The 115343-nt window shown below is 71.3% G+C and carries 86 protein-coding genes and 7 pseudogenes (1 of these 93 running past the window's edge); 53 read left to right on the top strand and 40 right to left on the bottom strand.

The window, feature by feature from the left end; genetic code table 11:
* Both ACIBAG_RS14305 and ACIBAG_RS14300 read left to right on the top strand, forming a co-directional pair.
* On the top strand, positions 1–1073 hold the 3' portion of the coding sequence (locus tag ACIBAG_RS14305) for a hypothetical protein (protein ID WP_399104692.1). Its footprint begins 199 nt before the window's first position; 1073 of the gene's 1272 nt are visible here — the last part of the coding sequence; the start codon falls outside the window, past its left edge; its stop codon occupies positions 1071–1073.
* Positions 1074–1184: 111 nt separating this feature from the next.
* Complete coding sequence (locus ACIBAG_RS14300) at positions 1185–5768, top strand: FtsK/SpoIIIE domain-containing protein (protein ID WP_399104690.1); 4584 nt, start codon at positions 1185–1187, stop codon at positions 5766–5768.
* Here ACIBAG_RS14300 and ACIBAG_RS14295 read toward each other — a convergent pair.
* Both ACIBAG_RS14295 and ACIBAG_RS14290 read right to left on the bottom strand, forming a co-directional pair.
* On the bottom strand, positions 5734–7698 hold the full coding sequence (locus ACIBAG_RS14295; RefSeq protein WP_399104688.1) for a collagenase: 1965 nt from the start codon (positions 7696–7698) through the stop codon (positions 5734–5736). The two genes, ACIBAG_RS14300 and ACIBAG_RS14295, sit on opposite strands and share 35 nt — an antisense overlap.
* 151 nt (positions 7699–7849) lie before the next feature.
* Positions 7850–8809: a LysR family transcriptional regulator gene (locus tag ACIBAG_RS14290; protein ID WP_399104686.1), complete on the bottom strand. Its 960-nt coding sequence runs from the start codon at positions 8807–8809 to the stop codon at positions 7850–7852.
* Positions 8810–8934: 125 nt separating this feature from the next.
* On the opposite strand from ACIBAG_RS14290, the gene ACIBAG_RS14285 reads away from it, so the two are divergent.
* Entirely contained in the window at positions 8935–10380 is a 1446-nt protein-coding gene (locus tag ACIBAG_RS14285; RefSeq protein ID WP_399104684.1) for a glyceraldehyde-3-phosphate dehydrogenase, read from the top strand.
* Positions 10381–10451: 71 nt separating this feature from the next.
* Here ACIBAG_RS14285 and ACIBAG_RS14280 read toward each other — a convergent pair whose 3' ends face one another.
* Positions 10452–12269 (bottom strand): thiamine pyrophosphate-binding protein, encoded by a 1818-nt coding sequence (locus ACIBAG_RS14280; RefSeq protein WP_399104682.1) that lies wholly within the window; start codon positions 12267–12269, stop codon positions 10452–10454.
* A complete protein-coding gene (locus ACIBAG_RS14275) occupies positions 12266–13051 on the bottom strand; it encodes a cyclase family protein (RefSeq protein ID WP_399104680.1) in 786 nt (261 codons plus the stop codon). Before ACIBAG_RS14275 ends, ACIBAG_RS14280 begins: the two co-directional genes overlap by 4 nt.
* A 364-nt stretch (positions 13052–13415) precedes the next feature.
* On the opposite strand from ACIBAG_RS14275, the pseudogene ACIBAG_RS14270 reads away from it, so the two are divergent.
* The 10 genes and pseudogenes from ACIBAG_RS14270 to ACIBAG_RS14225 form a co-directional block, all read left to right on the top strand.
* Positions 13416–13772, top strand: a pseudogene (locus ACIBAG_RS14270) (cellulose binding domain-containing protein); the annotation flags it as partial.
* Positions 13773–13951: 179 nt separating this feature from the next.
* Positions 13952–14992 (top strand): ABC transporter substrate-binding protein, encoded by a 1041-nt coding sequence (locus ACIBAG_RS14265; RefSeq protein WP_399104678.1) that lies wholly within the window; start codon positions 13952–13954, stop codon positions 14990–14992.
* Between the two features lie 44 nt (positions 14993–15036).
* Positions 15037–16002 carry a FecCD family ABC transporter permease gene (locus tag ACIBAG_RS14260; RefSeq protein WP_399104676.1) on the top strand — a complete coding sequence of 322 codons (966 nt, stop codon included), beginning with the start codon at positions 15037–15039 and terminating at the stop codon, positions 16000–16002.
* Entirely contained in the window at positions 15999–17084 is a 1086-nt protein-coding gene (locus tag ACIBAG_RS14255) for a FecCD family ABC transporter permease (protein ID WP_399104674.1), read from the top strand. Before ACIBAG_RS14260 ends, ACIBAG_RS14255 begins: the two co-directional genes overlap by 4 nt.
* 175 nt (positions 17085–17259) lie before the next feature.
* Complete coding sequence (locus ACIBAG_RS14250; RefSeq protein WP_399104672.1) at positions 17260–17514, top strand: EF-hand domain-containing protein; 255 nt, start codon at positions 17260–17262, stop codon at positions 17512–17514.
* 333 nt (positions 17515–17847) lie between these two features.
* The gene (locus ACIBAG_RS14245) at positions 17848–18723 is read left to right on the top strand and encodes an alpha/beta hydrolase (RefSeq protein ID WP_399104670.1); all 876 of its coding nucleotides are present in this window, start codon (positions 17848–17850) and stop codon (positions 18721–18723) included.
* Positions 18724–18824: 101 nt separating this feature from the next.
* Positions 18825–20633 (top strand): methylmalonyl-CoA mutase family protein, encoded by a 1809-nt coding sequence (locus ACIBAG_RS14240; RefSeq protein ID WP_399104668.1) that lies wholly within the window; start codon positions 18825–18827, stop codon positions 20631–20633.
* Entirely contained in the window at positions 20633–22825 is a 2193-nt protein-coding gene (gene scpA / locus ACIBAG_RS14235) for a methylmalonyl-CoA mutase (RefSeq protein WP_399104666.1), read from the top strand. The genes ACIBAG_RS14240 and scpA overlap by 1 nt, the downstream gene beginning before the upstream one ends.
* Positions 22822–23808, top strand: a complete 987-nt coding sequence (meaB, locus tag ACIBAG_RS14230) for a methylmalonyl Co-A mutase-associated GTPase MeaB (protein ID WP_399104664.1) — start codon at positions 22822–22824, stop codon at positions 23806–23808. The genes scpA and meaB overlap by 4 nt, the downstream gene beginning before the upstream one ends.
* 197 nt (positions 23809–24005) lie before the next feature.
* Positions 24006–24644 (top strand): hypothetical protein, encoded by a 639-nt coding sequence (locus ACIBAG_RS14225; RefSeq protein ID WP_399105420.1) that lies wholly within the window; start codon positions 24006–24008, stop codon positions 24642–24644.
* A 141-nt stretch (positions 24645–24785) separates the two neighbouring features.
* Here the strand turns inward: ACIBAG_RS14225 and ACIBAG_RS14220 are convergent, their stop codons facing one another.
* The 3 genes from ACIBAG_RS14220 to ACIBAG_RS14210 form a co-directional block, all read right to left on the bottom strand.
* Complete coding sequence (locus ACIBAG_RS14220; protein WP_399104662.1) at positions 24786–25667, bottom strand: PhzF family phenazine biosynthesis protein; 882 nt, start codon at positions 25665–25667, stop codon at positions 24786–24788.
* 127 nt (positions 25668–25794) lie between these two features.
* Complete coding sequence (locus ACIBAG_RS14215) at positions 25795–26061, bottom strand: hypothetical protein (RefSeq protein ID WP_399104660.1); 267 nt, start codon at positions 26059–26061, stop codon at positions 25795–25797.
* Between the two features lie 157 nt (positions 26062–26218).
* Positions 26219–26785, bottom strand: a complete 567-nt coding sequence (locus tag ACIBAG_RS14210) for a heme-binding protein (protein WP_399104658.1) — start codon at positions 26783–26785, stop codon at positions 26219–26221.
* Between the two features lie 232 nt (positions 26786–27017).
* On the opposite strand from ACIBAG_RS14210, the gene ACIBAG_RS14205 reads away from it, so the two are divergent.
* The gene (locus ACIBAG_RS14205) at positions 27018–28223 is read left to right on the top strand and encodes a sensor histidine kinase (protein WP_399104656.1); all 1206 of its coding nucleotides are present in this window, start codon (positions 27018–27020) and stop codon (positions 28221–28223) included.
* The gene (locus ACIBAG_RS14200) at positions 28220–28861 is read left to right on the top strand and encodes a response regulator (RefSeq protein WP_399104654.1); all 642 of its coding nucleotides are present in this window, start codon (positions 28220–28222) and stop codon (positions 28859–28861) included. Before ACIBAG_RS14205 ends, ACIBAG_RS14200 begins: the two co-directional genes overlap by 4 nt.
* Positions 28862–28936: 75 nt before the next feature.
* Here ACIBAG_RS14200 and ACIBAG_RS14195 read toward each other — a convergent pair whose 3' ends face one another.
* Positions 28937–29791: a helix-turn-helix domain-containing protein gene (locus tag ACIBAG_RS14195; protein WP_399104652.1), complete on the bottom strand. Its 855-nt coding sequence runs from the start codon at positions 29789–29791 to the stop codon at positions 28937–28939.
* A gap of 97 nt (positions 29792–29888) precedes the next feature.
* Between ACIBAG_RS14195 and ACIBAG_RS14190 the strand changes: the two genes are divergently transcribed.
* Both ACIBAG_RS14190 and ACIBAG_RS14185 read left to right on the top strand, forming a co-directional pair.
* Positions 29889–31325: an amidase gene (locus ACIBAG_RS14190; RefSeq protein WP_399104650.1), complete on the top strand. Its 1437-nt coding sequence runs from the start codon at positions 29889–29891 to the stop codon at positions 31323–31325.
* Positions 31326–31435: 110 nt separating this feature from the next.
* Entirely contained in the window at positions 31436–32032 is a 597-nt protein-coding gene (locus tag ACIBAG_RS14185) for a 2'-5' RNA ligase family protein (protein WP_399104648.1), read from the top strand.
* Between the two features lie 7 nt (positions 32033–32039).
* On the opposite strand, the gene ACIBAG_RS14180 is transcribed toward ACIBAG_RS14185, so the two are convergent.
* Positions 32040–32312: a DUF6355 family natural product biosynthesis protein gene (locus ACIBAG_RS14180; RefSeq protein WP_399105418.1), complete on the bottom strand. Its 273-nt coding sequence runs from the start codon at positions 32310–32312 to the stop codon at positions 32040–32042.
* A 257-nt stretch (positions 32313–32569) separates the two neighbouring features.
* Positions 32570–32950, bottom strand: a complete 381-nt coding sequence (locus ACIBAG_RS14175) for a winged helix-turn-helix transcriptional regulator (RefSeq protein ID WP_399104646.1) — start codon at positions 32948–32950, stop codon at positions 32570–32572.
* Between the two features lie 138 nt (positions 32951–33088).
* Between ACIBAG_RS14175 and ACIBAG_RS14170 the strand changes: the two genes are divergently transcribed.
* The gene (locus ACIBAG_RS14170; protein WP_399104644.1) at positions 33089–33496 is read left to right on the top strand and encodes a RidA family protein; all 408 of its coding nucleotides are present in this window, start codon (positions 33089–33091) and stop codon (positions 33494–33496) included.
* 169 nt (positions 33497–33665) lie between these two features.
* Here ACIBAG_RS14170 and ACIBAG_RS14165 read toward each other — a convergent pair whose 3' ends face one another.
* Positions 33666–33869 carry a hypothetical protein gene (locus tag ACIBAG_RS14165; RefSeq protein ID WP_399104642.1) on the bottom strand — a complete coding sequence of 68 codons (204 nt, stop codon included), beginning with the start codon at positions 33867–33869 and terminating at the stop codon, positions 33666–33668.
* Positions 33870–33920: 51 nt separating this feature from the next.
* Between ACIBAG_RS14165 and ACIBAG_RS14160 the strand changes: the two are divergent.
* A pseudogene (locus ACIBAG_RS14160) lies at positions 33921–34292 on the top strand (TetR/AcrR family transcriptional regulator); the annotation flags it as partial.
* A gap of 131 nt (positions 34293–34423) precedes the next feature.
* Here the strand turns inward: ACIBAG_RS14160 and ACIBAG_RS14155 are convergent.
* Positions 34424–35344 carry a helix-turn-helix domain-containing protein gene (locus ACIBAG_RS14155; protein ID WP_399105416.1) on the bottom strand — a complete coding sequence of 307 codons (921 nt, stop codon included), beginning with the start codon at positions 35342–35344 and terminating at the stop codon, positions 34424–34426.
* A gap of 515 nt (positions 35345–35859) precedes the next feature.
* Here ACIBAG_RS14155 and ACIBAG_RS14150 point away from each other — a divergent pair.
* Entirely contained in the window at positions 35860–37566 is a 1707-nt protein-coding gene (locus ACIBAG_RS14150) for a trypsin-like serine protease (protein ID WP_399104640.1), read from the top strand.
* A 139-nt stretch (positions 37567–37705) separates the two neighbouring features.
* On the opposite strand, the gene ACIBAG_RS14145 is transcribed toward ACIBAG_RS14150, so the two are convergent.
* The gene (locus tag ACIBAG_RS14145; RefSeq protein ID WP_399104638.1) at positions 37706–38509 is read right to left on the bottom strand and encodes an aminoglycoside adenylyltransferase domain-containing protein; all 804 of its coding nucleotides are present in this window, start codon (positions 38507–38509) and stop codon (positions 37706–37708) included.
* 189 nt (positions 38510–38698) lie between these two features.
* On the opposite strand from ACIBAG_RS14145, the gene ACIBAG_RS14140 reads away from it, so the two are divergent.
* The gene (locus tag ACIBAG_RS14140; protein ID WP_399104635.1) at positions 38699–39229 is read left to right on the top strand and encodes a hypothetical protein; all 531 of its coding nucleotides are present in this window, start codon (positions 38699–38701) and stop codon (positions 39227–39229) included.
* 81 nt (positions 39230–39310) lie between these two features.
* On the opposite strand, the gene ACIBAG_RS14135 is transcribed toward ACIBAG_RS14140, so the two are convergent.
* Entirely contained in the window at positions 39311–42685 is a 3375-nt protein-coding gene (locus tag ACIBAG_RS14135) for a pyruvate carboxylase (protein ID WP_399104633.1), read from the bottom strand.
* A gap of 370 nt (positions 42686–43055) precedes the next feature.
* On the opposite strand from ACIBAG_RS14135, the gene ACIBAG_RS14130 reads away from it, so the two are divergent.
* The 4 genes from ACIBAG_RS14130 (at position 43056) to ACIBAG_RS14115 (ending at position 50779) form a co-directional block, all read left to right on the top strand.
* Positions 43056–45128, top strand: coding sequence for a SpoIIE family protein phosphatase (locus ACIBAG_RS14130; RefSeq protein ID WP_399104631.1), 2073 nt, complete (start codon positions 43056–43058; stop codon positions 45126–45128).
* Positions 45129–45317: 189 nt separating this feature from the next.
* On the top strand, positions 45318–47756 hold the full coding sequence (locus tag ACIBAG_RS14125; protein WP_399104629.1) for a SpoIIE family protein phosphatase: 2439 nt from the start codon (positions 45318–45320) through the stop codon (positions 47754–47756).
* Between the two features lie 361 nt (positions 47757–48117).
* Positions 48118–49509 (top strand): family 2B encapsulin nanocompartment shell protein, encoded by a 1392-nt coding sequence (locus ACIBAG_RS14120; protein WP_399104627.1) that lies wholly within the window; start codon positions 48118–48120, stop codon positions 49507–49509.
* The gene (locus ACIBAG_RS14115) at positions 49502–50779 is read left to right on the top strand and encodes a SufS family cysteine desulfurase (protein WP_399105414.1); all 1278 of its coding nucleotides are present in this window, start codon (positions 49502–49504) and stop codon (positions 50777–50779) included. The genes ACIBAG_RS14120 and ACIBAG_RS14115 overlap by 8 nt, the downstream gene beginning before the upstream one ends.
* 116 nt (positions 50780–50895) lie before the next feature.
* Here ACIBAG_RS14115 and ACIBAG_RS14110 read toward each other — a convergent pair.
* Positions 50896–52184: pseudogene (locus tag ACIBAG_RS14110) on the bottom strand (ArgE/DapE family deacylase).
* Between the two features lie 183 nt (positions 52185–52367).
* On the opposite strand from ACIBAG_RS14110, the gene ACIBAG_RS14105 reads away from it, so the two are divergent.
* Entirely contained in the window at positions 52368–52583 is a 216-nt protein-coding gene (locus tag ACIBAG_RS14105; protein WP_399104625.1) for a hypothetical protein, read from the top strand.
* Positions 52584–52723: 140 nt separating this feature from the next.
* Here ACIBAG_RS14105 and ACIBAG_RS14100 read toward each other — a convergent pair whose 3' ends face one another.
* The gene (locus ACIBAG_RS14100) at positions 52724–54808 is read right to left on the bottom strand and encodes a glycoside hydrolase (protein WP_399104623.1); all 2085 of its coding nucleotides are present in this window, start codon (positions 54806–54808) and stop codon (positions 52724–52726) included.
* 326 nt (positions 54809–55134) lie between these two features.
* On the opposite strand from ACIBAG_RS14100, the gene ACIBAG_RS14095 reads away from it, so the two are divergent.
* The 3 genes from ACIBAG_RS14095 (at position 55135) to ACIBAG_RS14085 (ending at position 59315) form a co-directional block, all read left to right on the top strand.
* Positions 55135–56151, top strand: coding sequence for a LacI family DNA-binding transcriptional regulator (locus ACIBAG_RS14095; protein WP_399105412.1), 1017 nt, complete (start codon positions 55135–55137; stop codon positions 56149–56151).
* A 346-nt stretch (positions 56152–56497) separates the two neighbouring features.
* Positions 56498–57280: a DUF899 domain-containing protein gene (locus ACIBAG_RS14090; protein WP_399104621.1), complete on the top strand. Its 783-nt coding sequence runs from the start codon at positions 56498–56500 to the stop codon at positions 57278–57280.
* A gap of 154 nt (positions 57281–57434) precedes the next feature.
* Entirely contained in the window at positions 57435–59315 is a 1881-nt protein-coding gene (locus ACIBAG_RS14085) for a LamG-like jellyroll fold domain-containing protein (RefSeq protein WP_399104619.1), read from the top strand.
* Between the two features lie 117 nt (positions 59316–59432).
* On the opposite strand, the gene ACIBAG_RS14080 is transcribed toward ACIBAG_RS14085, so the two are convergent.
* On the bottom strand, positions 59433–60836 hold the full coding sequence (locus tag ACIBAG_RS14080; RefSeq protein ID WP_399105410.1) for an FAD-dependent oxidoreductase: 1404 nt from the start codon (positions 60834–60836) through the stop codon (positions 59433–59435).
* Positions 60837–61017: 181 nt separating this feature from the next.
* On the opposite strand from ACIBAG_RS14080, the gene ACIBAG_RS14075 reads away from it, so the two are divergent.
* The 5 genes from ACIBAG_RS14075 (at position 61018) to ACIBAG_RS14055 (ending at position 66316) form a co-directional block, all read left to right on the top strand.
* Positions 61018–61776 carry a DUF899 family protein gene (locus ACIBAG_RS14075; protein WP_399104617.1) on the top strand — a complete coding sequence of 253 codons (759 nt, stop codon included), beginning with the start codon at positions 61018–61020 and terminating at the stop codon, positions 61774–61776.
* 209 nt (positions 61777–61985) lie between these two features.
* A complete protein-coding gene (locus ACIBAG_RS14070) occupies positions 61986–63074 on the top strand; it encodes an amidinotransferase (RefSeq protein ID WP_399104615.1) in 1089 nt (362 codons plus the stop codon).
* A 349-nt stretch (positions 63075–63423) separates the two neighbouring features.
* Positions 63424–64413 carry a hypothetical protein gene (locus tag ACIBAG_RS14065; protein WP_399104613.1) on the top strand — a complete coding sequence of 330 codons (990 nt, stop codon included), beginning with the start codon at positions 63424–63426 and terminating at the stop codon, positions 64411–64413.
* Positions 64410–65447, top strand: a complete 1038-nt coding sequence (locus ACIBAG_RS14060; protein ID WP_399104611.1) for a hypothetical protein — start codon at positions 64410–64412, stop codon at positions 65445–65447. Before ACIBAG_RS14065 ends, ACIBAG_RS14060 begins: the two co-directional genes overlap by 4 nt.
* 146 nt (positions 65448–65593) lie before the next feature.
* Positions 65594–66316 (top strand): hypothetical protein, encoded by a 723-nt coding sequence (locus ACIBAG_RS14055; RefSeq protein ID WP_399104609.1) that lies wholly within the window; start codon positions 65594–65596, stop codon positions 66314–66316.
* A gap of 146 nt (positions 66317–66462) precedes the next feature.
* Here ACIBAG_RS14055 and ACIBAG_RS14050 read toward each other — a convergent pair.
* From ACIBAG_RS14050 to ACIBAG_RS14040, 3 genes and pseudogenes are all read right to left on the bottom strand, one after another.
* Positions 66463–67285: pseudogene (locus tag ACIBAG_RS14050) on the bottom strand (SDR family oxidoreductase).
* Between the two features lie 74 nt (positions 67286–67359).
* Positions 67360–67584: a hypothetical protein gene (locus ACIBAG_RS14045; protein ID WP_399104607.1), complete on the bottom strand. Its 225-nt coding sequence runs from the start codon at positions 67582–67584 to the stop codon at positions 67360–67362.
* A 143-nt stretch (positions 67585–67727) separates the two neighbouring features.
* On the bottom strand, positions 67728–68948 hold the full coding sequence (locus ACIBAG_RS14040) for a glutamate--cysteine ligase (protein ID WP_399104606.1): 1221 nt from the start codon (positions 68946–68948) through the stop codon (positions 67728–67730).
* Between the two features lie 263 nt (positions 68949–69211).
* Between ACIBAG_RS14040 and ACIBAG_RS14035 the strand changes: the two genes are divergently transcribed.
* Positions 69212–70189, top strand: coding sequence for an SDR family oxidoreductase (locus tag ACIBAG_RS14035; RefSeq protein ID WP_399104605.1), 978 nt, complete (start codon positions 69212–69214; stop codon positions 70187–70189).
* 116 nt (positions 70190–70305) lie between these two features.
* On the opposite strand, the gene ACIBAG_RS14030 is transcribed toward ACIBAG_RS14035, so the two are convergent.
* Entirely contained in the window at positions 70306–71427 is a 1122-nt protein-coding gene (locus tag ACIBAG_RS14030) for a PP2C family protein-serine/threonine phosphatase (RefSeq protein ID WP_399104604.1), read from the bottom strand.
* A gap of 200 nt (positions 71428–71627) precedes the next feature.
* Between ACIBAG_RS14030 and ACIBAG_RS14025 the strand changes: the two genes are divergently transcribed.
* Complete coding sequence (locus tag ACIBAG_RS14025) at positions 71628–74381, top strand: SpoIIE family protein phosphatase (RefSeq protein ID WP_399104602.1); 2754 nt, start codon at positions 71628–71630, stop codon at positions 74379–74381.
* Positions 74382–74451: 70 nt separating this feature from the next.
* Positions 74452–75195 (top strand): methyltransferase domain-containing protein, encoded by a 744-nt coding sequence (locus ACIBAG_RS14020; RefSeq protein WP_399104600.1) that lies wholly within the window; start codon positions 74452–74454, stop codon positions 75193–75195.
* A 53-nt stretch (positions 75196–75248) separates the two neighbouring features.
* Here the strand turns inward: ACIBAG_RS14020 and ACIBAG_RS14015 are convergent, their stop codons facing one another.
* The 6 genes and pseudogenes from ACIBAG_RS14015 to ACIBAG_RS13990 all read right to left on the bottom strand — a co-directional run bounded on the left by ACIBAG_RS14015 (position 75249) and on the right by ACIBAG_RS13990 (position 79097).
* The gene (locus tag ACIBAG_RS14015) at positions 75249–76487 is read right to left on the bottom strand and encodes an MFS transporter (protein WP_399104598.1); all 1239 of its coding nucleotides are present in this window, start codon (positions 76485–76487) and stop codon (positions 75249–75251) included.
* The gene (locus ACIBAG_RS14010) at positions 76484–77038 is read right to left on the bottom strand and encodes a DinB family protein (RefSeq protein WP_399104595.1); all 555 of its coding nucleotides are present in this window, start codon (positions 77036–77038) and stop codon (positions 76484–76486) included. Before ACIBAG_RS14010 ends, ACIBAG_RS14015 begins: the two co-directional genes overlap by 4 nt.
* The gene (locus ACIBAG_RS14005; RefSeq protein WP_399105443.1) at positions 77026–77430 is read right to left on the bottom strand and encodes a hypothetical protein; all 405 of its coding nucleotides are present in this window, start codon (positions 77428–77430) and stop codon (positions 77026–77028) included. The genes ACIBAG_RS14010 and ACIBAG_RS14005 overlap by 13 nt, the downstream gene beginning before the upstream one ends.
* A 92-nt stretch (positions 77431–77522) precedes the next feature.
* Positions 77523–77705 (bottom strand): annotated as a pseudogene (locus ACIBAG_RS14000) (FAD-dependent oxidoreductase); the annotation flags it as partial.
* A 124-nt stretch (positions 77706–77829) separates the two neighbouring features.
* Positions 77830–78018, bottom strand: a pseudogene (locus ACIBAG_RS13995) (NAD(P)-binding protein); the annotation flags it as partial.
* A gap of 44 nt (positions 78019–78062) precedes the next feature.
* Positions 78063–79097, bottom strand: a complete 1035-nt coding sequence (locus ACIBAG_RS13990) for an alcohol dehydrogenase catalytic domain-containing protein (RefSeq protein WP_399104593.1) — start codon at positions 79095–79097, stop codon at positions 78063–78065.
* Positions 79098–79494: 397 nt separating this feature from the next.
* On the opposite strand from ACIBAG_RS13990, the gene ACIBAG_RS13985 reads away from it, so the two are divergent.
* The gene (locus ACIBAG_RS13985) at positions 79495–80157 is read left to right on the top strand and encodes a pyridoxamine 5'-phosphate oxidase family protein (protein ID WP_399104591.1); all 663 of its coding nucleotides are present in this window, start codon (positions 79495–79497) and stop codon (positions 80155–80157) included.
* 148 nt (positions 80158–80305) lie between these two features.
* Here ACIBAG_RS13985 and ACIBAG_RS13980 read toward each other — a convergent pair whose 3' ends face one another.
* The 6 genes from ACIBAG_RS13980 to ACIBAG_RS13955 form a co-directional block, all read right to left on the bottom strand.
* Positions 80306–82024 carry an acyl-CoA dehydrogenase family protein gene (locus ACIBAG_RS13980; protein ID WP_399104589.1) on the bottom strand — a complete coding sequence of 573 codons (1719 nt, stop codon included), beginning with the start codon at positions 82022–82024 and terminating at the stop codon, positions 80306–80308.
* A gap of 80 nt (positions 82025–82104) precedes the next feature.
* Positions 82105–82671 (bottom strand): PadR family transcriptional regulator, encoded by a 567-nt coding sequence (locus ACIBAG_RS13975; protein WP_399104587.1) that lies wholly within the window; start codon positions 82669–82671, stop codon positions 82105–82107.
* A 208-nt stretch (positions 82672–82879) separates the two neighbouring features.
* A complete protein-coding gene (locus ACIBAG_RS13970) occupies positions 82880–83872 on the bottom strand; it encodes a DUF2599 domain-containing protein (protein WP_399104585.1) in 993 nt (330 codons plus the stop codon).
* 400 nt (positions 83873–84272) lie between these two features.
* Entirely contained in the window at positions 84273–85451 is a 1179-nt protein-coding gene (locus ACIBAG_RS13965; protein ID WP_399104583.1) for a PP2C family protein-serine/threonine phosphatase, read from the bottom strand.
* A 139-nt stretch (positions 85452–85590) separates the two neighbouring features.
* Positions 85591–86049, bottom strand: a complete 459-nt coding sequence (locus ACIBAG_RS13960) for an SRPBCC family protein (protein ID WP_399104581.1) — start codon at positions 86047–86049, stop codon at positions 85591–85593.
* A gap of 9 nt (positions 86050–86058) precedes the next feature.
* Positions 86059–86364: a hypothetical protein gene (locus ACIBAG_RS13955; RefSeq protein WP_399104579.1), complete on the bottom strand. Its 306-nt coding sequence runs from the start codon at positions 86362–86364 to the stop codon at positions 86059–86061.
* Between the two features lie 448 nt (positions 86365–86812).
* Here ACIBAG_RS13955 and ACIBAG_RS13950 point away from each other — a divergent pair, with 448 nt between their 5' ends.
* From ACIBAG_RS13950 to ACIBAG_RS13930, 5 genes are all read left to right on the top strand, one after another.
* Entirely contained in the window at positions 86813–87277 is a 465-nt protein-coding gene (locus ACIBAG_RS13950) for a Crp/Fnr family transcriptional regulator (RefSeq protein WP_399104577.1), read from the top strand.
* Positions 87278–87328: 51 nt separating this feature from the next.
* Positions 87329–87994, top strand: coding sequence for a CBS domain-containing protein (locus ACIBAG_RS13945; protein WP_399104575.1), 666 nt, complete (start codon positions 87329–87331; stop codon positions 87992–87994).
* 124 nt (positions 87995–88118) lie between these two features.
* Positions 88119–88820, top strand: a complete 702-nt coding sequence (locus ACIBAG_RS13940; RefSeq protein ID WP_399104573.1) for a response regulator — start codon at positions 88119–88121, stop codon at positions 88818–88820.
* Positions 88821–88937: 117 nt separating this feature from the next.
* On the top strand, positions 88938–89951 hold the full coding sequence (locus ACIBAG_RS13935) for a 2-hydroxyacid dehydrogenase (protein WP_399104571.1): 1014 nt from the start codon (positions 88938–88940) through the stop codon (positions 89949–89951).
* A gap of 133 nt (positions 89952–90084) precedes the next feature.
* Positions 90085–90273, top strand: coding sequence for a hypothetical protein (locus ACIBAG_RS13930; RefSeq protein ID WP_399104569.1), 189 nt, complete (start codon positions 90085–90087; stop codon positions 90271–90273).
* 117 nt (positions 90274–90390) lie between these two features.
* Here ACIBAG_RS13930 and ACIBAG_RS13925 read toward each other — a convergent pair whose 3' ends face one another.
* The gene (locus ACIBAG_RS13925) at positions 90391–91344 is read right to left on the bottom strand and encodes a LysR family transcriptional regulator (RefSeq protein WP_399104567.1); all 954 of its coding nucleotides are present in this window, start codon (positions 91342–91344) and stop codon (positions 90391–90393) included.
* A gap of 174 nt (positions 91345–91518) precedes the next feature.
* Between ACIBAG_RS13925 and ACIBAG_RS13920 the strand changes: the two genes are divergently transcribed.
* Both ACIBAG_RS13920 and ACIBAG_RS13915 read left to right on the top strand, forming a co-directional pair.
* Positions 91519–92637, top strand: a complete 1119-nt coding sequence (locus ACIBAG_RS13920) for a PrpF domain-containing protein (RefSeq protein ID WP_399104565.1) — start codon at positions 91519–91521, stop codon at positions 92635–92637.
* A gap of 107 nt (positions 92638–92744) precedes the next feature.
* Complete coding sequence (locus ACIBAG_RS13915) at positions 92745–93998, top strand: SLC13 family permease (RefSeq protein WP_399104563.1); 1254 nt, start codon at positions 92745–92747, stop codon at positions 93996–93998.
* A gap of 687 nt (positions 93999–94685) precedes the next feature.
* Here the strand turns inward: ACIBAG_RS13915 and ACIBAG_RS13910 are convergent.
* The 4 genes from ACIBAG_RS13910 to ACIBAG_RS13895 all read right to left on the bottom strand — a co-directional run bounded on the left by ACIBAG_RS13910 (position 94686) and on the right by ACIBAG_RS13895 (position 99124).
* On the bottom strand, positions 94686–96881 hold the full coding sequence (locus ACIBAG_RS13910) for an MMPL family transporter (protein WP_399104561.1): 2196 nt from the start codon (positions 96879–96881) through the stop codon (positions 94686–94688).
* Positions 96882–96898: 17 nt separating this feature from the next.
* Positions 96899–97102, bottom strand: coding sequence for a hypothetical protein (locus tag ACIBAG_RS13905; RefSeq protein ID WP_399104559.1), 204 nt, complete (start codon positions 97100–97102; stop codon positions 96899–96901).
* Between the two features lie 151 nt (positions 97103–97253).
* On the bottom strand, positions 97254–97922 hold the full coding sequence (locus ACIBAG_RS13900) for a response regulator (RefSeq protein ID WP_399104557.1): 669 nt from the start codon (positions 97920–97922) through the stop codon (positions 97254–97256).
* A complete protein-coding gene (locus ACIBAG_RS13895; protein ID WP_399105408.1) occupies positions 97919–99124 on the bottom strand; it encodes a sensor histidine kinase in 1206 nt (401 codons plus the stop codon). Before ACIBAG_RS13895 ends, ACIBAG_RS13900 begins: the two co-directional genes overlap by 4 nt.
* 735 nt (positions 99125–99859) lie before the next feature.
* Between ACIBAG_RS13895 and ACIBAG_RS13890 the strand changes: the two genes are divergently transcribed.
* Together ACIBAG_RS13890 and ACIBAG_RS13885 are read left to right on the top strand one after the other, a co-directional pair.
* Positions 99860–100531 (top strand): response regulator, encoded by a 672-nt coding sequence (locus ACIBAG_RS13890; RefSeq protein WP_399104555.1) that lies wholly within the window; start codon positions 99860–99862, stop codon positions 100529–100531.
* Positions 100528–101646, top strand: coding sequence for a sensor histidine kinase (locus ACIBAG_RS13885; protein WP_399104553.1), 1119 nt, complete (start codon positions 100528–100530; stop codon positions 101644–101646). Before ACIBAG_RS13890 ends, ACIBAG_RS13885 begins: the two co-directional genes overlap by 4 nt.
* A gap of 148 nt (positions 101647–101794) precedes the next feature.
* Here the strand turns inward: ACIBAG_RS13885 and ACIBAG_RS13880 are convergent, their stop codons facing one another.
* Entirely contained in the window at positions 101795–102220 is a 426-nt protein-coding gene (locus ACIBAG_RS13880; RefSeq protein ID WP_399105406.1) for a substrate-binding domain-containing protein, read from the bottom strand.
* Between the two features lie 164 nt (positions 102221–102384).
* Positions 102385–102633, bottom strand: a complete 249-nt coding sequence (locus ACIBAG_RS13875) for a LacI family DNA-binding transcriptional regulator (protein WP_399104551.1) — start codon at positions 102631–102633, stop codon at positions 102385–102387.
* A gap of 625 nt (positions 102634–103258) precedes the next feature.
* On the opposite strand from ACIBAG_RS13875, the pseudogene ACIBAG_RS13870 reads away from it, so the two are divergent.
* The 6 genes and pseudogenes from ACIBAG_RS13870 (at position 103259) to ACIBAG_RS13845 (ending at position 115186) form a co-directional block, all read left to right on the top strand.
* Positions 103259–105242: pseudogene (locus ACIBAG_RS13870) on the top strand (beta-galactosidase).
* Between the two features lie 15 nt (positions 105243–105257).
* Complete coding sequence (locus ACIBAG_RS13865) at positions 105258–107396, top strand: alpha-galactosidase (RefSeq protein ID WP_399104549.1); 2139 nt, start codon at positions 105258–105260, stop codon at positions 107394–107396.
* 40 nt (positions 107397–107436) lie between these two features.
* Positions 107437–108948 carry a glycoside hydrolase family 43 protein gene (locus ACIBAG_RS13860; protein WP_399104547.1) on the top strand — a complete coding sequence of 504 codons (1512 nt, stop codon included), beginning with the start codon at positions 107437–107439 and terminating at the stop codon, positions 108946–108948.
* A gap of 54 nt (positions 108949–109002) precedes the next feature.
* Positions 109003–110778 carry a cellulase family glycosylhydrolase gene (locus ACIBAG_RS13855; protein ID WP_399104545.1) on the top strand — a complete coding sequence of 592 codons (1776 nt, stop codon included), beginning with the start codon at positions 109003–109005 and terminating at the stop codon, positions 110776–110778.
* Between the two features lie 662 nt (positions 110779–111440).
* Positions 111441–113087 carry a glycoside hydrolase 43 family protein gene (locus tag ACIBAG_RS13850; RefSeq protein WP_399104543.1) on the top strand — a complete coding sequence of 549 codons (1647 nt, stop codon included), beginning with the start codon at positions 111441–111443 and terminating at the stop codon, positions 113085–113087.
* A gap of 50 nt (positions 113088–113137) precedes the next feature.
* The gene (locus ACIBAG_RS13845; protein ID WP_399104541.1) at positions 113138–115186 is read left to right on the top strand and encodes a non-reducing end alpha-L-arabinofuranosidase family hydrolase; all 2049 of its coding nucleotides are present in this window, start codon (positions 113138–113140) and stop codon (positions 115184–115186) included.
* The last annotated feature ends 157 nt before the right edge of the window (positions 115187–115343 follow it).

Below are 115343 nucleotides of genomic sequence, written 5' to 3'. Positions count from 1 at the left end.
GCGAGCCGCTGCGCGCCTTCCGGCGCCACCGCCGCGGGGTACGGGCGCTCTCCCGCCACCTGTGCGATCCGCGGTCCGGCCTGCTCGTACGCCGGCTGCTGGACGCGGCCGCAGCGGCGCTCGGCGATGTGCCCGGAGCCTTCGCCTACGCTCTGCGGACGGAACCCGGCTGGGCCGCCGTCCAGATCGCGGCCCGCGGACTGTCCGACCCGCCCGCTCCGTGGGAGGTCGCCGACGGGCTCGGCACGCAGGCCTGGAGTCTGAGCCTGGACGACGAGGAGTCGCTGCCGGACGCCGCGCCCCGCGTCGGCGCGCGGGTGCGGCCACTGCCCGTCGCCGTCGGCATGGCGGACGACCTGTGCGTGCACCTCGACCTGGCCGCCGGACCCCGGATGATCACCGTCGAGGGCGATGCCGCCACCCGGTTCCGCCTGCTCCAGGCACTCGCCGCGCAGCTGGACCGGCCGGGCAGCGGAGCCTCGGTCACCGTCACGGACGGCGTCCACCCGCACTACCACGGGGAGCCGCTCGACTCGGTGCTGCGGCGACTGGAGGACACGCCCGCCGCGACGACGGAGGAGGAGGCCGTCGCCGCCACGATCACGGTCGTGGTCTGCGCCTCCCCCACCCTGGAACAGGCCCGGCGGCTGAGCGCGCTCGCCGCCACCGGCACCGTCGTCTGTCTCGCCGACGGCCCGGCGGCCGGGCACAGTTGGGCGCTGCGCGTGAGCGGCCGCGGCCGGGTCACCGCCCCGGAACTCGACCTGTGCGCGGACTCGGCCCCGCTGGGCAGGGCGGTCGCCGCGGCTGTCCGGGCGGACCGGCGCCGCGCACGCCGAGCGCCGGCGCGGCAGTGGCCGATCGAGTCGGCCGTCGAGCCGCGTACGGAACCGGAGCAGCAGGCGACCGAGACGGCCGCGCTGCCGGACACATGTGAACTGTCCGAGCTCGTCGGGGAATCCAGGCACCCGGCCACCGCACCGGCCCGGACCATCGCCGGTTCCGACCTCCTGTCCGAACCGGCCACCGCCCGGTCCCGTTCCGCCGAGGCGTCGTCCACCGGCGGGGAGTGACCCGCCCGCCAGGCTCCGCCGCAGTCCGCAGTCCGCAGTCCGCAGTCCGCAGTCCGCAGTCCGCCACCACTGCCCCTTGCTCGCCCCGCGAACCACCCCTGAAGGGGAGAGATGAAACTCCTCATCACCACCGTCGTCGACGGCGATCCCGCAAGCCGTCAGGACGTCGTACTGAGCGCCGATGCCGCCACCCCGGTGCGCGACATCGCCGAGCACCTGGCGCGATTGCGCGCCGACGACCCGGCATCGACGCCGGACCAGGCGCCCGTCTGCTACCTGGGCGACGACCCGCTGTCCCCCGGAGCTCCCTTGGCCGCGACGCCCGTGATGGACGGCAGCGTCATCGGCCTCGGCGCGCCCGTCCCCCGGGCCTGCGCGGAGTACGGACCCCAGCGCTTCGCCATGCCGCAACCTCAGCGGGTGGACCACTCGCCGGTGGTGGAACTCCAGGTGGTGGGCGGTCCGGACGCGGGGCGGGTGTACGCGCTCGGCGTCGGCACCCACGGCATCGGCCCGCTGGTGGGCTCCGCCGTACCGCTTCAGGGCCGCGGCCTGCCGTCCGAGGGCATACGGATCTCCGTACGCCCGGACGGATCCGCCATCGTCGAGCTGCCGCAGGACGCCGGCGCGCGTCTGTCCGTGCCGGAGCCTCCGGAGCACCGGGGCAGGCCGAACGTCGAGCTGCTCCCCCTGTCGGAGCAGGACGAGGCGGACGCGGAGGACGAGTCGGAGGAGGTCACCGAGACGGCCGCCCTCCCCGACGGCTGGGAGCCCTGGCCGCTCGGCGGTGACCTCGCCCTCGGCGAGTATCTGCTGCGGCTGACCGAGCCGACGCAACGGGACGCCGCGGTGGTGCCGTCCGAGGGCGGCGGCGGGCTGGACTACAACCGGCCGCCGCGCATCCTGCCGCACCTCGAACCGGAGCGCTTCCGCCTCCCTGGACCACCCGAGCCGCCCAGCCGCAGGCCCATCCCGTTCATGGTGGCGTTCGCCCCCATGTTCATGGGCCTCGGCATGGTGCTCATCTGGCATTCGTACTACTACCTGCTCTTCATGTTCATGTCGCCGATGCTGATGGCGGCGAACCACGTCAGCGGCCGGCGCACGGCGCGCAAGGACTTCGAGGAGAAGTCCCGCACCTACCGGCTGCGCCGGGCCTCGCTGGAGGAGGACGTCCGGCAGAAGGTCGTCACCGAGCAGCGGGTGCGCACCGAGAGCGCGCCCGACCCGGCGATGGCCGGTCTGTGGGGCGTGGGCCCCGGCCGCCGGCTGTGGGAGCGCCGGCGCGGCGACCCCGACCACCTGGCCCTGCGCATCGGTACCGCGAGCCAGCCGTCCCTGCTCGGCATCGACGACACGGCGCGCGAGGACAACCACACCGCCGTGCACTGGACCATCCCGGACGCCCCCGTCAGCGTCGACCTCCAACACTGCGGAGTGGTGGGGCTGGCCGGTGAGACCGGCCCGGTGCAGGCGCTGGCCCGCTGGATGACCGCCCAGGCCGCCGTTCTGCACACACCGCGCGACCTGCGGATCGTCGTCCTCACCGACAAGGCGTCCGAGGAGTCCTGGGACTGGGCCCGCTGGCTGCCGCACTCCCGGGACGGTCTGCCCGGATCCCGCGGCGGCGCCGTCACCCTCATCGGCAACGACCCGGAGACGGTCGCCAACCGGATCGCCGAGCTGGTGTCCACTCTGCGCACCCGGCAGCGGGCCGCGGAGTCGACCATGAGCAAGGCGCTGCTCAGCGAACCGGACGTGCTGGTCGTGATGGACGGCGCCCGGCGGCTGCGTGACGTTCCCGGTGTCGTGTCCATCCTCAAGGAGGGCCCGGCCGTACGGATCTTCCCGCTCTGTCTGGACCACGAGGAGCGGCTCCTGCCGGAGGAGTGCACCGCGGTGGTCCGATACGAGAACCACCGGCTCACCCTGCGCCGCACCGGCCTGCCCGCCATCCCGGACATCCGCCCGGACCTGGTCCAACCTGCCTGGTGCGAGCGCTTGGCGCGGGGCATCGCCCCGATCCACGACGTCACTCCGGACGCCTCGGAGGGTCTGCCCGACCGGGTCGGCCTGCTCGATCTGCTGGGTCTGCCGGAACCGAGCGGTGAGACAGTCGCGGCATGCTGGGCCGGGCGCCCCGCGTCCACCGAGGTGCTGCTCGGCGCCGGCTACGACGGTCCGGCCGCCTTCGACCTGGTGAAGGACGGACCGCACGGCCTCGTCGCGGGCACCACCGGATCCGGCAAGTCGGAACTGCTCCAGACCCTCGTGGCCTCGCTCGCCGCCGTCAACCGGCCCGACGAACTGACCTTCGTCCTGGTCGACTACAAGGGCGGCAGCGCCTTCAAGGACTGCGTACGGCTGCCGCACACCCTCGGCATGGTGACCGACCTCGACAGCCACCTCGTCCAGCGGGCGCTGACCTCGCTGTCGGCCGAACTGGTGCGCCGGGAGCACATCCTGGCCGCCGCCGGGGCCAAGGACCTCCCCGAGTACCAGAGCATGCGCCGCCGGGAACCCGGGCTCGCACCGGTGCCCCGGCTCGTCATCGTCATCGACGAGTTCGCCACCCTATACCGGGAGATCCCGGACTTCATCCCGGGCCTGGTGAGCATCGCCCAGCGCGGCCGGTCCCTGGGCATCCATCTGATCCTCGCCACCCAGCGTCCGGCCGGTGTGGTCAACGCCGACATCCGCGCCAACACCAACCTGCGGATCGCTCTGCGGGTGACCGACGCCACCGAGAGCCAGGACGTCATCGACACCAAGGACGCCGTCAGCATCTCCCCGAGCACCCCCGGCCGGGCTCTGGCCCGCCTCGGGCACGGGACGGTCGTACCGTTCCAGACCGCGTATTCCGGGGCCGTCCGGCCGGGAGCGGCTCCCGTCCCGCAGCCGCAGCCGGCGACCGAGGCCGGGGCACCCCGGATATGGGGCACCGAACTGCCGTGGCAGCGCCTCGGCCGTGCGGTCGGTGTGCCGTGTGCCGAAGCCGAGCCCACCGCCTCCGCCGGGGACGATGGCTCCCCCACCGACCTCAACGCGCTGGTGGACGCGCTGCGCGAGGCGGCGGAACTCGCCGAGTGCGCCTCACAGCCCAGCCCGTGGCTGCCCCCGCTCGGCCACTCCGTGCTGGTCGACGACCTGCCGCAGCCCGAGCCGACCGGCGACGCCCGTCCGGCCCCGGTGGCCTGGGCCCTGTCGGACCTGCCCGGCGCCCAGGCGCAGGAACCGGTGCTGCTGGACCTCGCCGCCTTCAGCCACCTGTACGTCATCGGCATCCCGCGCTCGGGCCGTTCGCAGGTGCTGCGGACCATGGCCGGCGCGCTGGCCCGCACCCACACCGCCGCGGATGTGCATCTGTACGGCATCGACTTCGCGGGCGGCGCGCTGTCGGCCCTGGGTGTGCTGCCGCACTGCGGCGCGGTCGTGCCGCGCGGCGACACCGAGCGGCTGGAGCGACTGCTCACCCGGCTCGACGCGGAACTGCACGGCCGTCAAGAGCTGCTGACGCGGCATCACGCGGCGAATCTGTCGGAGCTCCGCGAGATCGTTGCCGCCTCTTCCCGTCCGGCGCACGTGCTGCTGTTCATCGACGGCTGGGACGCGCTGGTCGACCTCGTCGCCGAGCACAACGGCGGTCGGCAGATGGACCAGTTGAACCGTCTGCTCAGGGAGGGCGCCGCCTCGGGTCTGCATGTGGTGGCGACGTCCGAGCGGGCCCTGCTGGCCGGGCGGGCCACCGCGCTCAACGACAACAAGCTGCTGCTGCGCCTCAACGACCGCACCGACTACCACGTCGTCGGGAAGCGCCCCCGCGAGCTGCCCGACGTGATCAGGCCCGGACAGGGCTGGACCTCCGACGGGACCGAGATCCAGGTGGCGTTGCTCGCCCCCGGGGCCACCGGGCAGGAGCAGGCGGAGGCGCTGCGTGCCATCGGCGCCGAGGCGACCGGCCGCGATGCCGGGCTGCCCGCCGCCCGGCTCCCCGTGCGGATCGGCACCCTTCCGGCGAAGGTGGAGTTCACGGCGGCGTACGAGAAAGTGCCCGAGGAACTGCGCCGGCCCCTGTGGGGCCTGCTGGGGCTGGGCGGCGACGACGTCGCACCGGTCGGGGTGGACTTCGCGGGCTCCTCGCCGACGTTCGTGGTCGCCGGGCCGCCCGGCTCGGGCCGCAGCACCACGCTGGCGAGCCTGGCGGTGTCCCTGCTGGCCTCCGGCACCCGGCTCGTCGTCCTCACACCGCGGGAGTCGCCGCTGCGTGCGCTGAACGGTCATCCGGGCGTGCGACTGCTGACCTCGGCGTCCCCCACGGCACAGGAGCTCGCCGCCGCGGTGGGCAGCGGCGGCGAGCCCCGCGTGGTGATCGTCGACGACGCCGATCTGCTGATCATGCCGGCGATCGACCAGGATCTGCGCACTCTGGTCGAGTCCGGCCGGGACCGCGGTATCGGCGTGGCCGCCGGTGTCACCGGGGAGACGATGGCGGGCGCCATGGGCTGGCTCAGTGCCCTCAAGCGGCACCGCCGGGGCATGCTCCTCGACCCCCAGAGCGTGATGGAGGGCGACCTCCTGGGCGTGCGCCTGACCCACGCTCAGCTGCGCAACCGCATGCCGGGCCGAGGTCTGACCGTCGACCAGCGTTCCGGAGAGCTGATCAGCGTGCAGATCCCCGAGACGACTCTCGACTGACGGCTGCCGGTGCGCCGCAGGCGCCGGCGGCGCAAGCCGTCAGCCACTCGTCGAAGTCCGCGTCGTAGCGGGTGCCGATGTCGGTGGCGTAGGCGGCGTAACCGCCTGCATAGTCGCCCATGCGGAAGCGGGCGAGCATGCGCTGGATGTCGGCCGGGTGCTTCTCGAACATGTAGCGGACAGCGAGGTAGCCCCACGCGTAGGTGCGGGTCACGTCACTGTTGGCGTAGGTGTTCTGGAACAGCGTGCTCAGCCGGTAGGTGTGCTTGCCGGCTTCCGTGACCGCCTGGTCGTAGGTGATGCGGCGGTAGCCGTAGGAGACGTACTCGGCCACGCCCTCGATCCACCACACGTCCGGCACCGACGTCTGCTGGGCGAAGTCGCCCTTCATGTTGTGGACGGCGTCGAGGTAGTGCATGTACTCGTGGTTGAGGTTCCAGATCCTGGCGGCGTGCCCGGTGTCCTGGCTCTTCTGGTACATGACCGCGAAAGGCTTGTTGGCGGGGTCCGTCGGGTCGTCGATCACGGTCATGCCGCCGTTGTCCGTACTGATGCCGAAGATCGCCCCGGCGTACGTCCGATAGTCCTGGGCGCTGGCGAAGACGGCGAGGTCGAGGGTCGACAGGTACTGGCCCGGGATGGGTCCGTCGTCCTTGACGAGGGCGTGGACGTAGGCGTCCTGGCCCAGCAGGCTGGCACACGCCGCGGCGAGGTCGGACGAGGTGAGCGACTGGGCCCGGATGGTGCGGGTGGCGTCGCAGGAGTGGGTGATCGGCAGGGCCGCGCGCGTGAGTTGGCCGGTCAGGTCGCAGACGCCGTAGTAGGCGCAGTTGGCGCCGTCGTAGGAGTCGGCCTGTGTCGCCACGGCCACCCAGAGGCCGGCCGTGGGTCCGGTGATGCGGGACGAGTCCAGGAGGTGTTTGACCTGCGGGCGGACCGTGGGCCGCAGCGCCTGGTGTTCGACGTAACGGGCCAGGTTCATCCCGGCGTTGGAGGTGAGGTAGGCGCGGTCGGTGCCGAGCAGGTCCAGGTGGGCCAGTGCGAAGGTGCGCAGGGTCCGGGCGATGGACGGGTCGGCGGTGACCGCCTTGACGTAGTCGGGGTTCCAGTTGCCGCGCCACAGCGGGGTGTAGACGGAATTGACGGCGGCGAGCATGCTGCGGATGCCGTCGTAGGAGCTGTTGTAGCCCTGCAGCGTCCGCTGGTAGACCCGGAGGTAGCGGGCCTGCTGGTCGGCGCTGTCGGTCAGGATGAAGATCTCGCCCAGCACATCGCCGTTCGCGGCGGTGACGTCTCTGGAGCGCGGGCGGGCGAAGAAGGTGTCGAGGCCGCCGATGGTGTTGCGGGCCAGGGACGCACCGTACGGGCCCACGTCGTCCGGGTTGTTGAACTGTACGTAGTAGCCGGCCCGCAGGAACAGCACGAGTTGCAGGACCCGGGACGAGTTGTCGCCCGCGTAGCTCCGGGCCGTGCTCGTGAACGCCTTCGCGACGGTGACCATCTGGGACTCGCGGAAGACGGCGCGGGCGTCCGGACCCGTCACCGAGAACAGGGTGTTGACGCATTCGGTGGTCGACGCCTTCACGAACGCCACGAGTGCGGCGCCGGTCCGCCCGCCGAAGTCGCCCGGCGTGCACGACTTCGGCTTGGCTGCGCCCCTCGTGGGCGGTGGGTCCTGGGCCGGCGTCGGTGTGAGGGGCGGGAGCCGGTCCGGGGTCAGGGCCTGCTTCTGAACGGCGGTCCGGGCGGAGTCCTCGGTGAGTGAGGCGGTCGGCGGTGGGGGCGTCCTGTGGGGTGCGGTCGCGGAGGGCGTGACGCCCCGGTCGGCCGGGGGTGCGGCGAACACGGGCGTCGACAGGAGGCCGGGGAGTGTGGCGCAGACGGCGAGTGCGCCGAGCATGCGTCTGGGCAGCACTGAGCGGTAGCGCATCGGGGTTCCTCCAGGGAGTTTGATGCGCCTCGGAATGGGGGCTGAGGCGTGTGAGGCACTGTCTCAGCGCCCGCCCACGTCAACAATGGCGTGTGACATAGCACATGGCACGGTCGGGCCATAACACCCGACGTACTGAGCGAGCAGCCGCCTACACCCCGGTCACGCTCCATGTGCGTGCGGCCCATGACTTCAAGTGCGGGGACTGGGCGGCAAGTTCACGGTGCGCGGCGACCGCCGACTGGAACAGCGCCTCCACCATCCCCACCGGGACCGCCTCACGCCGCCAGGCCAGGACGTAACGGCACCACAGCGGGGTACCGGCCAGCGGCTTGATCACGACATGCGGGATCGGGCGCGTTGTCGGCTGTACGGCGGACACGCCGAGCCCGTCGGCGATCATCCCCTGCAACTGCAGCTGGTCGCCCAGGAATTCGTGCACGGCGACCGGCGTGAAGCCTGCCGCCGAGCACGCCGTGTAGAAGACGCCGGGCCAGCCCGCCCCGTCGTCCGGCGTCACGAACCAGGCCTCGTCGGCGAGGTCGGCGAGCGCGACCTGGGCGCGGCTGCGGAGGGGATGGCGGGACGGCAGGGCCACGAACGTCGGCTCGGTCACGATCCCGCGATGGGCCACCGCGTCCGAGTGCTCCAGCTCCCTGCCGGGGTAGTCCGCGGCGATGGCGGCGTCCACCGCGCCCGCCTCCAGCAGTTCCACGATCCGGGAGGAGGCGTACACGCTGCTCACCGCGAGCGAGACGTCCGGCAGCCTGGCCCGCAGACCGCTGGCCATGCCCGCCAGCATCGGTGAATTGGTCGCCGCCACGCGCAGCGTCCGACGTGGCGACGCCGCGTCGACGGCGGGCCGGCGCCCGATCGCGGACGCGCGGTTCAGGACATCGCGCGCCTGTGCCACCACCTCGACGCCGTACGGAGTCGGCCTTACGCCCGTCGGCCCGCGCTCGAACAGCGGCTCACCGAAGTGCCGCTCGATCCGCCGGAGTTGGGTACTGACCGCGGGCTGCGTGTACCCCAGCTCCACCGCGGCCCGGCCCACGCTCCCGGCGTCCGCGATCGCGCACAGCACCCGCAGATGCCGTAGCTCCAGCTCCATCCACCCCTCCAGTCGTGCAAATCACCTCAATACGGGATTTACGCGCACCCCAACGACCCCTGCTTGAACGATCGTCGCACCCTGCGGTTAGCATATGAGCGCCTCCTAGCTCGAAAGATAGGCCCGTGACTGTCAACGACGACTCGTTCACCAACTGGAAGAACCGCGAGGAGATCGCGGAGTCGATGATCCCGCTCATCGGGAAGCTGCACCGGGAGCGGGACGTCACCGTCCTCCTCCACAGCCGCTCCCTGGTGAACAAGTCGGTGGTCAGCATCCTGAAGACCCACCGGTTCGCCCGGCAGATCGGCGGTGAGGAGCTCTCGGTCACCGAGACCCTGCCGTTCCTGCAGGCCCTCACCGCGCTCGACCTCGGCCCGTCGCAGATCGACCTCGGCATGCTGGCCGCGGCGTACAAGGCCGACGAGCGCGGTCTGTCCGTGGAGGCGTTCACCGCCGAGGCCGTGGCCGGTGCCACCGGCGCCAACAAGATCGAGCGCGGCGAGGGGCGTGACGTCGTCCTCTACGGCTTCGGCCGCATCGGCCGGCTCGTGGCCCGCCTGCTGATCGAGAAGTCCGGCTCGGGCAACGGCCTGCGGCTGCGTGCCATCGTCGTCCGTGGCAGCGGTGAGCAGGACATCGTCAAGCGCGCCTCGCTGCTGCGCCGTGACTCGATCCACGGCCAGTTCCAGGGCACGATCACCGTCGACGAGGCGAACAGCACGATCATCGCCAACGGCAACGCGATCAAGGTGATCTACGCGAACGACCCCTCCGAGGTCGACTACACGGCGTACGGCATCAAGAACGCCATCCTGATCGACAACACCGGCAAGTGGCGCGACCGCGAGGGCCTGTCCAAGCACCTGCGCCCCGGTGTCGACAAGGTCGTGCTGACCGCCCCCGGCAAGGGCGACGTCCCCAACATCGTGCACGGCGTCAACCACGACACGGTCAAGCCGGACGAGCAGATCCTGTCCTGCGCCTCCTGCACCACCAACGCCATAGTCCCGCCCCTGAAGGCGATGGACGACGAGTTCGGTGTGCTGCGCGGCCATGTGGAGACCGTCCACTCCTTCACCAACGACCAGAACCTGCTGGACAACTACCACAAGTCCGAGCGCCGCGGCCGCTCCGCGCCGCTGAACATGGTCATCACCGAGACCGGCGCCGCCTCCGCCGTCGCGAAGGCGCTGCCCGACCTCAAGGCGAAGATCTCCGGCAGCTCGATCCGCGTGCCCGTGCCGGACGTCTCGATCGCCATCCTCAACCTCCAGCTGGGGCGCGAGACCAGCCGCGAGGAGGTCCTCGACTACCTGCGCGAGGTGTCGCTCACCTCGCCGCTGCGCCGCCAGATCGACTTCATCACGGCGCCCGACGCGGTCTCCAGCGACTTCATCGGCTCCCGCCACGCCTCGATCGTGGACGCCGGCGCCCTGAAGGTCGACGGCGACAACGCCATCCTCTACCTCTGGTACGACAACGAGTTCGGCTACTCCTGCCAGGTCATCCGCGTCGTCCAGCACGTCTCCGGGGTGGAGTACCCGACCTTCCCGGCACCGGCGGTCTGATCCCGCCCGGCAATGCGCCGACCCGTCTGCCGGCAATGCGGTGCCGACAGGCGGGTCGGCGCCTCCCGCGTTCAGTGCCCGCGGAACGCCTCCTCCAGCCACCATGACCCGTGATCGGCGACCACCTTGGCGTCGATGAGCAACGGCGCGGACCGCGGCCCGGCCACCCAGTCCGCCACGGCCTTCAGGTCGGCCCGCGTCCGGACGGTCACCGCCTCGAAGCCGTAGCCCCGCCCCACCGCGGCGATGTCCGTCGGCGGGAAGCGGACGGTGTCCAGCGGGTGCCCGTCGGGTCCGAAGTGGTGCACCTCGGCGCCGTACGCCTCGTCGTCGTACACGACGACCACCATCGGCAGCCCGAGCCGCCGCACCGTGTCGAGCTCGACGGCGCCCATCAACGCGCCTCCGTCCCCGAGCGCGGCCACCGGGAGCCGGTCCGGCTGTGCCAGTGCCGCCCCGATCGTGGTCGCCAGGCCCAGGCCTATCGACTGGAACGCCTGCGTGAAGCAGAAGCCCTTCTCGTCCGGCACCGACAGGTACGCGCTCGGATAGCCCATGAAGTTGCCCGAGTCCACGCCGAGCACCCGCTCGGCGGGCAGGATGTCGTCGAGCGCGATGCTCAACGTCCGCGGGTCGATCCGCTCCCGCGTGCTCGTGTCCTCGTACGGCACGTCCCGCAGGCGCCCCCGGGCGGCGAGGGCCGCACCGGTCTCCGGACTCCGGTAGCCCTGCCTGCGCTCACCGGCCGCGTCCAGCACCCGGCGCGCGGTGAGCCGCACATCTCCGGTGACACCGAGGTCGACCTGACGGTGGACGCCGAGTGCGGACGGTTCGTCGTCGACCTGTACGACGGTCGCCTCGGCGCCGATGAGGCTGCCGTGCCGCATCGTCCACATGTTGAGGGCGCAGCCCCAGCCGACGATCAGGTCCGCGCCCCGGATCAGTTCACAGGCAAGGGGGGAGGCGAAACCGCCGGAGATGTCGAGCGACCACGGGTTGCCGTGGAAGAGGCCGCGCGCGACGGCCGAGGTGGCGAGCAGCGCGCCGTGCCGCTCGGCGAGGGCCTCCAGGGCCGCTCGACTGCTAGGTCGTGTCCGCAAAGTCCCGTCGTCCGCCCGGAGGGCGGGCCCCGCGGCGTCTGGTGCGTGCTCTCGGCGTGCCGGGCGGAAGCCCTCGTACTGGTTGTACGTGGGCTTTCGCCCGGTGCGGCGAGAGTGCGTGCCAGGCGTCGCGGGGCAGGCGGGACTTTGCGGACACGGACTAGGGCCGCGCGATCCCCGGCCGGCCACGAAGACCGGCCGCCGGGACCGGCCGAGCAACTCGGCCAAGGCGGTCACGCCGTCCGCGTCCGGTTCGACCGCGGCCCGGTCCGGTGGTGGCGCCGCCTGTGCCGGCGCACCGTCCGGCACGTCCGACGCCTGTACGGGCAAAGGGAGGTTGAGCAGGACGGTACGCCGCTCCCGCACCGCCAGCCCGACCGCCGCACACGCCTGCACGACCGCCTCCTGAGCCGACGTGACCCGAACCGAGACCGCGCCCACCGCGTGCGCCAACGCCTCTTGGTCGACGTAGAAGTTGGAGCGGGGCTCGGTCACCTCGGCGGCGAGCACGACGAGCGGCGTGCGGGACTTGGCCGCCTCCGCGATCCCGGTCATCGCGTTCGTCAGGCCGGGCCCCTGGTGCACGCTCACCACGGCGACCTCGCCGCTCGTCCGGGCGTAGGCGTCGGCCATCGTCGCCGCGCCACCCTCATGGCGAGCGGCGACGAACCGCGCCCCTGCCGCGATCATCGCGTTCGTGACATGGAAGTTGCCCGATCCGACCACCCCGAAGACCTGGCGCACCCCGGCCGCGTACAGCGCCCGGCCGATGGCTTCCGCGGCCTTCATGAGCGCTCCACCAGCGCCAGCACGCGCGCGGGAGCTCCGGATCCGGTGACGATCGGCAGCGGTCCCGCGATGACGACGGCGCCGGTCGGCGGCAGTGCGGCGAGGTTCCGCAACTGCGTCAGGCCGTACTTCTCACTGCCCATGAGATAGGAGTGGCAGGGGTAGGCGGGGTCGAAGGAGTGGGCGGCTCCGGCGTCCGTGCCCACCGTCTCGACGCCGAGGCCGACCACCGGCGACTCCTCGGCGATCCAGCGGGCGCACTCCGCCGACAGGCCCGGGGTGTGCGGGCCGCTCTCGTCGGCGTTGAGGAACGCCTCCTGGGAGTGCGAGCGGGCGTCCCAACCGGTGCGCAGCAGCAGCCAACCCCCTTCGGGCAAGGGGCCGTTCTCCGCCTCCCATGCCTTCACATGGTCGACCTCGACCAGGAAGTCGGGGTTCTTCGCGACCTCGTCGGTGAAGTCCAGCACGGCTGCCGGTGCGATCAGCCGGCCGGCCGGCACCGAGGCCACATCCGTGAGGTCCTTGCCGGTGACCCAGTGGTTCGGGGCGTCGAAGTGGGTGCCGGTGTGCTCGCCGCTGCGGAAGTTGTTCCAGTACCAGGCCGGTCCCCGGTCGTCGTACCGGCTGATCTCCTCCAGCTCGAAGACGGCGGTCTGCCCGAAGTGGGGCGGCAGTTGGATCACCGGAGTCGACGAGGACAAGGGCGAGGTGAGGTCGACGACTTCGATCGATCCACCTCGCAGCCCGGCGACCAGCGCGGCAAGGACGGACGGTTCGGGCATGGATGCCTCCTCCGACGGAAGGTGCTCGCCCTGACAGCATCTCAGTTCAGCCCTCGACTTCCGTCCTGTCGTCGACCTATTGACGTGTTAGTGACAACGATGGCTTCATGCCTGAATGGGAGCGCTCCCACTCGACGTGGAGAAGGGAACATCATGCGCGACCCCCGCCGAGCACGCTTACGGCTCCTCCCGCTCCTCGGCCTGCTGACCGCCCTGCTCCTGCCCCTCGGCGCGACCCTCGCACCGCCGGCCACCGCCGCCGAGGCCGCAACCCGTGCGCGTCATGCCGCTGGGCGACTCCATCACCGGCTCGCCCGGCTGCTGGCGGGCGGTGCTGCGGAACCGGCTGCAGTCCGCCGGACACACGGTGACGGTGACGACGCCCTCCGGCGACTCGTCCGCGACGTGCGGTGCCGGCTTCCGGGTGACGCACGAGTGGCCCGGAGGCTTCCAGGGCGAGATCGTCTTGCGCAACACCGGCAGTTCCGCGATCAACGGCTGGACGCTGCGCTGGACCTTCGCGGACAGTCAGCGCGTCAGCAACCTGTGGGGCGGCACCGCGACGCAGAGCGGCGCCGAGGTGAGCGTCGCCTCGGTGTCGTACACGGCGACGATCGCCCCGGCGGGTTCGGTGACCCTGGGCTTCACGGCCACGAAGGGCAACACGAACCCCCACCCCGCGGCCTTCACGCTCAACGGCTCCGCCTGCTCGGTGACTTGACCTGCCCTGTGCCCACCTCCTTGGCGCCCTGCCGACGCTGGGCGTCAAGGAACCACACGGTGACACCACAGGACCGTGACAGGAGCCACACAGACTCGCTTGTAGGGCACACGAAAGATCCGGATAAGGTGAGGCTGGCCTAATAGCCGCCCCCCGTGTACTTCAAAGGGAGCCTTGCCATGCTTCACCGGCGCCGCGGTACCGCCGCCGTCGCTCTTGCCGTCGCCGCCGCCCTGTCCCTCGCGGCCTGCGGCGGTTCCGACGACAGCACCGACAAGAAGCCCGCGGCCGGAGCCGGGGACAAGAAGGCCGTGGCTCAGGGCGGCGACGAGTTCGCGGACGCCGCGAAGAAGACCGCCGAGATGGGCACCGACGCCAAGCCGGGCGAATGGCCGCGCACCATCGAGCACGCCATGGGTGAGACCGAGATCAAGGCCCAGCCCAAGCGTGTCGTGGTCCTGGACGTCGGCGAGCTCGACAACGTCGTGTCGCTCGGCATCAAGCCGGTCGGTCTCGCGCCCACCGAGGGCTCCCCCGAACTGCCCTCGTACCTCAAGAAGGACGCCGGCAACCCGGAGAACGTCGGCACCATCAACAACCTCAACCTGGAGGCGATCGCGGGCCTCAAGCCGGACCTGATCCTCGGCAGCCAGCTGCGCGCCGCGGACAAGTACGACGAGCTGTCCCAGATCGCGCCCACCGTCTTCTCCCTGCGCCCCGGCTTCACCTGGAAGGAGAACTACCTCCTGAACGCCGCGGCCCTGGACAAGACCGCCGAGGCCAAGGCGCAGCTCGCCGCGTACGACAAGAAGGTCGAGGAGCTCGACGCCAAGCTCGGCGCGGACAAGCCGACGGTGTCGATGGTGCGTTACCTGCCCGACGGTGTCATCCGCCTCTACGCCAACGCCTCGTTCATCGGCACCATCCTCAAGGACGCCGGCATCCCGCGTCCGAAGAACCAGGACATCGAGGACCTGGCCGCCGAGGTCAGCGCCGAGAACATCGACCAGGCCGACGGTGACTACATCTTCACCGGCGTCTACGGCGACGCGAAGGCCACCGACAAGTCCCGCGCCCAGAGCAACCCGCTGTGGAAGAACCTCAAGGCGGTCAAGGAGGGCCACGCGTACGACGTGCCGGACGAGACCTGGTACCTGGGCCTGGGCGTCACCGCGGCCGACGAGGTCCTCGCGGACCTCGAGAAGTACCTGACCAAGTAAGGCCGTTCGGCGACAGCGACAAGAGGAACAGCAAGAGGAAACGCATGTCCCCTGCCACCCGGCGGCGCATCGGCTGGACGGTCGCCGGCACCCTCTTGCTGCTCCTCGCCGTCCTGCTCAGCCTCGCCCTCGGCAGCCGCCAGATCCCGCCGGGCGAGGTGCTCGACGCCCTGCTGCACGGCGGCAGCGGTGACAACGCGCAGGTCGTACGCGCACTGCGGGTCCCGCGCACGGTCATCGGCGTGATGGTCGGGCTGGCCCTCGCGGTCGCCGGCGTCGTCATGCAGGGCATCACCCGCAATCCGATCGCCGAGCCCGGCGTCCTGGGCGTCAGCCAGGGCGCCTCGCTGGGCGTCGTCTGCGCGATCGCGTTCCTCGGGGTGCACACGCCGGCCGGCTACGTCTGGTTCGCCTTCGCGGGTGCGGGGCTCGCCGCGGTGGCCGCGTACGCCGTGGCCGGCAGCGGACGCGGCGGCGCCTCGCCGGTCAAGCTGGCGCTGGCCGGGGCCGCGATGAACGCGTTCATCGCCTCGGTGGTCTCCGCCATCGTCACGACCGACGCCCGGGCCCTGGACGAGTTCCGCTTCTGGGACGTCGGCTCGATCGGCGGGCGGGACGGTGAAGTGGTGGTACAGACATGGCCGTTCCTGCTCGGGGGGCTGCTGCTGGTCGCCGTCATGGCCCGCGGTCTGGACGCCCTCGCTCTCGGCGACGACGTGGCGCGGGGGCTCGGTCACCGGGTGGCCCTGGTGCGGGCTCTGGGCGCGCTCGCGGCGACCGTGCTGACCGGGGTCGCCGTCCCGCACATCGCGCGGGCGCTGGTGGGCGCCGACCACCGGTGGGTCCTCGCCCTGTCCGCGTTGCTGGGTCCGGTGGTGATCCTGGTGTCGGACGTGCTCGGCCGTGTCGTCTTCGCGCCCTCGGAAGTTCCGGTGGCCGTGATGACCGCGTTGCTCGGCGTGCCGTTCCTGGTCGCGCTGGTACGGAGGAAGGCGACGGTGCCGGCGTGACACAGTCCCTTGATCGAACGAGCCCCGCGCCTCGGCGGCCGCGCCCCGCCGGCTACACCGTGGTCCGCGTCGGGGACGGCAGCTTCCTGCTGCACCGCCGGGCGAGTGCGGTCGCGGTCCTGCTGGCCGTCGTACTGGCGACCACGGCCGTCGTTTCCCTGTGCGTCGGCGAGTCGTACGTCTCCCCGACCGAGGTCGTCCGTGTGCTGCTCGGGCAGCCGAGCCCGGACGAGCTGGTCGTCGGCACGCTGCGTCTTCCCCGCCTGGTGACGGGTCTGCTGGTGGGTGCGGCCTTCGGCGTCTCCGGCGCGCTGATCCAGACCGTCGCCCGCAACTCGCTGGCCAGTCCGGACGTCATCGGCGTCACGCACGGTGCGGGCGCGGCCACGGTGGCCGCCATGACCTTCGGGATCACCTCGTACGCCGTCCTGCCGTATGTCTCGATCGCCGGCGGGCTCTCGGCCGCAGCGCTCGTCTACGTCTTCGCCTGGCGGGACGGCCTGCACGCCACACGCTTCGTCCTGGTGGGCATCGGTGTGTCGATCGCCCTGGGTTCGGTGACCCGGCTGTTCCTCACCAAGGGGGACTATCTGGTGGCCCAGCAGGCCAAGGTGTGGCTGACCGGTTCGCTCAACGGCCGCGGCTACGACCAGGCGGCACCGCTGGCGTGGGTCCTGCTCGCCCTGGTCCCGGCCCTGCTGTGGGCGGCGCACGCCCAGCGCATGGTGTCCCTGGACGACAGCACGGCGACCGCGCTGGGCGTACGGCTCGGTCCGGTCCGGCTGGGCCTCACCGCGCTCGGGGTGGTGCTCGCGTCGGTGGCGACGGGCGCGGCGGGCCCGGTCGACTTCGTGGCGCTGCTCGCCCCGCAGATCGCCCACCGGCTGACCCGTACCGCGCAGATCCCGCTGCTGTCCTCCGCCCTGACCGGCGCCACGATCGTCCTCGTCGCGGACGTTCTGGCCCGCCGCCTGCTCTCCCCGGTCGAGCTGCCGGTGGGCGTGCTCACGGCGGCGGTCGGGGCGCCGTATCTGATGTGGCTGATCGCCCGGACCCGGGCTCGCTCGGCCAGGGGCGCCTGACCGGTCGGGCGTGGCCGTCCGAGGGCCGCGCGGCCGACGGCCGGGAATCCGCGCTCCGGGCGCAGGGCCTGCATCGAGGTGGCCCGCGGAGGCAACCTGGAGGGGTGCGGACACGTCTTGGTGTGGGAACGGGGTGGGCCGGCCGCCTGCCGGTATCAGGAACGAGGGTGTCACGATGAGCGAGAAGGCCCGAAAGCTGTTCGAGGCGCTCGACCTCGACGAGAACGGGACCCTGACCCGCGCAGAGGTGATCATCGCCCTGCGGACGAAGGGCCCCTCCCTGGCCGCGACGGGCGACCTGCCGTTGTGGGCCGTGGGAGACGAGAACGCCTCCTCCGCGCTGTTCGACGCCGCCGACCAGAACGGGGACGAGGTACTGACCCTGGAGGAGTTCGCGGCGGTGGTCGACCGCCGGTTCGGCTGGAGCTGACGGGCCGGTTCCAGCCGTACGGGGCCGGCGGCCGCCGATGAATCGCGTACCGCTGTTCCACCCGAGACTCGGCCGGGCCGACGCGCCCGTCCTGTTGCTGGTGCGCGGCTGCGGCGGGGACGGGCGGAAGTTGCCGTCCGAGTCCGGGCCGCTCCGGCCGCGCCGGACCGGGCGTCACTGAAACGCCCAAGGGGAAGGGCCCGTTCAGGTGGTGCGGATGATCTTCGTGTGTCTAGGGTCAACAGACCGATCGGCCAACCGACCGATACGGACACCGACACCGACACCGGGCCCGCGCGCCGCCGATTCCGGCGATGCCGCCGCGGCCGGAGAGTGAGCCGACAGATGCAACCGACCTTCGTCCTGGTTCACGGAGCGTTCGCGAACTCCTTCTCCTTCGCACCGCTCCAGGCCGAACTCGGCCTCCTGGGGCACCGTTCGGTCGCGGTCGACCTGCCCGGTCACGGATTCGCGGCGACGTACCCGCACGCCTATCAGGCACCGCAGGACCCCGAAGGGCTCGCGACCACGCCCGGCTCGATCAAGGGGGTGACGCTCGCCGACAACGCGGCACACCTGATCGGGATCCTGGAGCGAGCCAAGCGGAACGGGCCCGTGATCCTCGTCTCGCACAGTCGCGGCGGCGTCACGGCCACCGCCGCGGCCAACGCGCGACCCGACCTCATCGACCGCCTCGTCTACGTCTCCGCCTGGTGCCCCGTCGACCTCAGCGTCGGCGACTACTACGCCGAGCCCGAGATGGCCACGGTCGACCCTGCCTCCCTGGCACTCGCGATGGCCGGCAACCCGGCCGAACTCGGCCTGCTCCGCGTCAACTTCCGTACCGCGGACCCGGCCGCCCTCGCCGCGTTCAGGGCGGCGTTCCTCGCCGACGGCACCGACGACGAGTTCCGGACCTTCCTCAACACCTTTCAGCCCGACGAGAACCTGGACGTCGGCACCGCCGCCGACCGGGCGCAGGCCGCGACCTGGGGCCGCATCCCTCGGACGTATGTGCGGCTGGCCGACGACAGGAGCCTGCCGCTCGCCCTGCAGGACCGGCTGATCCGCGAGGGCGACGCGCTCACCCCGGACAACCCGTACGACGTCCGAACCCTCGCCGGCAGTCACCTGAAGTGGCTGACCGACCCGGCGCCCGCGGCCCGGATTCTCGGCGATCTCGCAGGGCTTCCGACGGCGGCGGAATGACGCTCCGGAGCACAAAGAGGCCGAGGTCACAGCCATGGAGAGGGCAAGGTCACAGTCGTGCCCCCTGCTGCTCCTTTGGGCCTCTGGCCTAGCATCCGAGCATGACGGTCCTGCCTGACGACGGGCTTGAGCTGGCCGCCGAGTTCCCTGACGTGTCCCACGAGCAGTGGCAGCGCCTCATCGCGGGTGTGCTGCGCAAGTCGGGCAAGGACGTCGAGGGCGCTCAGGCCGAGGAAGCCCTGTCCACCGCGCTGGAGGACGGGCTGCGCACCCGGCCTCTGTACACCGCGCACGACGCCGCGCCCGACTCCGGCCTGCCCGGGTTCGCTCCCTTCGTGCGCGGCAGCCGCGCAGAGGGGAACACGGTCGGCGGCTGGGACGTACGCCAGCGGCACACGACGGCCGACGGCACCACGGTCCTGGCGGACCTGGAGAACGGCGTCACGTCGCTGTGGCTGGTCGTCGGCGAGGGCGGCATCCCGGTGTCGTCCCTCGGCGGGGTCCTGGACGGTGTGTACCTCGATCTCGCCCCCGTCGTCCTCGACGCAGGACGCGAAGTGGAGCCGGCCGCACGTGAGTTGCTGCGGCTGTACGAGGAGCGGGGCGTCGCCAAGGACGTGGCGCGCGGCAACCTGGGCGCCGATCCGCTCGGCCACGAGGCCCGTACGGGGCAGTCGTACGACTTCCGGGCGGCGGCCGCTCTCGCGCGGCTGTGCGCCGAGGAGTACCCGGGGCTGCGCGCGCTGACGGTGGACGCGCTGCCGTACCACGAGGCCGGCGGCTCCGCCGCGCAGGAGCTGGGCTGCTCGCTGGCGACCGGCGTGGCGTATCTGCGGGAGCTCACCGAGGCCGGGCTGAGCGTCGAACAGGCCTGCGCTCAGCTGGAGTTCCGGTACTCGGCGACCGCCGACCAGTTCCTGACCATCGCCAAGCTGCGGGCCGCGCGCCGGCTGTGGGCGCGGGTCGCCGAGGTCTGCGGGGCCCCGCAGGCGGGGGCGCAGCGCCAGCACGCCGTGACCTCGCCCGTGATGATGACGCGCCGCGACCCGTGGGTGAACATGCTGCGCACGACGATCGCCACGCTGGCCGCCGGGGCCGGCGGCGCCGAGTCCGTCACCGTGCTGCCCTTCGACCACGCCCTCGGTCTGCCGGACGCCTTCGCGCGGCGTATCGCCCGCAACACCTCGACGATCCTCATCGAGGAGTCGCATCTGGCCCGGGTCATCGACCCGGCGGGCGGCTCCTGGTACGTGGAGCGCCTCACCGACGAACTCGCCCACGCGGGCTGGGAGTTCTTCCAGCGCGTCGAGGGGAACGGTGGCCTCGCGGCCGTCCTTCGCTCCGGGCGGCTCGGGCAGGACCTCGCCGACACCTGGCAGGTCCGCAGCGGCAAGCTGGCCAAGCGGCGCGAACCCGTCACCGGCGTCAGCGAGTTCCCGCACCTGGCGGAGAAGCCCGTGGAGCGGCAGCCCGCGCCCGAGCCCCCGTCCGGCGGTCTGCCCCGCGTGCGGCGCGACGAGGCGTACGAGGAGCTGCGCGCCCGCTCCGACGCCCACCTCGCCGCGACGGGCTCCCGCCCGCGGATCTTCCTGGCCGCCCTGGGCCCGGCGGCCGCCCACACCGCCCGCCTCACCTTCGCCTCGAACCTGTTCCAGGCGGGCGGCATCGAGCCCGTCACCGAGGGCACGTTCGAGGACAGCGGCGCCACGGAGGTCTGCCTGTGCTCCAGTGACGCCCTGTACGAGGAGCAGGCGGCGACCGTGGCCGCCGAGCTGAAGGCCGCCGGTGCCTCGCACGTGTTCCTGGCGGGCCGTCCCGGGGAGTACCCCGGCGTCGACGCGTATGTCTTCGCGGGCTGCGACGCCGTCGCCGTCCTGTCCGCCACCCTTGACCGCATGGGAGTGTCCTGATGACCGCCCGCTCTGGCCCCTCCGTCCCCGACTTCTCCGGGATCGAACTGGGGACGCCCGCTGCCGGCGGCGGCGCCGACGAGTGGCGTACGGCCGTCAAGAGGGCGGCCGGCGGCGACGACCTGCTGTGGGAGACCCCGGAGGGCATCCCGGTCAAGCCGCTGTACACCGGGCAGGACCTGGAGGGCCTGGACTTCCTGGGCACCTACCCGGGCGCCGCGCCGTATCTTCGGGGCCCGTACCCCACGATGTACGTCAACCAGCCGTGGACGATCCGTCAGTACGCGGGTTTCTCCACGGCCGAGGAGTCCAACGCCTTCTACCGGCGCAACCTCGCCGCCGGCCAGAAGGGCCTGTCGGTCGCCTTCGACCTGCCCACGCACCGCGGCTACGACAGCGACCACCCGCGCGTGACGGGTGACGTCGGCATGGCGGGCGTGGCGATCGACTCGATCTACGACATGCGGCAGCTGTTCGACGGCATTCCGCTGGACAAGATGACCGTGTCGATGACGATGAACGGCGCCGTGCTGCCGGTGCTGGCGCTGTACATCGTCGCCGCCGAGGAACAGGGCGTGCCGCCCGAGAAGTTGGCCGGGACCATCCAGAACGACATCCTCAAGGAGTTCATGGTCCGCAACACCTACATCTATCCGCCGAAGCCGTCGATGCGGATCATCTCCGACATCTTCGCCTTCACCTCGCAGCGGATGCCCCGCTACAACTCCATCTCCATCTCCGGCTACCACATCCAGGAGGCCGGCGCGACGGCCGACCTGGAGCTGGCGTACACCCTCGCGGACGGCGTGGAGTACATCCGGGCGGGCCGTGAGGCGGGCCTGGACGTGGACGCGTTCGCGCCCCGGCTGTCGTTCTTCTGGGCGATCGGCATGAACTTCTTCATGGAGATCGCCAAGCTCCGGGCGGCCCGCCTGCTGTGGGCCAAGCTGGTCAAGCAGTTCGACCCGAAGAACACCAAGTCCCTCTCCCTGCGCACGCATTCGCAGACCTCGGGCTGGTCGCTGACCGCGCAGGACGTGTTCAACAACGTCACGCGCACCTGCGTCGAGGCGATGGCGGCGACCCAGGGCCACACGCAGTCGCTGCACACGAACGCCCTCGACGAGGCGCTCGCGCTGCCCACCGACTTCTCGGCCCGCATCGCCCGCAACACCCAGCTGCTGATCCAGCAGGAGTCCGGCACCACCCGGGTCATCGACCCGTGGGGCGGCAGCGCCTACGTGGAGAAGCTGACGTACGACCTCGCGCGCCGGGCCTGGCAGCACATCCAGGAGGTCGAGGCGGCGGGCGGCATGGCGAAGGCGATCGACGCCGGTATCCCCAAGCTGCGCATCGAGGAGGCCGCGGCCCGCACCCAGGCCCGGATCGACTCCGGGCGCCAGCCGGTGATCGGCGTGAACAAGTACCGCGTCGAGAACGACGAGGCCATCGAGGTCCTCAAGGTCGACAACTCCTCCGTGCGCGCCCAGCAGATCGAGAAGCTGCGGCGGCTGCGCGCGGAGCGGGACGAGCAGGCGTGCCAGGACTCGCTGGACGCGCTGACCCGGGCCGCCGGCGGCGAGGGCAACCTGCTGGAGCTGGCGGTGAACGCGGCCCGCGCCAAGGCGACCGTCGGGGAGATCTCCGACGCCCTGGAGAAGGTGTACGGCCGGCACGCGAGCCAGATCCGTACGATCTCCGGCGTGTACCGCAACGAAGCAGGCGAGTCCCCGAACGTGGACCGCACCCGCGCCCTGGTGTCCGACTTCGAGGAGGCCGAGGGCCGCCGCCCGCGCATCCTGGTCGCCAAGATGGGCCAGGACGGCCACGACCGCGGTCAGAAGGTGATCGCCACCGCCTTCGCCGACCTCGGCTTCGACGTCGACGTCGGCCCGCTGTTCCAGACGCCGGGCGAGGTGGCCCGTCAGGCCGTCGAGGCGGACGTGCACATCGTCGGGGTGTCGTCGCTGGCCGCCGGGCACCTCACCCTCGTACCGGCGCTCAAGGAGGCGCTGGCCGAGGAGGGGCGCGAGGACATCATGATCGTGGTCGGCGGAGTGATCCCGCCGCAGGACGTGCCCACGCTGCTGGAAATGGGCGCGGCGGCCGTCTTCCCTCCGGGCACGGTGATCCCGGACGCCGCGTACGACCTGGTCAAGCGGCTGGCGGCCGACCTCGGGCACGAGCTGTGATCGATGTCGACGCGTATGTGAAGGGCGTACTCGACGGGAAGCGGGCGATCATCGCGCGCGCCATCACACTCGTCGAGTCCACCCGCCCTCAACACCGGGCGCTGGCACAGGAGTTGCTGACCGAGCTGCTCCCGCACAGCGGCCGGGCGCGGCGGATCGGTGTCAGCGGGGTGCCGGGCGTGGGCAAGTCGACGTTCATCGACGCGTTCGGCTCGATGCTGACGGGGCTCGGGCACCGGGTCGCCGTGCTCGCCGTGGACCCGTCCTCCAGCCGTACCGGAGGCTCGATCCTCGGCGACAAGACGCGGATGGAGCGCCTGGCCGTGGACCCGGCGGCCTTCGTCCGCCCCTCCCCCACCGCGGGCACGCTGGGCGGAGTCGCGAAGGCGACCCGCGAGTCGATCGTGGTGATGGAGGCGGCCGGCTACGACGTGATCCTGGTGGAGACGGTCGGTGTCGGACAGTCCGAGACCGCGGTCGCGAACATGGTCGATTCCTTTCTGCTGCTCACCCTGGCCCGCACCGGCGATCAGCTGCAGGGCATCAAGAAGGGCGTCCTGGAACTGGCCGACGTGCTCGCCGTCAACAAGGCGGACGGCCCGCACGAACGCGACGCCCGCGCTGCGGCACGGGAGTTGGCGGGCGCGCTGAGGCTGATGCACGGCAAGGACGCCGTCTGGACACCGCCGGTGCTCAGCTGCAGCGCCCGTGAATCGACCGGCCTGGACACCGTCTGGGAGCGCCTAGAACAGCACCGCACCCTGCTGGACTCGACCGGGCGCCTCGCCGCCAAACGCCGTGACCAGCAGGTCGACTGGACGTGGAGCATGGTCCGCGACGAACTCCTGGGCCGACTGCAGGCCGATCCGGCGGTGCGGGCGCTCGCGCCGGTACTCGAACAGCAGGTCAGGGACGGGGCGTTGACGCCGACGCTGGCGGCCGAGCGGATTCTGGGGGCGTTGGGGAGTTCGGGGCCGGCCTGAGCGCGCGGTGACCCAACCGGCGCCGGGCCCGCCTGTGTTGGCCCGGACGCCACATTCGTTGACATGTTCAAAACATGTCATTACCATCCGGGCCACTTGGAAAGCGCTTTCCCTCCGTCTGGCGCCGACCCACCGTCACCCCACGCGACGGCCAACCCCCCACAGGAGGAGCCCCGATGAGTTCACGTCGAATCGCGATGCCCCCTGCGTGCACGCGCATACCCTGGCGCAACAAGGCGGTCGTGGCCGCCCTCGCTGCCACCCTGCTCGCAGGCCCGGGCATCGCGCACGCCGGCCCGCAGACCGCAGCGGCATCGGCACCTGCATCCGCGTCGCGGGATCAGGTGACGGCCGCCGCCACCATCACCTGGACCCTCGAACGGGCCGCCAACCCCACCCAGGACCAACTCACGGCCTACGACCTCATCACCAGGGCCATGAACGCCGCGGTGGCCCGCTACAACAACCTCAGCGACCTGGGCAAGACCATCACCGTCCGCTACGACCCCGGCGTGCCCACCGCCGACGGCAACATCAACGGCACCATCCGCTTCGGCAACCGCGGCTACATGACCGAGCGGACCGCGTTGCACGAGATCGCGCACACCATCGGCGTGGGGACGAGCTCCGGCTGGTCCCGCCTCGGCGGCAGCGGCACCTGGACGGGTGCGCAGGCCACGGCGTTGGTCCGGCAGTTCGACGGTTCCGGCGCCAAGATCTCCACCGGCGGCGGCCACTTCTGGCCGTACGGCCTGAACTACGACAACGAGTTCTCGAACACGGCGGCCGACCGCCATGTCCGGATCATCGCCGCGATGGTGCGCGACGGGCTGTGAGCCGAGGGGCCGGCGCCGGAGGCCGCCGCAGCGGCCCCGGGCGTCGGCGCCCACGCGCCCGGTCTGCAACAGGGGGCGCCCCACCTGACGACGTCAGGTACTCGGGCAGGGGATGTTCAGCGCCCGCCGCGCGTCCCCGCCTTACCGGGGAATGCGAGCGCCCGTGCCGCTGACCCGGACCTTCGGGTCGCCCGCGTGCAGGGTCACGGTGAGTACGCCGGGCCTGCCCATGTCCTCGCCCTGGTGCAGGGTGAGCTCCGACTCCGCGGGCACCAGGGCGAGTTCACGGGCGTACGCGCCGAAGGCGGCGGCCGCGGCCCCGGTTGCCGGATCCTCCACGACTCCGCCGATCGGGAAGGGGTCGCGGACGTGGAAGACGGTGTCCGCGGCGCGCCACACCAACTGCACGGTCGTCAGGTCCAGCTTGCGCATCAGGGCGGCGAGCCGCTCGAAGTCGTACGAGAGATCCGCCAGCCGTTCCCGGCTTCCGGCGCCCAGCACCAGATGGCGGGCGCCGGCGAAGGCGATGCGGGGTGGCAGCCTCGGGTCGAGGTCGGCCGCCGGCCAGCCCAACGCCGCCAGGGCCTCGGCCAGTTCCTCCCGGGCGATCTCCTCGATCCGGGGTTCCACGCTCGTCAGGGTCGCCCGGAGGGTGCCGTCGGCGCCGCGCGTGACGGTCACCGGCACCGTGCCCGCGCGGGTGGCGAAGACCAGATCCCCCGGCCCGATCCGCTCGGCCAGGGCCACGGCGGTGGCGATGGTGGCGTGGCCGCAGAAGGGCACCTCGGCGCGAGGACTGAAGTACCGAACGGTGTAGGCCCGACCGGTTTCCCCGGCCAACTCCTCGGGCGGCCCCGTCAGGAACGCGGACTCGCTGTATCCCAGCTCGGCGGCGATCGCCAGCATCGCGGCGTCGTCGAGCCCGGAGGCGTCCAGCACCACGCCCGCCGGATTGCCGCCGTCCGGGTGGGACGAGAAGGCGGTGTAGTGCAGGACGTCGGTGATCTGCTCATCGATCTTCATGCCGTACGACAACCTGCGGGCCGGGGCGCCAATTCCCGGCCCGCACGCCGTCCTTTGCGGAGACTCGCTCGCGGTCGGGCGAGGGGCTGCCGATGCGCCGGAAGGTCGCCGAAGCCGGTGTGGCGCATCAGCGGCGCCGCCGTCCTCGCGGCACGCTCGCGTCGGTCGACGCCAGCAAGGGGTCTCGCACGGCTGAGACTTCGGGTCGGAACTGGACGATCAGGTCCTCCCGCAGCAGTCGTGAGAACGACCGCCGCAGCTCGCTGCGGGACGGCTCGTCGAGCGGCTGCCCGTGACGGAGCCGCGCTGTCCGGCGGCCCGCCAGGGAAGCGACGAACGCACCCGACAGGGCCGCACCGGCACCGACCACGGCCGCCACCACCGAAGGGTCCATGCCGCTTCCCCCCTCACAGCCCCGCTGCTCGATCGCGACCAGCCGGTTCCGCGCCCGGACCGCTCGTCCCGCGTGCTGCGAGAGTACCGACGGTCTCCTGGGCGCATCCTGCCCTACGGCACGGGCGATACGAGACTCCCGTGCGCGTTCCGGACGGCTAGCGAGCCACCGCGTCGGCTCCCGCCTGGGCGAACTTCTCGTCCAGTGCGCCGGACGGAGCGCCCGCGACGCCGATGCCGGCGATCGGGGCGTTGCCGGCGGTGACGGGGACGGCGCCCGCGAGGAACAGGGTGCCGGGGATGTCCTTCAGGTTCGGGGCCTGCTGGAGGCGCTCGGCGAGCTGGGAGGTGGGGGCGTTCCAGGAGACCGCGGTGAACGCCTTGCGCTCGGCGGACTCGTAGGACTGCGGGCCGGCGCCGTCGCCGCGCAGCGTCACGATGGTGTTGCCATTGCGGTCGACGACGGCGACCGTGACGCGCTGGTTCTCCTTCTCGGCGGCGTCGAGCGCGGCCTGCGCGGCCTTGGTGGCGGCGTCGATCGTGAGGTGGGTGGAGGTCGTGGTGGCCCGCGCGGAGGCGGCCGCGGCGGCGGCCGGGTTCGCGGCGGGCGCCGAGGCGTTCGCGGACACCGCGCCGAAGCCCGCCAGGGCGACGACGGCGAGCACGGCACCGCCGGTGGCGACGCGAGCGCGGCGGGAGAACTTCTTCTTGTGCACGGGGTTCATGGGTCGGTCGACTCCTTCGATGGGCGGGCGGCCCGGTTGCCGCCCCGCTTCGTCCGCTCTCCACCCTCGACCCGGCACAGGGCCCGGACGGTCGGCGCTCCGGCTCGCCCCGGCGGACACGACGGACGACACCGGGGTCATCCGATCGGTTGACCCGCCTGCCCTCGCACCGGGTCACAATGGAGGTGTTTGCCCAGTTCAGCGCCTACGAACGGGAAGGAGGCGGCCCCGGATGGGGAACCGGTCGTACGCACCGGGCACCGTGGACACCCGGTGGCTCGGCGTCGTGATGCACGCGGCGTTCTTCCTGCTGCTCGGCGGCGCGCTCGCCCGATTCGTGCTGCGCCATCCCGGCGAACCCCGCACCCCGTGGATCATCGCGCTGTGCGTCGTGCTGGCCGTCCTGCAGTTGCTGGGGCCCCGGACCGGCGACGCGGGTGCCCGGCCCACCCGGCGGCACTCGGCCTGGCTGGCGCTGGTCGTCGTGGTGTGGATGGTCCTCGTCGTGCTCGCGCCCAGCTTTGCCTGGTGCGCGGTGCCCCTCTTCTACACCGGCCTGCGTACGCTGCCGGCCCGCGCGGCCCTCGTTCTCGTGGTGGTCCTGACGGCCTTCGTCGTCGCCGCGCAGCTGGAGCTCGCGGGCCGCTTCGACCCGAACCTGGTCCTCGCGCCGCCCGCCGTCGCCGCCCTGGCCACCGCCGTGTTCCTGCAGATGGAACGGCACACCGCGCGCCAGCGCGTCCTGATCGACGACCTGATCCGCACCCGCCACGAACTCGCCGCCTCGGAACGCCGCGAGGGCACCCTCGCCGAACGCCAGCGGCTCTCCATGGAGATCCACGACACGCTCGCCCAGGGCCTGTCCAGCCAGCGGATGCTGCTGCAGGCGGCCGACCGGGTCTGGGACACCGAACCGGACAAGGCCCGCGCCCATGTCCGCACCGCCGCGTCCGTCGCCGCCCACAATCTCGCCGAGGCCCGGCGCTTCGTGCACGACCTGGCTCCCGCCGACCTCGCCCGGGGCGCCGGCCTCGACCAGGCGCTGCGTGCCCTGGCCGCGCGGGAGTCCGGGGCGGAGTTCGCCGTACGCGTCCACATCGACGACGACAGCCGCCTCCCCCAGTTGCCCGACCGAGTCCAGTCCGCCCTGCTGCGCATCGCCCAGGGCGCCCTGGCCAACGTCCGCGAGCACGCGGCCGCCACCCACGCCGTGCTCACGCTCACCCTCCTCGACGACGAGGTCGTCCTGGACGTCTCCGACGACGGCCATGGCTTCGACGTCGCCGGCCTGCCCGACTCCCCCGGCGCGGAACGCGGTCACGGGCTGCCCGCCATGCGGGCCCGGCTGCGCGCGCTCGGCGGGACCCTGACCGTCGACTCCACGCCCGGCGAGGGCACCGTCCTGTCCGCCGCCGTCCCCCTGGAGGCGCCCCGATGACCCCCGACCGCGCTCCCGTGCGCATCCTGGTCTGCGACGACCACGCCGTCGTACGGGCCGGGCTGCTGGCCCTGCTGGACAGCGCCCCGGACATCGACGTGGTCGGCGAGGCCGGCAGCGGCGAGGAGGCGCTCGCGCTGGCCGCGAAACTCAGCCCGGACGTGGTGCTGATGGATCTGCAACTGGGCGAGGGCATCGACGGTGTGGAGGCAACCCGCCGCCTCACCTCCCTCCCCGGCGCCCGCGCCCACGTCCTGGTCCTGACCACGTACGACACCGATGCCGACATCACCCGCGCCGTCGAGGCCGGTGCGACCGGCTATCTGCTCAAGGCCGAGCGCGCCGACGAGCTCTTCGCCGCGATCCACGCCGCCGCCCAGGGGCGTCCCGCCCTGTCCGCGCCGGTCGCCGGCCGCGTCATGGCCAACCTGCGCCGGCCCCGCCCCGCCCTCACCGACCGCGAGCGCGACATCCTCGCCCAGCTCGCCCGTGGCATCGGCAACCGCGACATCGCCCGCGCCCTCTACATCAGCGAGGCCACCGTCAAGACCCATCTGCGCCGCATCTACGACAAACTCGGCGTCGACACCCGCGCGGGTGCCGTGGCGGTCGCGAAGGAGCAACGCCTGCTGCCGTGAGGGCGGCACGGCCGGAGCGGAGACCAGGGCGACACCGAGCCGGAACAGCGGGCGGTGCCCGGCACCGCCGGCCTGTCACCGCTCCGCGGACAGGTATTCGGGAGCGGCCCACGCGACGTCGTCGACCGCGAGCCAGGGCGCGGCCGAGACCGCCGTCGGCGTCACCCCGGCGAAGGCCCTGACGTCCCGATGGAGGTGCGACTGGTCGGCGTAGCCCAGCTCCGCCGCCACCACGGTGGGACTGTGCCCCGCGGCGAGACGGTGTGCCGCGTGGTCGAAGCGGACGAGTCGCGCCGCCCGCTTGGGGTTGAGGCCGATCTGGGACCGGAAGCGGGACCACAGTCGCTTACGGCTCCATCCGACCTCGGCCGCCAGCCGCTCGACCCTGACCCCGCCCCGGTTCCCGACCATGCACTTCCAGACGAAGGCGACTTCCCGATCGACCGCCCGGCCTGCCTCGTGGCGTCGGGCGAGTGCGGCCTGCGCGATGGCGAACCGCTCGTCCCAGGCCCGGGCAGCGCGCAGCCGTTCCCGGGTGCGCTCGGCCTCGCGGCCCCAGAGGTCGTCGAGGGAGACCACTGTGCCGCCCAACTCCGAGGAAGCGCCCAGTACCGCGTGCGCGACGACCGGCGACAGCCGCACCTGGAGACACTCGATGTCACGGCCGTGGCCTCGCAGGCCGCTCGGCGCGAGCCCGACGACGACACCGCCGTCCTGCGGCCGACCGCTGCTGTCTTCGACGACGAGGGGCCCCTCGCCGAGGTTGACGGCCACCGTGACCGCCGAGAACGGGACCACGCTCAGGTCGACGAGGTCCGTGGTGCGAGCGCGGAATCCGGCCATGCTGACTCCCGGCAGCCGGCCGGGCGACGCCGGGGTGGCGATGTCCCAGACCGTCGCTGCGTCATGAGCCGGCCGGGCGGTTCCCATGTCGCCAGGCTACGCGACATTCGTCCAAGACGAGCCGATGGCGGGAGAACGACGCTGGTGACGTCCGCAAGTGCCCGAACGGGAAGGACCACACGTCATGCAGTCGCCCATCGACCTGTTCACACCGGCTGTCGAACTCGCCGCGGCCATACGTCGCAAGGAGGTCAGCCCGGTCGAAGTGGCCGACCGCTGTCTCGAGCGCATGGACGAGCTCGACCCCCGGCTGAACGCCTTCTGCCACCGGGCCGACGACGACGTACGCAAAGCCGCGTCCGCCGCGGCCGACGCGGTGGTGCGGGCCGGGTCGCCCGACGAACTGCCGCCCTTCCACGGCGTCCCGCTGCCCGTCAAGGATCTCGTCGACGTGGCCGGGTGGCCGACGACGTACGGCTCCGCGGGTGCCGGGACGGCGCCGGCCGTGGCGTCGGACCCGGTCGTGCAGCGGTTGGTCGACGCGGGCTTCGTCCTGCTGGGCAAGACCACCACCTCCGAGTTCGGCACACTGCCCTTCACCGAGAGCGAGGCCCTGGGCATCTCGCGCAACCCGTGGGACCCGGAGCGCACGCCGGGCGGGTCGTCGAGCGGAGCGGGTGTCGCCGTCGCTGCCGGGATGGCGCCCATCGCCCATGCCGAGGACGGTGGGGGTTCCATCCGCATCCCCGCGTCGTGCAACGGCCTGGTCGGCCTCAAACCCACCCGTGGCCTGGTCACCAACGCGACGGTCGAGGTGGAGGGGCTCGCCACCAGCGGCGTGCTCACCCGCTCGGTGGCGGACTCCGCGGCCGCGCTCGATGTGCTCGCGCGCCACGATCCGGGTGCGTGGTGGTCGCCGCCGACCCCGTACAGGTCTTTTGCCACCGCCCTGGAGGCGGACCCACCGGCCGGGCTGCGGATCGGTGCGCTCACCGACTCACCGATCGACGGCATAGCCGTGGACCCGGCGTGCGCGGCAGCCGTGGACGTCGCTCTCCGGGCACTCGATTCGGCCGGCCATCCCGTCGTCGACACGCGCCTTGCGCTGCCCCCGGCCGAGGAGTTGGTCGCCGCGTTCACGACCATCTGGAACATCGGCGGTGCCGGGATCGCGCTCGCGGACCCGGACGGAGTCGAGCCCCACAATCGTGCCCTGCGCGAGGCGGCACGGTCGGTCGACTCGTGGGCCTACGCGGAAGGTGTGCGCAAGACCCAGCACTTGTCGCGGCGCATTGTCGAGGCCTTCGTCGCGGGCTTCGACCTCCTGGTCACTCCCACGATGGCCTGCCTCCCCCCACCGGTCGGCGCCTGGCGGGCGGGGACCGCGGACAATCCCGTGATGGCGCTGCGGAACAGCTACCCGATGGGGGTGTTCACGTCGGTGTTCAACGTGACGGGCCAGCCGGCGATCTCACTCCCCCTCCACCACGACGAAGCCACCGGCCTGCCCGTGGGCATCCAGATCGTCGCCGCACCGTGGCGCGAAGACCTGCTGCTGCAGGTCTCCGGCGTTCTGGAGCTCACGCACCCTTGGGTGGACCGCCGCCCGCCTGTCGGCTGACGCCGCCGGCCGAGTCCCCTCGGACGCGCATCGCCGCCGTCCGGGGCGTCACCCTCACCCTGGAGAGCCCGACTCGGTGATCACAGTGCCCGATTTGGGACCATGGCACTGTGGACGGAGATCCGGTCTTCGGCGGGGCCGAGCCGGTGGACGCGCTCGATGTGGCGCCGACGCCCCGGACGGCGGTGGCGTGGCTGCCTCCGCGCGAGCTCTGGCCGGCCATTCAGGACATCCGCTGGGAGCACGACCCGCAGGTGCGACGGTGGCCGCCGCACGTGAATCTGCTTTTCGGCTTCGTGCCGGAGGAGGAGTTCGAGCGGGCCGTACCGCTACTCGCCGCAGCGGCGGCGAAGAGCGCGGCGTTCACGGCCCGCCTGAGCGGTGTACGGCACTTCCGGCACCGGCACTATGCGACGGTGTGGCTCGATCCGGCCGCTGCGGATCCGGCGCCATGGGCTCGTCTGCGCCGCGAACTGCTGCTGCGGTTCCCGCTCTGCCACGGACGCGGCGGCCGCTTCACCCCGCATCTCTCCCTCGGCCGCACCCAGAATCCCGGACCCCTGGCCGCCGAGTGTGCCGTCCGGCTCGGCACACTGTCGGCGGCGGTCGAGGAAGTCGTCCTGCTCTCCCGTCGCGGCGACGAACCCATGCGGCCCCGGGTCGTGGTCGCACTGGGCACGGGAGAGGTCCGGGCGTCCCTGGAGTGACTGGTTGTCAGCAGGTGCGGCCGACGTAGTAGGCGCCCTGGATCTTGTCGGCGGAGCCCAGCCAGGTCCTGCCGGGCGCGACACACCGCTCGTAGTCGGGCGCCAGGGCCACTTCGACCTTGATGACCACCCTTGAGCCGTCGGACGTGCAGTGGTTGTAGTAGGCGTCGGAGCCGGTCTCGTAGAAGCCGCACGGGTCTGCGGCCGCCGGGGTCGCATGGGCGGTCAGGGTGCCGAGGGACGTGAGCACGAGGGCGGCGGAACCGAGAACGCCGGTCACCATACGACGAACACGCAAGGGAACTCCTTGGGCAGTGGAGGACGAGTTGCCTGGAAAGGCCTTTGTCCGCCGGTCAGTTGGATACCGGAACAGAATCCCCGCGCCGCTCGGCCAGGTTGATCGACTGTCGCGCCGTTCACCTGACGAATCGATTGTTCGCTACTTCGATGTGGTGATCTTGCGGAGTTCTCAAGTCCGGCCCGGACAAACCTGCACAAGCATCGCCTCCCGGTACGCGCCGGGCCGTTCGGCGCGCGTCAGCCGTTGAAGCGGCGCCGCGATTCCTCGATGTGGCCCAGGTATGCGTGGGTCCAGTCGCACATCCCGTCGATCGTCACCCGCAGCGCCCGGCCCGGCTCGGTGAGGGTGTACTCGACCTTGGCCGGCACCGTCGGGTACACCGTGCGGTCGACGAGGCCGTTGCGCTCCAGCATGCGCAGGTTCTGGGTGAGCATCTTGTGGCTGATGCCCTCGATCCCGTCCCGCAGCTCGCTGAAGCGCAGGGTGCGGTCTCCGATGCACTCGATGATCAGCAGCGCCCATTTGTTGGCGATGTCGGAGAAGATCTCCCGCGCCAAGGAGTCCGCGCGCGTCACATCCGCTGCGTCCACCGAGCCCTTGAGCTGCTTGGTTCCCATCTGGTTCCCCAGTCACCGAAAAGTGCGTTCTTCCACGTCAGCACATACTCTCCTACGGTTCCCGGGTAACCACAAGTGACCACGAGCGCCCAGGTCCGGAGCCAGGGGCGCCCTGGTTCGAGGAAGAAGGCGGGCAGCATGGCCATCACCCTGGTGAACCCCACGGGACTGCCGGAGATCGACGCCTATCGGCAGGTGTCGGTCGCGTCCGGTTCGAAGATCGTCTTCATGGCCGGACAGGTCGCCTGGGACGCCGACGGCGTCACCGTCGGCGAGGGCGACCTCGCCGCCCAGGTCGAGCAGTGCTACGTGAACGTCGCCACCGCTCTGGCCGGGGCCGGCGCCTCCTTCGACGACGTGGCTAAGCTGACCGTCTACGTCGTCGACTGGACCCCCGACAAGATGCCCCGGCTCATGGACGGCATCTCCCGCGCGGCCCAGCGGCTGGGCATCACCGCGGCGCCGCCCGCCACGCTGATCGGCGTCGCGGCGCTGGACGTACCGGAGCATCTGGTCGAGATGGAGGCCACCGCGGTCCTGGACTGACACCGGCAGCGGGGAGGGCGCGCTCAGGGGCGGCGGGGGTAGCTCAGGGGCGGGGGTCACAGGCCTTCCGCGGACTGCGGTGCGCCAACCAGCGGCCCATCCCACCTGCCGCCCACAGAAGCCACACGCGCCGCCCACCCGCGCTCCGCCTGCCGACGGTTTCCCTCGCCTACCGGTTCGGGCTGGTCACGGAGGCCGTCCGGAGCGACAGCTCCCCTTCGGCCACCACCCGGAAGGAGTTGGGGGGTCGTCCGGTCACGCGCCGGACGGTGTCCGTGGTGCGGTCCTCGGCCCCTTCGGCGATGGCGCGGTCCATGTCGGCCAGCATGATGGCGAACTCGCTCGGCACCCCCGCGTCGAGCCGGTCAATCATGGCGCCGTATGTCAGCCGGTGACGGGTCACCGGGCGGCCGGTCACCTGCGTCTGAGGCACGCCGTCGAGGAAGGCCCCGCACCGCTGGGCCCCGCCACGCCACCGCTGCGGCACGTGCCGGCGCCGCTCGACGCCGTGCTGTGCTTCAAGCTCGACAACCGCCATCTCGCGCCGGCCCTCGAGACCACCGGCTCGGACAGCCCGTACCGGACGGAGCACTACGAGCGCTGGCACGCCCTGCTCCGGGACCTGCTGGACCGCGTCCCTGCGGTGGCCGACAGCGAGTTCGCCGCCCACGGGCTGCTCGCCGCCACCCGGGCGGATCTCGTCGAGTACCTGGCAGGCGAGAAGGCAGTGCCGCGCGAGGAACTGCGCACGCAGTTGGCGAAGTTCACCGCAGGGGTGCTTGGCAGCGGCGCGTGAAGCGGTCGGCTGCAGTTCCTCTCCGATGGGCCTGCGGCGCGGCGCTCACCAGGGCGAAGGCGAGGTGCACGGCGGACGGTCGGACGGTCCCCCGCGCCGCCCGACCGGCCATCGGCTGTACAGCGGGGACGCTATCGTCCGGCGGCCGGGGCGGTCTTGGACGAATTTGCACTCGCCGAGAGGGCCACAGCCCCCTCCACCCGGCGGGAGGCCACCAGCCGTCCGGGGGTGGTGCCCGCGATGGCCCGGAACTCGCGGTTGAGGTGTGACTGGTCGTAGAAGCCGCAGGCCGTCGAGATGTCGGTCAGGCTCGCGGTCCCGCGGCCGAGCAGCGCCACGGCGTGACGGAAGCGCAGCACGCGGGCGGACCCCTTGGGTGTCAGCCCGATCTGCTGGGTGAACCGCCGGATCAAGTACCCCTGGCTCCAGCCCACTTCGGCGGCGATCCGCGCGATCGGCATCGCCCCCGCGCTGCCGGAGAGCAGTCGCCAGGCGTGGCCGACCTCGGGTGCGGGCTCCGGACCGCGTCCGAGCCGGGCGAGCAACGCCGCGTCCAGCAGGTCGAACCTGGCCGCCCAGTCCCGGGTCGACGCCAGCCGATCCACCAGCGTCCCGGCCTCCGGCCCCAGAACGTCCCGGATGTCGACGGCCAGATTGGTCAGCTCGCTCATCGGCATGCCGAAGAGCCGGTAGGCCCCGAGCGGCGTGAACTCGACCCGGATCGCCTCCTGGCCGCCGGGATGCACACAGAGCGCGGGCCGGTCCTCCAGCCCCACCACCAGCGAGCCGATCCTCCCGCTGCCCTCGCCGGCCATGCCCAGCCGTCGTACCTGGGAGAACGGCTCCGCAAGGCTGATCAGCAACGTGGCACACCCACTGGGCACCAACCGCGCCTCGTACGGCGAGGTCACCGCTTCCCAGTAGCCGACGTAGCTGCGCAGATACGGTCGCAATCCCGGGTGCCAGGGTCGCGTGACCCGCCACAGACCACCGAGCCGTATGACCTCGACCGCACCCGCAATCGCCGTGGCGCCCATCGCACCATGAACCACCACGAGGCTCACCTCACCCCCGAGGGACCGTCCGAGCAGCCACCTGGCAGCTCCGCCGTACCCTCGTCGGCCGTCCGTCGTGACAACCGGTCATCGCATGTGTTTCACAGTATCCATGGTGCCGCAGCCAACTCACGGGGGAAGGGAGCGGAGTTGGCGTGCAGACAGGTGCACATCGGTGCCTGCCGGGTTCGTACGGCCCGAACGTGTACGTGCGTTACGTAGTTTCGCTACTGAACTTGGGACCGGGCGCGCGGGCCCGTCGGCAGGCCCGACCGTCCCCGCGGCCGTAGTCTCCCGCCCCGCCGACCCCGGCTGTGAGCTGGGCGGAGTCGCCTCCGGCCGTTGCCGCATCCCCCGCCTCATGCGACCAACGAGTCCCGGATGCCTACCACTTCGGGGACAAAACGCCACGTCCGGCCGTGGTTAGCCTTGGCGCGCCGACGGCGGAAGATCGTCGGCATTCCGGTCGAAAGCACGCTCGGGGGCGTGCTTCATCTGTGCATGGAGGTTGGGTGATACACACTCAGCACGGTCAGGGCTCCGGGGTGCGTCGTACACGCCGTGCCCTCGCCGCGGCCGCACTGGCGCTGGGGCTGGTCAGCGGCGGCGCGACGGCGTTCCCCGCGTCCGCCGCGGCGGGGGATTCGGCGGTGGACAGGAGCGTACGTCGGTTCGCCGCGGAGAGCGGTGCCGGCTCCTCCTCGGGCCGGGTCGCTCCCATGATCGTGGGCGGCTCCGAGACCACCATCGGGCAGGCCCCGTACATGGTCCAGATCTTCTACCTGGACCCCTCCGACCAACTGTGGTTCTGCAACGGCGCGTTGATCGCGCCGAACAAGGTGCTGACCGCCGCCCAGTGCGTGCACGGCCGCAACCTGACCAACCGGGACCGTGCCGTGATCGTGGGCGGCACGACGTACCGAGGAGACCTCGACGGCGGGACCCGTATCGGGATCAAGCGCCAGTGGACGCACCCCTCCTACAGCCCTTCGGGAGTCACCCACGACCTCGCCGTCCTCACCCTCGACGGAACACTGCCGTACACCCCGCTCAGGACGGCGTTCGGCAGCGACAGCGCGCTGTACCAGCCGGGGGTCCGGGCCACGGTCCACGGCTGGGGCGTGACCGGAACGGCCGACGGCGGGTCGGGCGAGTCGGACGCGCTGAAGACGGCGACCCTGCCGATCCGGGCGGACTCCACCTGCGACACCGCGCTCAAGACGGCGCTCGGCGGCCGGGACGCCTTCGTGGAGTCACTGATGACCTGCGCGGGCGAGCCCGCCACCGGCGACGACGCCACGACCACCACGCCCTGTATGAGCGATGCGGGAGCCCCGCTGGTCGTGAACGGCCGTATCGTGGGCGTGTTCTCCTGGGGCGTCAGCGACAGCGAGAAGTGGTGCGGCGTGCGGGGCACCTATCCGGTGTTCACACAGACCGGCGCCTATGCCGGTGCGACGCAGGCGCGGACGTTCGACACCGATTTCTCCGGTGACGGCAGGGCCGACCTGTTCGCCCGGAAGTCGAGCGGTGGCACCGCGTACGCGTACAAGGGCGCGACGCTGACCACGCGGAGCTCAGCCGGCGGCGGCTGGGGCGGCTACAACAAGGTGCTGCAGAGCGACCTGAACCGTGACGGCGTTCTCGACTACGTCATGCGCACCACGTCGGGCGTCGTGCGCTGGCGGCACAAGTCCTCGGGTCAGTGGGTGAACAGCCAGATCGCCACGGGGTGGACGGGCGTCCGGCAGATCCTGGTGCCCGGCGACGTCAGCGGTGACGCCCTGCCGGACCTGCTGACCGTGGACTCGGGCGGCACTTTGTGGCGCTACCCGGGCAACGGCAAGGGCGGCTTCGGCAGCCGGGTCGAGCTCGGCACGGGCTGGCAGGCGTACGCCCAGGTGGTCGCGCACGGCGACTTCACCGGTGACGGGCGTCCCGACGTGGTCGGCCGCACCTCGGCCGGTGCGCTGTACATCCACCCGAGCGGCACGACCGGCACCTACCCCTTCGGCTCCCGCAGGCTGGTGAGCCGGTCGGTGTTCAAGTCGGCCACGGCGCTGGCGGCGGTCGGCGACGTGAACGGTGACGGCAGGGCCGATCTCGTCACCCGAACGGGCTCCGGCACGCTGTGGCTCCATAAGGGCAACGGAAACGGCACCTTCGCGACCGCGGTGAAGGGAGCCACCGGACTCAACTCCTTCAATCTCTTCGGCTGATCCGGACGCGCCCGAGCCGGTCCCGTTCCTTCCTGCGGGGCCGGCTCGACGGTCTGCCGGCGCGAGGCGGAGGTCTCCGGCGACCCGTCGTGGACGGCGGGGGCGCCACTCGAAGGAGCGATGCGGCGAGTCCGGTGCCCTACTCCCGCCGGTCCGCGGCCACGGTCTCGTCGACGCATGCGGCCACCCAGGCCAGGAAGGCCTGTACGTCGGTGGTGGGCAGTGCGGTCGCTGCGGCGCGTGGGCGTTCGTAGCTGCGCAGGGCTGCGCGGACGAGCGGTCGGAAGCGTTCCTCGGACGCGGCGACCGCCTCCGCCGCCCGGCGCTTGGCCGGCCAGCGGCCCGTTCGGCAGAAGTGCACCGAGCGGCAGCCGTTGAGGACCCGGTTGTCCGCGAGATGTCCCTCGCCCTCGCTGTGCTCACTGATCGAGGCGCGAATCGCCGTGAGCAGGTCGGGGCGGGCGGGTTCGGCGATCACCGCCCGCGCGGGGCGGCCGTACAGCACTCGTCCGGCCTGATGAGCGACGGAGCGGTCGATGACGTACCAGAAGGCCGGGGATCGCGTCGGGTCGAAGCTGACCCGGTCGGGCAGTGCGGGCCCGGTGTTGAGGTCCAGCAGGTACCCGGCCGCACCGGACGGCCGGGCGGTGAAGTCCGCGTCGTAGACCACCAGCTCCAGCCCCGCCGCCGGGCAGGGCAGCGCCGGGTGCGCGAGCGCGGTCGCCAGGTCGGACAGCGCCCGCCCGGGGAGGGAGGCGTCCACGACCACGGTCACGTCGGTGTCGCTGCGCCCGTGCCGGTAGTCGCCGAGCGCGACCGAGCCGACCGCGATGACGCTCACCAGGTGAGATCCGCACAGGGCGTGTGTGCGGTGAACGACCTCCTGGAGGTAGGGGCGGAGTTCGGTGGGGACGGAGTGCGGGTCCGCGAGGGTCCGGGTCATACGGTCAGTGTCCGTCGAGGCCGGAAATCGACGAATGCCCGAGAACGTCCGGACCACGTGACATGCCAGGGCTGCCGGGGCCTCCGGTATCACGCCGATGTCGGGGCACTGCACCGTGCGGGAGACGGGCATCGCGCCATCCCCCGAGGGGCAGACGGCGTGCGCGCGGCCTGCCTAGCCTCCCGGGCCATGCGATCACCACGTACGAGCCGCATGGGTCTCACCGCCGTCCTCGGCCTTGTGCTCACCGTGTGCGGGCTCGCCCCCAGCGCGAGCGCGGCACCGGCAGCGGCACCGGCCGACCTGACGTTCACCACCGACGCCGCCACCACGACTCCCGGCGGCACGGTGAAGCTCTCGATGACGATGACCGACAACAAGACGTACGACGTCCTGTTCGTCCACCAGACGATCGAGCCCACCTGGCTCACCACCCAGCGCCCCGACCTGAAGTACGGTTTCCCGGGCTGCGCCCTCATCACCGCCGCCGGCAACACACCCTGTTCCGGCACCGGCCCCGGCAACCTGGGTCCGAACCACGGAGCCACCATCACGCCCGGACAGAGCCGCACCGTGACGCTGACCCTGCAGGTCGCCGCCGGTTCGGGCTGCAACGGCGACATCGGCTTCTACTCGTACTACTACGCCGAGTTCGGTGACGCGACGAACACCAGTGGCGGTCCGGTCTTCACGCCGGAGACCCGGGTGGTCTGCGCCTGACGTCCGACCCGCGGGCCGGCCAGGCCGGGCCGAAGCCCCGCGCATCCACCTCCCCCTGCGCGGGGCTGTACGGCAGTCGGCTCAGGCGAGTTCGACCAGGAGATCGCCGCCCTCGACCTGCTGGACGCGGGTGATGGCCAGACGCGCCACCCTGCCGGACTTCGCCGCGGTGATCGACGCCTCCATCTTCATCGCCTCGATGGTGGCGACCGTGGCGCCGGCCTCCACCTCGTCCCCCTCGGCGACCGTGAGGGTCACCACGCCGGCGAACGGCGCCGCGACATGGCCGGGATTGGCCCGGTCCGCCTTCTCCGTCACCGGGACGTCGGAGGCCGCCGCCCGGTCGCGGACCTGGATCGGCCGCAACTGGCCGTTCAGGGTGGACATCACGGTGCGCATGCCTCGCTCGTCCGCGTCGCCCACGGCCTGCAGCTCGATCAGCAACCGCACCCCGCGCTCGAGGTCGACGGCGTACTCCTTGGCCGGGCGCAGCCCGTAGAAGAAGTCCTTGCTGTCCAGCACGCTGGTGTCGCCGTAGGTGTCACGGTGCGCCTCGAACTCCCGTGTCGGTCCCGGGAACAGCAGCCGGTTGAGGGTCGCCCGCCGATCCTTCGCCAGCCCCTCACGGTCGTCGGCGCTCAGGTCCCGCACCGGCTTGGCCTCGGCGCGGCCCCGCAGCGCCTTGCTGCGGAACGGCTCGGGCCAGCCGCCGGGCGGGGTGCCCAGCTCGCCGCGCAGGAAGCCGATGACGGAGTCGGGGATGTCGAAGCGGTCCGGGGTCGACTCGAAGTCCTCCGGGGACACTCCGGCGCCCACCAGGTGCAGCGCCAGGTCACCGACCACCTTCGAGGAGGGCGTGACCTTCACCAGGCGGCCGAGCATCCGGTCGGCGGCGGCGTACATCGCCTCGATCTCCTCGAACCGGTCGCCGAGGCCGAGTGCGACCGCCTGGGTGCGCAGGTTGGAGAGCTGCCCGCCGGGGATCTCGTGGTGGTAGACGCGCCCGGTCGGCGAGGCGAGGCCCGCCTCGAAGGGGGCGTAGACCTTGCGGACGCTCTCCCAGTACGGCTCCAGGTCACCGACGGCCTGGAGGTCCAGGCCCGTCGGCCGCTCGGAGTGGTCGGTCGCGGCCACGATCGCCGACAGCGACGGCTGCGAGGTGGTACCGGCCATGGAGGCCACCGCCCCGTCCACCGCGTCCGCGCCCGCCTGGATCGCGGCGAGGTAGGTGGCGAGCTGGCCGCCCGCGGTGTCGTGGGTGTGGATGTGGACCGGCAGGTCGAACTCCCGGCGCAGCGCCGACACCAGCTTCGCCGCGGCCGGTGCCCGCAGCAGGCCGGCCATGTCCTTGACGGCCAGGACGTGGGCGCCCGCGTTCACGATCCGCTCGGCGAGCCGCAGGTAGTAGTCCAGGGTGTAGAGCTGCTCGGAGGGGTCGGACAGGTCGGAGGTGTAGCACAGGGCCACCTCGGCGACGGCCGTTCCGGTCTCCCGTACGGCCTCGATGGCGGGCCGCATCTGGTCGACGTCGTTGAGGGCGTCGAAGATGCGGAAGATGTCGATGCCGGTGGCCGCCGCCTCCTGCACGAAGGCGTCCGTCACCTCGGTGGGGTACGGCGTGTAGCCCACGGTGTTGCGGCCGCGCAGCAGCATCTGCAGGCAGATGTTCGGTGCCGCCTCCCGCAGGGCCGCCAGGCGCTCCCACGGGTCCTCGGCGAGGAAGCGCAGGGCGACGTCGTACGTCGCGCCGCCCCAGCACTCCAGGGACAGCAGCTGGGGAAGGGTGCGCGCCACCACCGGGGCGATGGCGAGCATGTCCTTGGTGCGCACGCGGGTGGCGAGCAGGGACTGGTGGGCGTCGCGGAACGTGGTGTCGGTGACGCCGATGGTCGGGGAGGCGCGCAGCCAGTTCGCGAAGCCCTCGGGGCCGAGTTCGACGAGTCGCTGCTTGGACCCGGCCGGGGGCTCACCGGCGGGCAGCGCGGGCAGCTTGGTCAACGGGTCGAGCAGGTCGGGCCGTTCGCCGTGCGGCTTGTTGACGGTGACGTCGGCGAGGTAGGTGAGCAGCTTGGTGCCGCGGTCGGCGGAGTGGCGGGCGGTGAGCAGGTGCGGGCGCCGCTCGATGAACGACGTGGTGACCCGGCCGGCCTGGAAGTCGGAGTCGTCGAGGACGGCCTGCAGGAAGGGGATGTTGGTGGCGACGCCGCGGATGCGGAACTCGGCCACGGCACGCCGGGCGCGGCCCACCGCGGCGCTGAAGTCCCGTCCTCGGCAGGTGAGTTTGACCAGCATGGAGTCGAAGTGGGCGCTGATCTCCGTACCGGCATGGGTGGTTCCGCCGTCGAGGCGGATGCCCGAGCCGCCCGGCGAACGGTAGGCGCTGATGCGGCCGGTGTCGGGCCGGAAGCCGTTGGCGGGGTCCTCGGTGGTGATACGGCACTGCAGCGCGGCACCGCGCAGCGTGACGGTCTCCTGGGCGAGGCCGAGGTCGGCCAGCGTCTCGCCGGCCGCGATGCGCAGCTGTGCCTGCACCAGGTCCACGTCGGTGACCTCTTCGGTCACCGTGTGCTCGACCTGGATACGCGGGTTCATCTCGATGAAGACGTGGTTGCCGTCGCGGTCGAGCAGGAACTCCACGGTGCCGGCGTTGCGGTAGCCGATCTGCCGGGCGAACCGCACCGCGTCGGCGCAGATGCGGTCGCGCAGGTCGGGGTCGAGGTTCGGCGCGGGCGCCAGCTCGATCACCTTCTGGTGGCGGCGCTGCACCGAACAGTCCCGCTCGAACAGGTGGATGACGTTGCCCTGCCCGTCGGCGAGGATCTGCACCTCGATGTGGCGGGGTTCCACCACGGCCTTCTCCAGGAAGACCGTGGCATCACCGAACGCGGAGGCCGCCTCACGGGATGCCGCCTCGATGGCCTCCCGCAGCTGGGCGGGATCCTCGACGCGCCGCATGCCGCGCCCGCCGCCGCCCGCGACCGCCTTGACGAAGACGGGGAAGCCGATGTCCTCGGCTGCGCTCACGAGTGCGTCCACGTTGGTGGACGGCGCCGAGGAACCCAGCACCGGCACCCCGGCCGCGCGGGCCGCCGCCACCGCGCGCGCCTTGTTCCCGGTCAGCTCCAGGATCTGCGCGCTCGGTCCGACGAACGTGATGCCCGCCTCCTCGCACGCCCGGGCCAGATCGGGGTTCTCGGACAGGAACCCGTAACCCGGGTAGACGGCGTCCGCTCCCGCGCGGCGCGCCGCGCGAACGATCTCCTCCACCGAGAGATACGCCCGGACCGGATGCCCGGGCTGGCCGATCTCGTAGGCCTCGTCGGCCTTGAGCCGGTGCAGGGAGTTGCGGTCCTCGTGCGGGAAGACGGCGACGGTGCGCGCGCCCAGCTCGTAGCCTGCGCGGAACGCCCGAATCGCGATCTCGCCGCGGTTGGCGACCAGCACCTTGCGGAACATCCTGGATCCCTTCAGCCTGCCGGTGACTGAGAGCCTGGGTCATATTTCCGGCCGGATCAGCGCGCGCCGTCCGGTGCGTGCGGTCGCAAGGCGCCGGAGCGCCCTCGTGGCGGAGCCACGTGGGCGTTTCGGCAACGCGGCTGGGCCCCCTGCTCAAAGAACTTGGGGGAGTGCGTGCCAGGCGTCGCGCGCCCGGCCGGAGATAAGACTCAGGCTCTGAGCACCCATGGTGTCGGGGGCGTTCCTCCCACGCTATGTGAGCCGGGCCACTTATCGATGATCGATCACCGACCCGCGCCCGCCCGCCCGGACGGGCCTAGGCTGTCCTTGGGCCTTATGTGGTCAAGGGTCGTGTGAGCGAGGTGCCCCTATGACCAGCGCGAGTCACCGCGGTGCACCGGCGCACGACGCGATCGGCGAGACGCCGGGCCGGCCCGTGTCGGCGGCGGGGCATGCCGGGGTGTTCCAGGACCTGCTCCCGCTGGCCCTGTGGGTGGTGGACGCCGACGGGCGCCTGGTGCAGTGGTCGCTCGCCGCGCAGGACCTGCTGGGTCACACGCCTGAGCAGATGGTGGGGCAGGAAGCCAGGCGCGTCCTCGTGCCCGAGGAGAACCTGGAGCTGGCCGACCGTCTGGGCCGGACGGTGCGCAAGGGCGCGGCGGTGGTGGCGCGGCTTCCGGTGCGGCATCGCGACGGGTCCCTGGTCGACATGGAGATGTGGCACTGTCCGATCGCGGATGTCCGGGGGCGTCCGGGTGTGCTGGCCATCGCCGCGGAGACATCCGCCGTGGAGCGGATGCGGGATGCGCTTGCCGCGCTGGAGGGACTCTTCACCCAGTCCCCCATCGGGCTGGCCATGCTCGGTCCGGACCTGCGCTTTCTCCGGGTCAACGAGGCGCTGGCCCGGATGGACGGCGTCCCGGTCGCCCAGCACGTCGGCAGGCGCGTGACGGAGGTCGCCCCCGGTGCCGGTGCGCTGGAGTCGGTGATGCGGGAGGTCCTCGACCGCGGTCAGGCGGTGGTGGACTTCCGCCACACCGCCGGCTCGCCCCCGGAACGGCAGCGGACGTGGTCCTGCTCCTACGCGCCCCTGCTCGGCGGTGCCGGCCGGCGGGTGGGGGTGATCGCCTCGCTCATCGACGTCACGGAGGGGCAGCGGGCCCACCTGGAGGCGGAACGGGCACGGCAGCGCCTCGCGCTGCTGGCGGAGGCAGGTACGCAGATGGGCTCCACCCTGGATCTGACGCAGACCGCGCGGGAGGTGGTCCGCGTCCTGGTGCCCCGGCTCGCGGACTCCGCCGACGTCCAGCTGCTGGAGGAGGCGGTGGCCCCCGACGAGACCGCCGCCTCGGCGCACGGCGTGGTCCGGCGCGTCGCGGCCACGTTCACGGACCCTGCCGCGCCCGCCGACTACCTCGCGGTCGGCATGACCCTTCAGGTCCCGCCCGGCTCGATGTACGAGCGGCTCATCAGCGAGGGACGGCCCATGAACCTCTACCTGAGCGACATCGGCCCGCTGGTCCCCACCCCGGGCGCCGAACAGCTGCGTGAGTACCTGCGCGACCGCGTGGGCTCGGCGCGCCTGATCCCGCTGGTGGCCCGGGGCACCGTGCTCGGCGCGGTCGCGGTCACCCGGACCCGGGATCGGGAGCCGTTCGACGACCAGGACACCCTGCTGATCGACGAGCTGGTCGCCCGCGCGGCGCTGAACATCGACAACGCGCGCATGTACAGCCGGGAGCGCGACGCGGCGCTCACCCTCCAGCGCAGCCTCATGAACCCGTCCCTGCCCGACGTCAACGGGCTGGAACTCACCGGGCGCTATCTGCCGGCCGGCGATCACGAGGTCGGGGGCGACTGGTTCGACGCCATCGCCCTGTCGGGCGGCCGGACCGCACTGGTGATCGGGGACGTGATGGGACACGGCATCCACGCCGCGGCGGTCATGGGGCAACTGCGCACCGCCGTACGGACCCTGGCCCGCCGGGACACCGCGCCCGACGAGGTGCTGCGCGCCCTGGACACCGCCGTGGCGGACCTGGGCGAGAACGAGATGGCCACTTGCCTGTACGCCGTTCACGATCCGGTCACCGGCCACTGCCTGATCGCCAGGGCGGGCCACCCGCCGCCCGTCGTCGTCGACGAGCGGGGAGGGGTCGACTTCCTGGACGGCCCCGCGGGCCCGCCCCTGGGCGTGGGCGGGCAGGGCTGTGAGGTCCAGCGGACGGTCCTCCCGCCCCGAAGCCTCCTGGTGATCTACACCGACGGTCTGATCGAGACCCGGGGCACCGACCTCGACGAGGGCATGCGCCGGCTGGCACAGGCGCTACGGCAGCCCGGGCGCCCCCTGCGACAGGTCTGCGACGACCTCCTGGCCCACGTCATGCCCGAGGTGGCGGACGACGACGTGGCGGTGCTCCTCGCCCGGGCTCTGCCCCGGTGAGCCCGGGGGGGGTTGGACCGGGAGCCGTCGCGGACCTGGGCTCGCCCGACCGCAGGCGCAACGACCAGGCGCGAGACGCCCGCACGGCCGATACTGGGAATCAGCCACTGCAAAGCCAGTCACGCGGAAAGGCAGGAGCGCCGGGGCTCGGCACCACTGGCCCCGTGAACGGCGCGAGATGGGTGGGCGATGCACAACACATCCCCGACGTGGCTCAGTGAGAGCCCGGACGATCCGTTCTCGGTCCACCGATCCGCGTCGGCCGTCCTGGACGGTCGCGGACGTGTCGTCGGGTGGAGCGAACAGGCCACCGCGCTTCTCGGGTACCAGGCCGACGAGGTGCTGGGCCGTGCGGCGCGCGAGGTCCTGATCGCCGACGGGGACGAGGCCGTGATCGCCGAGGCGAGCGCCGCGTGTCTGCGACAGCGCGGCTGGTTCGGGCTGCTGCCGGTCCGGGACCGTGCGGGCCACCGCGTGTTCGTGGGGTTCAGGGCCCGGAAGGTGCGGCGGCTGGACTCCACCGACGAGTGGCTCCTGGTCGGCTCGCTCGCCGAGGACATCGTCCAGTGGGACATCGACCGGGCCGTGCTGGACGGCTTCTTCCGCCGGTCCCCCGTGGGCGTCGCGGTGCTCGGTCCGGACCTGCGCATCCTGCGGGTGAACCGGGCGATCGCACGGTTCGGCGGGCTGCCGACGGAGGCGTACCGCGGGCTTCGCACCGCCGACTTCCTGCTCGGGCCCGACACCAAGCTGATCGAGGATCGGCTCCGGGGGGTTCTGGCGACGGGCCGGCCCCTGATCTTCGCCGAGCAGCGCTGCCGGTTGCTGCGTGACCCCCAGAAGGAACTGATCGTCTCCGTGTCCGCCTTCCGGATGGAGGACCCCTCCGGCAAGGTGCTGGGCGCCACCGAGATCGTCGAGGACGTCACCGACCGGCACCGGGCCCGCCGGCGGCTCGCCCTGCTCAACGAGGCGGGCGCCAGGATCGGCAGCACCCTGGATGTGGCCAGGACGGCGCGTGAGCTGGCGGAGGCGGCGGTTCCGGCGCTCGCCGACGCCCTCTCGGTGGATCTGCTGGAACCCGTGCCCCGGGGCGAGGAGCCGGCTCCCGACGCCATGGGCCCGCTGCGCAGGATGGCGGCGCGCAGCATCCTGCCCGACGCCCTGCGGGTGATGTATCCCGCCGGCCATCTGTTCTCCTTCCCCGAGGACACGGCACCGTCTCGCTGTCTGGCCGAACGGCGTCCCGTGCTGGAGCCCTTCCTGGAGGGCAGACGCGAATGGGTCGCCGCCGAGCCGGAACGGGCCGCGAGGGCGCTCGCGATGGGTGTCCACTCGCTGATGGTGGTGCCGCTGGCCGCGCGCGGTGTGGTCCTCGGCCTGGTGTGTCTGTGGCGCGCGCAGCGCCCTGAGCCGTTCGAGGAGGACGACCTCACCCTGGCGGAGGAGTTCGCCGCCAGGGCCGCGGTCTGCATCGACAACGCCCGTCGCTACACCCAGCAGCACAACGCCGCCGAGGCCCTCCAGCGCAGCCTGCTGCCCGGTGAGGTGCCCGAGCACCCGGCCGTCGAGACAGCGCACCGCTATCTGCCCGCGCATGCCTCCGCCGGTGTCGGCGGCGACTGGTTCGACGTCATCCCCCTGTCGGGACTGCGCGTCGCGCTGGTCGTCGGCGACGTCGTGGGGCACGGCATGCACGCCTCGGCGACCATGGGCCGGCTGCGCGCCGCCGTGCACACCCTGGCCCACCTCGACCTGGCCCCGGACGAGGTCCTCGCCCGGCTCGACGACCTGGTCGACCACCTGGCCACCGAACAGCGGGGGGCCGACGGGACCACCCCTCCGATCGTGGGCGCGACCTGCCTGTACTCGATCTACGATCCCGTCTCCCGGCACTGCGTCATGGCACGCGCGGGGCACCCGCCGCCGACCGTGCTGGGTCCGGACGGCCGGGTCCGCCCGATCGACCTCGCGGCCGGACCACCGCTCGGCGTGGGTGGCCTGCCGTTCGAGGCGGCCGAGGTGGAACTGGACGAGGGCAGCCTGATCGCCCTGTACAGCGACGGGCTGCTCCTGGCCGGCCAACGCGACATCGACCAGGGCCTGGCCCTGCTGCGCTCCGCGCTGGCCGGTCCCTTCCATTCGCTGGAGCACACCTGCAAGGCGGTGGAGGACCTGATGCTGCCCGAACGGCCCACCGATGACGTCACCCTGCTGCTGGGGCGGACCCGGGTGCTGGCGGCGGAGAACGTGGCCACCTGGAAGCTGTCGTCCGAGCCCACCGCGGCCGGCCGAGCCCGGACGCTGGTGAGCGACCGGCTGACCGAGTGGGGGCTGGAGGAGTTGGCCTTCACCACCGAACTGATCGTGAGCGAACTCGTCACGAACGCCTACCGGTATGCCGGCGGCCCGCTGCAACTGCGACTGATCCGCGACGGCCATCTCATCTGCGAGGTCTCCGACACCAGCAGCACCTCTCCCCATCTGCGCCAGGCCAGCAGCACCGACGAGGGCGGACGCGGCCTGTTCCTGGTGGCCCAGCTGTCCGAACGGTGGGGCACGCGCTACGGCCGCAACAGAAAGACCATCTGGGCCGAACAGCCGCTGACGGCGCGCCAGGGCGAGTGATGTCCCGGTAATTGCGGCTTCAGGCAAACAGGGCCCGAAAACGGTTCACATAAGCGCGCCTTTAAGTTACTGAAAGTGGTGATACGGGGCCACATCAAGCCGTCCCCAGGCAATTGACGGCACGTCGGACCGCTCGTCGTCGCCGCACCCTGAAGATCGTCAGCCCGCCCCTGGCCCTTGGTGGCGCCGCCTGCCGGCGTGCACGGCGTGGCGCGCCCGCCCCGCCCACCGTCGTGCGTTTTCGGCCCGCGCTCAACCGAGCGGCGCCCCGCGCATCTTGTGAGGCGTTGCCTCCGCCTGCACGATCGGGCTCGCTCGTACGGAAGTCCGTTCCCGGATCGATCCACTCGAGGAGGCCCTTGTGACGACCGGCCGCACCACACTCAGCCCCGAGGCCGCACGGCAACTCGCGACAACCACCAAGACGGCACCGCAGATGCGCGGCATCACCCCTCGCTACCTCCTGCGCGCCCTCCCCTGGGTCGACGTCGAATCAGGCGTCTACCGCGTCAACCGGCGCCGCACCTACGTCCTCGGCGACGACCGCATCGGCACCCACACCGACGAGGGAAGCCCGCGCGTCATCCCGGGCGACTTACGCGAGATCCCGTACCTGCGCGAGACCGACGACGCGCTCCTCGACCAACTGGCCGACGCGTTCACCGAGATCGGCTTCGAGGCCGGGCAGGTGCTCGTCCAGGAGGGCGACACCGCCGAGCACCTGTGGGTGATCGTCCGCGGCCGGGCCGAGAAGCGCGCCGCCGGGCGGTACGGCGACGAGGCGCTGATCCAGGTCATCGGCGACGGGCAGTACTTCGACCTGGAGGCGTGGACCAGGGACGAGCCCATGCCGTACGCCGTCAAGGCCGTCACTCCCGGCGTCGCCCTGCGCGCCGAGCGTTCCGCACTCGCCGGACTCATGGACCGCGAGGAGGCGCTGCGCGGCGCGGTGGAGTCGTACACGGCCGACGGCATGCCCGCACCCGGCACCGAGGCACCCATCGACCTGAGCAGCGGTCATGTGGGTGAGGTCGACCTGCCGAGCACGTACGTCGACTACGAGGACCTGCCGCGTGAGTACCACATGACGCTCGCCCAGACGCGGATGCTGGTGCACTCCCGGGTCGCCGACCTCTACAACGGGCCGATGGACCAGACGCGGACCCAGGCCAACCTGACCGTCCAGGCCCTGCGCGAGCGGCAGGAGAGCCTGATGCTCAACCACCCCGATTCGGGTCTCTTCCACAACGTCCCGGCCGGTCAGCGCGTACAGGCCCGCACCGGCGCTCCCACCCCCGACGACCTGGACGAACTCCTGGCGAGGGTGTGGAAGCAGCCGGCGTACTTCATCGCGCACCCGAGGGCCATCGCCGCGTTCGGCCGGGAGTGCACACGGCGGGGAGTGCCTCCGGTGACGGACAGCCGGTTCGGCAGTCCGCTGCTGACCTGGCGGGGCGTACCGCTGCTGCCCTCCGACAAGGTGCCCTGCCCGGGCGGCTCCGGCAGCTCGGCCGGCACCACCGAGATCCTGCTGATCCGGATCGGGGAGGCCGAGCAGGGCGTGGTGGGCCTGCGCCCCGCGGCCGTACCGGACGAGGTCGAACCCGGCCTGTCCATGCGGAACATGGGCATGGACCAGAAGGGCATCACGTCGTACCTGATGACGGCCTACTTCAACACCGCCGTGCTGGTGGACGACGCCATCGCCGTACTCCAGAACGTCGAGGTGTCCAAGTACCATGACTATGCCTGACGTCAGCGCGCCGCTGGTGCCGCGCCCCTCCGTGGGGGTTCAGGGCCGACCGGGCGGCTTCACAGCGGAGTCGGTGCGGCAGGACTTCCCCGTCCTGCACCGGACCGTCAACGGCCATCCCCTCGTCTGGCTCGACAACGCGGCCACCACCCAGAAGCCGCGTCAGGTCATCGAGGCGCTCACCGCCTACTACAGCACCGCCAACTCCAACATCCACCGCGGCGCCCACACCATGGCGCGGGAGGCCACCGAGGCGTACGAGGCGGGCCGGGCTGCCGTCGCCGACTTCCTCGGTGCGCCCAGCCCCGACGACGTGGTCTTCGTGCGCGGCACGACGGAGGCCGTCAACCTCGTCGCGCAGACCTGGGGCCGGGCCCATCTCGGGCCGGGCGACGACATTCTCGTGCCGGTTCTCGAGCACCACTCGAACATCGTGCCGTGGCAGCTGATCGCCAAGGAGACCCGGGCCCGGGTCGTGCCGGTACCGCTCACACGGAACGGGGAGATCGACCAGGACGCGTACGCCGATCTGCTCTCCGCCCGCACCCGACTCGTCGTCATCAGCCACGCGTCGAACGTCCTCGGCACCGTCCCGCCCGTCAAGGAGATGACGGCCCTCGCCCACCGCTACGGCGCCAGGGTCCTGGTGGACGGGGCACAGGCCGTCGCCCACTTCCCCGTCGACGTCCTGGACTTGGGCGCGGACTTCTACGCCTTGTCCGGGCACAAGCTGTTCGCGCCCACCGGCATCGGCGCCCTGTACACGAGGCAGGAGATCCTCGCCGGCATGGCACCGTGGCAGGGCGGCGGCAACATGATCGAGTCCGTGGACTTCGGGAAGACCACGTTCGCGGCCGTTCCGCACAGGATGGAGGCCGGCACCGGGCACATCTCGGGGGTCATCGGACTGCTCGCCGCCGTGAACTGGCTGACGTCCCTGGACCGCGCGGCCGTCGCCGCGTACGAGGATGCGCTGATGTCGTATGCGTTGCAGGCCCTTGCCACGGTGCCCGGACTCGAGCTGATCGGTTCGGCGCCGGACCGGATCGCGGTGCTCACCTTCACGCTCGCGGGGCACGATCCGGCCACCGTCGCCGACTGGCTGGACCGTGACGGGATCGCCGTCCGTGCCGGCCACCACTGCGCCCAACCGGCCCTCGCCCACTACGGGTTGGAGTCGGCGGCGCGAGCGTCCCTCGCGCTCTACAACACGTCCGACGACGTGGACCGGCTCGTGACGTCGCTGCGCGGACTGCAAGCAAGCGCCTGACGAAAGGAGAGTGGGGACTCAGCGGGTCCGTCCGGCCGGTGACGGCCGGGCGGACCCGCGGCGGATCACGCCGGCCGATCCGTTCGGCCGCCGGCCGGGCCGGCGGATTCGTTCGTTCACTTCGTGCCGACCGTGCGGAGCACCGTGAGCACGAGTGCGCGGATGACCTGGACGATCTCCGGGACGGCCACCTGTTCCTGGGCGCTGTGGGCGAGGCGTATGTCGCCGGGACCGAACTGCAGGGTCGGGATGCCCGCGGCCGCGTAGAGCCGTAGATCACTGCCGTAGGAGGCTCCGCGTTCGGCGGGCACGGCGCCCCGGTTGGCGGCAACGTGTGCTTCCCGTACGACGTCCCGCAGCGGATGGCCGACGGGCAGGCGGCCGCTGGCGAACTGACCGCCCGGCCACGTCACCGTCGCGGGGTGGTCGCGCAGCCAGGGGTCGGCCGCGCACGCCTCGGCCACGCGCGCTTCGAAGGCGGCTCGTGCCGTCGCGGGGGCCTCGTCGAGCCGGACGCCGAACCGTCCCTCGGCGACCAGCAGGTCGGGGACGCTGCTGGCCCAGTCGCCGGAGCGGACCGTGCCGACGGACAGGGCGTACGGGATCGGGTACTCCGCCATCAGCGGGTCGGGGTCGGTGTTCCGGTCGGCCTCCAGCTCCGCGAGGGCCCTATGGATGGGCAGGTACGCGTCGATGGCACTCACGCCCTGCTCGCGGGAGCTGGCGTGCGCGGCCAGCCCCGGGACGGCGATACGGAAGGTCAGCGCTCCCGCGTTGGCGGTGATCAGGGCGCCGCCGGTCGGCTCGGTGATGACACAGGCGTCACCCGTGTGGCCGCGCTGGAGGGTCCCGAACGCGCCAAGGCCGCCGTCCTCCTCGCCGACCACGAAGTGCACCGCCACCCGGCCGCGCAGCCGCACGCCGCTCGCCCGGATCGCCGCCAGCGCCGCGAGGTGGGCCACCAGCCCGGCCTTCATGTCGCAGGCCCCCCGGCCGTGCACCGTGTCTGCGACCACCCTCGGTACGAACGGGTCCCCGTCCCATCGCTCGAGATCGCCGGGCGGCACGACATCGACGTGGCCCTGGAGGATCAGGGTCGGCCCGTCACCGCCGTTCTCCGTGACTCCCACGAGCCCCCATGCCTCGTCCCGCGGTGCCTCCGAGCCCGGGAAGTCCGGGTGCGCCAGCAGCGCGGGCAGATGCATGGACCACAGGTCCACGTCCAGTCCCAGGCGTCGAGCCGCCCGGCCAGGTGGTGCTGGAGCTCCGACTCGGCCGGGCTGCCGGTCACACTCGGTATCGCGATCAGCTCAAGGAGGCTCCGGGCGATGGCCGCCTCGTCGATCGCCGCCAGCGCGGCAGCCTCCTGTGCGCTCAACTCGGCACTCAACCCGTCGGTGGTCATGGGCGGTTGCTCCTGTCGCGGGTTCAGCGCGTCACTGCTGCGGGCATCGTGCCGGACTGCTCCGGATCCTAGGGCGCGGCCATGGGATGCTCAATCTCCATGTTCGCGACAAGCCGGCCCATCGGCCTTGGAGCCACACGAGCCCCGCATGCGCGCATCCGGCGCAGGCCGCACCCTGGTGCCATGACCGGCGTACAGCCCATCACCGTCTACCCGCCGGCTGCCGACGGCGGCCGGCGCGTCCGCGTGGACGATCAGTTCGTGGGGATGGCGTACGGGCTGCTCGACATCGTCGAGTTCCTGCGCCTGGCGGGCCTGGAAGACGTCGACGACGACTGGGTACGGCAGTCCCCTCTCATCGAGTGGCGGGGCGGTGGGCCGGATCGCTGGGAGCCCTGAGCCTTCGGGCAGGACGCGGCCGCACCACGCCGGTGAACCGACTGGCACATGGTGCCGTCGGCCCGGCCGCGCGGACGCGGCGGCCGGGCCGACGGGGTCGTGGGCGAGGACTCGGGACGAGTCCCTGCCGGGCCGAGCTGTTACCCGGCTTGTGAGGCGTCGGTGTCGGACGCGACGTCGGCCGTCACATCGGTCACCTTCCAGCGCTGGTTGGCGCCCGAGTTGGGCTGCCAGAGGCCGACGCGGGCGCCCTCGCTCGTGGACTGGCCGGCGACGTCCGGGAGCTGGCCGGTCGCGGCGTTGACGAGCGTCCAGGTGCCGTCGCCGGTGGTCGACATGATCCACTGCGCGGCGTCGTCGCGGACGCCCTCGTCGGGCTCGGCCACCAGGGCGCCGTCACGGACGGCCAGCCGCTTGCCCTCCGTCGCCTCGGCGAAGACGTACCGCTTCCGGTTGTCGGTGCCGCGGATCTGCTCGAGCCGCCACTGCTGACCGCTCGGGTCGGCGGCGTCGGCGCTCCTGATGACGAGGCCCGTGCCGTCGTCGGCGATCGTGAGGTCCTTGCCGCTCTGGACGCCGGTCAGCCGGTAGGTGTGGCCCTTCTGGAGCTCGGCCGCGTCCCTGGCGACGCCGGACACGCCCTTGACGAGGAAGGACGTCACGGACTGGGCGGGCACGGTGATCGTGGCCTGCTTGCCGGCGACCCGGACCGGCCGCTGCCGCTCCAGCTTGCCGTCGGCGCTGGTCACCACCGGGGTGACGGTGGCGTGGGAAGAGACCCGCCCGAACTTCGACAGGTCGAGGGTGACCTCGCGGGCCTCGGCGGTGCTGTTGACGTGCACGACGGTCGCCGCGTCGCCCTTGCGGGAGAGCGCGGCCGTGCTGGAGGTGTCGTTCGTCTTGATCAGCCGGTCGCCGGGCTTGATGTAGTGGGTGAAGTTGCGGGCGGTGTCGAACTTGGTGTTGGTGTAGATCGGGCAGCTTTCGAGGGTGTCCTTCGAGGTGCACTTGAAGGAGAGCTGGATCTCGCCCCAGTTGCCGCCCTTCGCGGACTCACCGCCGGGCTTCATGTTGTCGTAGTCCTCGACGGGCTGCCAGAACACCCAGGCGCGGGGCTCCAGTTCACGAAGGTCGTCGACGATGCGCTGGGCGAGGCCCAGGCCGGGTCGCATGTCCGTGAAGCTCTGGCCGTCGCCCCAGTCGCCCTCGACCTCGCTCATCCACAGCGGCTTGTCCGCGGCCTTGGCCAGGTCGCGCACGGTGGTGCGCTGGCCGGTTCCGTAGGTGTGGACGTTCATCTGGCCGACCAGGTCGCGGACCTCCTGCGGGTAGGAGTTCCAGTTGGTGGCGAAGGTGCCCGGGTTGGTCTCGTCCATCGCGGAGATCTCCGCGTTCGTCCGGGACTTCTCCAGCGTGGGGGCCAGCGCGCGGAGCACCTTCTGCTGGAGTTCGGGGCCCATGTGGGCGCCTTCCTGCCGGCCGCCGACGGGCTCGCCGTCCGGGCCGAGTTTGGTGCCCCAGTAGTTGGTGTTCGGCTCGTTGAACGGGTCCAGGGTGTCGACCTTGATGCCGTGCGCCTTCTCCAGCCGCTCGGTGGCCCCCACCAGGTACTCGGCGAAGTCGTCGACGGACTCGGTCTTGAGCTGGTCCTTGCCCGCGTCGAAGTTGCCGGAGACGTAGCCGCTCTCGGTCATGAACCACGGCGGCGAGTTGCTGAACGTCTCCCAGTGGGTGATGTCCTTCTTGATGCGGTCCACCCACCAGCGCTGCGTCTTGTCGGCCTTGTCGTTCCAGTCGGCCGGGTCCTCGGCGTCCCACCAGTCGACGTCCTCGCGTGTGGTGCCCGCCGGGGCCTTCCACCAGCCCTCGACCGCTCCGCCCGCCCGCAGGTAGTCCTTGACGTCCGGGGCGTTGCCGCCGCCGATGTTGTAGCGGGCGATGTTGAGGGCCAGGCCGTCGTCCCCGAAGAGGAGCTTCGCCAGCTTCTCGCGTATCGCGGGCGGGTAGTCGCCGGTGGCGTTGGCGAACCAGACCAGGCTGGTGCCCCAGCCCTCGAACCGTTCCTGCCGGTAGGAGGGGTCGGGCCGGACGGTGACCGCGGCGGCGGCCGCGGCCGTGTCGGCGTGTGCGAGGGGCAGCGTGGTGGTGGCCAGGACCGTTCCGGTCGCCAGGGCGGTGACGCCGATGGCCCCGAGGAGCCTTCTCTTGCGGGTGCGGTGTGCCATCTCGAGTACTCCAGCTCTTCTGCGTGCCGCTCGTCCCGGCGGGGCGCAGAGATCGGGGCCCGCACGGGGCGATCTGGTGCGTTTCGGTGCGTTCTCGTATGGTTTGGACTAGCCAATGTTTACGTAAACATCCACTGCCGCGATGTCTACACTGTGCGAATCTCGGCGGTCAAGGAGTGGTCCGGGACCGAAAGTTCGGACCGAAAGTTGCGTGACTGGGGGACGGAATGGACACGACTGACGAGGGTGGCCGTACGCCGGCACGAACGCGCCGGTCGGACGGCCGTACGCGGCGGCGCGCCGCCCGCCCCCGGCAGGGCGCCTCGATGGCGGACGTCGCCCGTGTCGCCGGCGTCTCCTCCCAGACGGTCTCCCGCGTCTCCAACGGCTTCCCCGGCGTCACCGACGAGACCCGCCGGCAGGTCCTGGCCGCCATGCGGGAACTCGGCTACCGGCCCAACAGCGCCGCGCGGGCACTCAAACGCGGCGAGTTCCGTACCCTCGGCGTGATCACCTTCTCCCTCTCCACCATGGGGAACATCCGCACCCTGGAGGCGATCGCCACCTCCGCCGCCCAGCAGGGCTACGCCGTCACGCTCCTGCCCGTCGCCGTGCCGACCCAGGACGAGGTGAACGGGGCCTTCTCCCGCCTGGGCGAACTCGCCGTGGACGCCGTCATCGTCATCATGGAGATCCATCTGCTGGACGCGGCGACCGTCTCGCTGCCGCCCGGCGTCCAGGTCGTGGTGGCCGACTCGGACGCCGGCGACCGCTACACCGTCGTCGACACCGACCAGGTGGGCGGCGCCCGTGACGCCGTACGGCATCTGCTGGACCTCGGCCACGACACGGTGTGGCATCTGGCCGGCCCCGAGGACTCGTTCGCCGCCCAGCGCCGTGCCCACGCGTGGCGCACCACGCTCACCGAGGCGGGCCGCGAGCCACCGACCCCGGTGCGCGGCGACTGGTCGGCCGAATCCGGTTACCGGGCCGGTCTCCGGCTCGCCGACGAGCAGGACTGTACGGCCGTGTTCGCCGCCAACGACCAGATGGCGCTGGGTCTGCTGCGTGCTCTGCACGAGCGCGGGCGGAGAGTTCCCGACGATGTGAGCGTGGTCGGCTTCGACGACATCGCCGAAGCCGCGTCCTTCCTGCCGCCCCTCACCACCATCCACCAGGACTTCGCCGAAGTGGGACGGCTCTGCGTCGAAGGGGTCCTCAGCAAGATCCGCCGTCCCGAAGACGATGCGCCGACGGGACAGGGCACCACCCTCGTCCCGACGCGGCTCGTGCTGCGCGACAGCACGGCACCGCCGCCGCCACGCGGGGCGCGACCGCGGTAGCCGGGCGTCCGTGGGGCGCGATCTCCACCGTTACGTCCCGCGCTTCACATGCCTCGACCCGCGCCGCGGGCGCCGTCGTGTCCGTGAAGAGCGTCCGCTCCCCGGTGAGGCTCGCCCAGGCGCGGAACGACGCGCGCCCCAGCTTCGCGCCGTAGGCCGGCACATGGACGTGGTCGGCGCGGTGGCACATCAGTTCCTCGAGGCGGGTCTGGCCCAGGTCCTCTCCTGAGCTGTCCTCTCCGCGTGTCCCGCCGCGATGAGTTCCGTCCGGTTCGCGGGTCTGCTCTGGTGACCGTCACGGGACGCCGTACGACGCGGCCCGGCACCAGACACAACGGAGGACACCATGACGACCCCGCCGAACGACCCGACCACCGCACCGCACGGCCGTCCGCCCGTCGTCGACCTGGCCACCTGGCAGGCCGCCCGCGACGAGCTCCTGATCCGCGAGAAGGCCCACACCCGCGAGGGCGACGCCCTTGCCGCGGCCCGCCGCCGGCTGCCCATGGTGGAGTTCGACGGAACCGTCGAGGTCGTCGGACCCGACGGCCCGGTCCCCTTCCTGGACCTGTTCCAGGGCCGCGACGAACTCGTGGTCTACAAGCACATGTGGTACGACGGCGCGCCGCACCAGGGGCAGTGCGAGGGCTGCACCACCACGGCCTGGCACCTGAAGGACGCCGTCTATCTCAACGCCCGCGGCGTCTCCTTCGCCGTCCTGACCACCGGCCGTTGGGACGAGGTGGCCCCCTACGTCGAGTTCATGGGCTACACCCAGCCCTGGTACTCGGTGCGCGACGTGGACGCGCCGGTCGGCGGGGAGATGGGCTACCTCACCTGCTTCCTGCGCGACGGCGACCGCGCGTTCCTCACCTACTCCACGACCGGCCGCGGCAACGAGCGGGTCAACGGGTCCCTGGGCCTGCTCGACATGACGCCCTACGGCCGCGGAGAGGCATGGGAGGACAACCCCGAGGGCCGGCCCGAGGGGCGCAACGCGTGCTGGTCCTGGCGCTCGGACGCCGACGGGAACGCCACCTGGGGCCCGACCAGCCGCCCCGTGCCGCAGTGGACCCGCCCCGGCGCCACCCCCGTGGAAACTCTCGGCCGGCAGGGCCACCACCACTGACGCGCGCCGCGACGACCTGAACCGTCGGCCACTCAGGGCCCCATGACGCGGCGTCACCGCACTTCCCGTAGCGTGTCACTGCCGAAAAATACTACCAATAACCAATAAATTGGACGTGCGATGTTCAGATAAAAGGGAAAGTGAAGGGTTCTCCATGCCGTCGAGGCTTCGCCCACGTCCGAGAGCCGGACTCGCCACAGGCGTCGTCATGGCTACCGCGGCGGCCCTCGCGGCTCCCGCCCACGCCCAACCCGCAAGGGCCCTGCCGCTGTTCGAACAGCAGATCATCTTCAAGGCGTCCCAGGATCCGGGAGGCTACGCATGCTTCCGGATCCCCGCGGTGGTGCGGACCAACCAGGGCACGCTCCTCGCGTTCGCCGAGGGCCGTCGGAGCACCTGCGGAGACGCGGGGGACATCGACATCGTGCTGAAACGCTCGACCGACGGCGGCCGCACCTGGGGACCGCTCCAGGTCGTCAGTGACGGTGCCGGCGACACCCACGGCAACCCGGCCCCGGTCGTGGACCGGAACACCGGCCGCATCCTGCTCCCGCAGACACACAACACGGCGAGTGCCGACGGCTCGAACTGTGACGTCCCGTGCGACCGCAGCCCTCATCTGCAGTACAGCGACGACGACGGTCGCACATGGACCACGCCGCGCGACCTGAGCGCGCAGATCATGCCCGCGAGCTGGAACTCCTGGTACGCCACCGGTCCCGTCCACGGGATCCAGCTCACCCGCGGCGGCCGCCCCGGCCGGCTGGTCTTCGGCGTCAACGCCGAGACCTGGAACGGCAGCCGGGTCACGACCAATCACGCGGCCCTCATCGTCAGCGACGACGGCGGCAACACCTGGCGCAGGGGCGCCACCGACTCCTGGCCCATCGCCACCGACGGCACCTTCCGCCAGAAGCCGTCCGAACTCACCCTCACCGAGCGCGTCGACGGTGCCATCGTGGTCAGCGGTCGCGAGCAGGACGGCACCGATCTGGGCCACCGCACCCAGAACTTCAGCCTGGACGGCGGCGACAGCTTCGCCACCCCGTTCCGGCCCCTCCCGGGCCTCTACACCCCGCAGGTCCAGGGATCGACGCTGCAACTGGGCGGCCGCCTCCTGCTGTCCTGCCCCGCGGATCCGGACCGCCGGCGGACCATGATGATCCGCACGTCCTACGACGGCGGTGGCACGTGGGAGAGCGTGGACCGCGGCACCGTCGTCACCCAGGACTGGTCGGGCTACTCCGACATGGTGCTCATCGGCGGCAACGTGGTGGGACTGATGTACGAGGGCGGGACCGTCGACGCCCGCGACGAGATCCGCTTCGCCCGTTTCAACGAGGAATGGCTCGCACCGCGCCGCGGCCCTGACCCGACCACGGCCGACCGCGCCCCGTCCACCCAGCCGGCGATGGTCCTCGGCGGGGCCACCCCCACATCCGGCGTGTTCGGTGGCGCCCTGGCCTTCGACGGCGCCGACGACGCGGTGCGCCTGCCGCTCCGGCCCCAACTCCAGCTCGGTACCCAGAACTTCACCGCTTCCCTGTGGTTCCGCTACACCGGTCGAACGGGAGAGCAGCCACTGCTCTGGGTGGGCGGCATCGGCGGCAGCCAACCCCAGTTCTGGCTGCGTGGGGAACCGGCGAGCAACCGGGTGCGCGGTCTGATGACGGTGCGCAGCGGCGCGACGACCGTGCGGTCGGCGTCCGTCAGCACCACCGGCGCGTACAACGACGGCCGGTGGCACCACCTCGCCCTGCGCCGCGGCGGCGGGCGGCTCACCCTGTTCATCGACGGCAGCCCCATCAGTACGGCTGACGTGGCCGGATCCGTCAGCCGCAACTCGCCGTTCGGCGTGCACATCGGCCAGCGCATGGACAGCCGGGCGTTCTTCACCGGTGCCATCGACGAGGTCCGCGTCTGGAACCGTGCCCTGACCGACGCCGAGCTCACCCGCGTACGCCAGTCGAACATCGGCCCGTCCACGAACAGCACCATGTGGCTGCCGATGGACCAGGTGACCGCGGGCGGCTGACATCCCGGCGCCCGTGCGCAGGCATCCGCCGCTGTCCGGGCGCCGGGGCGACCCCGGGGTGCCCACCATGAGGCTTCCGGGGCGGTTCCGAGCGGCGACGGCAGCCCGTGACCACCGTCACCCTCGGGTCCCCGGCTCCTCCGGGACCGTGGGCGGCTCGGTGGGGGTCGGCGCGGGCGGGCGGAAGAGGACGGACCTGGCCACGGGCGGGGCGAACAGGGCGGTGACGGGCGCGGAGAGGGTCAGTACGGAGCGGAAGGCGCGCCCCACGACGGGATCACCGGGGTAGCACTCCTGCACGCGCCGCAGGTACCAGTCGGCGACCCGGTCCGCGGGCCCGCCGCCGAGCGCGTTGCCGAGCGCGCCCGGCATCTTGCGGTCTGCTCCGGCGGAGATGTCCCACGCCTGCCGGGACGCCGCGAGGAGTGCCCGCTGCACCCGCCGGGTCGTGGGGGTCCGGCGTCGTGGATCGGCCAGTGCGTCGCGCAGGGCGACCGCACTCATCGCGGCGACGGCCATGCCCTGCCCGTAGATCGGGTTGAAGGTGCACAGGGCGTCGCCGGTGGCGAGGAAGCCGGCCGGGCTGCGGCCGGGCAGGTCGTAGCGACGCCGGACATTGGCGGTACGCCGGTAGCCGAACGCCGGCGAGAGCGGTTCGGCCTCGTCCAGCCACGCATGCAGCAGCGGATGCGGCAGCCTCTTGGCATACGTCACGAACTCGTCGTCGCCTGTGGGCGGTTCGTCGCCGCGCAGCCCCGAGACGATGACCAGATGACTGCCGTCCTCCAGCGGCAGCGCACCTCCGGCATGGACCTGGTCGGGGCTCGGATAGACGTAGTAGCCGGCGGTGTCACCGTCGAGGACGCCGCTCCTGCCGCGGTAGACGCGCGAGGCGTACGCCAGTCCCGTGTCGATGGTCTCCTCGCGCGGCGCCTCGGCGCCGATCGCCGCGAGCCACTGCGGGGCCTTCGTGCCGCTGCCGGAGGCGTCGACGACCAGGTCGGCCTCGAGTTCCCGGCGCTCCGCACGGACATCGCCAAATCCGCGGTCCCGCAGCAACACGCCCCGCACCCGCGAGGCGTCACCGAGGAGCCCTACGGCATCGGTCCCCTCCACCGTGCTGATCACCGGATTGGCCAGGACCCGCCGCCGCACCAGCTCCTCGAGCTGCGCACGGGAGCCGGTGTAGATGTACGTCGTCGCGGGCAACCGGCGGAACCAACGGCCGCTTTGGCGCAGCACCAGGTCCGACGGCATCCCCACCCGTGGCGCCCCCGCCGCCCGTAATTCCGCGAGGAAGCCCGGCAGCAGTGACTCCAGAGCCGACTGGCCTCCCTCCAGCAGCACATGCGGGTGCCGGCCCTGCGGTACGCCGGGCCGTGGCGTCGTCCCGTCCGGGAACCGGTCGCGCTCCACGACGGTCACCCGGTCGGCGTACCCGGCGAGGACGTGCGCGGCCAGCAGCCCCGCGAGGCTCCCGCCGACAACGACGGCGTGCCGCCCGTGCCGGCCGTCGCCCACACCCCAACGCCCCACCTCTTCGGCCGAGTTCACTGATTCGCTCCCTTGATCGCAGCATTCGGAGAAGGAACCAGTATCCAGCTCCGCGGGACGGCTTGATCGAGTTCCGACCCTTTTGCGCCTCCAGAGGACGTTCGGGCTCGACCGATGAGTTCTCGCGGACCGTCGAGTCAGTACGGGCATGACTGAAGTGAACAAGCCGCCGGTCGTCCCCCGCCGGGAGTGGCTGGCCGCGATCGACACCCTGCGGGTCCGGGAGAAGGCGCACACTCGGGAGGGTGACGCGATCGCCGCAGCCCGGCGACGGCTGCCCATGACCGAGGTGGACCCGTCGGCCCCGCTCATGGGAGCCGACGGACCCGTCCCGCTGATCGACGTCTTCGAGGGCCGCACCCAGCTGTTCGTGTCGTATCACATGTGGCACGACGGCCGTCCCGCCGCCGACCAGTGCGAGGGCTGCACCTTCTTCACCGGCCAGGTCCGCGAACTGTCCTATCTGCACCAGCGCGACGTCACCTTCGCGGTCTTCTGCCAGGGCCCCTACGCGGAATCCGACCACTACCGCCGCTTCATGGGCTGGGACATGCCCTGGTACTCCGTACCCGCCGAGTCCCACGAACGTCTCGTCGCCGGCCGCCACTTCGGGATGAAGGCGTGCTACCTCCGTGACGGGGACCGCGTCTACGAGACCTACTGGACCACCGGCCGCGGCGTCGAACCCATGGCGCCCTCCTACGGCATCCTCGACATGACCGTCCACGGACGACAGGAGACCTGGGAGGACTCCCCGCCCGGCTGGCCGCAGCCGTACGAGGCGCGCGGGCAGCAGTTCCGCGAGAACGGACGGCCGACGGCGCAATGGCCACGGATCGCCGCCGGCCACGACGAGGACCTCCACACCGCCCAACCGCGCACAGGAGGCTCAGGCTGTTGCTTGTGAGCCCCGGGCCGGCGCTGCGCGAGGCAGACATGCGGACGGCTGCGTAAGTATGCGCACTCCGGCTCCAAGCGACCGCGCCCGTTCGCTCGCTGCCGCCCGCGGCAGCGGGCCATCCCGCTGGGCCCGTCCCTGCGGGATGGCAGGCATCCGCGACGGCACGTTCCCGCCACCGTGAGTGACCTGCCGGATACGGGGTACTCGACAGCGCTGTGGAATCCCTTGTCCCCCCAGTCAACTCACACAATGAATGGGACCCCCTCGAGGAGATCGTCGTCGGCCGTCTCGACGGCGCGATCATCCCCTCCCGCCACCCGGTGGTGACCTGCAACGTCCCGCCATGGGCAGGGCGCCTGCTGGGACTCGCCGGTGGCTTCAGGTACCCGCGGATACTGATCGAGCGGGCGCAGCGCGAACTCGAGGAGTTCGTCTCCCTGTTGCGCTCCCTCGACATCACGGTCAGGCGCCCGGACCCGGTCGACCACAAGCGGCGCTTCGGAACCCCTCACTGGTCGTCGCGCGGCTTTTGCAACACCTGTCCCCGCGACAGCCTGCTCGTCGTCGGTGACGAGATCATCGAGACCCCGATGGCCTGGCCCTGCCGGTACTTCGAGACCCACTCCTACCGCCCGATCCTCAAGGACTACTTCCTGCGCGGCGCACGCTGGACGTCGGCCCCGAAACCGCAGCTCACCCCCGAGCTGTTCGTTCCGGGGTTCCGTGCGCCGAAGCCCGGTGAGCCCCTGCGCCACATCCTCACCGAGTTCGAGCCGGTCTTCGACGCCGCCGATTTCGTACGCGCCGGTCGCGATCTCTTCGTGACCCGCAGCAACGTCACCAACCGCACGGGCATCGAATGGCTGCGGCGCCACCTCGGGCCCGGCTACCGGATCCACGAGATCGAGAGCCGCTGCCGTACGCCCATGCACATCGACACCACCTTCGTCCTGCTCGCGCCCGGCAAGGTGCTGGTCAATCCCGAGTACATCGACGTGGACCACCTGCCCGAGGTCCTGGACTCGTGGGACATCCTCATCGCGCCCGAGCCAGACCCGATCGAGGACCGCCTGCTCCGGATCACCTCGATGTGCGGCAAGTGGCTCAGCATGAACGTACTCATGCTCGACGAGAAGCGGGTGATCGCCGAGCGTCACCACACCGGTATGCTGCGCGCTCTCGAGCAGTGGGGCTTCGAGCCCATCCCGAGCGACCTGCTGCACTACGCGCCGTTCGGCGGATCGTTCCACTGCGCGACGCTCGACATCCGGCGCCGCGGCACGCTCGAGTCCTACTTCGACTGACGGGCGACCTCGATCGTGATCGAGTAGATACTCACCGCCGTACCCGGCGGGGCACCTTCACACCAGTCCGTCGTAAGCAGCCACGTGCCCCACTGCGCCACAGCACATTTCGTACCGGCCGCCCACCAATTCCCGTTCCCCTCTTTCAGGAGAGACCGGAGGAGCGATCAAGCAGCTGTGGCGCCTGTTCCGGGACTTTCGAAATGAGGGCTGCCCGTGGCCTTTCCGGGCGAATTCGTCGCCACCATCATGGGAAGCCGAGTTGCGACGACGGGGGGTCGCCATGACTGGTCGCAGTGGGCAGGGCAGGCGTTGGAGAGGGCTGACAGCAGGGCTGCTTTTAGCGGCTTTGACACTGGCCGGCTGCGGCGGAGGAGGCGGCGACGGGCAAGGCGCAGCCGGTGACAGTGGTGGGGGAAGTTCGGGCGGGTCGAGCTGGGACCCGTGGGAGGGCGACGGGACCGGCAGCCCGGGGGACGGCGGTGGCAAAGACCCGGGCGGGCCCACTTGGGATCCCCGGGATGACGAGGGGCCCGGCGGCTCAGGCCACGGCGGCGGGGACGGCGGCAAGGACAAGGACACGGGCTTCGCCTGGCTGCCGCCCGGCCCGGACTCACCCAACACGAATATCCGGATCGACCCGGAGGACATCTACGACCGGCTTCACAGGTTCGAGTGCACCGGCGCCCTCGCGGACATCGAGGCGAACGGCGAGACGGACAAACCGTGGAACCTCGTCCGCGGGCTCACCTTCGCCTGTCTCGCGGCGAAAGGCGAAACCGCCAGGTGGAAGGACGCAGTTCAGCAGTACGACTCCCTGGATGGACCCGGTTTCGCCCGCGGAAGCTGCCGGGATACGGCGGCGTATCGAATGCTGAAGCAAGTTGTCGACTGGCATCGACAGCACCCGCAGGGAAAGGTCACCTTGCTCCCGGCCTCCGAGGCCACCACAGCATGCCCACTGGGCATTACCAACGTGGACCCGGGTCCCGAAGTGGTGCTGGAGCCGCCGTACTGGGGTTTCACGGTCGAAGGCACGTGGCCGAGTGAGGTCATCAACGTGGACCTTGAGATCGAGGGCGCCACGGTACTGACTTTGGCGCCGCACAGTAACCAGTGCTGCGAGGGCGCGAAGGTCTCGTTTCAGTTGCCGGAGTCCTTTGAGGGAACCGGGCTGGTGGACCTGACCCTCCATTTCCAGACGGGCGGCTCCATGACCCGGCAAGGTGCGATCAGCATTGACGGAGGATCGGTCGCCCCGTCCCCGGACCCGGACTCTCCATCACCGAACTCGCCATCCCCGGAATCCCCTTCGTCTTCCTTCTCCTCACTGCCGTGACGGCCCCGGACCCGGCACCGCCTGCCGCCGGCAGCCCATCAGCTCCTGACGCCGACCCCGCCCCGGATCCAAGCCCGGACCCCGGTGGGGACGCGAGCCCGAACCCGGATCCTGACGTAGACCCGAACCCGCATCCGCATTCGGACCCGCACCCGGACCCGGACCCGGACCCTGATCCCGACAGCGGTGCGGCCCCTCGGCCCGAACCAGCCGGGCGGGCCGGGCTCACCGAGTTCATCGGGACCATCGGATCACTCATCTCCCTCCTCACCGCTGTGCTCTTCTACTTCGGCTGGTCCAGCACCGATGCCGAGGCGAAGGCCCTCGGACTGCGTGACACGGTCTTCCACTTCTCAACCAGCGACTATCTGCTCCGCAGCGTCGACGCCCTCTATCTCCCCGCCCTCATCTGCGCCACCGCCGCGTTCGCCGCCCTCGCCGCACACCGCCGGATACAGCGCGGCCCCGGCCGGGCGGCGCGCGTGCTGCGATTGCTGCGCCACGCCTGGGCGCCGCCGCTCCTCATGCTGCCGCTCGTCCCCCTGCACCCCGCACTCTTCGATCTGCTGGTGCCGCTCGCAACGATCGCCGGGTTCCTCCTCACCGGCTATGCCCGTACCCGCGACAGCCCGGATCTGCGGATGTGGTCCCTCTGCCTGGTGGTTGCCGTCCTCGCATTGTTCTGGGCGGTGTCCTCCTATGCGGGCGTCGTCGGCCGGGGCCGTGCCGCCCTGACCGCCGCAACCGTCGACTCCGCATTCCCCGCCGTCGCCGTATTCAGCAAGGACGACCTGCTCATCCACGGCCGTGGCAGCTGTCGCTACACCATCACCGACAGAGCAAGCGCCTTCCGCTACCGCTACGCCGGACTGCGCCTCTTTCACATCTCGGGCGACCGGATCTTCCTGGTCTCGCGGGGCTGGAGCCCAGCCAGGGGCACCATGTTCGTGGTGGAGGAGAGCGAGAAGCTACGCGTCGAGTACATGAGCGGTGCCGACCCGCGCTCCGCAGAGTGTCCTGCGCCTGACCAGTAGTTCGCGCCGCCATGGACCGCTACGCCGCGCGCGGCTGCGAGCGCGGTGCGCACCCGATGGTTCGCCGTATCGCCTCGGGGACGCCGTGGCGATCTTGTTCAGCGGCATCACCCGTGCGGTCCCCGGGGTGTGGTGAAGTGGGGATCATGACGACGAGTGACGCGATCGTGGTGCCCGAGCTGTACTCCGGCTACCCCAACGTGGCCTTCGGCGGCTATGTCGCCGGCGTGCTGGCGGTGAGGTCCGGGGCGCCGACGGTACGGGTGGACTTCCGTGGGCCGGTGCCCGTCGAGGTGCCGGTGCGGATCGCCGAAACGGCGGGCGGGGTCGTCGAGTTGGGCGACGTGGAAAGGCCCCTTGCCGCGGCGCGCCCCGCCGAGTTGCCGCTCGACGCGCCGCCCGCGCCCTCCTGGGACGAGGCGGCCGCCGCGGCCGAGAGGTTCCGGGCGGCGCCGCCCTCGGGTGTCGTCGACTGCTTCGGCTGTGGCCTGCGCGCCGCCGACCGCGGTCTGCGGGTGTACGGCACCCCGGTGCCCGGTCTCGGCCTGGTGGCCTCCGCCTGGATCCCGTCCCACGCTTTCGCCGACCCGGACGGCCTGTTCCCGCCCCATCTGGTCTGGGGTGCGCTGGACTGCCCGGGGCACTGGGCGGGCCGTTTCCTCGGCGCCCAGCTCCCGGGAGCGGTCACCGCCGCACTCACCGGAACGATCCTGCGGCCGGTCACCGCTGGCGAGCCGCATGTCTCGTACGCCTGGCTGCTGTCGGAATCCGGCCGCAAGCACACGATGGGCGTGGCGCTCGCAACGGCCGAGGGCGAACTGTGCGCCGTCTCCGAGGCGTTGTGGATCGACCCGCGACCTGCCTCCTGAGGCCTCCTGAGGTCTCGGGAGTGCCTTCTGAGGCCTCGGGAGTGCCGTCTGAGGCCTCGGGAGTGCCGTCTGAAGCCCCCGCCGGTCCTCTTGATCCCTCGCCATCCGGCTCACCTGGCCACGGCCTGCCCCCGCCCCGCGCGCCTTCAGGGGCGCCGCCAGCCATCGTCTCGTAGGTGCGAACCGGCTTGCGGTCCCATCCGCAGCATCCCCCCGTCCACCACCCACGAGGCACCGGTGACATAGGACGCGTCCGGACCGGCGAGGAAGGCGATCACGGCCGCGACCTCGCGGGCGTCGCCCGGGCGGCCCACCCGGCACGCCGGGCCGCCGTTCGGTGCTGACGTCGGTGTCTGTCTGGCCCGTCATCGGTGTGGCGATCTCGCCGGGAGCGACGGCGTTGACGGTGATCCCGTGCTCGGCCAGTTCCAGGGCCATCACCTGGGTGAGCAGTCCGAGCCCTCCCTTGGCGGCGCAGTACGGCGCCGCACCCACGCGTGGCTGGTGCTCATGGACACTGGTGACGTTGATGATCCGGCCACCGTCTCCCTGGCCGATCATGCGGTGGGCAGCGCGCTGTCCGCACAGGAAGGGCCCCACCAGATCGACGTCGAGAACCTGGCGGACGGTGTTCAGGTCCAGGTCCAGGAACGGGGTCATGGTGCCGGTCCCGGCGTTGTTCACCAGCACGTCGACCCTCCCGAGGTCATCGGCCAGCCGGTCGATGACCCCGGCGGCCTCGGGGAGCCCCGTGAGGTCCAGTTGCTCGATCGCCGCCCGGCGCCCGGTGGCCCGTACCTCCTCGGCCGTCCGCAGTGCCCCCTCGTGATCGCGGTGCCAGGTGATGCCGATGTCCATGCCGGCCTCCGCCAGCCGTACCGCGGTGGCGCGGCCGATGCCCGAGTCCGATCCGGTGATCAGGGCCACCGGGGCGGTTCGAGGGCCGGGAGTGTCGTGGTGCGGTTCCATGAAGGCTCCAGTGCCTCGGGGCTGCGGAGGTGCGCCGCCGACAGGTCACGGCACCCGTCGGTGGCGCACGTGCGTCAAGGTGCCTCGCGGCCGTGACCGGTGTCTTCTGTCGCCTCGACGCCCTCCAGTGGCTTGCCCGCCGTCGTACCGCGTTCGGGCTGGTAGCCCTCTGTGGCACTCGCCGTACCCGGCACCTTTCGCTTCTGTGCCTGCCTCTCGGCGCCCGAGTGCGCCCCGGGTTCCTCGCCGTTGCGCGCCCGGTCGTAGCGGTCCCCGCGGTCCTTCTTCTTCCCGGTCATGCCCGCCCTCCCATCAGGGTCGGATCTTGCAGTTCTGCTGGGTTCCCCGGTACGGCCACGGGAAACGGCAATGCGTCACCGGACGTGGCGGAGAGACTGTGGGCACATGCACGGCGGGTGCCCTGCTCCGGGGCACCGGCAGGTCAGCGACCGACGGCATCCGGGGCGCCAGGGGCAGCGGAGGACACAGAGGAGGCGGAGGAAGTGGCGGAATGGGAGCCGCCGAGGACGACGGCCCGGGTCGGTGTGCGGTCCGCGGTCACGGACCCGCGCTGTCCGCGTTCGCCGCGGGTCTCGGCGATCAGCATGTCGACACAGGCCGGCAGACCCTCCTGTCGGGCCGCACGGCGCATGCGCTGAGCGGCGCTTCCGTCCGCGAGGGCCGCTTCGGTCAGCTCGCGGACGAGGTGCCAGTCTCCGTGTGCCTCCAGCGCGGGCCGCAGCCGGACGAGCAGCTTCCGTACGACCTCGTGCGCCGGAGCCTCCTGGTGGGTCTCGGGGTCCACCAGCATGCCTTCGAGCCCCGACCGGGCGGCACGCCATGACGCGCCGCGCAGCCACTCGTGCCTGCCCCCGCACCCGGGAGCACGGCGCGCGCGCAGCCGTGCACGGGCCTCGGTCACCAGGGCGCGGAACAGCCCGGCGATCAGCACGACGGTCTCCGCGCGTGGGCAGGCGTCGCAGGTGCGCAGCTCCAGCGTCGGCAGATGGGCCGAGGGGCGGACGTCGTAGTAGATCATCCCGGGGTCGCTGATGATCCCGGCCTGCACGAAGTCGTCCACCGCCGCGTCGTACTCGGCGGCGCTCGAGAAGCAGCCGACGGGACCCGCGGTGGGCCAGCGCTGCCACAGCAGAGTGCGCCAGCTCGCGTACCCCGTGTCGGCACCCTGCCAGAACGGTGAACTGGCGGAGACGGCCAGCAGTACGGGCAGCCAGGGTGAGACCTCGCACATGGCCCGTACGGCGGTGTCGCGGTCGGGCACGTCCACATGGACCTGGGCGCCGCAGATGAGCTGCTCGTCGGCGACCTTGCGGTACTCCTCCGCCATGTGGCGGTAACGCGCCTCGGCCGTGGGGCTCGCCGAGGCCCCGGGGGCCAGCGGAGCCGTACCCGCGGCCACCACGGCCAGCCCCAGCGAGGAGGCGGCCCTCTCGAGCCGCCGCCTCATGTCGGTGAGGTCGGCGTGCAGGTCGTACAGGGACGTGTGTACCGCGCTGTTGGACTCCACCGTGCACTGATGCAGTTCGGTGGTGAAGGTCTTCCGGGGAAGCCGTCGCAGCACCGCGCCGGCGCGCGGCACGAGCAGCCCGCTCTCCGCCTCCAGGACATGGAACTCCTCCTCCACTCCGATGCGGATGGTCACGGTCACTCCTAGGATCCGAGCGCCTGCCGGCAGGGGAGGATCGGACTCCGGCCCTGGGCGGATGGAACGGCTTGTGGTGTGCTCTGAGTTCCCCGCTCCCGACCGGATAAGCTCCGCCTCGCGCGTTTGATGCACCCTTCCCTCAGATGAGCGGCGAGGGAAAGGCGAAGCCGCTCGCCGCGGCGGCGCACACTGCGTGACCGACGGGGCGACGGGGTACTCGCGGGGCATCGATGCCAGGCGCCTGTCGAGGAGAAACCGATATGCGTGTGCGTGATTCCGTGGTCGTGATCACCGGAGCCTCCAGCGGCATAGGACGGGCCACCGCCGTCGCCTTCGCGCGCAAGGGATGCTCCGTCGTCCTCGCCGCTCGACGGCCGGAGGCACTGGAGGCGGTCAGGCAGAAATGCGAGGGCCACCGCGGCGCCCGGGCGCTCGTCGTGCCGACCGATGTCACGGACGCCGGCGCGGTCGAGGAGCTCGCCCGTCGAGCGGTGGAGCGGTTCGGGCGTATCGACGTATGGGTCAACGCGGCGGCCGTGACCGCGTTCGGCCCCTTCGAGGAGACTCCTCTGGAAGACGTCCGCAAGGTCCTGGACGTCAACGTCATGGGGTACGTCCACGGTTGCCGCGCCGCCCTGCGGGTGATGCGGGAGCAGGCTCGCGGCACGCTGGTGAACGTCTCGTCCGTCGCCGGCGTGGTGAGTCAGCCGTACACCCATGCCTACGGCATGTCCAAGTACGCCGTCCGGGCCCTCGGCGCCAGCCTGCGGCAGGAGCTGCGGCTGGAGGAGGCGAACGGCATTCACGTGTGCACGGTGCTGCCCGCCACGATCGATACACCCCTGTTCGAGCACGCCGCGAACTACACCGGTCGCAAGCCGAAGGCTATGCCCCCGGTCTACAGCCCCGAGCGCGTCGCCCGGGCCATCGTGGACTTGGTGCGGGTGCCCCGGCGGGAAGTCGTGGTCGGGCCGATGGGGCGCTCCCTGGTGCTGGAGTCCAAGGTGGCGCCCGGCATGACGGAGCGGATGATGGCGCGGCAGGTGGACAGGACCCATCTGTCCCGCAAGGAGCCCGCTCCGGCCGGTCACGGAAACCTGCACGTGCCGACTCCCGGGCCGGGGGCCACTCACGGCGGGTGGGGCGGACGGAGCCGCACGATGATGCGCCGGCTGGCCGTCGCCACGGTCGCGGCGGGGGCGGTGGCGGGCGCGGCACGAGGGGCCAGGCCCCGTTGACCCGGTAGTCCCCTCGCACGAGTTCGCCGCCACGGCCGGCACCCGCGGCAGTACGGCCGGCACCGCCCACGACCGGAAACGCTGACGGCCGTGGCCCGGCACGCCGACACGACCACTCAGCCCTCCACGTCGGCGGCTTCCCGGCCCTGCGCCTTGGAGCACCTCAGCGCGAGGGCCGCGATGTCGTCGTCGAGCCGTCCGCCGCTGTGCTGGAGCAGATCCCGGTGCAGTTGGTCGAGCAGCTCGCGGGGCTGGCGCATGCCCTGCCGCCGCATCCAGTCCGGCAGCGGGAAGAACTGGCCCTTGTGGTCCCGGGTCTCCGATACGCCGTCCGTGTACAGCAGTAGCTGGTCGCCGGGGGCCAGGGCGACGATGTCGACCCAGTAGCGGTCACCGATGAGCGCGGCGAGGTTGAGGGGCGGGGAGGGGATGGCGGGCTCCAGGACCCGGATCTGTCCGCAGTGCGCGATCAGCGGCGGCGGATGCCCGCAGTTGAGTAGTCGCATATGGCCGCCGCCGTGCGGGATCTCGGCGAGGAGAGCGGTGGCGAAGTGCTCGGGCTGGTCCTGGACGGGGAACGCGGCGCTGTGGCGTGTGACGGTGGTCTCCAGGCGGTGGATGATGCCCTGCAGGTCGGGCTCGTCGTACGCGGCCTCCCTGAAGCAGCTGATCACCGCCGACGCCGCTCCCACCGCGGACAGGCCCTTGCCCCGTACGTCGCCTATGAGCAGCCGGACCCCGTGCGGTGTGCCGATCGCCTCGTAGAAGTCGCCGCCGATCCGGGCCTGTTCCTGGGCCGCCAGATACAGCGACTCGATCTCGACGTCCTCGATGCGGCGCGGCAGTGGGCGCAGCAGCACCTTCTGGGCCGCGTCCGCGACGAGCCGGACATGGAAGAGCATGTCCTCGCGCTGGAGTCGGACATGGCTTCCGTACGCGGCCGCCAGGGTGACCGCGATGATCGCGGCCGACGTGTACTGCGTCCCGAGATCGGTGTGGAAGAAGCTGAGGACGATCATGGTCAGCAGGCAGAACGCCCCCAGCAGGATCGTGGGGAGCACGGGCCACATCGCGGCGGCAAGGGCGGGTGCGGCCGGCAGCAGGCGGCTGACGGCTATCTCCCTGGGCGTGGAGAACGCCAGAGCGGCGATGAGGACGGTCAGGACCACGGGTGACAGCCGGGCAGCGTCCCATCGGCCGCGGTAGGCGGGGCGACGGCGCCACAGCCGTGCAGACATGATCACAAAAAGCATCATATCGACCCAATCGGGCATTCAGCGCGGAAGGATCATGCGGCGGAGGTGAGAATTCACGGCGGACGACCATGTCCGCGGAAGCCGAGCCCATGCGACGCAGGACCGCACAGACACCCGAGGCCGGTCGAACAAGGGTCGCGCGAGCCCTGGCCACTCGGGATCACCGATGCTAGAAAGGTCGCATGGCGAGCCGTTTCGCCCGTTTTCGACACCTATCGGTTAAGCGCCTGATCAGCAGGAGCACGCGGAGCGTGGCCGGGCAGGTGTTGGTTTTCCAGGTGGCTCTGGTGGTGCTGCTCGTCATCTGCGGCGTCTTCGCCCTCATCCTGCAGTCGGAGCGGGACACCAGCGCCGAGGCCAGGCGCCGCTCCACGGCCGTGGCACAGACCTTCGCGCACTCACCAGGCGTCCTGGAGGCGCTGCAAACCCCGGATCCGAGCAAGGTTCTCCAGCCGCTCACCGAGGCGGCACGCCGGGCCGCCGGCGTCGACTTCATCGTGGTCATGGACACCGAGGGCATCCGGTACACGCACCCCTTGCCGGACCGGATCGGCAAACGGTTCGTGGGCGAGATCGGGCCGTCGCTGGCGGGAAAGGTGTACGTGGAGCACGTCAACGGCCCGCTCGGTCGCGAGGTGCAGGCCACCGTCCCGATCGAGAACCCCGGCGGCGAGGTGGTGGCCCTCGTCTCGGCCGGGATGAAGGTCAAGAGCGTCGAGAGTCAGCTGGCCCGGCAACTGCCGATCATCCTGGGCGCCGGGGCCGCGGCGCTCGTGCTGTCCACCGGCGTGACGGCGCTGGTGGGCAGGCGGCTGCGACGGCAGACACACAGCCTGGCGCCCGACGAGATGACCCTGATGTACGAGCACCACGACACGGTGCTCCACTCCGTCCGGGAAGGCGTGTTGATCGTGGCCGCCGACGGGCGGCTGATGCTGGCCAACGACGAGGCCAGACGACTGCTGGAGCTGCCCCCGGACGTCGAGGGGCGGCTCGTCTCGGAACTGCCGGGCCTCGATCCCGACACGAGGGCCCTGCTCAGCTCGGGGCGCGAGGCCACCGACGAGGTGCACCTCGCGGGAGAGCGGCTGCTCGCGGTCAACCAACGGCCCACGGATCGTGAGGGCGGCCCCAAGGGAACGGTGGTGACGCTGCGCGACTCCACCGAACTGCAGGCGGTCACCGGAAGGGCGGAGGTGGCACGGGAGCGGCTCAGGCTGCTGTACGACGCCGGACTGCGCATCGGCACCACCCTGGACGTGCTGCGCACCGCCGACGATCTGGCGCGGGTTCCCATTCCCCGCTTCGCGGACTTCGTCACCGTGGACCTGGCCGACGCGGTCCTGCACGGCGAGGAACCGGCCCCCACGGCGACGGACATGCGCCGCGCGGCCGTGTCCGGCATCCGGGACGACCATCCGCTCTCCGAACAGGGCCGGCTGTTCGACTACCTTCCCGCCACGCCCCAGGCGCGCGGTTACGGCAGCGGCCGCTCCCAGCTGGTGAGCGATCTGCCGACCGCCATGGACTGGCGCGTACAGGACCCGGAGCGCGCCAAGGCGATCATCGACTACGGCATCCATTCCCTGATCACCGCCCCCATCCAGGCCCGTGGCGTCGTGCTGGGCATGGCCAACTTCTGGCGTGCGGGGCAGCACGAGCCCTTCGACGAGGAGGACCTGTCGCTGGCGGAGGAGCTGGTGGCCAGGGCGGCGACCAGCATCGACAATGCCCGCCGCTACACCCGCGAGCACACCCTGGCGGTCACCCTCCAGCGCAGTCTGCTGCCGCAGGCCATGCCCGAGCAGAACGCCCTCGACATCGCCTACCGCTACCTCCCCGCCCAGTCGGGTGTGGGCGGCGACTGGTTCGACGTGATTCCCCTGCCGGGGAGCCGGGTGGCGCTGGCCGTCGGCGACGTGGTCGGCCACGGTCTGCACGCCGCCGCCACGATGGGACGGCTGCGCACCGCGGTGCACAACTTCTCCACCCTCGATCTGCCGCCCGACGAGCTGCTGAGCCACCTGGACGACCTGGTCGGCGGCATCGACCAGAACGAGGCGGCGGAGAGCGCGGCGGGTGTCGTGGGCGCCACCTGCCTGTACGGGATCTACGACCCCGTGACGCGCCGCTACGTCATGGCTCGGGCGGGGCATCTGGCGCCCGCGCTGGTCCAGCCCGACGGAACCGTCACCTTCCCGGACGTGCCGGCCGGCCCGCCCCTGGGCCTGGGTGGCATGCCGTTCCAGACCGCGGAGCTGTGCCTCGCGGAGGGAAGCCAGCTCGTGCTGTACACGGACGGCCTCATCGAGGACCGCACGCGCGACCTGGACGTGGGAATGGAACTGCTGCGCGACGCGCTCGCGGGCCACCCCGGCCGCCCGCCCGAGGAGACCTGCCAGGCGGTGCTGGACAGCCTGCTCCCCGGACGTCCCAAGGACGACGTCGCCCTGCTCGTCGCCCGCACCCGGGAACTGCCGCCCGACCGGATCGCCGACTGGGACGTGCCCCGGGACCCGGCCGCCGTCGCCGGTATGCGCGACGCCGTGTCGCAAAGGCTCGAAGCGTGGGGCCTGTCGGAGTTCGGCTTCACCATGGAACTCATCCTGAGCGAGCTGATCACCAACGCCATCCGCTACGGCGCCGGGCCGATCCATGTGCGGCTGATCCGCGACCGCACGCTGATCTGCGAGGTGGCCGACGCCAGCAGCACCTCACCGCATCTGCGGTACGCCGCGACGACGGACGAGGGAGGCCGGGGCCTGTTCCTGGTGTCGCAGATGGCCGAGCGCTGGGGCACCCGCTACACCCCGCAGGGCAAGGTGATCTGGGCCGAACAGGCGCTGCCCGACGCCATCCACCAGCCCGCCCCGACACCGGCCGACGCGGACACGCCCCCGGACGATGCGGCGGCCGACCCGGGAACCCGGGCGTGACGGTGGCTGCGATCAGGGCAGTCACCGACAAGGCAGGTCCTGACCACGCCCGACTCGCATACTTGCCGCCATGGCCGTCTATGACACGCTCGGTGCGACGTACGCCCAGACCCGCCGCCCCGATCCGCGGATCGCCGCGCAGATCCACGCCGCGCTCGCAGACGCCACAGACGTGGTCAACGTCGGAGCGGGCACCGGTTCCTATGAGCCGCCGCAGACGGTCCTCGCGGTGGAACCCAGTCAGGTCATGATCACCCAGCGTCCGGCGGGAGCGGCGCGAGCGGTGCGGGCCGTCGCGGAGCGCCTGCCGCTGCGCGACGACGCCGCCGACGCCGCCATGGCCCTGCTGACCGTCCACCACTGGGCCGACCTGTCGGCCGGAATCAGGGAACTGCGCAGGGTTGCCCGCCGCCGCATCGTGATCCTGACCTGGGACCAGAACGTCTTCCGCGAGCGGTTCTGGCTGGTTCGCGACTACCTCCCGGAGGCAGCCGCGTTCGACGACACCCGCTGCATCCCCGTTGACCGGCTGATCGACCTGCTGGGCGGCGGCCGCCAGGAACCCGTCCGCATCCCCCACGACTGCGTCGACGGCTTCGGCGCCGCGTACTGGCGCCGCCCACACGCCTACCTCGACCCGCAGGTACGCGCGGGAATCTCCATGCTGGCCCAGACCGGCGACGACACCCTCGCACCGGGGCTGAGCCGGCTCGCGGACGACTTGAGGACCGGCCGCTGGCACACGCGCCATGCCGAGCTGCTCACGCTCGACACCGTTGATGTCGGCTACCGGTTACTCGTGACCGACCAGTGACCGCGCACGTCGCCCGCGCACAGCCGCCGCTACGGCGAGCGGTGCGGGCCGGCTCACCGGCTGCTCGCGGTGGCGGCCACGGCGGGCAGGACGGCGAGGGCGAGGACGCCGCCGGTGAGCGCGAGGACCGGGTAGCCCGCGGCGGAGACGACGAGACCGGAGCTCAGGCCCCCGGTGGCGCCCGCGATGGCGATGGAGACGTCGACCAGGCCCTGGGTCTTGGCACGGGTGGCCAGCGGCACGGCGTCGGTGATCATCGCGGTGCCGGAGACCAGGCCGAGGTTCCAGCCCAGCCCCAGCAGGGCGAGCGCCAGGGCCAGCAGGGCGACGGAGTACGCGGGCGCCGCGGCGGCGGTGATGCCGGCGGCGAGGAGGGTGAGTCCGGAGGCGACGGCGACGACGGACGGGCCGTATCGGTCCACGAGCCAGCCGGTCAGTGGTGAGGGCAGGTACATGGCGCCGACGTGGATGGCGATGACGAGGCCGGAGGCGGCGGTGCCGTGCCCGTGGTCGTGCATGTGCACGGGAGTCATCGTCATGATCGCGACCATGACCAGCTGAGTGAGGATCATCGTCAGCGCGCCCGGTATCAGCCCCGGCCCGCGAGTCTTCGCCGTGGTGGTCTCCGTCGGTTGCCGGAGGTCGAGGCTGCGGGCGAGCAGCAGGGGGTCGGGGCGCAGCCGGACGGCGAGGACGAGGGCGGCCAGGGCGTAGGCCGTACCGGAGAGCAGGAAGGGTCCGGCAAGGGCGGGGATGCCGAGGCTGTCGGCGAGGTCGCCGGTGGGTGCGGCGAGGTTGGGGCCGACGACACCGCCGAGGGTGGTGGCGACCAGGACGGTCGAGACGGCCCGGGCACGGTGTGCGGGGGCGGCGAGGTCGGCTCCGGCGTACCGGGCCTGGAGGTTGGTGGCCGTACCGGCGCCGTAGACGAACAGGGCGATGAAGAGCAGCACGGGGTTGTCGGCGACGGCGGCGACGATGACGCCCGCGCTGCCGACGGCACCGGTCAGATATCCCGCGGCCAGACCCGGTCGGCGGCCTCTGGCCTGGGAGATACGGCCCACACCGACGGCCGCGAGGGCCGATCCGGCCGTGAACAGGGCGCTGGGCAGGCCCGCCAGGTCGGTGGAGCCGAGCATGTCCTGCGCGAGCAGGGCCCCGACGGTGATGCCGGCCGCGAGCCCGGCCCCGCTCAGGATCTGGCTGCTGACCAGGACGGCGAGAACACGGCGCTGTGCCTCGGGCCGCGGGGATGTACCGGCTGTCGGCTCCACGGTGGCGTCGCTTGTCACCGGCAAACCTCTCCCCCTGGCCGCAGGACGTCCACGACGAGATAGCCGTCGATACGGCGTACGTACTCACTGTCGGGATCGGACGGGAGCGCGTGTCCGAGGTCGCCCGCGCGGACCTCGCCGATCCACTGGTCGTGCTGGTACTCATGGTTGATGAGCGCGGTGAGCAAGTGGGCGGCCACGATGGCGAGTTGAGTCGGGGCACCGACCCGGCCGGCGGCGATGTCGCCGATGCGGGCGTGGACGCGCTCCGCGACGGTCTCACGGAACTCGGTGAGCCGCTTGACCGTGGGCAGCGTGCCGCGGAACTTCTCCGGGTTCGCCGAGTCCATCAGGGCGTCCAGCTCCGGATCCGGGCTGGGCTCGGCCGCGGTGAGGTTGCGGATCATGAAGTGGGCGACATGGGCCTGGTGGCCCAGGTGCCAGCCGATGGCGCTGGAGTTCTCGTGCGGGCGCCAGGTCACCTCGTCGGGGGTGAGGTCCCGCCACAAGTCGTCGGTGTACGCGCGGGCGCGGTCGTACTCGTGCAGCAACGCGTCTATCGGGAGCATGAGTTCGCCTCTTCCGCGGTCACTTCTGTGGTCACTTGTGGGGTCACCTGTGGGGTCACCTGTGGGGTCACTTCTGTGGTCAGGGACGCCGTCACCGCCCGTTCGGCGGCGGCGAGGGCGCCCTCGATGTGTCCGGCGTATGCGGCGGCCGTCTCGGTCGAGGCCCAGTGCATCCTGCCGTCCAGCGCGGGCCGTCGGTAGAGGGGGCGGCCGAACAGGGAGTAGTCGGCCGGATGTCGCACAGCGGGCGGCGCGGCGGGCCGCCCGCCGGGACCCGACATGTCGCGCACCTCCCCCAGCGGACCGGTTCTGCTGACCGCCGCCCCGGCGAGCCCCGCCTCCCGCCAGAAGGCGGCAGGGTAGCGGGCGACGACCTTGGCGACCGCCCCCATCCACACCGGGGTCGTCCGAGGCGGACCAGCTCCGGGGACAGGTGTGACCCGAAGCCGATGCGCGCGAGGGCCAGCGCGGGAGGTACGGCCACGACGACGTGCTCGGCGTGCAGCACCGAGCTCGGCGTACGGACTTCGAGGCCGCCGGTGACGCGGGGATGAATGGCGCTGACGGGACTGTCCAGGCGTACGGCGTCGGCGGGCAGTTCGGCCGCGAGGGCGCGGGCGAGGGTGTCGGCCCCCGGTGCGAAGCGGCGGGCGGGGGCGTCGAGCAGGTTGCCGTGCAGCCGTCGTAGGCCGGTGGCGTCCTGTACGAGTGTGTCCCCCGCGAGATGCTGCTCGAAGGTGTCGATGCCGAGCCGCGCGGCGAGATCCGCGACGCGCCGCTCCCCCCCCCTCCCAGTACCAGGTGGCCCCCAGGTCGAGGGTCCCCGGCGGGCCGGCCGTGCTGAGCAGACGCCCGCCGACGCGCCCGCCGGCCTCCAGGCACACGATGTCGCGGCCGGCGCCTACCAGGGCGGCGGTCGCGGCAAGGCCGGCGATCCCGGCACCGACCACGACGACGTCGTGGCCGTCACGCTGAACCATGTTCTCTCCCCTTCAACGGCCGTTGCGCGTCCGTGGTACGGCCGTCACGCGCTGGTGGTGAGGACCATCCGGAAGCGGGCCCTGCCCTCTTGCTGGGTGTCGAGCGCCTGCTGTGCCTGCTCCAGCGGGACGGTCTGCACCCGGGGGCGGACACCGGTGGCGACCGCGAAGCGCATGGCCTGTTCGGTGTCGGCGGGGCTGCCGGTCAGATGACCGGTGACGCTGCGCGCCGCCATGACGAGCCTGGCCAGGGGCAGTTGCAGGGGAGACCCGTCGAAGCCGACGACGGTGAGTCTGCCGCGCGGGGCGAGCCCGTCCACCAGTTCCGCGAGCGGCTTGCTGCTGGAGGCCGTGGACAGGATCAGCCGCGCCCGGCCCAACTGCCGCAGCGCCGCGCCGGGTTCCTGCCGCTCGGTGTCGATGTAGTGCCGTGCGCCCAGTTCCTCGGCGAGCTTCCGCTTCTCCTCGCCCCGTCCGATCGCCACCGTCTCGAACCCCATGGCGGCTGCGAACTGCACCGCCAGGTGGCCCAGACCGCCGATCCCGAGGACCGCGACGAGGTCGCCCGGCCCGGCACCGGAGTGCCGCAGGGCGTTGAAGGTGGTGACGCCGGCGCAGCCGAAGGGCGCGGCCTCCGCGGCCGTCAGGCCCTCGGGGATCCGGGAGAGAGTGGCGGCGGGAACCGTGATGGTGCTCGACCAGCCACCGGCGTACGACATGCCCGGGATCTTCCGCTCCGGGCAGTGCACGACATCGCCGACCCGACAGGCGGAGCAGTGCGCGCAGCTGCCGCCGAACCAGCCGACGGTCACCCGCTCCCCCACGTCCCATCCCCGCACCCGAGGGCCCAGCTCCGCGATCACACCGGCGACCTCGTGACCCGGAGTGATGGGAAAACCGGTCACCGGAGCGGGGTTGCGGACGGTACCGATGTCGGCACCGCAGATCCCGGTCGCCTCCACGTCGATACGCACCTCACCGATGTCTGGAGCCCTCTCCCGCACCGGGACGACCCGTACCGCAGCGCCGGGCTCCGCCACTTGTGCGGCCCTGTGCACATGGTCAGCGTCTTGGGACACGGAAATCTCTCCTTGAAATACGAAAGGACGCGGCTGTCCGCTGTCCACGGAAATACCGCGCGCGTGGCTCCGTCCGCACCGTAGAGCACTCCGTATGACCCTGGTAGAGGATCACGGTGAATGGGGGTATAAAGAGCGGCTATAGCCAGGAGGGGAGCAGCCGGAAGTCATGTCTCCATTGCTCTGGCGGATCCCCGTGGATTCATTCGCGGGAATTCTCATGTCGACGCCGAGGAATATCCGGGTCCACGAGCCAGCGGGAGAAGGGCACAACTCTATGACGAGCGCGGACACCGCCGTACTCACCGGTACCGGCCACGACACCGTGCTCCAACCAGCGTTAGAGTGCCGTCGCTCCCCACGCCCCACTGAAGGCCACAGGAAGGCAGCGCGTCACGTGAACCACCCCCACGCGTCCATCGGCTCCGTCGGCGAGCGCCGCCTGCAACACCTGCTCGGCACGGCCGACCAGGCAGCCACCTTCTACGACCGCCAGGTGCAGACCCGGCTGACCCCGCAGATGGCGGACTTCATCGGGCGGCAGACCATGGCGTTCCTGTCCACGTCGGACGCCGGCGGCGCCTGTGACGTCACTTTCCGTGCCGGTCCCCCGGGATTCGTCACCGTGCTGGACGACGGCACCCTCACCTACCCCGAATACCGTGGGAACGGGGTCCTCGCCAGTGCGGGAAACATCACCGAGAACCCGCACATCGGCCTGCTCTTCGTCGACTTCACCCATGACCACATAGGCCTGCACGTCAATGGTGCGGCCCGGCTCCACCGGGACGAGGAGCAGCGAAGGGCCTACCCGCACCTGCCGGTGGACACCGCACCAGGACGCAGGCCCGAATTCTGGGTGCACATCACGGTGGAGGAGGCGTATGTGCACTGCTCCAAGCACATCCCCCATCTCGAGCCGGCACCGCGTCCGCGCTCGGGCGCCCCACGGCCGAAGGATGCCGACTACTTCGCCCCCCGCCCCGAGCACCAGCCCCCGCCGTACGAGGCCGAGCAGCCTGCGGGACCTCACACCGGATCGCTGCCGGGCAGGGGTTGACCCGGCGGGTACGCGGCGGAGTCCGCGCCACCTGCCATCGGTCTGCGCGCGGCAGGTCGCTCGCAGGCCGATGGCATGGGCGTCGCTGCTCCCAGGGACCATGACCGTCATATGCCGACGGGCCCCTGGCAGCACTGTCACGGCGCTGTCACGGCGCCATCTCGTACGCCCCGGACAGTGCCTCGACACGCTCCCAGACGCGCTGCGAACGCGCCTCGTCGATGACGGGACGCCGGACCGCACCGAGGGCCCAGCGCTGCTGGTCCGCAGTGGCGGAGTCCTTGCCGTACAGCTCGACGGCGAAGGCGGAGAAGTCGCGGACGAGGACGGAGAACAGCTCGTCGAGCACGTCCTCGGCGAGGTCCGTCAGGCGGGCCTGCTCCAGGATCAGCTGACCGTGCACCACCAGCGCGAACAGCTGGCCGACGGCGAGTAGCAGATCGAGGTCGCGGCTCTGCTCCTCGTCGGGGGCGGCGGTGGCGACGAACTCGCACAGGGCGTCGGCCTGCTCCCGGAAGCGGGCGACGTTCGGCACGCCGGCGTATGCGTCGTAGGCGGGGCGCCAGTCGTGGAAGCGCACGGCGCCGAGGCCGCGGGCCGGTCCCTGCTCGAAGAGGAACGTGTCGTCGGCCGCGTCGAGGCGGGTCGGCACCGGCGCGAACTCGGCCGGGTTCAGGAGGTGGTTGCGCATGAACTTGAGGATCAGCGCGAGGTTGACGTGGACCGTGCCCTCGAGCTTGGGCAGGCTGCGGATCTCGACGGCGGCCTGGGCGAAGTAGGTGTCCTTCTCGAAGCCCTTGGCGGCGATCACGTCCCACATAAGGTCGATGACCTTCTCGCCCTCCGTGGTCACCTTCATCTTCGTCATCGGGTTGAAGAGCAGGTAGCGGCGGTCGTCCGGCGAGGCTGAGCGGAAGTAGTCGACGGCGCGGTCGCTGAACAGCTTCATGCCGACGAGGCGGACGTACGCGTCGGCCAGCTCGCGGCGCACGTGCGGGAAGGCGGTGACGGGGCGGCCGTACAGGATGCGGTTGTGGGCGTGGGTGACCGCCTCGTACATCGCGTGCTCGCAGATGCCGATCGAGGCGGTACAGAGGTTGAACTTGCCGACGTTGACGGTGTTGAGGGCGGCGTCGAAGGCGGCCCGGCCCGTGTGCAGGACGTCGTCCGGGCCCACCGGGTAGTCCTCTAGGCGGAACTCGCTGACGTACTTCGAGGAGTCGACGACGTTCTTCACGAGGTGATAGGCCGGGTGGCGGCTGTCGGCGGCGAAGAAGACGTAGCCGTCCGGGCCCTCGATGTCCGTGCGTCGGCCGAAGACCGAGACGAGCCCTGCGGCGTTGCCGTTGCCGATGTAGTACTTGGAACCCGTCGCCCTGAAGCCGCCGTTGCCGTCCGGCGTCAGCAGCATGTCGGTGGAGTAGATGTCGGCGCCGTGGGTCTTCTCGGAGAGGCCGAAGGCGAACACCTCGCCCTGTGCGAGGAGTTCCGCCGCGCGGGTGCGAGCCGCGGTGTTGTCACTCTGCCAGACCGGGCCGAGACCGAGGATGGTCACCTGCCATGCGTACCAGTAGTCGAGACCGTAGAACCCGAAGATCTCGTTGAGGGCGGCGATCCGGGCCGTGTCCCAGCGCTGGTCCTCGCGGCCGGCGGCGGCCGTCGGCGTGAGGAAGGTGGCGAACAGCCCTTCCTTGGCGGCGAACGTGAGGAAGTCGGCCAGCCAGGCGCGGGAGCGGTAGTCCTCGATGAGCCTGCGCTTGCCGCGGTCCTCGAACCAGTCGACGGTGGCCCGCAGCAACCTGCGGGTCTCGGGGTCGAACTGCGCCGGGTCGTATGTGCGCGGGTTGAAGAGGAGCGGGTCGGCCATGGAGGTCCGCCTTCCGAGGGTTGAGGGTAAAGGTGGTGCGGGAACGAAGGTCGCGGAGCCGGGCGGCGCGGGCCGGCAGTTCAGCTCTCCGGGTGCGGCGTGCCGAGCCGGCGAAGGGTGGCCAGGACGTCGTCGAGCCAGGCGATCGTCATCCGCTCGAATGCGATGCCACCGCGCAGCACGACGTGCTGCAGTTCCTGACCGGCGTCGAGCGGGGTGGGGGCCGCCGGGCCGGTGAAGTCGCGCAGTTCCCCGGCGAGATAGTGCGCGAGCCGGTCGCCGTGCACCTGGCGGTGCCGTTCGACCTCACGGATCAGCACGGACGGGTCGTCGAAGGCCGCGCCGCGGATCTTCACGGCAAGCTCGTGGCGGATGCTCTCGGGTTCGATCGGTTCGTGCAGCCACCGGGAGAGGGCGGCGCGGCCGGGGCCTACGACGGAGTACTCCTTCTTGTCCGGCCGACTCTGCTGCGGCAACGCGCGCACGGCGAGCAGGCCATCGCTCTCCATGCGCTTGAGAACGCGGTAGATCTGCTGGTGCGTGGCGGTCCAGAAGTATCCGATGGACCGTTCGAAGCGCCGGGCCAGCTCATAGCCGGAGCCGGGCTTCTCCAGCAGGGAGACGAGGATCGCGTGCTCGAGCGCCATGCCTCGATCCTGCTATGCAACTCGTTGCATAGCCAAGGGGCGCCGTCAGGGTGAGACAGGGCTCACGCGGGCCGGCCGTCATCCCAAGCCGACCCTGGCTGTCAGATCGGCGGGCTCGGACACCAGCCGTGCGACGTCGACGCGGCGGCGCCGGCCGTCTGAGAGCTCGCCGATGCGCAGCCGGAGCTCAGCCGGGCGCAAGAGTGGACTACTCCGGGTTGCACTGTGCGAGGACGGTGCCTGGGTAACTGATGTCGGGCCGCCAGTCCTCGATGTTCCAGGTGTTGCCCGCGAAGGCGGCGAACTGGTGGTGGCAGAGGAACTGGTCGAACAGGCCGCCGTGGTTGCGGTGGATCCCGAGAGGCTGCTGGTACTTCGCCAGCAACTCGTCCCAGCCGGCCCGGGCGACGAAGTAGTCGGAGGGCTGTGCCCGCATCCAGTTGGTGGGCGTGATCTGCAGCGTCCACTTGGCGACGGCGTGCACCCAGACCCACTTGGCGCCCAGGATCAGGTCCATGCCCAGCCATGGGTCGGCGACCACGGGGCGAGCGGCACCCTGGTGCCGTACGGTCTGGATCAGGCTGTGGCCCTCGATGCGGTACTCGGTGGGCACCGCCCGGCCGTCGGCGTCCCTGGCCCACGGCGCCCCGATCCCGCCGACCGGCGTGCCGCGGGCGTCCAGCACGGCGATGCTGCCGTCTTCGCCCCGGGCGAGCCGACCGCCGTCCGGCACGTCCACCGGGAAGACGAACTCCTCGGGCGCCCCGGCGCTCTTGAGCACCGTCTGCACTCGCGCACTGCGCTCCATCGGCTGCACGGCCAGGTCGGTGTGCGGCAGCGCGTCGGGATAGACGACGGTGCCGTCGTCGGCGACCTGCGCGGGACGCCGCACCGCCCCCTGGGGCATGCCGAGGGCCAGCGGCGCGCCCGCGGCCCCGGGCCTCGCGAGCACCAGGGTGCCCTGACTGCTGTCGGGCAGGTCGATGTTCAGGTCGTCGCCGCGCGCCGCCAGCCCCTGGTGCGTCTCCGTACGGGCCCTGAGGAGGTCCTGGCCGGCGTCCGGGGCGACCCGCTCGATCCGCTCGGCGATGCGCTCCACCCCTTCCGCGCCGCCATCGGCCTGGGCCGGTGCCGCCCATCCCCAGCCCAGCAACACCATCGCGCTCGCGGTCGTGCCCAGGGCGCGCTTGCACGCTGCCATGCGAATTCTCGCCACCTCTCGTCGTATCCCGGCACTCCCGATCACCAGGGAAACAAGCGAAACCGCGGCGAACCATGGGGTGTTACGCCACTTCGCTTGCGACCGATCCCGGCGGGGCCTGTGTGGGCCGGGCAACCACCGCGTCACCGCGGGATGGAGGCGCCAGCGCACGGCCGCGCCCACCGCGGCGGCCGACAGCGCAACCCGAGGGGCCCGAGTGGCGGAAAGCCACCGACTGCTGCCAGGGAAGCGACCACTCGGCTGATCCTGTGTGACCGCCGCAAACGTGGCGACGGCCTCCACCACGCCGTCCAGACCGTCGTCCGCATCCGCAACCACGCCCTTCCGGAGGGCGGCCGAGGCGTGGGCGCCACTGGACAGCCGTAGTCGAGCCCCTGAGTCACCGTGCGGGCGGCCACCACTCGAACAGCAGCAGCGTCGCGTCGTCCCGAAGGCTGCCGGGCTGGGCGTCCAGGACCGAGTGGATCAGCCGCCGGAGGGTTTCCGGTGCCAGTTCTCCCGCGGCGGTGGCCCGGATGATGTAGTTGGTGAACTGTTCGAGACCGAACAAGTCACCATCCCGGGTACGCGACTCGGTGACCCCGTCGGTGTAGAGCAGCACCCGGTCGCCGGGCTGGAGGGCGATCTCATGCGTGTGCCGCGGGCGCTCGGCGAACAGGGACGGCAGCCCCATCGGCGGATCGGCGTCCCGCTCCATGGCGTCGACGAGCAGGCGCTGGTCACGGATGAGCAGCGGTGCTGGGTGTCCGCAGTTGGTCCAGCGCAGGACGCCGCTCGCCAGGTCCAGTTGGGCGAGGACGCCGGTGCAGAACTGGTCGGGGAGCCACCGAGACAGGGCCTCGTCCACGCTCTGCACCAGTTCCGGCAGGTCGGCCCCGGTGCGCCGGGCGTGGCGGCAGGCGGCCAGTGACACCGCGGTGGTCAGTCCCGAGGCCAGGTTGTGGCCCATGGCGTCGAGGACGGCGGCGTGCAGGGTGGTCTCGGTCAGGGAGTGGTCGAACGCGTCGCCACCGAGTTCGTAGGCGGGCTCCAGTACGGCCGTGGACACGACGTGCGCCGTGCCGATCGTGCGGGGCGGCAGGAAGGCGCGCAGCATCTCGGCGGGAAGCTGCATCGGTTCGGTGCGGGTCCGCCGTACGAAGGAATCCTTGTACGCCCGCTTGGACGTGATCATCATGGCGAGCAGCGCGGAGAGTGTGCGGCTGCGGCGCAGCGAGAGCGGTGTGAGGGTGGGGCAGTGCACGGCGAGCACGCCGAGCCGCTCGGCGCCGTCCACCAGTGGGAGCCAGGTCGTGAGGCCGCCGGCCTCGGATTCCTCCAGGCGCAGGGACTGGGTTCGGTACGCCCAGCCCGCGAGCGAGTCGTCGATCGGCAGCGCGGAGGCCACATCGGTCAACGGGACCAGCTGGCGCTGCTGCAGATCGGCGAGGTAGACCACCGCCTGTTGCAGCCCCAGGGCCTTGGTGCAGCGGATCACCGCGGTGGACAGGTCCAGCGCCGAGCTCTTCGGATCAGCGAGGAATTCCTCCAGGAGACCGTCACCGGGCTCTGCCGTCACCGCCTCGTCCCCTCTCGTCGGGCCGCTGCACGCGCGCGTGATCGGGTCGCGTCGTTCAGCAGTCTCACATCGTGGCCGGTGGTCCGCGCGGCGACCGGATCAGACGGAGACGAGGATGTGTTCGGCTCCGCGAGGAGAGTCAGCGCGATTCGATCGCGGCTTCAGCCGCTGCCTTGATCCGCGCGCCGAAGTTGCCGGCATCCTTGCGTGCGGCGGCGAGCGCCAGGCCGACGAGGAGCTTGCCGAGGCCGTGGCCTTCCAGAACGTTGAAGATACGGACCCGAGTCCTACCGTCGGGCAGCGGCTCGAGGTCGTAGCCGCCTTCACGGGCCGTAACGCTGTTCTTGGACACCTCGGCCCATCGGATCCTCACCGGGGCTTCGAGGTCGGTGATGCGGAACTCCCTGGCCGTCTTCATCCCGGCGTCCTTGACCGTGCTGCGGAAGACCGTACCCACGGCGGTCGGGGTCTCGGGAACCCGCTCGATCCTGAGCACGCGGGGGCTGAACTGCGGATCGTTGCGTCCGTCGGCGAGGTAGGCGAACACGGCCTCGACAGGTCGGTCGACCTCGACCGTCGCTTCGAACTGACCTGGCATGAGCACTCCTCAATCGCTCGGGTGCAGCGTGCCCGCGACTCTATGGGGCCACTGGGCCTGTCGCGAGGCGAACGGCGTGCCGCCGAGGCACGCGGGCTTCTCGGAACGGCCGCCGGCCGGCACGCCTGCGCCGATAGGGACTTCGAGGGCCGGGATCGTTGGTTCGACGGTGGTGCAGGGGAGTGCGAGGCAGCCAGGCCGGACAGCGGAACGTCGATCGGCGTGTGCTTCGCGGGCCGCCCACTCGGCCGCCGCGCGGCTCTCACGCGAGCCGTCGAGGCCGACGGTGACGGTGAGGGTGACGGTGCGGGTCATGATCTCCACCTCCTGAATCGGTGGCGCCGATTCGAGCCTCGTCTTCGGATACGGCCCCTGGCAGGGGCCGCAGGGTCCCTGCCAGGGGCCGACCGGCCCTGGCCTGGCCTGGTGTCGCTGGGTGGCCCACGCCCTCACCCTTGTTCTCGCGTGGCGGTGACCGCCGGATGCCGAAGGTCCGCAGACGTAGGGCTGAACGCCCTGTCCTCAGGGTCGGTCGGGTGCGTGCTCGGCCTCGTCGGCGCCGAGGCCAAACTGGGGGCGGCATCACCGCGTTGGACGCGGTCGACGAACTACGCCGCGAACTCTCCCGCTCCAGGCCGGAGCCGGGGCGCCCTCTCGATGGACCGGGTGGCCCCGTCCATGGACCGGGCGGCCCATGGCCCCGCCGCCGGCTGCGGGCAGACGCTGGCGGTGGAAGCACCTGCACCCCGTCGGGAGGCACGCCATGATCGCCACGACCACGCCCAGCATGCTGCGCGCCCTGCCCGCCGAGCACCGGCAGCGGCTCATGCGCGTCGCCCGCGAGGTGTCCTTCGCGCAGGGAACGCGGCTGTTCGAAGAGGGTGGCCGGGCCGACCGGTTCTGGATCATCCGTACGGGCACCGTCGAACTCGACATGCATGTGCCCGGCCGCCGCGCGGCCGTCATCGAGGCCCTCCGGCACAACGAACTCGTCGGCTGGTCCTGGCTCTTCACCCCGCACGCCTGGCACCTGGGCGCCGAGGCGGTGACGCCCGTGCGGGCGTACGAGTTCGACGCCACCGCCGTCCGCTCGATGTGCCAGGAGGATCCGGCCATGGGCCACGCCGTCACTCAATGGGTCGGCGAGGTGCTCGCCCACCGCCTCCGCTCCGCCCGCACCCAGCTGCTGGACCTGTACGCCCCCTACGGCGCCGGCAGCCGTGTCTGAACGGGCCGCGAGTGGAAGCGGCCCGCGAGCCGAAGCGAGGAAGGAGCCACCATGCACGGCACCCCGCACATCGTCAGTGATGTCATGACCCACACGGTCACCGCCGTCGGCCGCAGGGCCACCTTCAAGGAGATCGTGCGGCTGATGCAGGACTGGAAGGTCAGTGCCCTGCCGGTCCTGGAGGGCGAGGGTCGCGTCGTCGGGGTCGTCTCCGAGGCCGACCTGCTGCCCAAGGAGGAGTTCCGCGACAGCGACCCGGACCGGTACACCCAGCTCCGCCGCCTCTCCGACCTGGCGAAGGCCGGCGCGATCACCGCAGAGGAACTGATGACCTCCCCGGCACTCACCACCCGCCCCGACGCGACGCTCGCCCAGGCCGCCCGGACCATGGCGCACGCCAAGGTCAAGCGGCTGCCGGTGGTCAATGAGCTGGGCATGCTGGAGGGCATCGTCAGCAGGGCCGATCTGCTCAAGGTGTTCCTGCGCGGCGACGACGAGATCGCCGAGGAGGTACGGCGCGAGGTCGTGACCTGCCTCTTCCCGGCGCCGGGCTCGGCGCTCCGGGTCCAGGTGCACGATGGCGTGGTGCACCTGGCCGGACGTGTCCGGGACACGTCCCTGATCCCCGTGACAGCCCGCCTCGTCCGTGCCGTCGAAGGGGTCGTGGATGTGGACTTCGAGCCGGAGGCCGCTGAACCCCGGCCGCTGGGCCGGTAGGGGCGCACCTCGCGGACGATGGGGCCGGACGGCCCTGGTGCGTCCGGTCCCGGCGAGCGATGATCGGCATCACGAGCAGTCCGTGGTCCGCGGACCGTGAGCCACCGGGGAACAAGGGGTCGTCATGACCGAGACAGGCACCTTCACGGAGCAGAACCCGATCCGTGTGTTCCTGCTGGACGACCATGAAGTCGTACGACGGGGCCTGACCGACCTGCTCGACGCCGAGCCGGACATCTCGGTGGTCGGCGACGCGGACACCGTCGAGCACGCGCTGGTCCGCGGCCCCGCGCTGCGCCCACACGTCGCCGTGCTCGACGTACGCCTCCCGGACGGCGACGGCATCACGGTCTGCCGCGAGCTGCGCAGCCGGATGCCGGAGCTGGCCTGCCTCATGCTGACGTCGTTCGACGACGAGGACGCCCTGCTCGACGCCATCATGGCCGGGGCCTCGGGCTACGTCCTCAAGCAGATCAGAGGCTCCGACCTGGTCTCGGCGGTCCGCACGGTCGCCTCGGGGCAGTCCATGCTGGACCCCGCGACCACGGCCCGCCTGATGCGCTCGCTGCGCGCCGACCCCGCCGAGACGCCGTCCGTCGTACCCGAGCTGGCGAGCCTGTCGCCGCGCGAGCGCGACATCCTCGCCCTGATCGGCGACGGCCTGACCAACCGCGAGATCGGCAAGAAGCTGTACCTGTCGGAGAAGACGGTCAAGAACCACATCTCCCGGCTGCTGGCCAAGCTCGGCGTCCAGCGCCGTGTCCAGGCCGCGGTCCTCGCCTCGCACCTGGAGCAGCCCGAGACGAGCGAGCGCCGGAGGCCGTGACCTTAGCCGTGGGGGCACGGGCCGCCGCTGGTCGCTGTGGTACCGGCGGGACTGGTGGGATTTGTTGGCATTGGCGGGATCGACGGCACACGCCCTCGTGCGGCGGAAGGGAAAAACGTGGAAATCATCGCGTACGGAGTCCTCGCCGACGAGAGGCCGCTCCTCGAGGAAGCCTTCGACCGGGCATTCGGCAACGACCACGAACTGCGCTGCCTGAAGCTGTTCCTCAACCGGGACACCGCGCCCACCGCGGCCGGCCGCGAGATCGTACTCAGCAGTGTCAATGACACCCTCGACGCCGAGGTGCTGCGGCACCTGGCCAAGGGCGGGACGAAGCTGATCGCCCAGAGGGCCACCGGCTACAACAACATCGACCTGACCGTGGCACGGGAAAAGGGCCTGACAGTGGCCAGGGTGTCGTACTACTCGCCCCACTCGGTCGCCGAGTTCGCCTGGGCCCTCGCCCTGGCCGTGAACCGGCGCATCGTCCGGGCCGCGCACCGCACCCGTGAGTTCGACTTCCGCCTCGACGGACTGATGGGCCGCGACCTGCACGGCCGCACCGCGGGCGTGGTGGGCACCGGCAAGATCGGTACGGTGTTCGCCCGCATCGCCCACGGTTTCGGCATGCGCCTGCTGGGCTGGGACATCGCCGAGAACCCCGACTGCCTGGCCCTCGGCATGGAGTACGTCCCACGCGAGCGGCTGTTCGCCGAGTCCGACCTGGTCAGTCTGCACGTACCGCTGCTGCCGGACACGCATCACCTGGTGGACGCGGCGATGCTGGACCTGATGAAGCCGGACGCCATCCTGGTCAACTCCAGCCGCGGCGGCCTGATCGACACCGACGCCCTGCTGACCACACTGCGCGCCGGCCGCCTCAGTGGTGTGGGCCTGGACGTGTACGAGGAGGAGGCCGGGGTGTTCTTCCTCGACAAGTCCCTGGAAGTGATGACCGACGAACGCCTGGCCCGCCTGATGACCTTCCCCAACGTGCTGGTCACCTCGCACCAGGCGTACTTCACCCGGGACGCCGTCGCCCAGATCGCCGGGACCACCGTGCGCAACCTCGAGGACTATTTCGCCGACCGCACCAGCGACAACACCCTCGTCCACCCGGGGTCGGGGTGACGATCCGTCCGGGGTCCGGGTGAAGCGGGACCGGTGATCCGGCCTTGCCCCTGTCCCGGGCCGGTCCGGGGTAACGCTTGGCCGAGGCGGGCAGGGAGGGCCGGCTCGGCGAGATCGAAGGCCGCGGCCAGCCGTGGGACATGGAGAAGCCCTCGGGTTCGGCGAGGGCGTCCCAGTCCTCGCGTACGCCGGTGACCGGCTGGTGGGCGGGCTGCCGCTGTACGAGGTCGAGCGGGAGCACCTTCGCGTCAGCCAGGTCGGCATCTCGTCTCCCGACGGACCGGTGAACCTCGGCTTGCCTGCTCGGCCTAGAGCTCCGTGAGCACGAATGAGGAGGGAGAGCTTCTGTTCGGCGGTCGGCGTCCACTCGGACACGCGGCGCCGGATGTTCCTCGACGACCAGCGGAATACGTTGCTTGGGGGCAGTTCGACCGTGCCGTCAGCCCCGCCGGACCGCCCCGAGCTGTGCCCGGTGCAGGTCCGGGGCGGTGAAGCGCTGCGCCACCGTGCGCAGGACGCGGGCCATCGCCTGGGCGGGTGGGGTGGCGGGGCGTGCCGCGGCGCGGGCGAGGAGGATGCGGCGGGTGGGGGCCGGGACGTCGGAGGCGAACGGCAGGAGGCGTACGTCGCTGCGCCGGCTGGTGAGGGCCAGGCGGGGTGCGAGCGCGATGCCGAGACCGGCGGCGACCATGGCCTGTGCCTCCTGGTAGTCGTGCGAGGAGTAGGCGATGCGCGGCTCGAATCCCGCCTGACGACAGCTTCGGCGCAGGACGTCGGCCACGGGGTGGTTGTCGGCGCGGATGATCCACTCCTGGTCGGCGAGGTCGCCGAGGCGCACGGAGGGGTGTGTGCGCAGGGGTGAGTCGGCGGGGACGACCAGCACCGTGGGGTCGTCCAGCAGGTGAGTGAGGGCGAGCGCCGGATCGTCGAGGCGGTTCCATTCGTAGTCCCAGAGCAGCCCCTGCTCCACCTCGCCGGTGTGCAGCATCTCCCTGAGCTCCGCGAGGACTCCGGCGCGTACCTCGATGCGGATGCCGGCGTGGCGACGTCGGAAACGCGTGAGCGCCAGCGGCAGCAGGGACGCGCTCGCCGTGGGGAAGGAACCGAGCCGCAAGGTGCCCTGGTCGAGAGCCGTGAAGGAGTCCAGGTCGGCCTGGGCGGCACGCAGTTCGCGGCGGATGGCCTGACCGCGTTCGGCCAGCGCGGCACCCGCCGGGGTGGGGCGGATACCGCGTGGCAGCCGCTCGATGAGGGGCTGCCCTGCCTCCTGTTCCAGCAGGGACATCTGCTGGGAGGCGGCGGAGGTGGTCATGCCGAGGGCTTCCGCCGCGGCAGTGAGTGAACCGCGTTCGGTGGCCTCGGTGAGCAGCAGCAGGCGGCGCACGTTGAGCATGCCGCCGACTTTAGCTGAGCTAAACCCAGGTGAAGCGAACTGCGATTGTTCCGAAGTCATGGCTCTGCGAAGGTCTCCGCAATCGCCGAGCGGTTCACCGGCCCGCAATGCGCCCGTAACCGCTGCCTCGGCCCTTTCCCGTCCCCTCTGTTGATCCAGGAAGAGCCTGAAGACGTGCACATTCCCGCGACCCTGGTGCGTGGCGGCACCAGCAAGTGCTGGCTGTTCAACCAGGTCGAAGTCCCTGCCGACCGTGGCGATCTCGAAAGGCTGCTGGTCTCCGCGTACGGCGCCACCGATCCCGTGGAGCTGGACGGGGTGGGCGGGGCGACCCCCACCACCTCGAAAGCGGCCGTGGTCAGCGCCTCACCGCAGCCTGGCGTCGACGTCGACTACCTGTTCGCTCAAGTCGGCATCGGGACGGGCTCGGTGGAGTGGACGAGCAACTGCGGCAACTGCGCCACCGGCGTCGCCCTGTACGCGGTGACCAAAGGAATGGTTCCGGTCACCGGCGACCGGACACGTGTGGTGATGCGCAACACCAATACCGGCGCGGTCCTCGAAGGCATCGTCGACACCCCCGGAGGCGTGGTGCAGCACTTCGGGTACCAGACGGTACCCGGCACCCGGGCCGGCGGGGTCGCGGTCGGCCTCACCTTCCGCGACCCCGCCGGTACCACTGCCTCACTGCTCCCCACCGGCCGCGCCGCCCAGGACCTGCGGGTCGGCGCCGCCGAGCCGGTGCGCGTGAGCATGGTGACCGCGGGAGCTCCGGTCGTCCTTGTCGATGCCGCCGGTGCCGGGCGTACCGGTGCCGAGTCGCTGGAGCGGATGAGCGCGGATGTCCCGTGGCTGCGCACCGTCCGTCATACCGCCGCACCCCTGATGGGGCTGCTCCGGCCGGGCGAGGAACCGGGCGACGCGGTGCCCAAGGTGGGCCTGGTCGGCCCGCCGGTGCCGTACACCACCACCCTCGGTGAGGCGATCGGTGCCGAGGACTACGACGTGTCGGTGCGCATGCTCAGCATGAACGCCCCGCACCCCGCGATCGGCCTGACCTCTGCCGTCGCCGTCGCGGCGGCCGGGCTGCTGGAGGGGTCCGTGGTCTCCGGGATCACGGGCGGCCCGACCGACGAGTGGTTGCGCCTCGGCACGCCCGCCGGCGTCGTCGCGGTCCGCTGCACCGATGTGAGGGACGGCCTGCCGCACCGGGTCACCGTGCAGCGCGCGGCCCGTCTGCTCGCCGACGCCCGCATCTACGTACCGGAAGCAGGCAGCCCGCAAGCCGCCTGAGCCGCGACGAACATCACCTCGGTCGGGTCGGCTCCCAGCCGTCCGCACCGGGATACCCTCGCGCCCTCGGGGCGCGCCACCCCGTCCCCACCGCACCAAGGACAAAGATGTCTGCTGAAGTGATCTCCATAGGCGCCCTGCTGGTGATGTTCGTGGTCGGCACCGTGCTGCCGATCAACCTGGGCATCCTCGCCTTCGTCGCCACCTTCGCGGTCGGGACCGCCTCGCTCGGCCTCACCGAGGACGAGATCTTCGAGGGGTTCCCGGCGAAGCTCTTCGTCACCATCGTCGGAGTCACCTACCTGTTCTCCGTCGCCCGCCGCAACGGCACCATCGACTGGCTCGTCGCGGCCGGGGTGCGGCTGGTACGAGGCAAGGTGGAGCTCATCCCCTGGGTGCTGTTCCTGGTGGCCGCCATGCTGACGGCGTTCGGTACGTTCACCCCGGCCGCGGTCGCGATCCTCGCGCCGATCGGCATGAACTTCGCCTACCGCTACAAGCTCAACCCGCTGGTCGTCGGCATGATGGTGATCAGCGGCGGGCACGCGGGCGCGTTCTCCCCGCTGGCCGTCTCCGGTGCGCTGGTGCTCGGCCTGGTCGACAAGACCGATCTGCAGGTCTCCGCCGTCGCGCTGTTCACCGCCAGCTTCGTGATCAACCTGCTGCTCTCGCTCCTCACCTACGCCCTGCTCGCCAAGCGTCCCGCCCCGCTGGCCGAGGGCGCCGCGGAGGCAGCCGACGACGAGGACCTCGATGTCTCCGGCAGGCCCGATTGGCGGCAGTGGCTCACCCTCGCTTCTCTGGTGGCCCTCGTCGTCGGCGCGCTCGGCTTCCACCTGGAGATCGGCTTCCTCGCGCTGGCCGCCGGCGCCCTGCTGGCCCTGGTGGACATGAAGCGGCAGGAGAAGGCCGTTGACGGCGTCAGCTGGTCCACCCTGCTTCTGGTGGCGGGCATGATGACGTACATCGCGATGCTGGAGAAGGCGGGCATCATCGAGGAGATCTCCGAACACGCCGCGGGCCTGGGCGCCCCGGTCATCGTCGCCCTGCTGCTGTGCTTCACCGTAGCCATCACCTCCGCCTTCGCCTCCTCCACCGCGATTCTCACCGCGATCATTCCGATCGCCGTACCGCTGCTGCTCTCCAGCCACCTCAGCGCCGCCGGACTGATCGCCGCGCTCGCCGTCTCCACGACGATCGTCGACACCTCTCCCTTCTCGACCAACGGAGCACTCGTCCTCAGCAACGCGCGTGGGGTGGACTCCCGCCGCTTCTACCGGCAGGTCATCGGCTACACCGGCGGAATCGTCGCCCTCGGCCCCGTCGTCGCCTGGGGCGCCCTGGTCCTGCCCTGGTCATAGCGCAAAGGCCGACGACGGACAGCGGAGGGCGCCGAGCTGGACCTCGCATGGCGCCCTCCGTGCCGATTCTGTGCGCAGAACCAGCGGTGCCGTCGACGGCCCACATCCAAGCGACATCGGTGAGAGTCGTTATGTCAGCTCGCGCCGGCCGTCCTGCCGGGGGCCGACGCTGTCACGAGGAGTACGGCTCATGGACAGCAGCGTCGCGACAGTCCCCCCAAGGACAAAGCCACTGCGACGACGCAGACGATCATCCCGAGCGCCAAGGCGACGATCGTGCGGTCGTCGGAGCTGCTGGAGTTCAGGTGCTGGTATATGAGCACGACGGGGATGGCAAAGGCCACGCCGACAAGCGGCCACGTCCCGAGCGTGATCCAGGCGCGTCTGTGCGTGTCCTGCGGTACGGCGTCGGGTCGTCGGCGGAGTACCCGTCGATTCTGATCCTGGATCCGTCGGTGAACCGAACCACGTAACGAAAGTGCCGGCCAATGCGCCGGGAGATGTGCACGTACGGTATCTCGGAGGGTTCCTCGTCCGCGGCGTCCGGGTTGGTGGATCAACGCGATGCCTCGGGACCGGTCCCGGAAGCCATCGTCCAGGGCGCCGTCGTGGCCCAGCGACATCGATCACCGGCATGCGCGCAGCTCTCGGCCGAAACTCCGGCCGAGAGCTGTCCGTGAGGCCCTGTCAGCTGTCCGCGGGGCGTTCGAGCGCCACCTTGGGCAGCCGCCGGGAGAGCGGGGCGGGCAGCCACCAAGCCCACTTGCCCATCAGCTGCATGAGGGCCGGGACGATCAGGCAGCGGATGACCAGGGCGTCCATCAGGATCGCCACCGCGAGCCCGAGGCCGAACTGCTGGAGCATCCGGTCGGCACTCAGCATGAAGGCGCCGAACACCACGATCATGATGGCCCCGGCCGCCGTGATCACCTTGCCGGTGGAGGCCAGTCCTTCGCGTACCGCGAGGGAGTGATCCTTCGTGCGCTCCCACTCCTCATGCATCCGCGAGACCAGGAACACCTCGTAGTCCATGGAGAGCCCGAACACGATCGCGAAGATCAGCACGGGGAGGAAGGCCTCGATCGGGCCCGGCTGCACTCCGAACATGCCGTGCTGGAACACGAGAGTCATGGCGCCGAGCGCGGCGGTGATCGAGAGCAGGTTGAGCAGGGCCGCCTTGACGGGGATCAGGATCGACCGGAAGACCAGCATCAGCAGCAGTGACGAAAGGCCGACGACCACGGCGACGAAGAGCGGCAGCCGCTCGGAGACCGTGTCCGCGAAGTCCTGGGAGGCGGCGGTGGCCCCGCCGACCAGGATGTCGGCGCCCGTGTCGTGCTCCGCCTTCGGGGCCACGTCGTCGCGCAGATGGTGCAGGAGGTCGGTGGTGCCTTCGTCCTGCGGTGCCGTCTCCGGGTAGACGATCACGGTGGACAGGGCGCCGTCCCCGGAGGGCATGGCGGGGCTCGCCGCCGCTACGCCCTCGGTCTTGGCCAGCTCCAACTGGACGGCCTTGCCTGCGGCTTCGTCTCCTTGCGTCACGACGACCAGTGGACCGTTGAAGCCCGGGCCGAAACCCTCGGCGAGCAGGTCGTACGCCTGCCTGGAGGTCGTCGTCCTCGGGTCGTTGCCCGCGTCGGCGAAGCCGAGGCGCATGCCGAGCGCCGGCGCTGACAGGGCCAGCAGGGCCAGCACGGCGACCAGCAGTGACGGCAACGGACGGCGCTGTACGGCGCAGGCCAGGGCCCGCCAACGGCGGCCCTCGGTCCGGCCCTTGGCCTCCGTCCTTGCCGCGTGCCTGAGCACATGGCGCTGGATGCGCTTGCCGAGCAGCGCCAGCAGTGCGGGCAGCAGGACCAGCGAGGCAGCCATGGTGGTCAGCACGGTCAGGGCCAGGGCGAGGGCCACGCCCTGGAGCGAGCCGAGGCCGAGCGCGACCAGGCCGAGAAGCGCGATGATCACGGTGCAGCCGGCGAAGAAGACCGTACGGCCGGCGGCGTCCAGGGCCGTGCGGCCGGCGGCGTCCGGGTCGGCGCCGTGGCTGAGTTCGTGCCGGTAGCGGTAGAAGATCAGCAGGGCGTAGTCGACGCCGACACCGAGTCCGACCAGCATCGTGATGGGCGGCGTGAAGTCCGCGATGGTGAACACGTGCGAGGCGAGAACGATCAGGCCGAGGGCGGAGCCGACCGCGAAGAGGGCGGTGAGCAGCGGTACGGAGGCCGCCACCAGGGAGCCGAAGAGAAGCCCGAGGATGACCAGGGCGGCCACGACGCCGGCCAGTTCCGCGATCGGGCTGCCCTTCTCCTCGGCTCCCCGCACGGCCTCGCCGCCGACCTCGACCTGGAGACCGTCCGCCTCCGCGCCCTTGGCGGTGTCGATGATCGCGGTGACGTCCTCCTTCGGCACGGCTTCGGCCTTGGCGTCCAGCGTGACGGTGGCGTAGGCGATCGTGCCGTCCTCGGACACGGCGGAGGCGTCGGTGTACGGACTGCGTACGTCGGCGACGCCCGGCAACCGTTCGACCTCGGCCAGCATCGTCTCGACGGCCGTCTGGGCCGCGTCGATGCCCTGCCTGTCCTTGAGCACGATCTCGACGCTGTCCCCGGCCTGGGCGGAGCCGTGCTCGGTGAACAGGTCGGTGGCGGCCTGGGAATCCGTGCCCGGCAGGGCGAAGTCGTTCTTGTACGCAGAGCCTGCGGCCTGCGATCCCAGCGTGACCGTGACCAGGACGGCCAGCCAGATCAGCAGGGCGGCCCAGCGGTGACGCTGCGCCCAGCCGGCCAGGGATCCGAACCGGCCCTCCCCGGGCCGGTCCGGTCGGTCCGGTCGGCCCGGTGGTGTGGGCGGGGCAAGGGGCACGGCTGTGCCGCGGGTGGAAGACATGGGTGACTACCTCGGATTCAGCGAGAGTGGCCTGGGGTGACGAACGCGCCCACCACGGCGCCGCAGAGCGCGGGCAGGCCGATCGCCAGGAGGGCGAACACGCCGTCGACCTCCACGGCCAGGGCCCCGGCGGCGGAGACCAGCAGAATTCCGGCGGCGGCCCCGACCAGCGCGCCGACGAGCGCGGCCGTGGCCCGTCCGGGGAAGAGGGGTGCGTTCATGGCCTCGATCGTGCCTGCGCGACGGGGGCCGAATCGTCAGCCTCCGGCCGACACCGGTCGTACCCCAGCGGATGTACGCTGCCGCCGCGCGGTACCCCAGGAGTTGCGAGGGCCGGCGGCCGGCCGTGCACCGCCTGCCCCGCCCTCCTTGCTAGTCCGCCAGCCAGCCCGGGCTGACCAGGCCGGACTCGTACGCCAGCACCACGACCTGCGACCTGTCCCGCGCCCCCAGCTTCGACATGATCCGGCTGACATGTGTCTTCGCCGTCGACGGTGCCAGCACGAGCCGCGCCGCGATCTCGTCGTTCGTGAGTCCCGCCGCGACCAACTGCATGACCTCGCGCTCCCGTTCGGTGAGGACGTCGAGCCGGGGATCCGGCTCAGGGCCCTTCACCCGGCCCGCGAACTCGGCGATGAGCCGCCGGGTGACGGACGGGCTGATCAGGGCGTCACCGCGGGCGGCGACCCGCACCGCCTGCAGCAGTTCCTCCGGCTCCGTGTCCTTCACCAGAAAGCCCGTGGCCCCGGCGCGCAGCGCCCCGTACACGTAGTCGTCCAGATCGAAAGTCGTCAGGATGACCACTTTCACCGATGTCAGCCGCTGGTCCCCGGCGATCGCCCGGGAGGCTTCCAGCCCGTCCATCCCCGGCATCCGGATGTCCATCAGGACGACGTCCGGCTGGAGTTCGCGGCAGGCCGAGACCGCGGCTTGCCCGTCGGCGGCTTCGCCGACCACCTCGATGTCGTCCTCATCCGCGAGGATCGACCGGAACCCGGCCCGCACCAGCCTCTGGTCGTCCGCCAGCAGGACCCTGATCATCGGTCGCTCTCCTCCATCAGCTCTTCTGTGCTCCCGTACGGCAGCCGGGCCCGCACCGCGAATCCGCCCTCCGGCCGCGCACCCGCCGCCAGTTCGCCGCCCAGTGCCCGCGCCCGCTCGGTCATGCCGGCGATCCCGCTGCCGCCACCTACCCCGCCCGCGCGGGGTGCCGCGCCACGTCCGTCGTCCTCGACAACCAGGGTCAGGTCATCGGCTCCGTAGCAGACCCGGATGGAGACCCGCCCGGCGCCGCTGTGCTTGGCGGCGTTGGTCAGGGACTCCTGCACGATCCGGTACGCGGCCAGGTCGACCGGGGCGGACAGCGAGCGTTCCACCCCGGTCCGCACGATCCGCACCGTGAGCCCGGCCGGCTTCGCCGCAGCCGCCAGCTCGTCCAGCCGGGCGAGTCCCGGCGCAGGTGCCGTGGGCGCTTCCTCGTCGACCCGGCGGAGCACCCCGAGGGTCGCCCGAAGCTCCCGCAGGGTCTCGCGGCTGCCAGCCTTGATCGCGCCGAGCGCCTCCTCGGCCTGTGCGGGGTCCTTCTTCAGCCGATGCAGCGCCGCACCTGCCTGCACGTTGATCATCGAGATGTTGTGCCCGATCACATCGTGCAGCTCGCGGGCGATGCGCAGCCGCTCCTCGGTGGCCCGCAGCCGCGCCTCCTCCTCGGCATGGGCCGCCCGGCCGTGCCGCACGGTACCGAGGGCCACGACGGCGACCAGCCAGCCGGCGAGCATGAACACCGCCGTGCCGTTGATGTCGCTGTTGCCCGCGAAGGTGCCCGCGGACATGCCGATCAGCATCGCCGCCGCGATGGCGGCAGCGGCCTGCAGCCGGCCCTTGGCCGCGATGGCGTACAACGCCACGATCGGCACCACGACCAGCGGGCCGTCGGTGTCGCTCAACAGGTGATAGCCGCCCGTGGCCAGCGCCGTGCACCAGCCCACCGCCACCGGAAACCGGCGCCGGAACAGCAGTGCTCCGCACACCGCGACGATCAGCAGCCAGGACGCGATGCGTGAAGGCGTCGAGTTCTCACCGCTCCGCAGCAACTGCCCCTCCGCGACCGCCACCAGCACGAACGTCCCGAGAGCCAGTGCGGCGTCGGCTCGGACGCCACGCAGCAGCGGGAGAGGGGGCCGGTCGAGAGGGGACACGCGGCCATTCTGCCCGCGATGGCGATCGAGGGGGGCGAGAGCCATCAGCGAGGCTCCACGGGACGTTCCGCGACGGCGCGGGCCCAGGGCTTCGACAACCCGGTCGGGTACCGCGCGCGGCCGCGAGCCGAGTCCCCGGCGCGCGGTCCACCGGACGTGGTGCGCCACGCCGGTCGCCTTGGCCATCCGCCACTCCAGCGGGCCACGTGAGACGTACCGCGACCAGGCGGTCGCCAACAGCATGACGACCGCGATGAAGCCGAGCAGCACGAGCAGCGACGCCCCGGGCAGTTCCTCAGAGACAGACGGCCACGACGGTGATCGCCACGTCGGTGTTGCCGACGATCGACAAGGTCGTCTCACTGTGCGGAGAGGCCGCCAGCAGCCAGTAGGGGGTGTCGGCGAACGGGAAGCCCGCTGGGTCGGACCACCATGCGCTCGCCGGGCTCCCGCCCGACCCCGGCCAGGTCCAGGCCGATCAGCCTGCCCATACCGGGGGTGCGGGGCGTGCCGGTCGAAGAGTCGGCTCTCCCGTCCGTCGGGGATTCCTCCCCGATCGGAGGCATCGCGGTGTCCCGGCGCTGCGTCATGGCTCCAAGCCTGGAAACCGGGCGGTCCGCGGAGTATCCGGCGGTCGGCTGAGGTCCCCCTGCCGACCGGAGGGAGATACCCCGCCGTGTGGCTGGAGCTGCGACTCGCCCGGCCGCGGGAACTCTACGGCGCCTTAGAGTCGGGGCGGTAAAGGCCGGGTGGCATGGACAAAGGTAAGGCGGAGCGCACGTGATCCGGGTAGTGGTGGTGGACGACGAGGCCCTGGTCCGGTCGGGTTTCGGGCTCATCCTGGGTGCGTCCGAGGACATCGAGGTCGTCGCGACCGCGAGCGGGGGCGAAGCCGTGGAGACCGTCCGGCGGGAGCGGCCGGACGTGGTGCTGCTGGACATCCGGATGCCGGACGTCGACGGGCTGACCGTCCTGCGAGAGCTGCGGGCGAGGCCGGACGCCCCGGTGGTGGCGATGCTGACGACGTTCGACGCCGACGAGTACATCCTGACCGCGCTGCACTGCGGTGCGGCCGGTTTCCTGCTCAAGGACACCGAGCCGGAGCAACTCGCCCACCTGGTGCGCACCCTGGCAGCGGGCGGTGTGGTGCTCTCCCCCAAGGCGTCCCGGACACTGCTGCGGGGCCACCCCGGCACCGAGGCGGCCGTCGACGAGGACGCGGCCCGCGTCCGGCTGCTCACCGCCCGCGAGCGCGATGTCCTCGTCCTGGTCGCGGAGGGGCTGTCGAACGCCGATATCGGGGCACGCATCCATCTGGGCGCCGGCACGGTGAAGGACCACGTCAGCGCGATCCTCACGAAGCTCCGGGTGACGAGCCGGGTGCAGGCGGCGCTGCTGGCGCAGCGGGCCGGACTGCTCGACGAGCGCCCGCAGTCGGAGGCCGGCCGATGAGCCGCGCCCGCGAGCTGTGGGAGCGTGTGCCCGCACCGGTCGTCGACCTCGTCCTGGTGGCGGTGGCGGCCGTGGACGTATGGCTGAACATGTGGGAGTACACGCGCCTCGGCATCGCGCTGGCCGCGGTCGGCTGCGCCGCCTTGGCGTTCCGGCGCCGGTTCCCGCTCGGCGTGTTCCTGCTCACCCTGCCCCTCGCGCTGACGCAGGATGTCGCCGTCGCTGTGCTCGTGGCGCTGTTCACCCTGGCCGAACGCTCCCGCAACCGCCGTCTCCTCGCGGTGTGCGTCGCCCTGTCCGCCGTCGCGAGCAGTACCCCCTGGCCCCTGGCCAGCCTCACCGAGGTCGGCCGGACCATGACACTGGTCTTCTTCGTGTACAGCCTGGCAACCAGCATCGCGCCGGTCCTGTTCGGCCAACTCATCCAGACCCACCGGGACCTGGGGCGGCGGCTGACCGAGATCGAGGAGGCCAGGGAGCACGAGCGGACCCTGCACGCCCAGGCCGTCCTCGCCCGCGAACGCGCCCAACTGGCCCGCGAGATGCACGACGTGGTCTCCCACCAGGTCAGCCTGATCGCCGTACGGGCCGGAGCCCTCCAGGTCGCCACCAAGGACGCGGACGCCAAGGAGGCCGCTCGCACGATCCGTTCGCTGAGCGTCACCACCCTCGACGAACTGCGCACCATGGTCACGTTGCTGCGCGCCTCCGGCGGCAACGCCACCGAGCTGACTCCCCAGCCCACCCTGGCCGACCTGCGCAAACTGGTGGAATCCAGCGGCACGCACACGGAGCTGTCGGGTGAGCTGCCGCCCGCCGTGGGCACACCCGCGCAACGGGCCGTCTACCGCACCGTCCAGGAGGCGCTGACCAACGTCCGCAAGCACGCCCCCGGCGCCACGGCGTGCGTCGAGCTGTGGCAGGACGGCGACCACGTCGGAGTGACCGTCACCAACACCGCGTCCACGCGTCCCTCCCTGCCCCTCCCGGGTTCGCGGCAGGGCTTGGTCGGCCTGCGGGAACGGGCCGAGATCCTGCACGGCACCCTGGAGTCGGGCCCGACCGCGGAGGGCGGCTACCGGGTACGGCTGCGGATTCCCCTCAGTACGGACTGACCGACCGGCGGCTCATGCCGTCCCGTCGGGCGGCACCGCCTCACGAGACCCGCTCGGACTCCGCGCGCTCCGCTTCGGGGGCCTTCTGCACGACGGGCCTGCGCCATACCTCATCGCCTCATCGCGTCGGCGTCCGCTGCGCCGCCACTCAGCCGGTGCCTGGCGGTGGCGCGGAGCTTTCCCGGACGACGAGTTGAGTGCCGATGAGGGTGACTTCCGGGCTGCGCGGCGCTCCTCGGATCTGGGACACCAGCAGGTCGAGGGATCGACGGCCCGCTGCGCCGAAGTCCTGGCGTACGGTGGTCAGCGGTGGCCAGAGATAGGCAGCTTCGGGTATGTCGTCGTACCCGACGAGGCTGACGTCGCCGGGCACGTCGCGGCCCGCTTCGCGCAGGGCGCGCAGGGCGCCGATGGCCATCTGGTCGTTGGCGGCGAAGACGGCGGTCACCTCCGGTCGCGCTGCGAGCCGTCGGCCGAGTTCGTATCCGGAACGTGCGGTCCAGTCGCCCCTCATCACCCGCGGCGGCGCGAGCCCTGCGTCGGTGTGGGCTTCCCGCCAGCCTCGCTCGCGCAGGTGTGAGGAGTCCCAGCCGGCCGGCCCGGCAAGGTGCCAGACCTAGGCCGTGTCCGCAAAGTCCCGCCTGCCCCGCGACGCCTGGCACGCACTCTCGCCGCACGGAGCGAATATCCGAGTCGCCGGGCGGCCTGTCCCACCCCGTCAAGGACGGAGCCGGGGCCCTAGTAGGGGATGTCGAAACCGATCAACCCCACCACCGAACTACGACCGGTCACCAGAGCGCGCGCCGAGGCATTGGGGCGATACCCGAGTTCGGCTGCCAGCGCCGGAATCCTCGTGCGGGTCGCCGCGCCGACACCGGGCTGATCATTGAGCGCCCGGGGCACCGTAGTCGTTGAGACGCCGAGGCGTTCGGCAAGGTCGCTGAGCACCACCGGACGCGCCTGTTTGTCGGCGGTCGGTTCGATCACACTTCCGCGGGTGTCATCTCATCCATGAGATCAGGCCTGGTGGATCAGGTTGGCCCGGGGCGACATGACGGCTATCGCCTGCTCCGGGTCGTCCGGGCCCGGTCGTCCGGGCGTCAGCGCGCCGACCGTCCGGGCAGAGGCAGTCCCCCGGAGTGCCCGAACGGCTTCCGCCGACAGTCCGCAAGGCGCGGCGGCAGCACAGTTGTCGAAGCGCTTCGAAAGTGACATGGAGGCAGCCGACCGCCAATCGGCAGGTGATCATTTCGCCCCTCACTCATTGCCCCTCAACTGCCTGAATACCGGGTAACTCCGATGAAGGGGCAGTTGGCACCTGGGGTGACGCAGAAGAAAGAGGAGTTGCGTCCGACCACTTGTCGGGTGCCGAACCCGGCGTTAGCGTTAACGCCCGTCGAAGCGCATCGACTGCCTGACTGAAAGTTGTCTCCCTGTCAGAACTCGCCGCGTGACAGAAGGGCCACTGATCGCCATGAGTACCTCTGTGGGCCGCAGATCCGCGGAGCCCACGGGCGGGACGAGCCGCCCGTGCACGAACTGGCCGATCTGCAACCGCCGCTGACTGTCCGTCAGGGCATTACCGCGCGACTCTCTCCGCCAAGGAGCGTCAATGACAGCAGAGCGCATCACCGAACGCCTGGGCGGTCTCGCCTTCGGAGGGGACTACAACCCCGAGCAGTGGGACGAGCCGGTGTGGAAGGAGGACGACGACCTCATGCGCCGGGCCAGGGTCAACCTGGCCACGGTGGGCGTTTTCTCCTGGGCCCTGCTCGAACCGGAGGAGGGACGTTACGACTTCACCTGGCTCGACGCCCACATCGAGCGCCTGCACGCGAACGGCGTGGCCGTCGACCTCGCCACCCCGACCGCCTCCCCGCCCCCCTGGTTCACCCTGGCCCACCCCGACGCGCTGGCCGTCCGCGCCGACGGCACCCGCCTCGTCCACGGCAGCCGCGACACGTACTGCCTCGCCGCCCCCGCCTACCGCAGCGCGGCCCGCCGTATCGCCGCCGCGCTCGCTGAGCGATACGGCGACCACCCTGCCCTCGCGCTGTGGCACGTGCACAACGAGTACGGCACGCTCTGCTGGTGCGACCACGCGGCCGCCGCTTTCCGGGTGTGGCTGCGCGCACGCCACGGCTCGCTCGACGCTCTCAACGAGGCCTGGGGAACGGCCTTCTGGAGCCAGCGCTACACCTCCTGGGAGCAGGTGCTGCCACCGCGTGCGACGCAGTACCACAAGAACCCCGGCCAGACACTGGACTTCCACCGCTTCTGGGGCGACGAGATCATCGCCGCCTACTGCGAGCAGCGCGACGCGATCCGCGAGCACAGCGACCGACCGGTGACGACGAACCTGATGCTCCCCTACTACCTGCGGCTGAACCTGTGGGCCTTCGCGCGCGAACTCGACGTCGTCACCTCCGACCAGTACCCGTCCGCGCCCGGCCTGGACTCCGCCGCCCACGCCGCTTTCTACGCCGACCGCTCCCGCTCGCTGGCCGACGGCCGCCCATGGCTGCTGATGGAGCAGGGCACCAGCACCGTCTACGACGGCGAGCAGGTGATCGGCAAGGAGCCCGGGGAGATCCTGCGCCACAGTCTCGGCCACATCGCGCGCGGCTCGGAGGGCGCCCTGTTCTTCCAGTGGCGGCAGTCCCGGGCCGGCGCCGAGACCTGGCACTCGGCGATGCTCCCGCACGCGGGCCCCGACAGCCGTATCTTCCGCGAGGTCACGCGGACCGGCGAGGCGGTCGCCCGGCTCGGCGAGTTGGCGGGATCGACAGTCACCGCAGGTGGCCGTAATCGATGATCCGGACGCCATGTGGGCGCTCGAAGTGGACGGCCTGCCCTCTGCCCGCCTCGACTATCACGCGCCGCTCGCCGAGGCGCACCGCGCGCTGTGGGACGCGGGTGTCACGGTCGACTTCGCCCACCCCGAACACGAGTTGAGCCGCTACCGGCTGGTCATCGCCCCGTCCCTGTTCCTGCTGTCCGACAAGGGCGCGGAGAATCTGCGCCGTTACGTCGAGGGCGGCGGGACGCTCCTCGTCCAGCACGCCACCGGATACGTCGACGGCCGTATGCACGCCCGGCTCGGCGGTTACCCGGCCGCACCGCTGCGCGAGGCGCTGGGCATCCGCGTCGAGGAGTACCGGCCGTTGCGGACGGACGAACGGATCGCTCTGTCGGACGGAACGCGGGGCACGGTCTGGAGCGAGTCCCTGCGCACCGAGGGCGCGGAGACCGTCGCCGCCTACACCCACGGAATGCTCTCCGACAGCCCCGCACTCACCCGGCACCGCTTCGGCACCGGGTGGGGCTGGTACGTCTCCACCCGTCTGGACGAAGCCGACTACGGCGCTCTCGTCGGCCGCCTGCTGAAGGAAGCCGGTGTCGAACCGGACGTACCCGGCCTGCCCGCCGGTGTCGAAGCCGTCACCCGGCGCGCCGCCGACGGCCGCCGCTGGGACGTCCTCATCAACCACAGCACGGACACCGTCCCCCTGCCGGAGCCCGGCCACGACCTGCTCGCCGGCACTACGGCCCACGAACTGCCGCCCGGCGGCTGCGCGGTCCTGCGCGGCCACTGACCTGGAAAAGGACACATGGAAAACGAACAGCGGAGCTTGCGCTGGGGTCACGAGGCCCTGCACCTCGAGTTCGTCCTCGGCGACGACGGCAGCGCCCGGCTGAGGCATCTGGGACTGCCCGGCGAAGCGGGCGGCGACCCCGGTGCGTCCCTGCCTCTGGTGGAGGTGACGGCCGCGGGTCACGGCCGCGGCTGGTCGGGCAGCCGCCTGATCGGGACCGCTCTCGGCGAGGGGCTGCGCCACCGGGCCCACAACGCGGCCCGCGACGGCGACTGGCACATGCTGACCGTGCATCTCCACGACCCGGAGACCGGGCTGGTCGCGGAGGTGACCTACCGGTCGCCGGACGGCATCCCCGTGCTCCGCAGCGAGGTGACGCTGCGCAACGAAGGGCGGACCACGCTGCACCTGGAGTCGGTCAGCTCGCTCGCGGTGGGCTGCCTCACCCCGCGGGACCCGGCGGCCCTCGACGCCGCCGACCTGCTGTGGGCGGACAACGACTGGCTCTCCGAATGCCGCTGGCAGCGACAGCCGATGCGCCGGACCACACCCGACCCCAGCGGACGGGTGAAGTACGGGCATGGCAAGGCCGGCTTCGAACTGACCGGACAGGGCACCTGGTCCAGCAACGGGCACCTGCCCATGGGGGGCCTGACGGACCGGCAGACCGGCCGCACCTGGATGTGGCAGATCGAGCACAACGGCGGCGGCTGGCGCTGGGAGTGCCAAGAGCACGACAACGCCGCCTACGCGGCACTGTTCGGTCCCACCGACACCCACCACGGCTGGCGGCACCCCCTGGAACCCGGCGCCGCCTTCCGCACCGTCCCCGTGGCTCTGTCCTTCAGCGCCGACGGCGGCCCCGACGCCGCGTTCGCCGCGCTGACCCGCTACCGACGCGTCCACCGCCGCCCGCATCCCGACCACCGGGGTCTGCCCGTCATCTTCAACGACTACATGAACTGCCTGATGGGAGACCCGACGACCGACAAGCTGCTGCCGCTGATCGACGCGGCGGCCGAGGCCGGCGCCGAGTACTTCGTCATCGACGCGGGCTGGTACGACGACGATGACGGCGGCTGGTGGACCAGCGTCGGCGCCTGGGAACCGGCCGCCTCCCGCTTCCCCGGTGAGAAGGGGATCCACGAGGTGCTGGACCGCATCCGCGAACGCGGCATGGTGCCCGGCCTGTGGCTGGAGCCTGAAGTCATCGGCGTCCACAGCCCCATGGCCAAGTCCCTGCCCGAGGAGGCGTTCTTCCGCCGCGACGGCGTCCGCGTCACGGAGTCCGGCCGGCACCACCTGGACCTGCGCCACCCCGCCGCCCGGGCCCACCTGGACCAGGTCGTGGACCGCCTGGTCGGCGAGTGGGGCGTCGGCTACCTCAAGCTCGACCACAACATCGACCCCGGCTCCGGCACCAGCGCCCACCCCGGCGAGACCCCGGGCGCCGGACTGCTCGGCCACAACCGGGCGCACCTCGACTGGCTCGACGGCGTCCTCGACCGGTACCCGCACCTGGTGGTCGAGAACTGCGCCTCCGGCGGCATGCGCTGGGACCACGCCCTGCTGTCCCGGCTGCAGTTGCAGTCCACCAGCGACCAGCAGAACCTCCACCTGTACGCGCCCATCGCGGCCTCGGCGCCCACCGCCGTCACCCCCGAGCAGGGCGCCGTCTGGGCCTACCCGCAGCCGGAGGACTCCCTCGACGAGGTCGCCTTCACCATGGTGAACGCCCTCCTCGGCCGCATCCACCTCTCCGGCCGCCTGACCGAGCTGGAGCCCGAGGCCCGCGCCCTGGTCCACGAGGCGATCGCCGTGTACAAGGCCGTCCGCGCCGACCTGCCCCGGGCCGTGCCCTCCTGGCCGCTTGGCCTTCCCGCTTGGGACGACCCCTGGATCGCTCTCGCCCTGCAGACGCCCGCCACCACCTACCTCACCGTCTGGCGCCGCACAGGCGCTGCGGCCACCACCACCCTCCGGCTGCCCGAACGGCCGGACGGCGGCACAGCCCGTGTCGAGGTGCTGTACCCCGCCGCAGGCCAGGCCGTTGCCGCCTGGAACCCGGACACGGCCGACCTCACCGTGACCCTGCCCACCGCGCCGTCCGCGGTGCTGCTCCGCATCACCCGCACGCAACCGGACGCTCCGTGAGCGCCGACCCCGATGCCCGCCCGACGAAAGGACGACCAGGGTGCCCGCCCAGAACCGGCCCGCCCGCGCCGCCAACCCCGTGCTCCCCGGGTTCCACCCCGACCCGAGCATCTGCCGGGTCGGCGACGACTACTACCTCGCCTGCTCCAGCTTCGAGTACTTCCCCGGCGTACCCCTCTTCCACAGCCGCGACCTGGTGCACTGGCGGCAGATCGGCAACGCACTTGACCGGCCGGGCCAGTTGCGTCTGCCGGCCTCCATGCCATCGTCGGGCGGCATCTACGCCCCGACCCTGCGCCATCACGACGGCCGCTTCTGGCTGATCGTCACCAACTGCAGCGAGGGCGGCGGAAACCTGATCGTCACGGCCACCGACCCGGCCGGACCGTGGTCGGATCCCATCTGGGCGCCCGGCGTGCCCGGTATCGATCCCGACCTGGCCTGGGACCAGGACGGCACCTGCTGGTGCACCGTCGCCGGAGTCTCACAGGTCCGCCTCGACCCGTCCACCGGACAGACGTACGGGACCCCGCACAAGCTCTGGTCCGGCGGCCCCGGCGCCAAGGCCCCGGAAGCGCCGCACCTGTACCGCATCGGCGACTACTGGTACCTGCTGATCGCCGAGGGCGGCACCGAACGCGGCCACGGCGTGTCGATCGCCCGCGGCCGCACCCCCACCGGGCCGTTCGAGCCGTGCCCGGCCAACCCGATCCTCACCCACCGCGGCACCGACCACCCCGTCCAGAACACCGGGCACGCGGACCTGGTCCAAGGCCCCGACGGCTCCTGGTGGATGGTCTTCCTCGGCGTACGGCCGCGCGGCGGCACCCCCGGCTGGCACGTGCTCGGCCGAGAGACCTTCCTCGCGCCCGTGACCTGGGAGGACGACTGGCCGGTCGTCGGCGAGGTCACCCTGGACCTGTCCACACTCCCCTGGCCCCTCTCCCCCGCCCCCGCCGAGGAACAGCGCGACGACTTCGAACTCGCCGGACTCGGACCGACCTGGATCTCCCTGCGCGACCGGCCCGCCGAACACTGCACCACCAAGGAACGCCCCGGATGGCTGACGCTCCACGCGCGGGGCGAATCCCTGGACGAGCCCGACGTGGTGTTCACCGGCCGCCGCCAGCAGCACCTCACCTGCCGGGCACGCACCCTCATCGACCCGGGGCAGGGGCGCGGCGGCCTCGCCGTCCGGCTGGACGAACGGCACCACTACGCGATCGAGGCGTCCGGGAGGGACGTACAGGTGATCGCCCGCGTCGGCTCGCTGCGCACGGTCGTGGCCGAACTCCCCGTGCCCGCCGGGCCGGTGGTCCTCGCCGTCACGGTCACGGACCCACCGCCTCCGCACGGACCGTGCACCGGGCCCGATGTCGTCTCCCTCGGTGTCGAGGAGCCCGACGGCACGTTCACCGAGCTCGCGGCCCTCGACGGCCGCTACCTGTCGACCGAGGTCGCCGGCGGCTTCACCGGCCGCCTCATCGGCTTGTACGCCGCCGAAGGCACCGTCCACTTCGACTGGTTCGACTACGAGCCCCTCGAGGGCTGAACCGACCGAACGGCACGACAACCCGAGGGCACGACCAACCGAAAGGGCCCGCACATGCAGGACCTACGGCATCCCGCGCACCACCGCGACCGCGGTCGCGGCCGCCTGGCCTCCCTGTTCCTGGTCCTCGCCGTCATGCTGGGTCTGGCCGGCGGCACCTCGACCGCCGCGCCCCGCGACACGGCACAGCAGGCACGGTCCGCCATCAGAGTTCCGGCCCGCGCCATGGACGCCGTCGCCGCGATGCAGCCCAGCTGGAACCTGGGCAACACCCTGGACGCCATTCCGCACGAGGAGAACTGGGGCAACCCGAAGGCCACCAGGGAACTGTTCGCCGCCGTCCGCGGGGAAGGATTCCGCAGCGTCCGGATCCCGGTGACCTGGTCGGACCACCAGTCCGCCACCGCCCCCTACACCGTCGACGCCACATACATGAGCCGAGTCAGGGAGGTCGTCGACTGGGCCCTCGACGAGGGCCTTTACGTCGTCCTCAACGTCCACCACGACTCATGGCAGTGGATCAAGAAGATGCCCGCCGACCACGACGGAGTGCTGGCCCGCTTCAACTCCACCTGGACCCAGATAGCCAGGACGTTCCGCGACGAGCCGCGCACCCTGATCTTCGAGAGCGTCAACGAGCCGCAGTTCGAGAACGCCACGACCGAGCAGAAGTCCAAGCTCCTGCACGAGCTGAACACGTCCTTCCACAAGATCGTCCGCTCCTCGGGCGGCGGGAACACCGACCGCCTGCTCATGCTGCCCACGGACGGGTGCACGCCCTCCCAGCCCCTCATGGACGACCTGTACACCACGATCAAATCGCTGAACGACGGTCAGCTGATCGCCACGGTCCACTACTACAGCTGGTACCCGTTCAGCATCAACATCGCGGGCGGTACCCACTACGACGAGGCCGCCCAGAACGACCTCAACGACGCCTTCGCCCGCATGCGCGACACGTTCGTCGCCAGGAACATCCCCGTCTACCTCGGTGAGTACGGCCTGCTCGGCTACCCCGACCACAACCACCCCTCCCGTGTCGAGCGGGGCGAAGCGCTGAAGTACTACGAGCACTTCGGACACGCGGCACGCCTCGCCGGAGTCACCACCGCGCTCTGGGACCCCGGAACCTGGGCCTACCTGAACCGGGAGACCCTGAAGTGGACGGACCCGGCCCTGATCGCCTGGATCAAGTCCAGCTGGACCACCCGTTCGGGAACTGCCTCCTTCGACAAGGTCTTCGTGCCGAAGTCGGAACCGATCACGGCCAAGGGGGTCACCCTGAATCCGAACGGAACCAAGTTCCGGGGCCTGTGGCACGGCGAGACCAAGCTCGTCGAGGGGCGCGACTACACGCTGTGGGACAAGACTCGGCTCGTCATCACGGCCGGCGCGCTGACCCGGCTGACGGGCGACCGCGAGTACGGAGTGAACGCCACGCTCCAGGCCCGGTTCTCCCGCGGACTGCCCTGGCAGATCGAGGTGGTCACTTCCGACGAACCGGTGCTCTCCGACGCCACGGGCAAGACCGACGCGTTCACCATCGCCACCCAGTACAAGGGTGACGTGCTGGCAACGATGGAGGCCAGGTACGGCGACGGCAGCAACGCCGGCCAGACCGACTGGACTCCGTACCAGGAGTTCAACAAGTCCTTCAAGCCGGACTATCCGAACGGCACGATCATCCTGACCCCCGAATTCCTGGACGCGCTGCGTGACGGCGAACTGGTGACACTGACCTTCCACTTCTACAGCGGCAAGAAGGTCATGTACTACGTCAAGAAGTCCGAAGACTCCGTCACCGGCACTCGTGTCACACCCGCCTCCTGACCGACCGACCATGATCTGTCACTCTGCCCCCGAGCACCGCCCGCCGTTGAGGGTGCAGGAGCTCGGGGGCGCGGCATTGCCGGTGACCCGGCAGGTCGCCGTCCCGGCGGTGGGTCGGAGGTCCGGATCTGCGTGAGGAACCTCCAGACCTCTTGCGGCGCCCAGGTCCGGGAGCCGCTGACACCGGGGGTGCCGTCCTGCGGAGCGGCGATGTGTCCTTCGTCGAGCGAGGCCCAGGTGCCCGTGTCCACGGGGCGGCCCATGACGACGCCGTAGCCGTCCGGGATCCGCAGGATGAAGCTCCGGAACTTGCCGCGCTCCGGAGCAAATGGGGATACGAAATTTCGGATGTCATTCGGAAACTCGTAGTGTCCCGGATGGTAGCGAGACCCCCGAACATGTCAACACCGCGCGCATCCATCTCATGTACGCCATTGACCAGCAGCGACCTACTCCGACTGTTGTCGAATGTTTCGAAGCTTCGACCGAATAGTGCGAGAGGTATTGACGCTACTCACCGACTCCCTATGATCCTGGTTGCCCGGGACATCGATCTGCATTCGAAATATCGAACCGGGAGCAGTCGCTCCGGGCAAGCGCAACAAGGCACTTCCGGGTAGCGCCACCACGCAACGGCCGAGCCGCACAGGGAGAACGCCACCATGGATCTGTCATGCCCGCATCAAGCCCTTTCCCGTCGCCGCGCCCTGACGGCCGCCACCGGCCTGACCGTCGGTGCCCTGCTTCCTCCGGCCGCGGTTGCCGGCCCCGCTTCCGCCGCTGCCCCGGGGCCTGACCTCGCGACCGCGGCGGCCTACACGAACCCGGTGATCTGGCAGGACTTCGCGGACATCGACGTCATCCGCGTCGGTGACACCTTCTACGCCTCGGCCTCGACGATGCACTACTCGCCCGGCGCGCCCGTCCTGCGGTCGTACGACCTGGTGAACTGGGAGGTCGCCGGTCACTCGGTGCCCGTGCTCGACTTCGGCGCCAAGTACGACCTGAACGGTGCCCGTGGCTACGTCAGAGGAATCTGGGCGTCGTCACTGGCCTACCGTCCGAGCAACCGGACCTTCTACTGGCTCGGCCAGATCGACTTCGCCCGGACGTACGTCTACACCGCCACCGCCGCCGAGGGGCCATGGAACAGGCTGACGACGATCAGCACTCCCTACTACGACGCGGGGCTGCTCGTCGACAGCGACGACACCCTCTACGTGGCGTACGGCAACACGACCATCAGCGTGGCCCAGCTCTCCCCCGACGGCCGCACGCAGGTCCGCACCCAGCAGGTGTTCACGACACCGTCGAGCGTCGGAACCCTCGAAGGCTCCCGCTTCTACAAGATCAACGGGCAGTACTACATCTTCCTGACCCGCCCCGCGAACGGCCAGTACATCCTGAAGTCCTCGCGCGGCCCCTTCGGTCCGTACACGATGCGGCAGGTCCTCCTCGACCTGCGCGGGCCCATCCCCGGCGGTGGCGTCCCGCACCAGGGCGGGCTGGTACAGACGCAGAACAGCGCCTGGTACTACATGGCCTTCGTCGACGCCTACCCCGGTGGCCGGATGCCCGCCCTGGCGCCCGTGACGTGGACCTCGGACGGCTGGCCTGTCGTGCAGCTCGTCGACGGCGCATGGGGCACCTCGTATCCCAGCCCGGCCGTGCCCCCTCCGCCTCGCCCGGTGACCCCCATGACCGGCGTCGACACCTTCGACGGCCCGAGCCTGAAGCCGCGGTGGGAGTGGAACCACAACCCGGACAACACCAAGTGGTCGGCCGGCAACGGGCTGACCCTGCGCACAGCGACGGTCACCAACGACCTCTACTGGGCCCGCAACACCCTGACGCACCGCATCCAGGGCCCCGTCTCCACCGCCACGGTCGAGCTCGACCACTCCGCGATGCGGGACGGCGACCGGGCCGGACTGGCGCTGCTGCGTGACTCCTCCGCCTGGATCGGCGTCAAGCGTGACGGCGGCGCAGCGCGAGTGGTGATGGTCAACGGGCTGACCATGGACGGCAGTTGGAACACCACCGGCACCGGCACGGAGGTCGCGAGCGCGGCCCTGACGGGCAGCCGCGTCTGGTTGCGCGCGAGCGCGGACATCCGCCCCGGCACGGGTCGCCCCGGCACCTTCTCCTACAGCACCGACGGCACCACCTTCACCCGCCTCGGCCCCGCCTTCCCCCTGGGCAACGACTGGCGGTTCTTCATGGGCTACCGGTTCGCCCTCTTCAACCACGCCACGCAAGCGCTCGGCGGTGCGGTCCGCGTCCTGCGGTTCGAACTGTCCGCGCCCTGAACCGACCCGTCGACCGCACCACCCAACCCCCCACCCGTACGAGGAGAACCATGAACCCGCTGAAACGGCTCGGCCGTCGCCGCGCCACGGTGTTATCCCTCCTGGCGGTGGCCGCCCTGGTGACGCCAGGGGCCGCGACCGCAGCGCCCGACGCGGACCGGGCCTCCACTCTGGGCGCCCAAGCAGCCCAGTCCGGACGGTACTTCGGAACCGCCGTGGCCGCGGGCCGGCTCGGCGACGGCACGTACACCGGCATCCTGGACCGTGAGTTCAACTCGGTCACCGCCGAGAACGAGATGAAGTGGGACGCGACCGAACCTTCCCGCGGGCAGTTCACCTTCGGCCGCGCCGACCAGATCGCGAACCGCGCGCAGGCCCGCGGTCAGCGCCTGCGCGGCCACACCCTGGTCTGGCACTCCCAACTTCCCGGCTGGGTCAGCTCGATCAGGGACGCGAACACACTGCGCGGCGTGATGAACAACCACATCACCACCGTGATGAACCGCTACAAGGGCCGGATCCACTCCTGGGACGTGGTCAACGAGGCCTTCGCCGACGGGCCCAGCGGCCAGCTCCGCAGCTCCGTCTTCCGGGACGTGCTGGGCAACGGCTTCATCGAGCAGGCGTTCCGCACCGCGCGCTCCGCCGACCCGGCGGCCAAGCTCTGCTACAACGACTACAACATCGAGAACTGGAGTGACGCCAAGACCCAGGGCGTCTACCGGCTGGTCCGCGACTTCAAGGCACGCGGCGTGCCCATCGACTGCGTCGGCCTCCAGGCCCACTTCGGCACCGGCGGCCCGCCCGCCGGTTTCCAGACCACGCTGTCGAACTTCGCCGCCCTCGGCGTGGACGTACAGATCACCGAACTGGACATCGCGCAGGCGTCGCCGACCGCCTACGCGAACACGGTCAGGGCCTGCATGAACGTCGCGCGCTGCACCGGCATCACGGTCTGGGGCATCCGCGACAGCGACTCCTGGCGGGCAACGGAGAACCCGCTGCTGTTCGACCGCAACGGCACCAAGAAGCCCGCGTACAACGCGGTGCTGACGACGATGGGCGGCACGCCCGCCGCCACCCGCAGCACGCCCGCCGCCACCGACGGAACACCCGCCATCCCGCGCAGCGATACCAACGCCGCTGCTCTGCCCAGCCGTTACTCGTGGAACTCCAGCGGCGTGCTGATCTCGCCGAAGTCGGACGCGACGCACAACATCGCCGGGATCAAGGACCCGACGGTCGTCCAGTACAACGGCAAGTACCACGTGTTCGCGAGCGTCGCCGGCTCCTCCGGATACAACCTGGTGTACCTGAACTTCAGTGACTGGTCCCAGGCCGGCTCGGCCACACACCACTATCTGGACCGCAGCGCCATCGGTCGCGGGTACCGCGCCGCTCCGCAGGTCTTCTACTACGCGCCGCAACGCCTGTGGTACCTCGTGTACCAGACCGGCAACGCCTCGTACTCCACCAACCCCGACATCAGCAACCCGAACGGGTGGAGCGCGCCGCGCCACTTCTACTCGTCGATGCCCGACATCATCAAGCAGAACATCGGCAACGGCCACTGGGTCGACATGTGGGTGATCTGCGACAGCGCCAACTGCTACCTGTTCTCCTCCGACGACAACGGACACCTGTACCGCTCGCAGACGGCCGTCGGCCAGTTCCCGAACGGGTTCACCAACACCGTCATCGCGGCCCAGGACTCCAAGTACGCCCTGTTCGAAGCGAGCAACGTGTACAAGGTGCAGGGCGCCAACCAGTACCTGCTGCTCGTCGAGGCCATCGGATCGGACGGCCGGCGCTACTTCCGCTCCTGGACCTCGGGCAGTCTCGCCGGCTCCTGGGCACCCCTGGCCGCGTCCGAAAGCAACTCGTTCGCTCGGGCCAACAACGTCAGCTTCCCCTCGGGCGCCTGGACCCGGGACATCAGTCACGGCGAGATGATCCGTGCCGGCTACGACCAGACACTGACCATTCCCGCCTGCCGGCTCCAGTACGTCTACCAGGGCATGAACCCCAACGCGGGCGGTGACTACAACCTCCTCCCGTGGCGGCTCGGCCTCCTGACCCAGACCAATTCGACCTGCTGACCGACCGTGGGGGGGGGGGGGGGGGGGGGGGGGGGGGGGGCCCCCCCCCCCCCCCCCCCCCCGTGCGGGCGTGCAGGAGCGGCAATCCTCCAGCTGACCTGCACTGAAGCATCCCGCCAAGCCCCAGCGGCAGCGGCCCCGTACCATGGGGTGAGGC

This window comes from Streptomyces sp. NPDC051243 (assembly GCF_044455405.1).
GTDB lineage: Bacteria > Actinomycetota > Actinomycetes > Streptomycetales > Streptomycetaceae > Streptomyces.
The sequence above is the reverse complement of the archived record's forward strand: the minus strand, read 5'-3'. Positions and strand labels throughout refer to the sequence as shown.

What these genes read in the sequence shown, in the direction of transcription:
- ACIBAG_RS13915 (WP_399104563.1), top strand. Translation starts at nt 92,745, where the DNA reads ATGTCTGCTGAAGTGATCTCCATAGGCGCCCTGCTGGTGATGTTCGTG.
- ACIBAG_RS14095 (WP_399105412.1), top strand. Translation starts at nt 55,135, where the DNA reads ATGGCGGACGTCGCCCGTGTCGCCGGCGTCTCCTCCCAGACGGTCTCC.
- ACIBAG_RS14025 (WP_399104602.1), top strand. Translation starts at nt 71,628, where the DNA reads ATGGCGAGCCGTTTCGCCCGTTTTCGACACCTATCGGTTAAGCGCCTG.
- ACIBAG_RS14200 (WP_399104654.1), top strand. Translation starts at nt 28,220, where the DNA reads ATGACCCCCGACCGCGCTCCCGTGCGCATCCTGGTCTGCGACGACCAC.
- ACIBAG_RS14215 (WP_399104660.1), bottom strand. Translation starts at nt 26,061, where the DNA reads ATGGACCCTTCGGTGGTGGCGGCCGTGGTCGGTGCCGGTGCGGCCCTG.
- ACIBAG_RS13925 (WP_399104567.1), bottom strand. Translation starts at nt 91,344, where the DNA reads ATGCTCAACGTGCGCCGCCTGCTGCTGCTCACCGAGGCCACCGAACGC.
- ACIBAG_RS14030 (WP_399104604.1), bottom strand. Translation starts at nt 71,427, where the DNA reads ATGTCTGCACGGCTGTGGCGCCGTCGCCCCGCCTACCGCGGCCGATGG.
- ACIBAG_RS14210 (WP_399104658.1), bottom strand. Translation starts at nt 26,785, where the DNA reads ATGAACCCCGTGCACAAGAAGAAGTTCTCCCGCCGCGCTCGCGTCGCC.
- ACIBAG_RS14190 (WP_399104650.1), top strand. Translation starts at nt 29,889, where the DNA reads ATGCAGTCGCCCATCGACCTGTTCACACCGGCTGTCGAACTCGCCGCG.
- ACIBAG_RS14115 (WP_399105414.1), top strand. Translation starts at nt 49,502, where the DNA reads ATGCCTGACGTCAGCGCGCCGCTGGTGCCGCGCCCCTCCGTGGGGGTT.
- ACIBAG_RS14295 (WP_399104688.1), bottom strand. Translation starts at nt 7,698, where the DNA reads ATGCGCTACCGCTCAGTGCTGCCCAGACGCATGCTCGGCGCACTCGCC.
- scpA (WP_399104666.1), top strand. Translation starts at nt 20,633, where the DNA reads ATGACCGCCCGCTCTGGCCCCTCCGTCCCCGACTTCTCCGGGATCGAA.
- ACIBAG_RS14175 (WP_399104646.1), bottom strand. Translation starts at nt 32,950, where the DNA reads ATGGGAACCAAGCAGCTCAAGGGCTCGGTGGACGCAGCGGATGTGACG.
- ACIBAG_RS14195 (WP_399104652.1), bottom strand. Translation starts at nt 29,791, where the DNA reads ATGGGAACCGCCCGGCCGGCTCATGACGCAGCGACGGTCTGGGACATC.
- ACIBAG_RS13955 (WP_399104579.1), bottom strand. Translation starts at nt 86,364, where the DNA reads ATGACCCGCACCGTCACCCTCACCGTCACCGTCGGCCTCGACGGCTCG.
- ACIBAG_RS13885 (WP_399104553.1), top strand. Translation starts at nt 100,528, where the DNA reads ATGAGCCGCGCCCGCGAGCTGTGGGAGCGTGTGCCCGCACCGGTCGTC.
- ACIBAG_RS14045 (WP_399104607.1), bottom strand. Translation starts at nt 67,584, where the DNA reads ATGACCGGGAAGAAGAAGGACCGCGGGGACCGCTACGACCGGGCGCGC.
- ACIBAG_RS13865 (WP_399104549.1), top strand. Translation starts at nt 105,258, where the DNA reads ATGGAAAACGAACAGCGGAGCTTGCGCTGGGGTCACGAGGCCCTGCAC.
- ACIBAG_RS14085 (WP_399104619.1), top strand. Translation starts at nt 57,435, where the DNA reads ATGCCGTCGAGGCTTCGCCCACGTCCGAGAGCCGGACTCGCCACAGGC.
- ACIBAG_RS14225 (WP_399105420.1), top strand. Translation starts at nt 24,006, where the DNA reads ATGCCCCCTGCGTGCACGCGCATACCCTGGCGCAACAAGGCGGTCGTG.
- ACIBAG_RS14275 (WP_399104680.1), bottom strand. Translation starts at nt 13,051, where the DNA reads ATGCCCGAACCGTCCGTCCTTGCCGCGCTGGTCGCCGGGCTGCGAGGT.
- ACIBAG_RS14055 (WP_399104609.1), top strand. Translation starts at nt 65,594, where the DNA reads ATGACGACGAGTGACGCGATCGTGGTGCCCGAGCTGTACTCCGGCTAC.
- ACIBAG_RS13960 (WP_399104581.1), bottom strand. Translation starts at nt 86,049, where the DNA reads ATGCCAGGTCAGTTCGAAGCGACGGTCGAGGTCGACCGACCTGTCGAG.
- ACIBAG_RS14130 (WP_399104631.1), top strand. Translation starts at nt 43,056, where the DNA reads ATGACCAGCGCGAGTCACCGCGGTGCACCGGCGCACGACGCGATCGGC.
- ACIBAG_RS14265 (WP_399104678.1), top strand. Translation starts at nt 13,952, where the DNA reads ATGCTTCACCGGCGCCGCGGTACCGCCGCCGTCGCTCTTGCCGTCGCC.
- ACIBAG_RS13845 (WP_399104541.1), top strand. Translation starts at nt 113,138, where the DNA reads ATGAACCCGCTGAAACGGCTCGGCCGTCGCCGCGCCACGGTGTTATCC.
- ACIBAG_RS13950 (WP_399104577.1), top strand. Translation starts at nt 86,813, where the DNA reads ATGATCGCCACGACCACGCCCAGCATGCTGCGCGCCCTGCCCGCCGAG.
- ACIBAG_RS14220 (WP_399104662.1), bottom strand. Translation starts at nt 25,667, where the DNA reads ATGAAGATCGATGAGCAGATCACCGACGTCCTGCACTACACCGCCTTC.
- ACIBAG_RS13945 (WP_399104575.1), top strand. Translation starts at nt 87,329, where the DNA reads ATGCACGGCACCCCGCACATCGTCAGTGATGTCATGACCCACACGGTC.
- ACIBAG_RS14290 (WP_399104686.1), bottom strand. Translation starts at nt 8,809, where the DNA reads ATGGAGCTGGAGCTACGGCATCTGCGGGTGCTGTGCGCGATCGCGGAC.
- ACIBAG_RS14145 (WP_399104638.1), bottom strand. Translation starts at nt 38,509, where the DNA reads ATGACCCGGACCCTCGCGGACCCGCACTCCGTCCCCACCGAACTCCGC.
- ACIBAG_RS14075 (WP_399104617.1), top strand. Translation starts at nt 61,018, where the DNA reads ATGACTGAAGTGAACAAGCCGCCGGTCGTCCCCCGCCGGGAGTGGCTG.
- ACIBAG_RS13970 (WP_399104585.1), bottom strand. Translation starts at nt 83,872, where the DNA reads ATGGCAGCGTGCAAGCGCGCCCTGGGCACGACCGCGAGCGCGATGGTG.
- ACIBAG_RS14005 (WP_399105443.1), bottom strand. Translation starts at nt 77,430, where the DNA reads ATGGGGGCGGTCGCCAAGGTCGTCGCCCGCTACCCTGCCGCCTTCTGG.
- ACIBAG_RS13940 (WP_399104573.1), top strand. Translation starts at nt 88,119, where the DNA reads ATGACCGAGACAGGCACCTTCACGGAGCAGAACCCGATCCGTGTGTTC.
- ACIBAG_RS14020 (WP_399104600.1), top strand. Translation starts at nt 74,452, where the DNA reads ATGGCCGTCTATGACACGCTCGGTGCGACGTACGCCCAGACCCGCCGC.
- ACIBAG_RS14205 (WP_399104656.1), top strand. Translation starts at nt 27,018, where the DNA reads ATGGGGAACCGGTCGTACGCACCGGGCACCGTGGACACCCGGTGGCTC.
- ACIBAG_RS14300 (WP_399104690.1), top strand. Translation starts at nt 1,185, where the DNA reads ATGAAACTCCTCATCACCACCGTCGTCGACGGCGATCCCGCAAGCCGT.
- ACIBAG_RS14280 (WP_399104682.1), bottom strand. Translation starts at nt 12,269, where the DNA reads ATGAAGGCCGCGGAAGCCATCGGCCGGGCGCTGTACGCGGCCGGGGTG.
- ACIBAG_RS13910 (WP_399104561.1), bottom strand. Translation starts at nt 96,881, where the DNA reads ATGTCTTCCACCCGCGGCACAGCCGTGCCCCTTGCCCCGCCCACACCA.
- ACIBAG_RS14035 (WP_399104605.1), top strand. Translation starts at nt 69,212, where the DNA reads ATGCGTGTGCGTGATTCCGTGGTCGTGATCACCGGAGCCTCCAGCGGC.
- ACIBAG_RS13905 (WP_399104559.1), bottom strand. Translation starts at nt 97,102, where the DNA reads ATGAACGCACCCCTCTTCCCCGGACGGGCCACGGCCGCGCTCGTCGGC.
- ACIBAG_RS13895 (WP_399105408.1), bottom strand. Translation starts at nt 99,124, where the DNA reads ATGGCTCTCGCCCCCCTCGATCGCCATCGCGGGCAGAATGGCCGCGTG.
- ACIBAG_RS13855 (WP_399104545.1), top strand. Translation starts at nt 109,003, where the DNA reads ATGCAGGACCTACGGCATCCCGCGCACCACCGCGACCGCGGTCGCGGC.
- ACIBAG_RS13850 (WP_399104543.1), top strand. Translation starts at nt 111,441, where the DNA reads ATGGATCTGTCATGCCCGCATCAAGCCCTTTCCCGTCGCCGCGCCCTG.
- ACIBAG_RS14170 (WP_399104644.1), top strand. Translation starts at nt 33,089, where the DNA reads ATGGCCATCACCCTGGTGAACCCCACGGGACTGCCGGAGATCGACGCC.
- ACIBAG_RS14250 (WP_399104672.1), top strand. Translation starts at nt 17,260, where the DNA reads ATGAGCGAGAAGGCCCGAAAGCTGTTCGAGGCGCTCGACCTCGACGAG.
- ACIBAG_RS14260 (WP_399104676.1), top strand. Translation starts at nt 15,037, where the DNA reads ATGTCCCCTGCCACCCGGCGGCGCATCGGCTGGACGGTCGCCGGCACC.
- ACIBAG_RS14135 (WP_399104633.1), bottom strand. Translation starts at nt 42,685, where the DNA reads ATGTTCCGCAAGGTGCTGGTCGCCAACCGCGGCGAGATCGCGATTCGG.
- ACIBAG_RS13900 (WP_399104557.1), bottom strand. Translation starts at nt 97,922, where the DNA reads ATGATCAGGGTCCTGCTGGCGGACGACCAGAGGCTGGTGCGGGCCGGG.
- ACIBAG_RS14100 (WP_399104623.1), bottom strand. Translation starts at nt 54,808, where the DNA reads ATGGCACACCGCACCCGCAAGAGAAGGCTCCTCGGGGCCATCGGCGTC.
- ACIBAG_RS14240 (WP_399104668.1), top strand. Translation starts at nt 18,825, where the DNA reads ATGACGGTCCTGCCTGACGACGGGCTTGAGCTGGCCGCCGAGTTCCCT.
- ACIBAG_RS14125 (WP_399104629.1), top strand. Translation starts at nt 45,318, where the DNA reads ATGCACAACACATCCCCGACGTGGCTCAGTGAGAGCCCGGACGATCCG.
- ACIBAG_RS14105 (WP_399104625.1), top strand. Translation starts at nt 52,368, where the DNA reads ATGACCGGCGTACAGCCCATCACCGTCTACCCGCCGGCTGCCGACGGC.
- ACIBAG_RS14090 (WP_399104621.1), top strand. Translation starts at nt 56,498, where the DNA reads ATGACGACCCCGCCGAACGACCCGACCACCGCACCGCACGGCCGTCCG.
- ACIBAG_RS14140 (WP_399104635.1), top strand. Translation starts at nt 38,699, where the DNA reads ATGCGATCACCACGTACGAGCCGCATGGGTCTCACCGCCGTCCTCGGC.
- ACIBAG_RS14010 (WP_399104595.1), bottom strand. Translation starts at nt 77,038, where the DNA reads ATGCTCCCGATAGACGCGTTGCTGCACGAGTACGACCGCGCCCGCGCG.
- ACIBAG_RS13975 (WP_399104587.1), bottom strand. Translation starts at nt 82,671, where the DNA reads ATGGCGCTCGAGCACGCGATCCTCGTCTCCCTGCTGGAGAAGCCCGGC.
- ACIBAG_RS13980 (WP_399104589.1), bottom strand. Translation starts at nt 82,024, where the DNA reads ATGGCCGACCCGCTCCTCTTCAACCCGCGCACATACGACCCGGCGCAG.
- ACIBAG_RS14165 (WP_399104642.1), bottom strand. Translation starts at nt 33,869, where the DNA reads ATGATTGACCGGCTCGACGCGGGGGTGCCGAGCGAGTTCGCCATCATG.